This is a genomic window from Corallococcus sp. EGB (assembly GCF_019968905.1).
Taxonomy (GTDB): Bacteria; Myxococcota; Myxococcia; order Myxococcales; family Myxococcaceae; genus Corallococcus.
In genome coordinates this window covers 909,058-1,024,400 of the sequence record NZ_CP079946.1, presented here as the reverse complement: position 1 = coordinate 1,024,400, position 115,343 = coordinate 909,058, and the positions used below count along the sequence as shown (strand labels likewise).

Below are 115,343 nucleotides of genomic sequence, written 5' to 3'. Positions count from 1 at the left end.
AGGGTGACCTCCAGCCGCGACTTGAGCTCGCGGTTGAGCTGCACGACGAGGAGCGAGGTGCCTCCCAGTTCGAAGAAGTGGCTGTCCGGCGTCAGCGTGTCCACGCCGAGCAGCTCCTTCCAGAGCGCCTCCATGGAGGCCCACACCTCTTCGTGGCGGAGCGGCCGGGCCGCATGCGTGACTTCGGGCGTGGGGCGCCGTGGCGTCTTCTCCGCCAGCGTGTAGCGCTTGCGCTCGAAGGGATACGTCGGCAGCACGACCCGCCTGCGGGGACCGCTCCCGCGCACCGCGCTCCAGTCCACGGGGAGGCCCGCGGACCAGAGCTGTCCCACGGCGTGGAGCAGCGCTTGTTCATCGCTCTCCGGCGGGTGACGTCGTCCCTCGGGCACGCCGAGCGTGGGCAGCACGAGCCGCTCACGTCCCGCCCGGGGATTCAGCAGCGCCAGCGTGGAGAGCGTCCGTCCCGGCCCCACCTCCACGAAGATCCGCTCACGGTCCTCCATCTGCAGCTCCAGACCCGAGGAGAACCGGACCACGTGCCGCAGATGGCGGGCCCAATACGAGGGATCGCGCGCATCGTCCGCCGTCAGCCAGGTGCCCGTGACGTTGGAGACGAGGGGAATCGTCGGGGTCTTCGGCCGCATCGACCGGGCCAGGTCCGTGAGCGGTTGCATCACGGGCTCCACGAGCGCGGAGTGGAACCCGACCGCGTTCGGCAGCCGCTTCGCCCTGACGCCCTTTTCTTGCAGCCGCGCCGCGAAGTCCTCCAATGCCTCCAGCGTCCCGGACACCACGCACTGAACCGGCCCGTTGACCGCGGCCAGGGACAATCCAGGTGGCAGCTCCTGCGTGAGCACCCCCTCTGACAGGGGCACGGCCAGCATGCCGGACGGAGGCAGGGCATCGCAGAGACGGCCGCGCAGCGCGACCAGGGACACGGCCTGCTCCAGCGACAGGACGCCGGAGAGACAGGCCGCGGCGTACTCGCCCAGGCTGTGACCCAGGAGGCTCGTCGGGTGGATGCCCCAGGCGCCCAGGAGCCGCGCCAGCGCGTACTCCGTCGTGAAGATGGCGGCCATGCCCAGGGAGGGCATCCGCAGCGCCTCCTCTGACCGCGGCCCGCGCGCATTCGTGAGCAGCGCGGCGCGAAGCTCGAACTCCACTTCCGAGCCGAAGAGCGCGGCGCACGCATCGAAGGCTTCGCGATACGCCGGAGCGCGCCGGTACCACGTCGCGCCCATGCCCGGCTCCTGCGTGCCCGTCCCCGGGAACAGGAAGCACACTTCAGGAGGGGGCGATGCGACGACCTGCGCGGAGCTGCTCCGCCGGAGCTTCGCGATGGCCTCCGTCGATGTCTCGCAAGCCATGGCGCGCCGGTGGCCGAACGCGGTCCGTCCCTCTTGCAGTGTGTACGCGACGTCCGCCAGCGGCTGCTCGGGATGCCGCTCCAGATGATCCGCGAGCCGCCGCGACGCCGCCTCCAATGCCGCCCCGCTGCGCGCGGAGAGCACCAGCACCTCCACCGCAGGGCTCACGGCGGCGGGGGGCGTGAGATGCGCCTCTTCCAGGACGACGTGCGCGTTGGTCCCCCCAATGCCAAACGCGCTGACTCCCGCGACGCGCGAGAAGCCTTCGGGCACGGACCAGGGCCGTCCCTCCCGGCTCACGACGAACGGCGAGCGCTCCAGGCCTGCTTCCGGATGGGGCTGCTCGAAGTGGACGGTGCCCGGGAGGAAGCGGTGCTCCAGCGCCAGCGTCGTCTTGATCAACCCCGCAACCCCGGCCGCCGAGTCCAGATGCCCCACGTTGCTCTTGAGCGCGCCCAGGACAACGGCGGGCGCGGAGGCCTCACGCGCTCCGAAGGCGAGCCGCAGCGCCTGGACCTCCAGCGGATCCCCCAGCGGCGTCGCGGTGCCGTGCGCTTCGACGTAGGTGATGTCATTCGGGGCCACGCCCGCGTCGGCGTGGGCTCGCACGATGACGTCGCGCTGTCCCTCCACGCCCGGCGCGGTGAAGCCGACCTTGGCGTTTCCATCGTTGTTGATGGCCGAGCCCCGGATGACGGCATGGATGGTGTCTCCATCCCGCAGCGCGTCTTCCAGGCGCTTGAGCACCACGATGCCCACGCCGCTGGAGGGCACCGTCCCCTGCCCCTTCGCGTCGAAGGGACGGCAGTGTCCGTCCGGAGACGTGATGCCGCCGGCCTCGTGGAGATAGCCGGAGGGGCCCGACGCGAAGAGCGAGATGCCCCCCGCCAGCGCCACGTCGGACTCACCGGCCCGCAGGCTCTGGCAGGCCAGGTGCACGGCCACCAGGGACGTGGAGCAGGCCGTCTGCACCGTGAGGGCGGGACCACGCAGGCCCAGTTGATACGCCGTCGCCGTGGCGAGGAACTGCCACGGATTGCCCAGGATGGACCGGTACGCATCCGAGGCCACGGACAGCGACCGGAAGCGCGGCAGCACCTGATCCAACCAGTAGCGAGGCACTCCCGAGCCCGCGAACAGCCCCGCCTTGCCGGGCAACCGCTTCGGGTCGTAGCCCGCCGCCTCGAGCGCCTCCCAGGCACACTCCAGGAACAGGCGGAGCTGCGGATCCATCAGCCGCGCGTCCAGCGGGCTGTAGCCGAAGAAGGCGGCGTCGAAGGACTCGACGTCCTCCAGCAGTCCCGAGGCGCGGACATAGGAGGGATTCTCCAGGAGCTGGGGATCCTCGCCCGCGGCGAGCAACGCCTCGCGGCTGAAGCGGGACAGGCCCTCGCGGCCCTCCACCAGCAGCGTCCACAGCGCATCGACGCTGGGAGCCCCCGGGAACCGGCCGGCCGTGCCGATGATGGCGATGGGCTCCGAGGACCGCACGGGACGAGGAGTGGGCTCCGGCGTCTCCGGTGGCGCGCTGGCGTCCGCGTCCAGGTGCCTCGCCAGGGATTCGAGCGTCGGGAACTGGAACAGCGTGGCCATGCTCACGCGGATGCCCAGCTCCAGGGCCAGCGCGGACTGGACCCGCGCGAGCAGCAGCGAGTTCCCGCCCGCGTCGAAGAAGCCCTCCTGCCTGCCGATGCGTTCCACGCCGAGAATCCGGCACCAGATGCGCTCCAGCGCCTCCTCGCGCTCCGTGGAGACAGGAGCGGTCGCGGTCCTGACCGAAGGCATCGGCAGCGCATCGCGGTCGAGCTTCCCCGTGGGCCCCAGCGGGAACGCCTCCACCAGCACCAGTTCGCGGGGCACCATGTGCGGGGGAAGCGCCTCAGCCAGCGCGTCCTTGAACGCGGGCGTCTGGAGCCGCGCCGCCCCGGCGGCATCCCGTGGAATCACGTAGCCCACGAGGTGCCGCTCTCCCGCGAGCAGCCGGGGCTCCACCACGGCGTCCCGGACATCGGGGTGTTTGCGCAGCACGGCCTCGATTTCACCTGGCTCGATGCGGAAGCCTCGCAGCTTGAGCTGGCGATCCGACCGCCCATGGAAGTCGATGCCGCCGTCCGGGCGGTGGCTGCCGATGTCGCCGCTCTTGTAGAGGCGCGCTCCCGGCTCCGCGCTGAAGGGATGGGGGATGAACCGCTCCGCGCTGAGCTCCGGGCGGTTCAGGTAGCCGTGCGCCAGCCCCTCGCCCCCGATGTAGAGCGCGCCTCGCACGCCCACGGGGACGGGCGTCAGGGTTTCATCCAGGAGGTAGACCTCGTAACCGGGGAGGGGCGTGCCGATAGGGTATGGGCCCTCTCCAGCCACGCAGTCCCCCGCCGTCGTGAAGACCGTGGCTTCAGTGGGGCCATAGACCTGGATGAAGCGACGTCCAGGAGCCCACGTGTCCACGAGTCGCGCGGGCAGCTCCTCACCACCAATCGCGAGCGTCTTCAGGTCCGGAAGCGCCCGCCACGTCATGGAGCCCAACGCCGACGGCGTGAACATCGCGGTGTGGATGCGCTGGGTCTGCAGGAAGTCCGCCAGCTCCTCACCGGCGGCAATGTCCGACTGCCTCAGCAGGTACAGCGTGGCGCCGGAGGAGAGCGTCGGGAAGATCTCCGCGACGGAGAAGTCGAAGCCGAACCGGGCACACTGCGCCACGCGCTGGCCCGGCGCGAAGCCGAACCGCGAGACCACGGTCTGGGACAGGTGCACCGCGCTCCGGTGCCGGATGCACACGCCCTTGGGCTGTCCCGTCGAACCGGACGTGTAGATGACATACGCGAGGTCATCCCCGGTGACGTGGACTCGGGGATTGTCCTCTGAGCCGCCGCGCACCTGCTCCAGCGCGACCACCGGGACGTCCACACCGTCCACGAGCGCGAACGTCGCCGCCTGCGCGAGAATGAGCTTGAGCTTCGCATCCCGCGCCGTGAACTCCCGCCGCGCCCTGGGATACGCGGGATCCAGCGGCACGTAGGCCGCGCCCGCCTTCAGCGTCGCCAGCAGGGCGATGATCAATTCGAAGGAGCGCTCGACACACACACCCACGAAGTCACCCGGCCCGATGCCCCGGGCCACGAGGTGATGGGCCAGCCGGTTCGCCTCCACGTTCAGCGCCCGGTAGCTCAAGGCCCGCCCCTGGAAGACGAGGGCCGGCGCATCCGGGGTGCGCTTCACCTGCGCTTCGAACGGATGGTGCAGACAGTCCGCGTGCGGCACGTCTTCCATGGGTCCGTGCGCCCAGGCGAGCACCTGCGTCTGCTCCGCCTCCGAGAGGAGCGGCAGCGTCGCGACCAGCCGGTCCGGGTCGTGCGCGGCCTCGCGCAGCAGCGTCACGAAGTGCTGGCCCAGCTGGTGGATCATCCATGGCTCGAAGAGGTCGAGCGCGTACTCCCACCGCACGGACATGCCATCGGGCCGTTCATCCAGTTCGATGGAGAGGTCGAGCTTCGATGTCCCGGTGTCGACGTCATGGGGCTCCACGCGCCAATCCGACTCCGGCACCGCGATGCGCGGCTCCAACGTGCAGGACACCTGGAACAACGGGTTGGCGCCGGGGATGCGCAACGGGTTCACCGCTTCCACGATGCGCAGGAGCGGCGCTTCCTGATGTTCGAGCGCCTCCAGGCAGACCTGGCGCACTCGTGCCACGAGGCCCCACACGGTCAGCCCTTCGGTGAAGCGCAGCCGCAGCGGCAGCAGGTTCACGAAGTGCCCGGTGATGGTTCGTGATTCCTCGCGGCCGCGTCCGGAGAAGGCACCTCCGACGACGAGGTCCTCCGCTCCCGAGTAGCGGTGCAGCAGCGCGAAGAACGCCGCCAGCATCGTCATGAAGAGCGTGGCGTCCTCACCGCGCCCCAGCGCCTTCACCGCCTCCAGGAGGTCACCGGGGATCCGCACAACGTGCTTGGCCCCTCGGAAGCTCGGGACTGGAGGGCGGACATGCTGCGTGGGCAACTCCAGGTGTGGAGCCCCCGCGAGCGTCTGCTTCCACCAGTCGAGCTCCGGCGCGATGGCTTCCCGGTAGGAACGCCCCTGTTGCCAGACAGCGGCGTCGCCGTACTGGAGCGGCAGCGGTGGCAGTGAGGGTTCCTCCGCCAGATAGAACCGGTGCAGCTCCTGGAGGAACGCCTCCATCGTGAAGCCATCCACGATGAGGTGGTGCATCACCAGCGCGAGGCGGCTCTCCGTCGCGCTCAAGCGCATCCACGTCGCCCGCAGCAGAGGCCCGTGCTCCAGGTCGAAGGGCTCACGTGCCTCCTGGGTGGCCAACTGCAACGCCTTCGCGCTCCTCATGCTCCCGGAAACGGAGCGCAGGTCCACGCGCCGCAGGTGGAACGGCATGTCCGGCTGCACGCGTTGGAAGGGGCCTTCGGGCGTGGCGCCGAAGGTCGTGCGCAGCACTTCATGCCGGGCGATGAGCGAACGGAACGCTCGCTCCAGCGCGTCGGGCTGGAGGTCACCGGGCAGGTACAGCGTGAAGGGCTCATTGTAGACGGCGCGCCGGGGCGCCATCTGCTCCAGGAGCCACAACTGCCGCTGGGAATCAGACAGGGGCAGGGGCTGCGTCCGGTCCACCGGGACGATGGGGGGCAGGACGCGGCTCCGGTCCGTTCTCCGTGCCGCTTCCACCCACCGCGCCAGCTCCGCGATGCTCGGACTGTCGAAGAGCGTCCGCACGGGGAGGCGGACCGACAGCGACTGCTCCAGCCGCTCAATGAAGCGGATGGCGAGCAGTGAATCCCCACCCGACTCCATGAAGCGATCCTGGGTTCCCGCGTGCCGCGTTCCCAGGACGTCCGACCAGACGCGCGCGATCTCCTCCTCCAAGGGCGTACGCGGCACCTCACCCGCTTCCGAACCGAAGCGCGGCGCAGGGAGCCGCGAGCGGTCCACCTTGCCACTCGAGTTGAGCGGCATCCGGTCCATCACCATGACCGCATGGGGGTGCATGAAGTCCGGCAGCTTCGAGCCCAGATACGCACGCAGCTCCGCGTCCGTCAGCGCCGCCTCCCCACGCCGGGAGACATACGCGACGAGCCGCTTGTCTCCCGAAGACACCTCATGCACGCGGACCACTGCGTCAGCGACGTGCGGGTGGGCGCGCAGGACGTTTTCGATCTCCGCCAGTTCGACCCGAGCGCCCCGGATCTTCACCTGGTGGTCCGCCCGCCCCAGGAACTCCAGGTTGCCGTCCTCCCGCCACCGCACCCGGTCTCCCGTCCGGTACATCCGCGCGCCAGGGACGCCACCGAACGGATCCGGGAGGAACCGCTCGCCGGTGAGCCCCGGCCGGTTCAGGTAGCCCCGCGCGAGCCCTTCTCCGCCCAGGTACAGCTCCCCGACTTCGCCCACGGGCAACGGCGTCCCCTCGTCATCCAGGACATACAGCTGGAGCTTCGCCAGCGGTCCGCCGATGGGAATGGACGTGCCCGGAGCCGGAGGGACGTGGAGCTCATACGCCGTCGCGGAGGTGGTGCACTCGGTGGGTCCGTAGCTGTTGAGCAGCCGCTGGGGCTTCCCGTGCGCCATGACTCGCGCCACCCACTTGGGGTCCAGCACGTCACCGCCCACCATCAGGACGCGAAGCCCTCCGAACGCGTCCGGAATGGCCGAGGCGAGCTGATGGAACAACGACGTGCTCAGCACCGCGACGGAGATGGCGTCCCGCCGGAGCTTCTCCGCGAGGAGCGGAGGCGACAGCAGCGTCTCCCTTGAAACCAGGCACAGCGTCGCGCCGTTGAGGAGCGCTCCCCAGATCTCCAGCGTCGACGCGTCGAAGGCAAGGGACGCGGCCTGGAGGACGCGGTCCTGGCGCCGGAAGCCCATGAAGCCCGCGTCCAGCACCAGCCGCGCCACGCCCCGGTGCGGGATGCACACGCCCTTGGGCCTCCCCGTGGAGCCCGACGTGTAGAGCACATAGGCCAGCGAGTCCGGCCCCGCCCCGCCCTTCACGTTCACGGCATCGAGCGCTTCGGGCGGTTCCTCCCGGGCGGGAGGCTCGACGATGTGTCCCTGGAAGCGCAGCCCCTGGACCGCCTCACGCCGTCCGACGAGGACCCGCACCCCGGCGTCCTCCATCATCGCGGCGAGCCGCTCTGGAGGATGGCTTGGATCCAGCGGGAGATAGGCGCCCCCTGCCTTCAGGATGCCCAGCAACCCCACCAGCATTTCCGGTGTGCGGTCCGCGAGGATGCCCACGGGCTGGTCGAGGACGACCCCACACGCCCGGAGCCGTCGCGCCAGCCGGTTCGCGTGCCGGTTGAGCGCGTCATAGCGGAGCACGCCGCCTTCGAAATGGAGCGCCACGGCCCCGGGCGCATCGCGTGCGTGCGCTTCGAAGCGCGTGGCGATGTCCAGCGGCAGGTCGGCGGAGATGGGATTCATGAAGAGTCATTGCCTCCCACCTCCTCAACGCGCTGCCCTGGGAACCTTCGCCGATGCCCCGGGCTGCCGTACGCTAGTGCACACCCATGAACCCCATCGTCCATGCGGAACCGTCCTGGCTCCTGGCGCAGGGCCTGCGCGAACGGCGCGACCGCGTCCTGGTCACCTGCGCGGGACTCGCACCGGACCTGGATGGTTTGTCATTGATGGCGGGTGAAGAATTCTACGGGCGCTATCACCACGTGATTCTTCACGGGTACGTGGGAGCGCTCGTCACGCTGGCGGCATGTGCGGCACTGGCGAGACAGCGGGTGGCCGTGGGGCTGCTGTCGGTGGCTGCGTTCCGCGGTCATCTGCTGTGCGACCTCGCCGGCAGTGGACCGGACTGGCCCATCCACTGGAGGGACTACTGCGCGGGGGCCGGCTCCAGCGCGACCTCGAAGAGGTCGGGCCAGAGCTTGCCGGTGAGGAACAGGCGGCCGGTGCCGGGCTCCAACGCGATGCCATTGAGCACCGCCTCGTAGCTGTGCACCCGGCCGCGCACCGCCTGCGCCAGGGCCGACGCATCGATGACGGCCAGCACGCGGCCCGTGGCGTAGTCGATCTTCAAGAGGGTGTTGGTGTGCCAGACGTTGGCGTAGACGCCGTCCTCCGCGCACTCCAGCTCGTTGAGCATGTCCCGCGGCGTGCCTTGCAGCGTCACCTGCACCTGGGACTTCACGTGGAAGTCCTTCGGGTCGTGGAAGCGCAGCGTGGACGTGCCGTCGCTGCGCACCAACTGGCCGTGCCAGTAGCACAGGCCCCAGCCCTCGCCCGAGTACTCCACCTGCTTCTCCTGCGCGGGCGGCGCGCCGTTCCACACGAAGAGCGTCTCGTCCTGCCAGGTGAGCTGGTACAGCCGCTCGCCGTCGCTCGCGAGCCCTTCTGGGAACACGTCCGGCACGGACTGCTTCCACAGCGGCGACGCCTGCTCCAATGAGATGCGGCGCAGGTCGCCCTTCTCACCGGTGCTCTCGTAGAGCTGTCCCTGGTGGAACTGGAGCCCCTGCGTGAAGGCCGTGGGGTCGTGCGGATACGTGTGGACGATGCGCGCCACCAGCTTCTTGGGCGTGAGGTCCGCGACGCCCGCATCCGGCGTCTGGCGCTGCGTGGGCGCGCACCCCAGACACCACAGGGACAAGGGCAGGAACCAGGGGAGGCGGCGCATGGGCTTCCTTGAAGACAGGGCGGCTTCGCGAGCGAAAGGACCGCGCCACCTTAGCGCGCCATCACGCGGATGCGGCGTCACTCGCGCGTCGCCGCGAGCGCCACCTCCACCGCGCCTCGCAGCTCGTCCATGTCGAACGGCTTGTTGAGCACACAGGCAGCCCCCAGCCGCAGGGCCTCGCGGTGCAGCTGCACGTCGCCGAACGCGGTGATGAGGATGACCGGCGTGGTCCACTGCTCGCGCCGCAGCCGGGCGAGCACCTCCAGGCCCGTGAAGCCCGGCATGCGCACGTCGGTGATGATGAGGTCGGGCGCGCGCGACTCCTCGGCCGTCAGCCCTTCCACCAGGACGCGCACCAGGCCCGGCCCGTCCGACGCCTCCACCACCTCATAGCCCCGCCGCACCAGCATCTTGCGGATGAGCGTGCGCATCTCCGTCTGATCATCCGCGACCAGGATGCGCGGCGCCTTCGCGGGCTCCGAATGAGGGTCTTCCCAGGCCGCGACGCGCGCGACCCCTTCTGGCTGCTCGTGGACCATGGGCATGAACTCCTGGAAGGGGTGAAGGTGCCCGCGGCGGCGACACTCGCGCAGAGGACTGCTGAGTCATGAGCATCCGCCGTGCCATGAACGGAGGGAGCCGCGCCGGTGGGGCGTGGGGCAGCGTGCCCCCGGGCGAAATGCCCCGGTTGGGGCACTTTGCCCCGCATCGCGGCGCCTTCCGGGGCCGGCCTCCCCTCTGAATGCGGTCCGGAAGGGGTTGGCCCATGGACTGCAATGAGGTCAGGGCGTCGGACCGGATGCGGGGCTTCCTCCAAGAGCTCCCTTCAGGCAGCTGGGCCACCGGTGACTCCCGGTGTTGCTGGTGGAACGGGACCGCTGCCTCCTTCCCAGGGCGCCCACCGCATCCGGTTCGACTCTTTCCTTGTCCTCTTTTCCGCCCGGAAGCCCCGCTTCCGGCCGCCACCGCACACCCAAGGAGAACGCACGATGGTTCGCACACTTCCGTCTCGCCGCCACCTTGCCCGCACGCTCACGCTGATGCCCCTGGTTGCACTGGGGGCCTGCAAGCCGGCCGCGGACGTGGCTCCCCCTGCCCACCCCACGCTGTCCTTGAAGACGGCCACCACGCCCTCGGGCGCGAAGGTGGAGCCGGCGGTCTATACGCCCACACCTGGATCGCCCGGCGCGCTCATGTCGCTGGCGCCGCTCGTGGACACGGTGAAGGGCGCGGTGGTGAACGTGGAGGTGCAGGCCCGCGCCCGCCCCGCGATGGGCGGCAGGTTCCAGGGCCTGCCTCCCGGCCTCGCCGAGCGCTTCGGCATGCCGGGCGGACAGGACCCCTTCGGTGAAGGCGGCATGCCCGCGAAGCAGGGGCTCGGGTCGGGCTTCGTCATCGACCCGTCCGGACTGGTGCTCACGAACAACCACGTGGTGGAGGGCGCGGACACCGTCCGGGTGAAGCTGGAGGACGGGCGCGCCTTCGACGCGGAGGTGCTGGGCCGCGACGCGCTCACGGACGTGGCGCTCATCCAGTTGAAGGGCGTGTCCGGGAACCTGCCGTTCGTGAAGCTGGGGGACTCGGATGGCCTGCGCGTAGGCGACCCGGTGATGGCCATTGGTAATCCCTTCGGGCTCGCGTCGAGCGTGAGCGCCGGCATCCTGTCCGCCCGGGCGCGCGACATCCACGCGGGCCCGTATGACGACTTCCTGCAGACGGACGCGGCCATCAACCCGGGCAACTCCGGCGGCCCGCTCTTCAACATGAAGGGCGAGGTGGTGGGCATGAACACGGCCATCATCGGCGGCGCGACGGGCATTGGCTTCGCGGTGCCGGCGAACCTCATCCAGGCGCTCCTGCCGCAGCTCCAGGAGACGGGCGTGGTGCGCCGGGGCTGGGTGGGCCTGGCGGTGCAGGACCTCACGCCGGAGCTGGCGCGCGCGCTGCGAGTGGACGCGACGAAGGGCGCGGTGGTGGCCGGCGTCAGCGCGGGCGGGCCGGGCGCGAAGGCGGGCCTGCGCGAGGAGGACGTCATCACCTCCGTGGGCGACCGCGCGGTGGACTCCGCGGGAGCGCTGACGCGCGCGGTGGCGCTGCTCAAGCCGGGCAGCGAGGTGAAGGTGAGCCTGGTGCGTGGCGGCAAGGAGCTGGAGGTGCCGGTGAAGCTGGGCACCCGGCCGACGCAGCGAGGTGAAGAAGAGGTGACGCCCCGCGATTCGACGCCCGCGCCCCTGTCGAAGCGGCTGGGCATGCGGCTGTCGGAGGCTCGGGACGGCGAAGGCGGCGCGCAGGTGGTGGCGGTGGAGCCCGGCAGCGCCGCGGAGCGCGCGGGTCTGGCGCCCGGGATGGTGCTGACGCAGGTGGGTGATCAGAAGGTCTCTGGCGTCGCGGAAGCGGCGCAGGCCCTGACGTCCGCGGAGCCTGGGGCCGCGCTGCTCCTGCGCGCGCGGGTGCCCGGACAGGATGGGTCGCTGCTGCGCGCGCTTGAAGTGCCGCAGCGGTAGGCCGTGAGTGTGGTGGGCGCGCTCCGCCGGCCGGGGTGGAGCGCGCCGTTGTTCTTTCAGCGGGCCTTGATGAGCCCGGCCCGGGTGAGCAGCTCGCGCACGCGTCGGGCCAGCGCCATGTGCTCCGGGTTGGCCACGGTGAAGCGCTCCGGGGTCAGGACGATGAGGGTGCCCTTGTCCTCCACGGGTTCGATGCGCACGGGCGCGGGCAATGGGGGCACGGTGCCTCGCTGCTTGGAGAAGTAGGTGAGCCAGCCGACCCAGGCGTTGGTCTTGTTGTCTGGATCGTCCATCTCCTGATGGGCGTCGGACATGGCCACGGTCCAGTCCGGCTCCCAGGCGGCCACCATTCCGCGCATCACGGACTCCAGCACGGAGGGGGTCAACACCCGCTCCGCGGTGGGTCCGTCAAATGGAAGGGACAGGAAGCAGGAGTTGGGGGAGGTCCCGGCGTAGTCTCCGCAGCGAAGACGCAGGCTTGCATAATCGGAGGGAGCACCTCCGTTGTTGATCCAGAGCATGAAGCCCAGTTCCTCGAAAATGCGCCCCCCTTCTCGGTTGGTGCCCTGTCGGAACAGGTCCGTGAGCACGGACACATCGGGCGGCATCAATGACAGTTTCTTCGTACCCTTTCGGGACCTGATGGATTTGTACCAGTGGTCCAGAAGTGGATCACAATCGGCCAGGGCCTCAAGCAAGACCGCCGCACGACTGGCGCATGCCTCGGGCGATTCCTTCCGCGCCCCCCAGTAGGCACTGACAAAGAAGCTATCCGGATAGTCCCGGGGCTCGGGCTCGGTCGTCATGGGGTCTTTGGCTCAACGTGCTGGTGTGTGAACGACTTCGATCCCCTTGATACCAGCCCCCTTGAGAAGTCTCCTGATGGCATCAGCAGCCTTCTTCTCCGCGACATGCCACTCGATGCGAATTCCCATATCGCGCACTCGATCGCTTTGTCGAAACGCTTGGTCAAGGAGCCCTTGTGCACCTGTATCTTCGAACCAGGGCTTTGGCGCCAAGCCTTCTTGGAACTTGTTCGCGTAGCCGGGTCCCTTGGCTTCCAGTAGCACTCCGTCCCGGAACCCGTCGAACTTCACGTCTCCCACCCAATACGCCTCGTCCGCCGAGTGCCCGGAGATCTGCTCCTGGTAGCGCCGGGCGCGGTCGGACATCGACTCCTTCGCGGGTCCCCAATGTCCCGGCTCGTCTGGAGCCGGTGCCGCGTCGGCCTTCTGGAGGATGATGGCCGCGCCGGGTCCTCCGCTCAGCACCGCCGCCGCTCGTCCCACGGGCACCGCGACGCGCTCGATGCCCAGCACTCCCTCCGCGGACACGGCGAGCACGGGCACCGTGGCCTCCATGCCCACTGCCGCGCGGGTCAACGTGCGCGTCGTCGCCGAGGCAGTGCCCCACAGTGCGACGACGTTGGTGGTCAGCCGCGCGGCTTCACGGATCTGCTCGCCCTCCGTCATGGACTGGAAGCGCTCCCAGTACTCGGGCGATGACGTGATCAGCGCCACCACAACGCCGCGGAAGACGCCGCCCTTGCCGCTATAGAAGCGCCCCAACTCGAAGGGGCCCGCGCGGAAGATCCCCTCCCTCCACTGCACGGATGCCACCTTCTGCTGCGTGCGCCCATCGAGCGCCCAGGCCAGATACCCATCCGGCCGCAGCACCGCGACCCGCTCCCGGGCGAAGCGCTCCATCCGGCGAACCAGCTCCTCGCGAGACACCGCACCGCCCTCCAGCACCTCGCGCAGCAGGAAGCCCACCGCCATGCGGGGCGGATAGGTGCCGAGCGTCACCGGCTTCTCCATCAGCCGGTTCAGCACCTCGACCGCGTCCGCGGGCGTGAAGGGATTGCGGCGGACCGGCAGCTCCTCCAGGTCCTCCAGCCCGGCGCGCAGGAGCAGCTTCTCGAACGCGTCCACCTCCAGCAGGCCCAACTCCACGGCCTGCCGCGCCTGCTCGCGCGAGCTCCCGATGAGCACCGTCCCTGGTGGCAATCGCACGGGAGACTCCGGCGCATCCCCCACCGTGCCGCCGGCTCCCTCGGAAGCGTCGTCCCCGCGCAGCGGTGCCGGCGATGCGCTGTGGTAGCGCGCATAGCCTTGCAACCCCACCGGCAATGAAGAGGCACGCCCTCCCACGCAACCCACCAGCCCCGCGACGAGCACCAGGCACAACCCCTCGCGCCAGAGCCATTCCCCGCATCGTGACGGCGGAATCCCTCTCATGCCTGTTCCTCCTTTTGAACAGGGCTGGCAGGGAGTCCTGACATCCTTGCGCGGCGCGGTGCGAAATGACGCAGCCGGTGCGCGGGCGACCCGTTGGTCCTTCGTTCGCCCGGGATGTCATGTGTCACGCGATTGACGTGGTGTGGTGCCTGGATGCCCTCCGGGCTTGATTGGCGTTCTGACGAGTGCTTCACGCGCCCGCCATTCGAGCGACCGCGGGGGTTCGGAAATCACGACGGCAGTGGCATAGAGTGGCGACCGTGCCGCGCTGCCTCACATGCGGGCGGCGTTGGGAGGGCTCTCATACGCCGTGCCCGCCCGGCGTCCCGCCTCCCGTCGCTCCGTCCTCCGATGCCTCGCTCGTCGTGCCCGACGTCCCGGGCTACCGCTGCGAGAAGGTCGTCGCGCGCGGTGGCTTCGGCGTGCTGCTGACCGCCTTCCCTCGCGCCGCCGACGGCGCGGAGGGCGAACGCATCGCGCTGAAGCTCGCGCGCCCCGGCATCGCGCTCGCGGAGGCCCAGCTGGCCCGCGAGGCGGAGGCCCTGCGCGTCATCGGGCCGCCCACCGTGCCCGCGCTCCACGCCGTGGGCACGCTGCCCGGCGGCCAGCGCTTCCTCGCCATGGAGTTCGTGACGCTGCCCACGCTGGCGGACTGGCTGGCGCGAGTGTCCGGGCCCATGTCCCCGCAGGAGTTCGGGCCTCGCGCCAGCGCGCTCCTGGAGGCGGTGGCCGTCGTGCACGCGCACGGGCTGGTGCACTGCGACCTCAAGCCCGAGCACGTCTTCCTGGATGACGCCCACCGGCGCGCCCGCGTCTTCGACTTCGGCCTGGTGCAGCGTCCAACCCCCGACGCTCCCGCCGACGACGGCACGCCCGGCGACACGTCCTCCTTCGCCGGCACCGCCGAATACATGGCGCCCGAGCAGTGCGCCGGCCACGCCGTCCTCGACGCGCGCACGGACGTGTACGCGCTGGGCGTCATCCTCTACGAGTTCATCACCGGCCGTCCGCCCTTCTTCGGCTCGCTCACGGAGGTGCTGCAAGCGCACCTGTCGCTGCGGCCTCCGCCTCCGTCGGAGTACGCCCCGGTGGCGCCGCCCGTGGAGGAGGTCGTGCTGCGCTGCCTGGCCAAGGAGCCCGCGCGCCGTCCCCGCGACGCCGCCGCCGTGGCCCAGGCGCTGCGCGCGGCGCTGGACCACGCGGGCCAGTCCGCCGTGCAGCCCGCGCCCCGGCTCACCCTGCTGCCGGAGGTGCGCCCCGCCCAGACGCGCCGCTCCGTGGCGGTGCTGTTCACCTCCTCGCGCGCGAACCCCGTGGCGATGCAGAAGGCCCTGGCCGCCTACGGAGGCCACATGGCCTTCGCGGACGGCGAGCACTTCGCCGGTGTCTTCGACCCCGACGTGGGAGAGAACCCCGTGCGCCGCGCCCTGCGCGCCGCCGAAGGAATGGCCGAGCGGGGACTCGCCCCGGCCTCGCTCGTGGACGTGGCCTCCGTCACCGTGCAGCGCCGCCGCGACGGCGCCCCCCGCTACCTGGGCGCCATCTTCGCGCGTGAGGACCGCTACCCCCACCTGCCGGAGGTGCGCGGCCCCCTGCTCTCCGCCTCCGCCGCGGAGGCCGTGCCGGAGGTGCCGTGCCTGCCGGTGCCGGGACGCTCCGGGCTGATGCGCCCCGCGCCCTCGGGCGGCGCGCCCCGGCCGGACGTCGCCGTGCTGCAGCTGGGCAGCGCGATGCTGTTGGGCCGCGACGCGGAGCTGGAGCAGCTGTGGGAGAGCGCCCGGTCCACGGTGTCGGGTTCGGCGCCCACCATCGTCACCGTGCGCGGCGAGCGGGGCCATGGCAAGAGCCACCTGGCCTCCACGCTGGGCCTGCGCCTGCGGTCCGCGCTGCCGCACGCGCGCGTCTACACCCTGCGCTCGCGCGAGCCCGTGCAGGGCGATCCGGAAGGCACGCTGCGCACGCTGCTGCGCATGGCGCTGCACGGCTTCGACCGCGAGGACACCGACACGCAGGAGGTCGGCCGCAACGCCATCCTCGACCGGCTGGGGCCCCGGCTGGGCATGGAGCTGTGGCCGGGCGTGGCCGCGACGCTCGGGTGGTACGCGCCGGGCGGACCGGAGCTGCAGAGCTGGGCCGCGGCCCCGGGCGCGCTGCGCTCGCTGGCCATGCGCGCCACGGGTGAGCTCCTGGCCGCGAGCGCCCGCGAACGGCCCCTGTGCCTCATCCTGGACGACGCGCACTTCGCGGAGGAGCCGGCGCTGGACGCGCTGGAGTACGCCGCGCTCGCGGAGACGTGCGTGCCCCTGTGGGTCTGCGTGCTGGTGCGTCCGGGCTTCGAGCAGAGCCGCCCGGCCTGGGGCGCCCGCGCCGCCCGCCAGCTGGACCTGCACCTGTCCGGCCTGTCCCCGGGTGACGCGCACGCCCTGTGCCGCGCGCTGCTCAAGCCGGTGGAGAACGTGCCCGCGCAGGCGGTGGAGCGCATCGTCGAGCGCGCGCAGCGCGTGCCCCTGTTCCTGGTGGAGCTGGTGCGCGGCCTCAAGCGCCAGGGGCTGGTGCGCCAGCGCTCGCCGGGCGGCAACTGGTACCTCGTCACCGACGAGCTGGACCGCCTGCCGGAGCTGCGGCTGGTGGAGTGGCTGGCGGATCGCGAGCTGGGCGCGCTGCCCCCGGCGCTCGCCGCGCATGCCCGCCTGTGCGCGCTGCTGGGCGCGACCTTCACCGCCACGGCGGCGGACGGCGTGGTGCGCGAGCTGGAGCGCGACGGGGCCGCCGCCCAGTTCCCGCTGGACGTGGGGCATGCGACGCGGCGGCTCCTGGACCTGGGGCTGCTGGTGGAGCACCGGCTGGAGGGGCTGAGCTTCCGCAACGAATTGGTGCGCGAGGCCGTGGTCGCGAGCCTGCCCGCGGAGGAGAAGGCGCGCATCCACCACGCCGCGTACCGCCACTACCTGAGCCCGGCGGGCGCGCAGGAGCGCCAGCGGCTGGCCCGGCTCGCGCTGCACGCGGCGGCGGCGGGCCTGCGCGACGAGGCGGCGGCGCTGACCATCGACCTGGCGGAGTCCGCGCGCGGCCGCCACGCGTACCTGGACGCGGAGGCCATGTACACGCGCGCCCTGGAGCTCATCGAGCCCGAGGACGAGCTGCGCAGGCTCACGGCGCTGCGGGGCCGGGGCCTGATGCGCTACCGCATCGGCCGGTACGAGGACTCCCTCACGGACTTCGCCATCGCGCGCGAGCGGGCGCGGAGCCAGGGGGACTCACGCGCGGAGGTGGAGCTGCTGCTCGACGAGGCGATGGCGTTCGACTGGGTGAACGACTACGCGCGCAGCGAGGCGCGGGCCCAGGAGGCGCAGCAGCTGGCGGAGACGGTGACGTCGCCCTACGTGCAGACGCGGCTGTTGCTGGCGCTGGGCCGCGCGCAGTTCCGCAAGGGGGAGTGGCTGGACGCGCTCATGACCCTGGAGGCCGCGGCGGAGCGGGCGCGGAAGCTGGGGGACGCGGGCTACGAGTCCCTGGTGGTGGCGCTGCTCCTGATGGTGGCCATCCTGCCGAGCATGGGAAACATCGACGGCACGGAGCGCCTGCTGGATGAGCTCATCAGCATCTGCACGGAGCGCGGCGACCGCCTCCACCTGGGCGCGGCCATCAACAACCGCCGCAACCTGTGGGTGGCGCGCCGCGACCTGACGAACGCGCTGAAGGACCAGGAGCGCTTCATGCAACTGGGGCGCGAGCTGGGCGTGGTGGGCTGGGAGTACTTCGGCGAAATCAACCTGGGCGAGCTGTACTACCAGGCGGGCGACTCGGAGGCGGCGGCGCCGCACATCGCGCGGGCCGTGGCGCTGGAGCGCCGGCATCCGGAGGTGGCGCACCGTCCCTGGGCGCTGCTGCTCCAGGCGCGGGCCATGGCGTGGGCGGGCCGGTATGAAACGGCGCGAGACCTGCTGGAGCAGGTGCGGCAGGCCATCGCGACGAACCGGCACGGCGCGCACCTGAGCCCGTCGGAGGAGGTGCTCTTCTCCATGGTGGAGCTGTCCGCGAAGGACGCGACGGCGGAGGAGTGGCACGCGCTGCGCGAGCGCTCCGCCCAGGTGTCCGTGGAGCAGGAGCCGCTGGAGGTCCTGGAGATGATGGGCCTCGCGGCCGGGCGCCGGGGCGACTTCGCGGAGGCGATGCTCGCGCTCGGTGAGGCGCTGGCGCGCTCTGCGCACATGCCGAACCTGATGGAGGACCGCATCCGCCGCTCGCTGGAGCGCGTGCGGGACCTCACGCCCGCGGCGTAGCGCTGGTGCTACGCCGACCGCGAGAGCGCCGCCGTCGCCGCGATGATCAACCCCATCAGCGACTCACCCACCAGCGCGCCGGAGCCCACCGAGGACGCATGCGCCTCTGTCATCTTCGGCCACCGGCGCGCCAGCGCCACCAGCCCCGCCCCCACGCACAGCGTCACCGCGAAGTACGCGGGGGTGATGAACCCGATGCCCATCGCCACCGGTGACGGCAACCACCTCGCCGCCCGGCTCTTCGCGGCCAGCGTCGACAGCACGCCCACCGCGAAGCCCACCAGCGCGGCCCAGCCCGCGTAGGGCGGCAGGCTCGCCAGGCCTCGCACGGACACCTCCGCCACGGCCCGGAACTGCGCCGCCGAGGGTGCCGGCAACACCGCCGTCCCCACGCCATACGTGTCCACCAGCAGCAGGTAGGCGGGCACCGCCACCACCGCGCCCACCACCACGCCCACCAGCTGCGCGGCGAGCTGCCGCGACGCCGACGCGCCCAGCAGGTGCCCTGCCTTCAGCGACCACAGGCTCACGCCCGTCTGCGCCGCCGCGCCCGCCACCACCGAACCCGCCGCCACGTTGGGCGGCAGCTCGCCGGGCCGCACCCCGCCGAAGACGACCTGCGCGAGGTTTCCCATCTGGCCCACCGGGGACACGTCCGTCTGCCCCGCGCCGCGCGCGCACACCGCGCACACCGGCACCAGCAGCGCGAGCAGCAGCAGCATGGACGGCACGCCCAGCCCGAACAGCGCCCCGCCCAGCACCACCGCCAGCACGCACGCCACCGCCGCCACCCACAGGCTCCAGCGGGGCAGCCCTCCGCGGCTCATGCCCACCGAACGCAGGTCCTTCGCCGCGCTCAGGAAGTCCCGCGCCTGCGCGGCGAGCGACACCACCGCCCCGCCCACCATCAACCCCACGCCGGGCCACATCAGCCACGCGGTGAGCGTTTCGTACCCCGCGCCCGCCACCACCCCCGTGCCCAGGAGCCACGAGGGGAGCGCGCCCCAGGCCAGCGCCGCCCCCAGCAGCATGCTCAACGCCAGCTGCGGGCCCGTCATCATCCCCACCGCCAGCAGCATGGGGCTCATCCCCACGCCCCACGTCAGCGACTCCAGCGAAGCGCCGGCCACGCGGCCCGGCAGCGCCACCATCCCCGGCAGCCAGCCGCGCGAGTCACGCATCCACGTGAGCAGCATCGCCACCACGCCGGCGCCCACCAGCGTCCGGCCCCCGCCACCCCGCGCGCCTTGCGCCTCGGAAGGCGTGGCCGAGTGCATCGTGGAGATGAGCTCCGCGGTGGCGATGCCCGTGGGGAACGGCAGGGCCTCCTGCTCCAGCAGGCGCCGCCGCAGGAGCCCCGCGACCAGCACGCCCAAGACGCCCAGCACCAGGCCCCAGACCGCGATGCCCCAGCCCGGCACGCGCGTGCCCAGCATGGCCAGCGCCGGAATCGCGGCCAGGAGCCCCGCCGACGCGGGCATCGCCCCCACCGCCGCCGCGGACGTCTGCGTGAGGTTGTTCTCCAGCGGCGTGTAGGGCGCGCCCCGCTTGCGGCCATAGGGCGCCAGGAGGCTGAACCCCAGCAGCGTCGCGGTGATGGAGCCCGAGTCCCACAGGCCCGTCTTCAGCCCCATGTAGAGGTTGGTGACGGCCAGCAGCGCGCCGATGAGCAGCCCCACGCCCAGCGACCGGGCCGTCCACTCCCGGCCCTCCGGGGCCGGCGCCCCCACGGGGACGACCCCCGCCGCCACGGGAGTGGGGACCTCCGGCCCCGCGGCGACCTCGGGAGGGGCCGCGGGGTGACCGGAGGAGGCGCTCATCGAGACGCCTCCGCCGAGCGGCCCACCAGCTCGCGCAGCTGCGCCAGGTCCAGCGGCTTGCTCAGCTTGAGGTTGGGCACGTCCCGCAGGAACGACGTGGTGCGCGGGGTGAAGGCCCCGCCCGTCATGAACACCATGCGCCCGGCCTGCTCCGGCACCGAGCGCCCCAGCTCGAAGTACAGGTCCATGCCCGTCATCCCCGGCATCATCACGTCACAGAGGATGAGGTCGAAGCGGCCGCCCTCGTTCACCAGCCGCAGCGCCGCCTGCGCGCTGTTGGCCGTGGACACCTCGTGCTCCGTGGCCAGCGAGCGCTGCAGCGCCACCGTCACGTTGGGCTCGTCATCCACCACCAGGATGCGCGCCCGCGCCCCCGCCGGCGCCGTCGCCGACAGCCGGGGGTAGAGGTCCGGCTCGTGCGCCGCCGAGCGCAGCACCACGCGGAAGGTGCTGCCCTGCCCCGGCGTGCTCTCCGCGTGGATGGAGCCGCCCATGGACTCCACGATGCCGTGGCAGATGGACAGCCCCAGCCCCGTGCCCACGCCCACCGCCTTGGTGGTGAAGAACGGGTCGAAGATGCGCCCCAGCACCTCCGGCGTCATGCCCACGCCGGTGTCGCGCACCTCCACCACCACCTTGCCCGGCTCGCCCGGGCGGATGATGGCGCGAATCTCGTGCTCGGTGACGGAGGACGGGTCCTCCGGGATGGCCTGCGCCGCGTTGAGCAGCAGGTTGAGGAACACCTGGCACAGCCGCGCCTCGCTGGCCTCCACCGCGGGGACGGGTTCGAACTCCGTCACCAGCCGCGCGCGGTGGCGGATGACGTTGTCCGCCATCTTGCACGCCAGCTCCAGCGAGCGGCGCACGTCCACCGGCATGGGGCGCGACTCCTGCTCGCCGCGCGCGAACACCTTCAGGTCCCGCACGATGGTCGCGATGCGCTCCGCGCCCTCCGTCGTCTCGCGCACCAGCTGCTGGATGGAGGCCACCGGCTCCGACGGGGCCCCTTGCGCCTCCAGCTTGTCCAGCCCCTCGCGGATGAGGTGCAGGTTCACCAGCATGTACGCCAGCGGGTTGTTGATTTCGTGCGCCACGCCCGCGCCCAGCGTGCCCACGCTGGCCAGCCGGTCCGCCACCACCAGCCGCGCCTGCAGCTGCCGGCGCTCGCTCAGGTCGCGGTGCACCATGATGTTCGCGATGACGCGGCCTTCCGCGTCGCGCAGCGGCACCACCACGGACTCGCAGACGCACGCCATGCCGTCCGCGCGCTTGAACTCCAGCTCCCCGCTCCAGCGCCCGTGCACCTCCAGCGCGGTGAGGATGGCGCCCGTCAGCCGGTCCGCCTCCCCCGGGTGCAGCACGCTGAAGAGCGTCTGGCCCATGGCCTCCTTGCGGCTGCGGCCGAACATGCGCTCCGCGCTGGTGTTCCAGTCGATGATGCCGCCCGCCAGGTCCGTGATGACGACGCCGTCGGAGATGCTCTCGAAGATGAGCGCCTGGCGGTGCAGCTCCTGCTCCGCCTGCTTGCGCGCGGTGATGTCCATCACCGTGCCCGTCACCCGCGCGGGCTGCCCCGCCGCGTCCAGCAGCACGTCGCCCTTGCACGAAATCCAGCGGTAGCCGCTGCCCGCGGGCTCGATGCGGTACTCCACGTCCACCTGCGAGCGCTGCTGGAGCGCCGTGGCCAGGTTCGCGCGCAGCCGGGGCAGGTCCGCCGGGTGCACGACCTCCGCGAGGTCCATGGCGCGGCCGGACAGCTTGCCCACGGCCAGCCCCAGGAGCCGGTCCACGTGCTCGCTCCACGTCACCTGCCCCGTCTTGGCGTTCCAGTCCCAGATGCCCACGCGCGCGGCGGACAGGGCCTGCCTGAGCTGCTCCTCGCGCTGCTCCAGCACCTCGCGCCGGGAGAAGCGGAACACCGTCACCGTGCCCACCTGGAGCCGGTCGCCCTCCTGAAGCTCCGCGGTGGACACCGGCAGGCCGTTGAGGAACGTGCCGTTGGTGGACTCCAGGTCCGTCACGAGGCACGAGCCGTCCGGCTTGCGCAGGATGCGCGCGTGCTTGCGCGACACCCCGTGGTCGTCGATGCGCACCTCCGCCTCCGAGCCGCGCCCGATGACGTGCTCGCCCGGCTCCAGCCGGTACGCCTTGCCGATGGCGGCCGGCGTCGTGGTGCTGATGAGGATGAGGCACGCCCCGGTCGAGGACGGGGCCGTCACCGACTGGCCCGCGCAGGTCGTGAGCTCGTCCACCAACGTCATCATGTATGCCAGCCCCCCGGCGCTTCCCTGCGTTCGGGCCGGCCGTCTCCTCGCCGCCTGTCGTGCATGACGCCGCGCTCCGTGCGGGCCCAAAGCGTTGGCCCCGGAACGCCACCATACCCCAACGGCTTCCAATGAACGTCCCCTCCACCTTCAGGGCGGGGAGCCTGACTCCTGGTGAACGAGGAAGCAGGCAGGCAGGGCAGCCAACCAGGCACGGGTACTCGCGACCCACCCCATGGATGGTAGGGTGCGGGCATTCATGGCGGCGGACTCCGAGAGCACCTTCCGCATCCAGGCGCGCGCGGCCGCGAGCGCCACGGAGAAGGGGCACCCCACACCCACCCGTCCCGAGCGCGGGCCGGGCACCCTCGCGGGTGAGTACGTCCTCAAGTCCCTGCTGGCGGCCGGAGGCCACGGCAGCGTCTACGAGGCGGAGCACCGCATCCTGGGGCGGCTCGCCGCGGTGAAGGTGCTGCACTCGCACCTGGCGGACCAGGGGGAGATGCTCCAGCGGTTCGTGCGCGAGGCGCGCGTCGTCAATCAGATCCACCACCCGAACATCGTGGACGTCTACGACTTCGGGCTGATGCCGGACGGCAGCCCCTACTACGTGATGGAGCTGCTCTCCGGGCGCACCCTGAGCCAGGTGGTGCAGGAGCGCGGGCGTCTGTCCGCGTCGCGGGCGCTGGCGTACCTGGAGCCCGTCTGCGGCGCGCTGGAGGCGGCGCACCGCGCGGGCGTCGTGCACCGGGACCTCAAGTCCAGCAACATCCTCGTCGTGGAGGAGGGGGAGAAGCCCCGGCTGAAGCTGCTCGACTTCGGCATCGCGAAGCTCATCCAGCAGGAGCCCGGCCAGGAGGGGCTCACCACCGCCGGCCAGCGCCTGGGCACCGCGCACGCGATGGCGCCCGAGCAGTTCCGCGGCGGCAGCATCGGGCCGCCCACGGACGTGTACGCCCTGGGCGTGCTGCTCTACCAGCTGCTCACCGGCCGCTACCCGTTCCAGTCGGATGATCGACTGGAGCTGGAGCGCATGCACCTGGAGGCCCCGCCGCCGCGCCCCAGCGTGAAGGCCCCGGTGTCCCCCGCGGTGGACGCGGTGGTGCTGCGCTGCCTCAACAAGGACGCCACCCGCCGCTACCCCAGCGTGAACGCCTTCCTCACCGCCCTGCGCGAGGCCACCGAGGAGCCCAACCAGGTGGAGGGCCAGACGCGCCCCGCACTGGCCGTGAACGCGGAGGTGGTGCTCTCCGCCGCGGACCTGGACGACGACACCGCCTACGCCGCGCTCGCCACCGTCATGGACACGCTGGAGCAGGGCCTGCGCGCCCAGGGCTTCATCCTGGCGCTCCAGACGGGCACCACGCTCCTGGGCGTGCGGCCCCTGGCCCACGGCGGCGCGCCCCTCCACGCCCTGCAACCCCTGCGCGACCTGCACGCGGAGGCCCAGCGGCTGGCCGAGGCCGCCCACGCCCGCGTCCACCTCTGTCTCCACCATGGCGAGGCGGAGACCCGCGGCGACTCCAGCGAGGCCGAGGTGGTAGGCGGTCCGGTCACACATGTGGCAACCTGGAACGTAAGGGAGCCCGGTGGCTTCGCCGTCACCCGTCCCGCGTCGCAGTTCCTCGACAGTCCGCCCCTGCCTTGAGCCGTTCAGCCCCCTCCGTCCCCCTCTTCGCTCCTCTGTCATCCCCTGTCTTCCGTGGTGGTCCTACGACCTTCAGGGTCCTACTCCGGCCCCGTACGAATTGGACCCACACAGTAATTTTTTGACGGAGTCGCATTTATTTCCGATCCTGAATCCGTCACGATTCCCCTGTCTGACAGTTTCAGCACCTTTCTGGCTGAAAGCCTGGACTGCCTGACATTCTGGAAGTCGGACCTCCGACGACCCCCGAGCGGGAGCCCCCAACATGCGCCTCACCCCTGCTTTTCGGCCTGGAAGTGGATGCAGCGAGTGGTGGAACCGGACCACCTCACGCAGACCCCTGACGTCGGTCCTGCTGACGGGGGCCCTCATTGCCCTCGTGGGTTGCGGCGGCGCGATGCCAGAGGACGCCTCGAGGGCCGCTGACCCGGCGTCCGTGGAGCAGGCACTGCAGGTGGACAACGGCATGACCTTGAACGGCATGACCCTCAACGGCATGACCTTGAACGGCATGACCTTGAACGGCATGACCCTGAACGGGCTGGCCACCGCGAGCTTCAACGACTGGTTCAACCAGAACGCGGACGCGGCCATGGTGATGGCGTACGTCGTGAAGTGCGCGGTGCCCGAGGGCGAGACGCGCGCCTTCCAGTCCACGGCCACGGGCGTGAAGTACACGTGGCAGGGCGGCCTGGGGCTGGCGCCGGGCTGGTCCTCGGGGAAGCCCGCGACGGAGCTGGAGCAGCAGGTGGTGAGCGCGTGTCTGGCCGCGCACACGAACAAGTACGGCCTGCACATCGAACTGTCCGCGCTGGGCCGCACGGCCGCGGGCGGTGAGGTCCCCTACTCCGCCGAGGAGCTTTCGAAGTTCAGTGAGCGGGAGGCGTGCTTCTTCGGCAACCTCTTCGCGAGCGAGGGCCTGTTCGCGGCGCGCGACCGCGACTTCAGCGCGGCGGAGAGCTCCACGCGCGCGTGCGGCCTCACGCTGAAGGCGGACAACTGCACGCCCATCCTCAACGTGGGCAGCTGCGCGCAGTTCTGTACGAAGGGCGACCCGAGCAAGCCCTACTACACACAGTGCACGTACAACGGGAAGACGTACCCGGCCATCACCACGCGCGTGCAGCCGAAGGAGCTGTTCCGCTGCGGCGACGGCGTGTGCCAGTTCACCGAGCACGCGGGCTCCAGCAACACGGCGGACAGCTGCCGCGCGGACTGCGGCGCCTGAAGCGGATGCACCGGTTGAACCCGCGGTGAAGTGCTGGACGTGGACGGCCTCGGCCTCACCCGTGGCCGCGTGTCCAGAAGTGTCCGGGCGTGCGGTGGGGCGTTCCCGCGCGCTCGAGCCCCGAATGGAAAATCACAGCTGGGACGTGAAGCCGGGCGGTGTCGGCCCGAGTGCATCATGTACCCCCGCGCATCTTGCCGGGCACGGGGCAGCGGTGTTGGATGGCCCCTGGCGATGACGTTACGAGCGAAGGTCGGGCGGCTGGAGGCGATGGCGCGGAGGCGGGACACGCTCCGCCAGGCCTTCGAGCGCCTGGGCCCCGGCGCCAGCTCCACGGCGGCCACCTTCCGCGCGAACAGCCGCCTGCTGGAAGAGACGGTGCGCGAGCGCACCGCGGCGCTGGAGGCCGCCAACGCGAAGCTGTCCAGCAGCCTGGAGCAGCTGCACGCGACGCAGGCCCAGCTGCTCTTCGCGGACCGGCTCATCGCGCTGGGGCGCATCGCGGCGGGCGTGGGCCATGAAATCAACAACCCGCTGGCCTTCATCCTGAGCAACCTGGAGTACATCCACCAGGAGCTGCAGCAGAAGGAGCGGCTGTCGGAGCAGGACCGGCAGGAGATATTGGAGGCGCTGGCGGAGACGCGCGACGGCGCGGAGCGCATCCGGCTCATCGTGCGCGACCTGCAGACGCTGTCGCGCGCGGAGGACGTGGGCAGCGGGCCCGCGGAGCTGGCCGCGGTGGTGCGCACGGCGGCGAAGATGGCCATGCACGAGCTGCGGCACCGCGCGCGGCTGGTGGTGGAGTGCGACGGGATGCCGCCGGTGCAGGGCAACGGCTCCCGCCTGGGTCAGGTGTTCCTGAACCTGCTGCTCAACGCGGCGCAGGCCATCCCGCCGGGGAACGCGGAGGGCAACGAGGTGCGCGTGGTGGCGCGTCCCGGCGAGCCCGGCCACGTGCTGGTGGAGGTGCGCGACACCGGCTGCGGCATCGCGCCCGAGCACCGCGAGCGCATCTTCGACCCCTTCTTCACCACCAAGCCGCTGGGCGTGGGCACGGGGCTGGGGCTCGCGGTGTGCCATGGCATCGTCACCTCGCTGGGCGGCACGCTGACCATGGAGAGCGCGCCCGGCCGGGGCAGCATCTTCCGCGTGTCCCTGCCGGTGGCCGGCGCCTTCGTGCAGCCGCCGCGCTCGCAGGCGGACTGGACCTGACGGCACCTTTCAGCCTTCGCCGGGAGGCTTCATCCCGAGCGCCCGCTGGAGCATCCCGCCGAGCACCTGGCGAAACCGCGCGTCCGACGCCGGGTCCACCGGGCGGCCCATCACGGGCAGCAGCATCTCCCGCGCGAGCAGGAACCACTGCGACGCGCACAGCGCCACGAGCAGCGTCATGTCCACCGCGTCGCGCGAGGGCGGCGGCGTGTCCTGCGCCTGCGCCACGCGGCCGGCCTGGAACTCCAGCGCGTCCGCCAGCAGCCGCAGGCCCTGCGCCCGCACCAGCGGCATGTGCTCGGCGCGGCCGGTGAGCAGCGCCCACGCCATCAGCCGGCTGTGCTGGCCCTCCTGCACCACGGCGAAGAAGCGCTCGAGCAGCGCCCCCGCGTCCGGAGGCGCCTCCGCCGCGAGCAGCTGCTCCCGGAAGGACGCGGCCAACAGCTCGTTGCGGCGCAGGAGCACCTCGCGCACCAGGGACTCATAGGTGCCGAAGTAGTGGGTGACGAGCGCGTGGCTCACCCCGGCCGCCTTCGCCACCGCCTGCAGCCCCACCCGGTCCGGCCCCTGCTCCACGAGCAGCGGCTCGGCGGCCTGGAGGATGGCCTCGCGCGCCTCCTCGGGGGTGCGCCGCCTGCGGGGCGCGGCGGGCTTCGCGGGGCGACGGGGAGCGGCGGTGCGCCGGGACGGGGCCCGGACCTGGGGACGTCTGGATGCCATCGCGGCGCATCCTAGCCAGCCGGGCGTCGTCCACCGCGCCCTTCTCTATTGTCAGATTTGACAATAACACCGGATGGGCACTATCCATGGGGTGTCCGGGCGCGCGTGGCCCGGGGGTGTGCTGGCCTTCGAGGTCCGTGATGCTGATGCTGCTGCCCGACCATCCGTCCCTTCCGGTGTTGCTCCTCCTGGTCCTGCTCATCTCCGGGGCCATCAAGCTGTTGGCGGTGGCGGGCGGGTGGCTGGTGTGGCGCACGCGGCTGGCGGAGCGCTTCCGGGTGTTCCGGCGGGAGCTGTCGAAGGGGCAGTTGCGCAGCGAGGCGCTCGCGGCGGTGGGCGTGGTGGCGACGGACGCGGCGCTCATCGGAGCGTTCCGGTACTTCACCGGGCCGCTGTACGCCCCGTTCAGCCTGGCCACGGCGCTGTGGTCCTACGCGTGGATGTTCGTGGGCTTCGAGGTGTGGTTCTACGTGACGCACCGGCTGCTGCACCTGCCGCGCCTCTATCGCTTCCACGCGCAGCACCACGTGGCGCAGGTGACGGAGCCGCTCACCGCGCTGTCGTTCTCCGTGGTGGAGCGCGTGGTGCTGATGGGCGGCGGCTTGAGCCTGCACTTCGCGGCCATGCACCTGTTCCCGGGCACGCAGGTGGGCATCCTGGCCTACCTGCTGACCAACTACGTCCTCAACGCGTTCGGGCACGGCAACACGGAGTGGCTGCCCAAGCGCTTCGTGACGTCCTGGGTGGGCCGCGTCTTCTTCACCCCCACGTTCCACGCGCTGCACCACGCGCGCTACCAGGGGCACTACGGCCTTTACACCGTGGTGCTGGACCGGTGGTTCGGCACCGCCTTCGCGGACTATCCGCTCGTGCACGCCCGCGCCCGCGACGGCGAGGGGCTGACGCGCATCGGGGAGCGGCTGGCGGTGCCGTCCCCCGCCCCTTCCGTCCCCGCGGTGCCAGAGGCGCGACAGGCGCTGTGAGGTCCGCCGGGCCCCGACGTTCCACGGTGGGACCGGAGGGCCAACGGTCGTGGGGCGACGGACACTCCACGAGGGAGACGACCTCTGGAGGGATGGCATCCCGGAGGTGCGGACCTAGAATCGGGCGGTGCACTCCCGGCAGGACGTCATCATCATCGGCGCGGGCGCCAGCGGGACGCTGCTCGCGGCCTGTCTCTTGAGGGGCGCCCGCGCGCCCCTGCGCGTGGCCCTCGTGGAGCGGGGGGAGCGGCTGGGGCGGGGAGTGGCGTACTCGACCACCAGCGCGCGTCACCTGCTCAACGTCCCGGCCGGCCGCATGAGCGCCTGGGTCGACGACCCGGAGCACTTCCTGCGCTGGCTGCGCGCGGAGGCGCCGGAGACGTCACCGTCCGCGTTCGCCGAGCGCCGCCGCTATGGCCAATACCTGGAGACGGTGCTGAGGGACACCGCCGCTCGGGCCGCGCCGGGCGTCCAGTTGGAGACGCCGCGCGACGAGGTGACCTCGGTGCTGGAGACGGCGGACGGCGTGCGGGTGACGCTCGCGAGCGGCCAGGTGCTGGAGGCGCGCAGCGGGGTGCTCGCCCTGGGCAACGCGCTGCCGGCGGACCTGCGCGTGCCGGACGGCGGGCTGTACGCGAGCCCGCGCTATCACCGCTCGCCGTGGGCCCCCGGGGCGCTGGAGGGCATCGCCTCCAGCGATTCGGTGCTGCTCATCGGCACGGCGCTCACCATGGTGGACACGGTGCTGTCGCTGGGCGAGCGCGGGCACCAGGGAAGGGTGCATGCGCTGTCGCGGCACGGCATGCTGCCGCACCCGCACCGCGCGCATGGAGCCAGGACGCCCGCGGCGGCGGAGCCCCTGCGCATCCGCGAGCTCTTGCGCTCGGTGCGCCGGGAGATGGACCGCTGCCGCGACGCGGAGGTGGCGTCCCCTGCCGCGCAGGACGTGGTGCCGTTCAGCACGCTGCGCATCCGCGACGTGCTGCGTACGATGCGCCAGGAGGTGGACGCGCAGGCGGCGGCGGGCGCGGACTGGCGCGCGGCGGTGGATTCGCTGCGGCCGGTGACGACGCCCCTGTGGCAGCGGCTGTCGGAGCCGGAGCGGCGGCGGTTCCTGCGCCACCTGCGGGCGTACTGGGAGGTGCACCGCCACCGCATGGCGCCGGAAATCCACGACGTGATGGCCGCGTGGCGGAGCGACGGACGCCTGGTGCTCCACGCGGGCCACGTGCTGCGCTTCGAGTTGGAGCCGGACGCGGTGGCGGTCCACCTGCGGCCCCGGGGCCAGCGCGAGCCCCAGGTGCTGCGCGTGCAGCACGTCATCAACTGCACCGGCCCCGAGTCGAACCCGGCCTCGCGCAGCCAGCCCGTCCTGCGCGGCCTGCTGGAGGCGGGACAGGCCCGCGCGGACGTGCTGGGCATGGGGCTGGCGACCGCGTCCGACGGCGCGGTGCTGGACGCGCGCGGCCGGCCGTCCCCCCACCTCTTCACGCTGGGCCCCACGCGACGGGGCGACCTGTGGGAGACCACCGCCGTGCCGGAGATCCGCTCCCAGGCCCGCGACCTGGCGGACCTCCTGCTGCGCCGGCTGGGTGGGTCCCGGACCGCCCCCTCCGAGGCGGCGTCCCCGGCGTCCCCCTGAGGCTCGCGGCTCCCCCCGGGTGGCGCCCGCGCCTGCCTGCCCGGTAGCCGGCCTGACAGGCGCCATGACCTGGAGGCGAGGCCTCCTGCCCGCCGGACGACGGGGCCCTGAGGGGAGGCTGTGGGGCTCCGGCGTTTCATGCGAGATTCCAGGCCCCCCTCCTGGAGTCCCCTACCGATGGCCTTGAAGCGCCCCCTCCCCGCCCTCATGGGAGGCGTGTCCCTGTCCGTCCTCGTGAGCCTCGGGGCGCTGGCGTACCAGCACCTGCGGACCGACGCGCTGGAGGAACGCCTCCTGCGCGAGGTGAGCATGCTGACGCAGGCGGCACATCCGCGCCCGGCGCACGTCGCCCCCGCGCGGCCGGGCACCTTCGGTGAAGCGGTGACTCCGCTCCTGCCCGCGCTGCTCAAGCGGATGCGCGAGCTCCCCGCGCCCACCGCCGCGGAGACCGCCACCCTGGAGGCGGTGACGGACGGTCGCGCGCCGGTGACGGACCTCCCCGCCGCCCGCCTGGAGGCCCTGGAGCAGGACCGCCCGCTGACGCGGCAGGTGCTCGACGCCACCCACGCGGAGTCCGGCGGCCTTCCGGAGGACCTGCACCCGCTGGCCGGTCCCTCGGTGCCGGGACGGGACGTGCTGCTCCAGGCGCTCCTCCACGTGGTGGAGGACGCGGCGCTGGAGACGCGGCTGCTCATGGCGCGGGGCATGGCGGACCAGGCCGTGGACACGTGCGTGGACACGCTCGCGCTCAGCCGGGAGCTGGCCCTGGGTGGCGGGCTCGCGGGACAGCGGATGTCCGCGACCAGCCAGGGGCGCGCGTGGCGGGTCTGCGCGGACGCGCTCGACGCGGCCTCCCTGCCCCGCAAGCGCCAGGCCATCTCGCAGCTCACCCGGCTGCACGAAGGCATCCCGCCGGTGTCCCTGGCGCTGCACGAGGAGTCCGTCACCGCGCAGCTCCACGCCTTCCGCGACCTGCTGTCCGACGACGGCCGCGCCGCGCTGCCGCCCACCTGGTTCGACGCCCCCGCGCTGCCGGACGCCCTGTCGCGCAGGCGCCAGTGGCGGCAGTGGGTGGACGACGCGGACCGCCTCCTCGCCGTGGTGGATCAACCGGCCGAGGAGCGCCGCCGCTCGCTGGCGGCCCTGGAGATCTGGAAGGCCGGGGAGCACTTCCGTCAGGAGGAGGCCCCCTCGGTGCGGCTGTCACCCGAGGACATGGAGGCGCTGGAGCTGCGCACGCTGCGCTCCGAGGCCCTCATCGCGCTGGCGGAGGTCGACGCGGCCCGCGCGGAGACGGGCCAGTGGCCGCACGCGCTCCCCACCCGGACGACGACGCTGGTGCTGAAGCCGGTGGATGAAACCCAGGCCCAGATCCACTCGTGCGTGCAGGGGCTGATGCCCGACGCGCTGGTCGTGAAGGCGGACGGAGCGCCCTCGCGCCAGCAGGCGCACGACGTGCCCTGAGTCCGTCGCGCCCTCCTCCCATCCGGCCTCCCGCGACGGGGCGGCGATGTACGATGCGGCCTTTCCGAGGACGTCGTGGGAGGGAGCCGTCATGTCGTGGAAGCTGGTGCAACTGGATGAAGTGTCGAAGGTGCTGCCGGATGCGCCGCTCAGGGGCACGGACATCCGCGTGGAATTGCCGACCGCCAGCTACGCGCTGCCCGCGGGACAGACGCTGGGCCCCCTGACGTTCGCGTTCGACGTGTCCGCGCGCGGCTTCGTGGAGGGCTATGACGCCCCGGCGGACGTGGACGCGGCGGGCGTGGTGGGCGAGGCCCCGGGCGACGCGACGACCCAGCTGGCGCCGGCGCTCGTCTACGGCGGCGACGCCGCGTGGCTGAAGTACGGCGTGGAGGCGCGCGTGAAGGCGGAGGCCGGCTTCCCGCTGCCCTACGTGGCGCTCGCGGCCAACGGCGACGTGCGCGTGCTCCTGGCGGACTACCACCGGCACACGCAGGACACGAACGCGCGCACCGCGCTGAACGAGGACGCGCCCGAGCTGCGGCTGCCCCTGCTCACGGCGTCGCTGGACACGCTGGGCGTGGGCGACGCCATGGCCTTCCAGGCGCGCGGCGAGCTGTCCGTCACGGCGACGCTGGAGTGGACGGACGTCTACACGTCCAACCTCCAGACGCTGACGAAGCTCTTGTCCGCCAGCACGATGCTCGCCTTCGAGGCCAAGGCGGGCGCCACCGTGTCCGCCAGGGTGAAGGCGGTGGACGACTACGCCGTCATCTTCTCCCGCCCCGCCGCGGGCCAGGTGCGCGTGCAGGTGAAGAAGGCCGTGGCCCGCGAGGCGGGCGTGACAGCCAGCCTCCACGTGGAGGCGAGCCTCACCGACCCGTCCGCCGTCGTCGCCCAGGTGGAGCACGTCCTCGAAGGGCTCCTGTCGGTGCCGCTGTCCCGGTTCGAATCGCTGATGACGCAGCTGGAAGCGCACACCCTGTCGGAGGACGAGGCGAAGGCGCTGCGCCTCATCCTGGACCGGCTGGGCCTCCAGGAGCTGGAGGCCAACATCACGGCGCTGCGCGCGCGGTGGAACCAGCTCCGCGCGGACGTGAGCACCCGCATCCAGGCGCTGGCGGAGTCCAAGTTCGAGGCGGGCTTCCGCTACGAATACGTGCGCCTGCGCGAGCAGACCACGCTCCTGTCCACCGTGTGCACGGACGCCCAGGCCCGCACGCTGCACCCGCTGCTGGTGACCGGGCGGCTGGACGGCGCGATGCAGAAGATGCGGGATGAGGGCATGGCGCTGGAGCAGTGCCTGCTCAAGGAGGTCAACAAGGAGTCCAAGGCCTGGGGCTTCTCGCTGAAGCTGGGCAGGTGGGCGCTGGGCGGCAACGACACGCGCGAGCTCACCCAGGTGGTGCAGCGCAACAGCCTGGAGAAGGAGGCGCCCCAGCGCATCGCGTTCCTGGGCGTGCGCGGCTACAGCGGCGCGCTGCTCACGCCGTACATGCGCTGGACCGCGGACTTCAAGGCGGACATGGCGGAGTTCCGCAAGTCGCCCACCGTGGCGGACTTCGACCTGGGCCTGTACCTGCTGCTGGCCCACGACGCGCGAAAGCTGTCGGACGACGACCTGCGCCAGGCCGTGGACGAGGCCATCATCTGGGGCGCGCTGGATGACGCCGAGGAGGAAGAGGTCCTCCAGCGCATCCGCGACGCGTCCGGCGGCAAGGAGCTTGAGACGCGGGTGGAGCTGAAGCTGGACAACCGGACGATGCGCGACGTCATCACCCACGCGGCCGACCCGGACGCCCCTTCCGCCTTCGCCCGCGCGCTGGGCCGGGCCCTGCCCTGGTACGGCGTGCCGTGCCGCGACCGGCCCGCCGTGCGCGAGTCCGTCTACGCGCCCCTGTGGAAGGGGTACCTGGAGCATGACTGGCCCGCCGCCCTGGCCGCGAACACGGCCGCCGCGACCCTGAAGAAGAACCCGCTCGTCGGGCACTTCGCGTACGTCGAAGGGCAGCCGGGCAACGGCATGCTGACGTTCGCGGAGGTCATCCAGAAGAACCCCGGCACCGTGTCCAAGTGGCGCGACCTGCGCTCGGGCCTGCTGGACCTGCGCAACGGCGAGCAGCGCTCGCCCTCCGTCTTCAATGGCGCGTTCAAGGCGCTGTCCCAGTCGTGGGCCCAGTCCTTCCACCTGAAGGCCACGGGCGCGTTCTTCCTGGAGCTGGCGTCGCGCGGCGGCAACGGCCTGGCCACGGTGGAGCGCACCTTCACCGTGACGGTGCCGGGGACGGGGACGAACCTCGTCTTCACCAAGTCGCGGGCCTGACGGGCGCCCGGCCGTCGCTTCGTCCGCTTCCGCACGTCCCCGGGCGTGCGGAGGCGACTTCAGGCCGCATGGTGACGCGCCGCATTGCCCCCTCGCGGGGGCATCACTACATCCCACTCCTCACGCAGCGCGGCCCATGCAGAGGAGCCCCGGGAGATGATCGTCGGTCGGATGCTGTCCTGGCGGATCATCCTCCGCTACGCGGGGCGCCCCGTCGCCGTCCACATCGCCATCGCGCTGGCCATCTCCCTGGGCTACGAGGTCCTGGGCGCCCGGTGGCTGTCGGTGCCGGCGCTGCCGGTGTCGCTGCTGGCCGCGGCGCTGGGCGTGCTGCTCGCCTTCCGCAACAACTCCGCCTACGAGCGCTGGTGGGAGGCGCGCACCATCTGGGGCGGCCTGGTGAATGCGTCGCGGACGCTCGCCCGGCAGGTCCTCACGTTCCTCCCCGCGCCCCGCGCGCAGCGCAGTGACGGCACCCCGGAGATGCCCTCCACCCCATCCCGCCTGGTGCAGATGGCCGTGCAGCCGGAGGGGCCCGCGCTGGCACCCGCCTGGTCCCAGGTGGGGGACGGCGCGGTACGGGACCCCCTTGGCCACGCGCGCGACCTGCGCGGACCGGGCGAGCCTCGCGGAAGCCTGGCCACGTTCATCCACCCGGGCAGGGAGACGCCCCGGGGCGTCATCACCGGCATGCACGAGGGCATCGCCGAGGATGCGCGCGAGCTCGTGTATGCGCAGATGGGCTTCGTGAACGCGCTGCGGTGCCACCTGCGGCGGCAGGACCCCTTCCCGGACATCAGCCCGTTCTTCCGGCCGTCCGTGCTGGAGGCGCTGCGCGTCGAACAGAACGTGCCCTCGGCCATCCTCCTGTGGATGGGCACGCGCATGCGCCGCATCTACAGCGACGTCGACCACCCGGAGAAGGTCTACCTGCGCGTGGCGATGGACCAGACGCTCACGGAGCTCACCAACTACCTGGGCGCGTGCGAGCGCATCAAGAACACCCCCCTGCCCCGGCAGTACGACATCCTTCCGCACGCCATGGTGCGCGTGTACCTCACGCTGCTGCCCCTGGGCATCGTCACCGACCTGGGCGTGCTCACGCCGCTGGTCACCGCCCTCATCGCGTTCCTCTTCATCGCCATGGACGCGGTGGGCCGCGACGTGGAGAACCCCTTCGAGAACGGCGTCAGCGACACGCCCATGACGGCGCTGTGCCGCACCATCGAGATCAACCTGCGGCAGATGCTGGGCGAGTCCGCGCTGCCCCCTCCCCTCCAGCCCAAGGACGGCCTGCTGCACTGAGCGCGGGCAGGGGATGAATACAGACCTTGTTTAGTATCCGCACAAAACGTGACATCCATGGCTACAAAGGCAAGCGTCTTTGTGACTGGGATGGCCACACGCTGGGCGGGCGGTGACAGGGATTGGCTCGCGGGCGGGCGCTGGCATGCACCGTGCTCAAGGGGCCAGGAGCGACCTGGAGCGTCCTTCCCTCTCGGAAGGCACGCCGGGTCGTCCGCAAGGAGTCACACCCCATGAACCCCCGTGACGTGTCCCCTGTTTCGCGCCCTGTGTTCCAGTCCGCGGTGGCGCTGCTGCTGCTGAGCGTCTTCACCCTCCAGGTGGGATGCAGCCGCACCCCGGAAGCCAGCCCGTGGACGCTGGAGAAGACCCAGATGCTGCAGAGCCGCGTCCTCCACCGCGAGGTGCAGCCGGCGCAGGTGGTGGACAACCACCTGGAGCGCTACGGCCGCGTCCAGGTGCTGGGCGAAGACGGACAGGCGCCCCACACGCTCGCGTTCGTGCTGCGCCAGGAGCTCACGCGCGGCGACGGCACGACGGTCATCGACATCTTCGACGAGGAGACGGGGAGCAAGAGCCACTACGAGATGCGGGACGAGACGGGCGAGGCCCTCATCGTCACGGAGGCCGGCGAGCAGAAGATGACGTTCAACGCCGACGGCACCATCCGGGTGGGTGACGCGATGGCGAAGAGCGAGCGGGAGGCCGCGGAGCTGCTGCACAAGACGGGCGTGATGGACCCGGTGTCTGACTACTCGCTCGTCGTGCTGCTCGACACCGTCCACAAGTACATTCCGGAGAGCGACACCAGCAAGGGCCACGCGGTCGTGGCCGTCGTCGTGGTCGTGTGGCTGACGGGCTCCTTCCTGCTGTGCAGCCGCGAGTACAGCCGGAAGGGCTGCAACGTGAACAACGGCATGACCCAGTACTGCCGCGACTACTGCAAGCAGGTCGGCTGCGCCTGCTGGTAGGCGTCTCCCCGCTGTCCTGGAGCCAGCGCCCCATGTCCGCCCTGAATCCCAAGGCAGTCCTCGGGGCGCTGGTGCTCCTGTCGGGGGCGTGCTCGCGTGAGCCGCCCCCCCGGCGCGCGGCGACGGAAGCGCCGCGCGTCGTCTCCGTCTTCTCTCGCGCGGACGCGCTGCCGCTCCAGCAGGCGGCCTGCGGCGTCGGCGACGACGCGTGTCCCAACCTCGCGCTGGAGGACTTCGACTGTCCCCCGGACGCGGCGGCGGAGGTGCTCATCTTCAGCGGCCACAGCCTGCCGCCCCTGTACCTGCACACCGGCCCGGACAGGCTGGCGCGCGTCGCGGCCTGCTACCGTCCGGAGCTCATCGTGCTGGACACCTGCTACGGCTTCTCGCTGCCGCTGCTGGATGCGCTCGCGGACGCGGCCCCTAGCGCGCTGGTGGTGGGCGCCACCTACAAGCTGCCACCGCGGGGGCTGCTCTATGACGCGGACTTCTTCCAGCCCGGCACCGCCGACGCGCGCGCGGAGCGTCTCCACACCCGCTCCGGCAAGCCGCTGACGCGCTGGAGGCTGGACGTGGACACCCTGCGCCAGGCGCATGACACGCTGGCGAGCTGGGACGTGGACGCGCTGGAGGCGCGCCTCGTGCGCAAGCTGCCGAACCTCGTGGGCGTGGAGCTCTCCGGCCCGGGCGTCACGGCCCTGGCGCCGGTGGGGCCGGAGCGCTTCCGCCGGTGATGACCTGGGGCCTCGCGCTGCTCGCGGGACTGTTGCAGGGCGCGGCCTTCCTCGGCCCCGCCGCGCAGCCCCTGGCGTGGGTGGGCGTCGCGTGCGTGGCGGCGGCCGTGCACCGCGCGCCGGGCGGCCTTCGCGCCGCGGGCATGCTCGCGCTGGCGGCGCTGGCGCGGCAGGTGGTGGCGCTGCACTGGTGGGTGGGGACCGCGCGCCACTTCGCGCCGGGCGTCGCCGGGGCCGCGCTCACGCTGGCGGCGCTGGGGTGGGCCATGACAGCGGCGGCCTCGCAGGTGCCGGCGATGGCGTGGGTCCTGACGCCCGCGCGCCGGGTGCCGCCGCGCTTCTGGCTGCCCTTCGCCTGGGCGGCGGGCGAGGCCGTGGCGGAGCTCACCTGCGGCTTCTCCATGACGCAGCTGCTGCACTCGCAGTGGGCACAGCCCGCGGTGCTGAATGCCCTCGCGTTCGTGGGCTGGGGGCCCCTGCTCCTCTTGTGTCTCTATGCTTCCGCCAGCGTGGGCGAGGCGGCGTCGCGGCGCGACCTCCGGTTGCTGACGCCAGCGGGGCTCGTCCTGGGCGCGCTCGCGTGTGCGCCCGCGACCGCCCCCCTGGACGACGCGCTCTCGGGCGTGGGCGTGGTGCATCTGGCCTCGTCGGCGCACCTGCCGCGCCAGGTGCCCGAGGGCACGTCGCTGCTCGTGTGGCCGGAGAGCACGGTGCGTGGCAACCAACGGCTGCCCGAGGGCGCCCTGCCCCACCCGGTGCCCCTGGCCGCCTTCGCGGACACGCAGCTGCCCGTGGCGGGCATCGCGGGCCTCACGCTGCGCACGGAAGGGCACTACCTCAACGCCGCGGGCGCCTTCGACGCGGAGGGGCGCCTCACGCAGAGCCGGGGCAAGGCCGTGCTCGTCCCGGTGGGCGAGCGCGCCTTCCTGGGCCTGCGCGGAAGCGGTGAGCCCCTGACACCGGGCACCGCCGTTCCCCGGCTGTCCGTCGCGGGACGGAGCGTCGTGCCCCTCATCTGCTACGAGGCCTTCAGCCGCCCCACCGCGCTCCAGGGACAGGCCGCGGGAGGCACCCTGCTGGCCGTGCTCGCCAGCGACCTGCCGCTGGTGGGCAGCCACTTCGCGCAGGAGCAGGCCGTGGGGGCGGTCATCCTGCGCGCCGTGGAGCAGCACCTGCCCGCGGTGCGCGCGTCGCTCGCGGGCCCGGCCGTCATCGTCTCCTCCGACGGGCGGGTGCTGGCCCGGAGCGAGCCGGGCACCAGCGGCGTCCTCACGCTGGAGAAGCGCGCGCCGACCTACTCCCCCGCCGTCACCTCCACCGTGCCCAACCCGTCCACGGTGAGCCGCACGTGGTCGCCGGGCTTCATCAGGTAGGCGGCGGTGGCCGCGCCGGACAACACCAGGCTCCCGGCGGGCAGCACCTGACCGCGCTCCGCGAGCAGCGCGCACAACTGGATGAGGGACACCACGGGGTCACCGGAGATGGCGTCCGAGCGCGCCTCGCCCTCCACCTTGCCGTTCACCTCCATGCGCATCTGGAGCTTCGTCAGGTCCAGGTCGCGGGGCCCCCGCTCCAGGGTGCCCGGCACGAACAGCGAGGACGACGCGTTGTCCGCCACCACGTCCGGCAGGCTGAAGTACTTGAAGCCCACGAAGCGCGAGTCGAGCACCTCCATCGCCGCGAAGACGGCCTCGCACGCGTCCAGCACCTCGTCGCGCGTGACGGTGCCCTTGAGCTCCTTCGACGTGCGGAAGGCGATCTCCGGCTCGATGCGCGGGTGGATGCCCGCGCCCACGCGCACCACGCCGCCGGGCTGCACGCGCATCCGGTCCGTGAGCACGCCGAAGATGGGCGAGCCCAGGTTCATCTGCTTGCGCTTCGCCTCCGACGTAAAGCCCATCTTCAGGCCCACCACCCGCTCCCCCTGGGCCTCGCGCAGCCGGATGCCCTCCGCCTGCACCGCGTAGCCGTCCGGCACCGTCAGGTCCGGGTGCGCGTGAGTCAGGGGCGGCACCTCACGGCGCTCGCGCCGCGCCGCGTCCAGGATTCCTGCCAGGGCCGCCACGTCCACAGTCGAGGTCATGCGCGAATCTTTTCCATGCCCGGCCCGCAATTCCACCAAGGATTCACCTCTGGAGCGGGTCCTGTGACACCGGGCGCCGGTCAGCCGCGCAAGCGAGCGCCACCCGACGTCCTCCGTTCGGAATCCTGGAGACGGTGGACAGCCGCGACGTACATTGCCGCGTCTGCCTGGGAGGGCGCTGCCTTGGAAAAGGTCCTCAACTATATCGGTGGAGAATTGGTGCCCGCGGCGGGGGGGCAGTGGCTGGACAAGCCGGAGCCCGCGACGGGTCAGCGCTACGCGCACGTGCCGGACTCGCGCGAGGCGGACGTGCAGTCCGCCGTGGAGGCCGCGGGCCGGGCCTTCCCCGCGTGGGCCGCCCTGCCGGCCATCGAGCGCTCGCGCTACCTGCGCCGCATCGCGGGGCTCATCCAGGAGCGCCTGGACGCCTTCGCGCGGGCGGAGTCCATCGACACGGGCAAGCCGCTGTCGGTGGCTCGCACGGTGGACATCCCGCGCAGCGTGCTCAACTTCGAGTTCTTCGCGGACGCGGCGACGCAGTTCTCCAGCGAAGCGCACCCCATGGACGGCGTGGCGCTCAACTACACGCTGCGCTCGCCGCTGGGCGTGGTGGGCTGCATCTCACCGTGGAACCTGCCGCTGTACCTGCTCACGTGGAAGATCGCCCCCGCGCTGGCGGCCGGTAACTGCGTGGTGGCCAAGCCGTCGGAGGTGACGCCGATGACGGCCTTCCTCCTGTCGCAGGTGTGCCGCGACGCGGGGCTGCCGCCGGGCGTCCTCAACCTGGTGCACGGCCTGGGGCCCCACGTCGGCGGGCCGCTCACGCGCCACCCGGACATCAGCGCCATCTCCTTCACCGGCAGCACGCGCACGGGCGCGGAGATCGCCCGCGTGGCCGCGCCGTCGTTCAAGAAGCTGTCGCTGGAGATGGGCGGGAAGAACCCCAACGTCATCTTCGCGGACTGCGACTTCGACGAGGCGCTGGCCACCACGCTGCGCTCGTCGTTCGCGAACCAGGGGCAGATCTGCCTGTGCGGCCCGCGCATCTTCGTGCAGCGCCCGCTGTATCCGCGCTTCAAGGAGGCGCTGGTCGCGCGCACGAAGGCCCTGAAGGTGGGCGACCCGCTGGTGGAGGGCACGGACCAGGGCGCGCTGGTGTCGCGCGAGCACTTCGAGAAGGTGATGGGCTACATCGCGCTCGCGAAGCAGGAGGGCGGCAACATCCTCACCGGCGGCCAGCGCGCGAGCGTGCCCGGCCGCTGCGCGAACGGCTGGTTCGTGGAGCCCACGCTGGTGGAGGGCCTGGCGCCCACGTGCCGCACGAACCAGGAGGAGATCTTCGGTCCGGTCGCGACCCTCATGCCCTTCGACGACGAGGAGGAGGTGCTGTCGTGGGCCAACTCCACGCGCTACGGCCTGGCGGGCAGCGTGTGGACGAAGGACCTGACGCGCGCGCACCGGTTCGCGTCGCGGCTGCACAGCGGCATCGTCTGGGTGAACACCTGGATGCTGCGCGACCTGCGCACGCCGTTCGGTGGCGTGAAGGAGTCCGGCGTGGGCCGCGAGGGCGGCTGGGACGCGCTGCGCTTCTTCACCGAGCCCAAGAACGTCTGCATCAAGCTTTGAGCCCTGGAGAGCCACACGTGAGCGCTGGCGAGCGGATCGATTCGAAGAAGGCCCCGGAGCCGGTGGGGCTCTATCCCCATGCGCGCCGCGTGGGGAACCTGCTGTTCCTCTCCGGCGTGGGCCCGCGCGAGCGCGGCAGCAAGGCCATCCCGGGCGTGGAGCTGGACGCGGCGGGCAACATCGTCTCCTACGACATCGAGACGCAGTGCCACTCCGTGTTCCGCAACGTGCGCTACATCCTGGAGGACGCGGGCTCGTCGTGGGAGCGGCTGGTGGACGTGACGGTGTACCTCACGGACATGAAGCGGGACTTCCCCACGTACAACCGGCTGTGGGCGGAGTACTTCAAGGACAACCCGCCGTGCCGCACCACGCTGGAGATCAACGCGCTGCCCACGCCCATCGCGATTGAACTCAAGTGCATCGCCACCATTGGAGACGAGTGACATGGGCCGACTGACCCCCATCAACTTCAAGAAGTGGATCGACGAGCACCGCCCCCTGCTCAAGCCCCCCGTGGGCAACCAGCAGGTGTGGGCGGACCGGGACTTCATGGTCACGGTGGTGGGCGGGCCCAACTCGCGCACGGACTTCCACGTCAACGAGGGCGAGGAGTTCTTCTACCAGCTGGAGGGCGACATCACCCTGCGCGTCATCGACGAGGGGCAGGTGCAGGACGTCCCCATCCGCGAGGGGGAGATCTTCCTGTTGCCGCCCAAGGTGCCGCACTCGCCGCAGCGGCCCCCGGGCACCATTGGCCTGGTGCTGGAGCGCCGCCGCCAGCCGGACGAGTTGGATTCCTTCCTGTGGCTGTGCCCGAAGTGCGGAGACAAGCTCTATGAGGAGTCGCTGCACGTCACCAACCTGGTGACGCAGCTGCCGCCGGTGTTCGAGCACTTCTACGGCAACCCGGAGAACTGCACCTGCAAGCGGTGCGGCACGAAGGTGACGCGGGGTGGTGCGCCCCAGTGAAGGTCGACATCCACACGCACCTCTTGCCCCCGGAGCTGCCCCGCTTCGCCGAGCGCTTCGGCTACGGCGGCTTCATCACGCTGGACCACCACGCGCCCTGCCGCGCGCGGATGATGCGGGACGACGGCAAGTTCTTCCGCGAGATCGAGAGCAACTGCTGGGACCCGCACCAGCGCGTCACGGAGTGCGACGCGCACGGAGTCCAGGTGCAGGTGCTGTCCACGGTGCCGGTGCTGTTCAGCTACTGGGCGAAGCCGAAGGACGGCCTGGAGGTGGCGCGCTTCCTCAATGACCACCTCGCGGGCGCGGTGGCGTCCGCGCCCAGGCGCTTCGTGGGGCTGGGCACGGTGCCGCTCCAGTCCACCGACCTGGCGATCCAGGAGCTGGAGCGCTGCGTGCGCACGCTGGGTTTCGCGGGCGTGCAGATTGGCAGCCACGTCAACGACCTGAACCTGTCCGACCCCGCCCTCTTCCCCTTCTTCCAGGCGGCGAGCGACCTGGGCGCGGCCCTCTTCGTGCACCCGTGGGACATGATGGGTGAGGCGAAGATGGCGAAGTACTGGCTGCCGTGGCTGGTGGGGATGCCCGCGGAGGTGTCGCTGGCCATCTGCTCGCTCATCTTCGGCGGGGTGATGGAGCGGCTGCCGAAGCTGCGGTTCGCCTTCGCGCACGGCGGCGGCGCATTCCCCGGCACGCTGGGCCGCATCCAGCACGGCTTTGAAGTGCGCCCGGACCTGGTGGCCGTGGACAACCCCGTCGCGCCGCGCGACTACCTGGGCCGCTTCTGGGTGGACTCGCTGGTGCATGACGCGGACACCCTGCGCGCCATCGTGAAGCTGTTTGGCGCGGACAAGGTGGCGCTGGGCAGTGACTACCCCTTCCCGCTGGGCGAGGAGCGGCCCGGCACGCTCATCGAATCGCTGACGGACCTGGCGCCCGCGGTGCGCGAGCGGCTGCTGTCTCGAAATGCCCTGGAGTGGCTGGGGCGCTCGCACGAGGACTTCGCACGATGACGGCCCCTGTCTACGAGAACAGCGACGTATTCGCCTACGGCCTGGACGCGGCGGATCCGCTGAGGTCCCTGCGCGACGAGTTCCTCTTCCCGCCCTCCCCTTCCGGCGCGCCGACCATCTACCTGGCGGGCAATTCGCTGGGGCTCCAGCCGCGCAAGGCGCGCAAGTACGTGCAGATGGAGATGGAGGACTGGGAGCGGCTGGGCGTGGAGGGCCACGTGCACGGCCGGCACCCGTGGCTGCCCTACCACGAGCTGCTCACGGAGCAGGTGGCGCGGGTGGTGGGCGCGCAGCCCGTGGAGGTCGTGGTGATGAACACCCTGTCGGTGAACCTGCACCTGATGATGGTGTCGTTCTACCGGCCCACGCGCGAGCGCTTCAAGATCCTGATTGAAGGCGGCGCCTTTCCGTCGGACCAGTACGCGGTGGCGTCGCAGGCGCGCTTCCACGGCTACGACCCGCAGGAGGCCATCCTCCGGCTGACGCCTCGCGAGGGCGAGGACACGCTGCGGCCCGAGGACATCCTGGAGGCCATCGAGCGGCACGGGAAGGAGATCGCGCTGGTGATGCTGGGCAGCGTGAACTACCTCACCGGGCAGGCGTTCGACCTGAAAGAGATTACGCGCGTGGCGCACGCGCAGGGCTGCAAGGTGGGCTTCGACCTGGCGCACGGGGCGGGCAACCTGAAGCTGTCCCTGCACGACGACGGCCCGGACTTCGCGGTGTGGTGTTCGTACAAGTACCTCAACGGCGGACCGGGCAGCCTGGGCGGCGTGTTCGTGCACGAGCGGCACGCGCACTCGCCGGAGCTGCCGCGCTTCGAGGGCTGGTGGGGGCACAACAAGGCCACGCGCTTCGAGATGGGCCCCACGTTCGACCCGCTGCCGGGCGCGGAGGGGTGGCAGCTGTCCAACCCGCCCATCTTCCAGCTTGCGGCGCTGCGCTCGTCGCTGGAGCTGTTCGACAAGGCGACGATGGCGGCCCTGCGCGCCAAGAGCGACCGGCTGACGGGCTACCTGGAGTTCCTGTTGGACCGGCTGCCCGCGGGGTTCGTCACCATCACCACGCCGCGCGATTTGAAGCAGCGCGGGGCGCAGCTGTCGCTGCGCTTCAAGGGCGAGCCGAAGCGGCTGCTCCAGCGCCTGTCCGCGGCCGGCATCATCTGCGACTTCCGCGAGCCGGACATCATCCGCGCCGCGCCCGCGCCCCTCTACACCACGTACCTGGACGTCTTCCGCTTCGTGAAGGCGCTGGAGGCCCATGCCCTCGAATGAACCGAAGCTGACGGTGGTGGGAGCGGGCCTGGTGGGGTCGCTGCTCTCGCTGTACCTGGCCCGCCGGGGCCACACGGTGGAGGTGCTGGAGCGCCGCCCGGACATGCGCCGCGAGACGCTGGACGCGGGCCGCTCCATCAACCTGGCCATCTCCACGCGCGGCCTGCATGCGCTGCGACAGGTGGGCCTGGAGGAGGAGGCGCTCAAGCACGCCATCCCCATGCGCGGGCGGGTCATCCACCCGGTGAAGGGTGAGCTGGCCTTCCAGCCGTATGGGAAGGACGACTCGCAGCACATCAATTCGTTGTCACGCGGCTGGTTGAACACGTTCCTGATGACGCAGGCGGAGGCGACGGGCCGGGTGGCCATCCGCTTCCGTCAGCGGGTGACGCAGGCGGATCCGGCGACGGGGGCGCTCACGGTGCTGGACGAGGCCACGGGCGCGACGCGCGAGGTGCGTGACGCGGTGGTGTTCGGCACGGACGGCTCCGGTTCGGCGGTGCGGCAGGCGATGCAGTCGCAGCCGGGGTTCCACGCGGACTCGGAGACGCTGGGGCATGGCTACAAGGAGCTGACGATTCCGCCGGGCGAGGGCGGGCGTTTCCAGATGGAGAAGCACGCGCTGCACATCTGGCCGCGCGGCACGTACATGCTCATCGCGCTGCCGAATGAAGACGGCAGCTTCACCTGCACGCTGTTCCTGCCGTGGGAGGGGCCGGTGAGCTTCGCGTCGCTGCGGACGCCCTCGGCGCTGGAGGCGTTCTTCCAGGAGCAGTTCCCGGACGCGAAGGCGATGATCCCGGGACTGGTGGAGGAGTTCTTCTCCCGGCCCACCGGACACATGGTGACGGTGAAGTGCGCGCCGTGGCACTCGGGCGGACGCACGCTGCTGCTGGGCGACGCGGCGCACGCCATCGTGCCGTTCTACGGCCAGGGGATGAACTGCGGCTTCGAGGACTGCGTGGTGCTGGACGCGCTGTTGTCGAAGCAGACGGACTGGGCGGCGGCGTTCGGTGAGTTCGAGCGGCTGCGCAAGACGAACGCGGACGCCATCGCGGACATGGCGGTGGAGAACTTCATCGAGATGCGCGACAGCACGGCGGATCCGCGCTTCCTGTTGGAGAAGGGCGTGGAGAAGGTGCTGCTCAACGCGTTCCCGGGCGAGTTCGTCAGCCGCTACACGCTGGTGAGCTTCAGCCGGGTGCCCTACCGGTTGGCGTACGGCGTGGGCAGCATCGCGGGCGGCATCGTGTCGGAGCTGGCGCGGGAGCTGAAGCGGCCGGACGACGTGGACCTGGACCGTGCGGCGAAGCTGATTCGCGGCCGGCTGACCCCTTTCATGGAGGAGCACGCGGATGGATTTCGGCTTGAAGGGTAGGCGCGCGCTGGTGACGGGCGCGTCGTCGGGGCTGGGGCGCGCCATCGCGGACACGCTGGTGAAGGAGCGCGCGACGGTGGCGGTGTCCTCTCGCGGAGGGGAGAAGCTCCAGAAGGCGGCGAAGGAGCTGGGCGCGGCGCTGGCGGTGCCGTGCGACTTGACGCAGCCGGGGGCCGCGCGCGGCCTGGTGCGCGAGGTGACGCAGAAGCTGGGCGGCCTGGACGTGCTGGTGGTGAACGCGGGAGGCCCGCCGTCGGGAGGCTTCGAGGCCATCACGGTGGAGCAATGGCAGACAGGGTTCCAGAGCCTGTGGCTGGCCACGGTGGATGCGATCCAGGAAGCGCTGCCGGGCATGAAGGCGCAGGGCTGGGGCCGCATCGTGCTGGTGACGTCCACGGCGGCGCGCGAGGCGATGAACAACCTCACGGTGTCCAACGGCCTGCGCGCGGGGTTGCTGGGGCTGGTGAAGAGCCTGAGCAATGAAGTGGCGCCGTACGGCATCACGGTGAACGCGGCGCTGCCGGGCTACCACGCGACGGACCGGATGAAGGACCTGGGCCTGTCCGACGAGAAGGTGGCGCCGAACATCCCGGCACGGAGGCTGGGGAGGCCGGAGGAGTTCGCGGCGCTGGTGACGTTCCTGGCGTCGGAGCCCGCCGCGTATATCAGCGGCCAGTCCATCGCCTGCGACGGTGGAGCGCTGCGGGGCTTCTGATGCGTCAGGGTATGTCAGCGGACACTCCACCCTCTTCGACGATGGTGCGTTGAAGAGAGCCCGAAGTGGCGTCGGTGGCCTTCCGGGGGGAAGGCCATGGACGCGACGAAGCGGGCGGTATGCCTGGGGCTGGGATGTCTGCTCACGGGCTGCGCGACGGGTACGGGCACGGTGGTGGAGGGGAGCCTCCAGCCCCGGCATTTCCGGTTCGTCACCATCGTGGAACACTCAAGCCCGGGGCCAGGAGGGTGGCGGGCCGCCTGCGTCCGCGTGCCCCTCCGGCGCGACTCGGGTGAGGTCCTCATCTGTCAGCTGGGCGTCGAAGTCCCCATGCAGACCGCGAGGGATGGCCCCATCCCACTCGAACTGGCTCAGCGCATCTCGTCAGACTGCGCGAATCTGGCAGCCCAGACTGTCTTCAGCGCGGCCACACCCGTCACGGCACTGGGCCTGGCCTGTGAGGACTTCAGGAACACGTTCACACTCGCACTCAAAGGGGCCATCGGAGGTTCGAAGGTGTCGAAGGACTGTCGTCAGGAAACAACACCCGTCGTCCCCAGCCGCAAGACGCGATGAGCCCTTCCACTGAAGAGTTGCTTGTAATCGCACGTCGCTATTGGCGAGCAGATCAGGCCTACGACTTCCGGCTCGACCCCAGTCCCGAGTACCTCAGGTACGAAGCGCTCTGGAACGAGAAGCGCAAGGAGTTCGGCCGCTGGGTGGCCCTGCTCGAGGAGATTCAGGAAGCACTCCCGGATGGCAAGGTCTGGGATTACACGCCCCCCACGGCGAATCCCAGCTTCGGCGCGCTCGTCTATCCCCGCCACGAGAAGATCATGCACCGTCCCCAGAAGGTGTGGGTGGTCGCCGGGTATCTCAGCATTCTGGCTCCGGTCTATACGGTGCACTGCATCCGCAAGGAGTACCTGGGGACTCAACTCCGAAGCACGAAGGTCTTCCTGGGCCCCATCCCGCTGGAGCTGCAAGGCATCGCGGACACGGTCGCCCGACACATCGAGACCGAATACGGCGCGACGGCGCTCCCGCTCGAAGTCGCCCAGACGCCCGTGCCCCTCTACGTCAACTTGATGAAGCCGCCGCAGACCACGCTCCTCCACGCGCTCTTCACCTCCGAGCCCGAGAACATCCTCTGAGCCCCTCCCCCCGGACCTGACGCAACGGGCCAGCCATTTTCCATTCTGGCGGCAAAGTCTTTTTGATTTGGGCTGGTAGGTTTATCACGTTTTGCGACAAAGTTCGCCGCCTTCGCCGGGAGGGGCGCAGACGTGCTCAGACGAATCTTTTTCATCCGTGGGCTGTGGCTCATGGTCGTGTTGTGGGGCGCCGGGGCCTGGGCCCAGGGCAACTCGGTCATCACCGGGACGGTGGTCGACGCGGAGGATCACCAGCCGCTGGAGAACGTGGTCGTCACCGCCACCTCTCCTCAACTTCAGGGCGAGCGCACCGTCCTCACCGACAAGAGCGGCCTGTACCGCATCCCCCAGCTGCCGCCCGGGACGTACACGCTGCACTTCGAGGGCCAGCGCTTCCAGCCCTATGCCCGCGACGGCATCCTGCTGAGAATCGACCGCACCATTCGCTTCAACGTGGAGATGATTCCGTACACGATGACCGTCGACTTCGAGGTCGTCGGCTCGCCGCCCACCCTGGACGTGGGCTCCAGCGCCGCCGGCGTCACCGTGGACCAGGAGTTCATCCGCAACATCGCCGTCATCCGCCCCGGCACCAAGGGCTCCGCGTCCCGCTCCTTCGAGGGACTGGCCGAGCTGGCCCCTGGTGCCACCGAGGACCGCTATGGCGTGAGCATCAGCGGCAGCTCGTCCCCTGAAAGCCAGTTCGTCGTGGACGGCCTGTCCGTGAACGACCCCGGCGTGGGCACCCTGGGCACGCCCCTGTCCGTGGAGTTCGTGAAGGAGGTCAACGTCATCACCGGCGGCTACATGCCGGAGTACGGCCGCTCCACCGGCGGCGTGCTCAACGTCGTCACCAAGTCCGGCTCCAACGAGTTCCACGGCTCCGTGTTCGCCAACTACGCGCCCGGCGCGTTCCAGACGTCCGGCAAGGAGATCCTCCGCGAGGGCAGCGTCATCTCCGCGCAGGGCAGCGCCCACAACCTGGGCGACTTCGGCTTCGACCTGGGCGGCCCCATCCTCAAGGACAAGCTCTGGTTCTACGTGGGCTTCGCGCCGTCCTTCAATCGCATCCAGGTGGACCGCCAGTTGAGCAGCTACGAGCTGTGCACCGCGGAGGACATCGGCAGCTATAAGTGCGAGAAGGTGAACGACCGCCGCAAGGACCCCACCACCGGCTTCTCCCTGGCGACCCCCATCGAGGGCACCCGCACCCGCCGCTTCGCGGATGAGCGCAGCGTGCAGTACCTGGGCAAGCTCACCTACAACTTCAACCCGGACCACAGCCTGTCCGTGTCCGTCTTCGGCACGCCGCGCTCCTCCGGCGGCAGCGGCAAGTACTCCTTCAGCGACGACGGCGAGCCGGAGGTGTGCTCCAGCCTGTCGTGCACCAGCTACGTGCAGGGCGCGTATGAAGCCATCGCCACCCGGCGCAGCAACAGCGCGCTGGACATCGTGGCGAAGCAGGCGTCGTCCTTCTTCGACAAGAAGCTGCTCGTGGACGCGACGCTCGGCTGGCACCACCAGGCGGACTCCGTCCTCCCGTCGGACGGCTCCGGCCTGGGCTCCGGCGAGGGCCTGTCCGCGAAGTCCAACATCGCCTGGCGCCGCAGCACGAATCGGAACTACCACACCATCAACGAGTTCGAGACGCTCCCGGACGCGGACGCCTGCGGCACCACGCCCGAACAGAAGAAGCTGCGCTGTCCCGTGACGGCCTACTCCACGGGCGGCCCCGGCACCATCAGCATCCAGCGGCTGGACCGCGTGCAGGGCAAGGTGATGGGCACCTACCTCGTGGAGGCCCTGGGCCACCACATCCTCAAGGCCGGCGCGGACATCGAGCGGATGAGCTTCTACAACAACCGCGCGCGCACCGGCCTCGCGCCCTGGCAGGAGTGCACCGACGGCACCTGCTTCTTCACCCAGAACCAGTACGGCTACATGGTGGGCCCGGACCAGCCGGTGTTCCTGCCCAATAAAGAAGGCACCTCCACGTCCACCACCGTGGGCGGCTTCCTCCAGGACAGCTGGTCCATCCTGGACAAGGTCACCGTCAACGTGGGCCTGCGCTACGACGTGCAGACCATCTACGGCCTGGACGGCGAGGTGGGCCTGCACCTGCCCAATCAGTGGTCCCCGCGCCTGGGCATCATCTACGACCCGACGCAGAGTGGCCGCGCCAAGCTGTTCGCCAACTTCGCGCGCTTCTTCGAGAACGTCCCGCTGGACATGGCGGACCTGTCCTTCCCCCAGCAGCAGCTGCTGTCCGCCACCTACTTCAAGCCCCCGTGCGACCCGTCGAACGAGGGGTCGCTGCGGGTGGACTGCGTGGACGCCAACCGCAAGCCCATTGGCAGCCGCGAGAACCCCAACCAGTTCTGGGACGCACAGGGCGGCGACCGCGTGCCGGTGGACCCCCAGATTCGCGCCCAGTCCGCGGACGAGTACGTCGTGGGCGGTGAGTACGAGCTGTTCACCGCGAGCCGCGTGGGCGCGACCTACACCCGGCGCGCCCTCAACGACGTCATCGAGGACATGAGCCGCGATGACGGCAGCACCTTCTTCCTGGGCAACCCGGGCAAGGGCTACTCCACGGACTTCCCCCTGGCGAAGCGCAAGTACGACGCGGTGAACGTCTACTTCCAGCGCGCGTTCACCAACGGGTGGCTGGCGCAGGCCAGCTACACCTGGTCCCACCTGCGCGGGAACTACTCCGGCCTGTTCCGCGCGGACACCGGCCAGCTGTCCCCCAACCTCACGCGCGACTTCGACCTGGTGTCGCTCACCGTCAACCGCGACGGCCCGCTGCCCGGGGACCGCACGCATGCATTCAAGGTGTTCGCCGCGAAGGAGCTGGTGCTGGGGCCGCGCACCAGCATCAACGTGGGCGGCAACTACCGGGCGCGCTCCGGCACGCCGCTCAACTACCTGGGCGCGCACCCGCGCCGCAGCGGCTCGGAGACGTTCATCCTGCCGCGCGGCAGCGCGGGCCGGCTGCCCTGGGTGCACGGCGTGGACGGGCACGTGGGCCTCAACCAGCGGCTGGTGAAGGACTCCGTCCTCACGGTGTCCCTGGATGTGTTCAACCTCTTCAACTTCCAGCAGTACACGGACGTGGACCAGACCTTCACCACCACGCGCGTCTTCGCCATCGAACAGGGCGGCAAGCCGGAGGACCTCACCGCCTGCCTCACCGACAACAACCCCAAGTGCAAGGTCATCTCCACCGGCACGGGGAACCCCCGCATTGGCGAGGCGGACATCAACCCCAACTTCAAGCGGCCCACCGCCTACCAGGCACCGCGCTCCATCCGCCTGGGCGCGAAGATCAGCTTCTGAGGCCTGACATCCATGAGGACCTACGCGATGAAGCTTCGTTGGATGGCAGTGAGTGCAGGGGTGGCGTCCGCGGTCGTCGCCGTGAACGCGTGCGGCCGCGCGCCGGAGGCCGAGTGCGTCGTGGCGCGCTCCGTGTCGAACAACTCCACCGGCTCGTTCGCCGCGACGTACCAGCTCAAGCCCGGACAGAACCCGGACCGGGTCTGCGCGCAGCTCAAGCCGGAGTCGCTGGGCCTGCAGAAGTTCTTCAGCCCCGACCCGGCCGCGCCCGACACCGTGGGCGTGCGCAGCGCGCGGCTGGGCCAGTTGCTGGCGAGCTTCGCGTCCCGGGTGACGGAGGAATCCAAGGCGTCCGCCACGGCGGTGGGCCCCTTCGCCTCCCCGACGCCGGGGGCGGATCACTTCTGCTCGGTGCCGGAGTTGACGCCCACGCGGCTGGAGGTGGCCGCGTCCACGGCGGACGGCGGCGGCACGCTGCCCGCGCAGGACTATGGCTACACGTGGAGCAACCTGCGCATCTACAACACGCCGGAGATTCCGGGCACGCAGTTCACCGCGGACCTCGTCTACTCGGAGAACGGCTGCACCGCCGAGTACTCCGTGAAGGGCATCTGGCCGGTGGTGAAGTGCCAGAACAGCACGACGAAGCTGCCGGACGACGCGCTGTGCGACCCGTACCCGGACTACGACGCGGGACGGCTGCGCGGCTCCGGCATCAACCCGCTGTTCCCCGTGAAGTGCGACCCGGACGCGCTCATCTGCGTGCTCACGGGTGAGGTGCCGTCGGCGCCGTGAGGCCCTGACTTCCGGGGCGCAGCGCCTGGGGCAGGTCCCGGAAGTCCTTCACCAGCCAGTCCGGCCGCTCGCGCAGCAGCACGTCGCGCGGGAAAGACGTGGCGACGGCGACACACGCCGCGCCCGCCGCCCGCGCGGCCCTCAGGCCCGCCACCGCGTCCTCGAACACCACGCACGCGTGCGGCGACACGCCCAGCGCGGCCGAGGCCTTGAGGTACACCTCCGGATCCGGCTTGCCCCGCACCACGTCCGTGGACGTCACCCGCACGGGGAACAGGTGCTCCAGCCCCACGCGCTCCAGGGCCCGCTCCGCGTTCTGCGCCAGGGCGCTCGTGCCCAGCGCATAGGGCACGCCCGCCTGCTTCAGGGACATCAGGTAGCCGCCCACGCCGGGGACGGGGGCCACCGGCTCGTGGTCGAGCAGCCGGTGGAAGGCCCGCTCGCGGTCGTCCGTGAGCGCGGCCACCTGCTCATCGTCCAGCTCCTCGCCGAACCACGCGCGCAACGTCTCTCCCGCCCGCCGGCCGTTGGTGGCGAGCAGCTGCTCCCGCGTGGGGATGTAGCCCCGCTCGCGGGCGAACTCCTCCCAGACGCGGTAGTGCAGCTCGGTCGTGTCGATGACGACGCCATCCAGGTCGAAGAGGACGGCGTCGAAAGCGGTGATGTTCGAGGTCGATGAAGAAGACATGGAGGTCCCGCGCTTTCTCGTTCTCTCGAAGATCCACACGGCGCGCCTCTCAACACTATTCACGGAGCAGGACCGCGAACGCGGCCGCGGGTCCTACGGCCCATGTCCCCCGTGCGAGCAGCCGTGGGGTCGGCCTTCCGTGAGGGCTCCAAGGAATGAGGAGGAGCGACGCCTGCACGGTCCAGGGGCAGCCAGCCCGTTGTAGGCTTCCCAGAAGCACCATGCCGCTCAAGAACCCCACGGATTTCTCCACGACCGCCGTCCGCACCCAGGGCACGTCCTCGCAGGGCGCCCAGGTGATGCCGGCGTTGACGCTCATTGGCCATGCCCAGCCCCAGCGCATCGGGGAGCGGCTGCTGCTGGAGGGGCTGCTCACCGGGGAGCGCGCGGTGGCGCTGTCCCGCAACGCGCCGGACTTCAGGCGCCCGGGCTCGGTGCTGGCGCTGCCTCTGGGGGACCCGTTCCTCAGCCGCACGCCGGTGCGCTTCGAGGCGGGGACGGGCGGGGGCGTGCGGCTCCTGGTGCCGGAGGGCGGGACGCCGGTGTGGGTGGGCAGCGAGCCGGTGCGGGGCGGGCGCGAGTTCCCAAGGGAGGCGCTGGTGGCGGGCGTGCCGCTGGTGCTCGCCGGGCGCGTGGCGCTGCTGCTGCACCAGGTCACCGTGCGCGGCGCCAGCGTCCAGGCGGACCTGGCGGCGCTGGGCATGGTGGGCGACAGCGAGGGCATCGTCCGCGTGCGCGAGGACGTGCTGCGCGTGGCCGACCTCCAGGTGCCCGTGCTGGTGCGGGGCGAGACCGGCACCGGCAAGGAGCTGGTGGCGCGCGCGCTCCATGCGCGGAGCCCACGCCGCGAGGGCCCCTTCGTCAGCGTCAACCTGGGCGCCCTGTCGAAGGACCTCATCGCCTCGGAGCTGTTCGGCGCGCTGCGGGGCGCGTTCACCGGCGCCGCGCGCGACCGGGAGGGCTTCTTCCGCGCGGCCCACGGCGGCACGCTCTTCCTGGACGAGGTGGCGGAGGCGCCTCCGGAGGTCCAGGCCGCGCTCCTGCGCGTGCTGGAGACGCACGAGGTCTACCCCGTGGGTGGGCAGACGCCGGTCCGGGTGGACGTGCGGCTCGTCACCGCCACGGACGCGGACCTGGAGGCGCGCATCCACGACGGCCGCTTCAAGGCCCCGCTGTTGCACCGGCTGGCGGGCTTTGAAATCACCGTGCCGCCGCTGCGCGAGCGCCGCGAGGACATCGCGCCGCTGTTCCTCCACTTCGCGCGCCACGAGCTGGAGTCCACGGGCGAGGCCGGGCGGCTGAGCTCCTCGGACGCGCGCGCCGAGCCGTGGCTGCCCGCGTCGCTCGCCGCGCGCCTGGTGCGCTCCGCGTGGCCCGGCAACGTGCGCCAGCTGCGCAACGTCGCGAGGCAGCTGGTCATCGGCAGCCGGGGGCTGCCCGGGCTGCGCGTGGATGCCCGGCTGGAGCAGTCGCTGGACGCCGACGCGCTCCCCATCCCCGGCCACCCGCTGAGCGCGCAGGCCCCCTCCCCTGCTTCGGAGGACACGCCTCCGCCGTCGGAGGTCCGCGCCCCCTCGCGGCGCAAGCCTTCCGAGGTGAGCGAGCAGGAGGTGCTGGAGGCCCTGCGCGCCTGCGCGTGGGACCTGAAGGCCACGGCGGACTGGCTGGGCATCCCACGCTCGTCCGTGTACGTGCTCATCGACAAGAGTTCACTCCTGCGCACCGCGCGCGACCTGAGCCCGGAGGAGATCACCCGCTGCTACCATGAGTGCGGGGGCGACCTGGACCGCATGGTGCAGAAGCTGGAGGTCTCCCGCCGCGCGCTCCAGCGCCGCGTGCGTGAGCTGGGGTTGGAAGGCAGCTGAGGCTGGTACAGCGTCTGCAAAGACCACGGGCACCATGGCCAACATCACCATTGACGTCTCGACGACCCCCGTCAGCTACTACCCCAGCCCCGATGTGAAGCACGGCGACACCGTGGTCTTCACGTTGGGCAGCGCGTTCAACGCCACCGCCACCGTGTCGTTCCCGCACGGCACCTGCCTCACCACGTCCGGTCCATACACGCTGGGAGGCGCCACGATGGCGACCTCGCCCCTGACCGTCGCGATGACGGCGGAGCGGCGCGTCTATGACTTCGACGTGGACTTCAACAACGGGCAGGAGTCCCAGGCTCGCAAGGGCCATGAGTGGGACCGGAAGAACGGCGGCATCGACGTGACCAGCGATCCGCCGGAGGAGCTCCGCCGGTAGTCGCCGGACACGTCAGCTCCCGGGCCATGACGTGCCATTGACGCGTCCGGGAGCACACGCCCGTGAAACATCCGGGCCGGTGTTCAAGACATGCGTGTTGGTACGGGTGCTGCAATGCTACGTGGCCCCATGTCCAACACCATCACCATCGACCTCTCCACGGTTCCCATCACCTACAGCCCCGGTCCGGAAGTGAAGCATGGCGACAAGGTCATCTTCTCGATGGGCAGCTACCCTCCCGCCTACACCGCCACCATCAAGTTCCCCGACGGGAACTGCCTCACCGTTTCCGCCACGAACCCGTACCCCTACCAGCTTGGAGGGACCCACGCGCTGGCGACCTCCCCGCTGACCGTGTCGATGACGGCGCTGAAGGGGGTCTACGCGTTCGACGCGACCATCGACGACGGGTCGGGCAACCGGAGCGAGGACAAGGTTGATCCGCTCAAGCTGGACCGGAAGAACGGCGGCATCGACGTGACCAGCGACCCGCCGGAGGAGCTCCGCCGGTAGTCACCGGACACGTCGGCCCCGGACCGTGACGTGCCATTGACGCGTCCGGGGACCGCAGCCCTGTTTCGCGGCCGTGAAACATCCGGCGGTGCTCACGGTCCGCGCGTTGGTCCAGGGACTGCAATGCGGTGCGGGACCATGGCCATCATCACCGTGACGATCTGGAAGGAACACTGCCCGGACGCTCCCTCCCCGCAAGCGCCCATCACCTACCACCCCAGCCCGGATGTGAAACACGGCGACAAGGTCGTCTTCCTGCTGAGGGGCTACAAGGCCGACACCGTCGCCACCGTCACCTTCCCCGACGCCGCGACCTCCCGCGCCTGCTTCACCGACCCTGGCCCGTTCGAGCTGAAGCCCTTCAGCCTGGTGCCCCCCCACCGGACGGTCTCCCCCCATGCGAGCAAGGGGCTCCACACCTTCGAGGTGAGCATCGAGACCCGCCCGCCCCAGGATGCCCATTCCCCGCCGGCGGACCGCAAGAACGGCGGCATCGATGTGAGCAGCGACCCACGGGGCGAGGTCCGCCCGTAGCTCAGGGCGTGGGTGCGCCGGCCACGGGTGCCTCTGACGGAGGACGCGGCCCGCCGCGAAGCGCGACCAGTCCGTCCCGCACCGCGCGCGCTTCGAGCCACCGGGGACGGGCCGCCACCACCGTGTCGGCCAGCTCCAGCCCACGCTTCAGCCCCTCCGTCGCGTCCTGCCCTTCGTGGATGCGCCACCGCGCCCACGCACCGTGGAGCTCCGCCGCCGCGAGCCGGTACTCCAGCCGCGGGTCGAGCTTCATCGCTTCATCGAATGACCGGGCCGCGAGCGTGAACGCGTCCTCCGCCACGCCGTGGCCCTGCGCCATCCAGCGCGCACGCACGCCAGAAGCCTCCGCCAGGTAACGCCAGACATTGCCCAGGCGCGGATTGAGCTCGCGGGCCCGGTTCAGCGCGGTCTCCGCCTTCGCCAGGTCCGCCGCCGGCTCTCCCGCTCGAGTCAGCGTCCATGCGGCGTGGCGCACCCAGGCCTTGCCCAGGTTCGCGAGCAGGTCCGCGTCGTCCGGCAGCCGCTTCAGCGCCTCCGTGTAGTCATCCACCGCGGCGCGCAGCGCGGCGCTGGGGTCCTCGCCCTTCGCGAGCTGGAGCTCCGCGCGGAAGACCTCCCACTCGCCCAGGTTGTTGAAGGCGAAGCCCTGCGTGGGCGCCAGGGCCCGGGCCTTCTCGAAGGACGCCTTCGCCTCGTCGAGCAGCGCCTTCGTGTCGCCGCCCTCCTCCGCGCGCAGCTCCGCCTGCCAGAACACCGCGGAGCCCAGCGCGTTGTGGAGCGCGGGCTGCTTCGCGTTGAGCGCCAGCCCCTGCCGGTACAGCGTCAAGGCGCGCTCCAGGTCCACGCTCACGTCCTCGCCCTTGAGATACCGCGCGCGGGCCAGCTGCTCCGCCACCTCCGCGCCGTTGAAGCACGCGCCGAAGTTGTCCGGGTTGAGGGACAGGGCCCGCGTCAGCGCGCTGTTCGCGCGGCGCAGGTCGCCGGTCGCGTCGGGTGCATTCGAGAGGTCCGCCCGCTTGCGGTAGGCGACGCCCAGGTTGATCCATGAGAACGGCTGCTGCTCGCTCAGCTGGAGCGCCGCCTGATACTCGGAGATGGCCTTGTCCAGGAGCGGCAGCGGGTCTCCGCCGCGCGCGGCCTCCGCGTCCGCCTGCCCCTGCCACGCGAGGCCCAGGTTGGCGTGGAACGCGTAGTCGCGGTCCTCGGGGCGCAGCTGTTCGAACGACGCAATCGCCAGCCGCAGCTGTTCGCGAGGGTCCGCCCCGTGCAACTGCTGATAGCGCGCCCACTGGCGATGCGTGAGGGCCCGCTCCAGCGGGATGCGCTCACTGGGCATGGCCACGGCCTCCGCGGTGCGCAGCGCGGCCAGGGACTTCTCCAGCAGCGCCTCCACGCCCTCTCCGCCCTGGTTCGTGCGCTGCTCCGCGAGCCGGCGGTGGAAGCGCGACACCAGCACCAGCGAGCGGGCGTGGTCCGGAGCGACAGCGAGCGCGTGCGACAGCGCCTCCAGGCCGCGCTCGTAATGCGGCAGCACGTTGCCCTCGCCGTACAGCTCCATCACCAGCGCGGCCAGCTCCAGCCGCCCCAGCACCGAGTGCACGACGGGCTGGCTCTCCGCCGTGGCGACGGCGGCGGCGTACGCCTCGCGGCTCAGCGCCAGGTCCGCCTGCGAGCCCGCCCGGTCCCCGCCGTTCCAGCGCCGCATGGAGCGCGCGAGCAGGATGTCGCCGCGCAGCAGCGGCGCCTCGTAGAACCACGGCGCCTGCGCGCCCGGCGCGTCCAGCAGCGCCAGCGCGTCCTCCGAGCGGTCCTCGTAGAAGGCGAACAGCGCCTTCACGAACGACGGCGGCGCGGGCACGTCCGGCCCCTCCGCCTGGCGCAGGTACGCGAGCGCCGGGTCGCGATAGCGCTCGTTCAGCTCCTTGAGCCGGGCCTCGCGCTGCGCGGGGGCTCGGCGCTCCACGTCCAGGAGCAGCTGCTCGCGGTAGAGGTGGCCCAGCACCTGCGCCAACGCCCACGCCACGCGGGGCTCGCGGTAGCCGTGCGCCCACGCGGCCTCCAGCTTCCCTCGCGCGCCGTCCAGGTCATCCAGCGCGAAGAGGGCCCGGCCCAGCGCGTACTCACCGGGGCCCACCGCCTGCGCGCCCCCGCGAGCAATCTCCGCCTCCAGCGCGGCCATGCTCGCGCGCAGCGCCTCGCGGTCCTTGCGCGTGTCGTGCAGGCGCGACAGGGCCGAGTAGCGCGCCGCGGACTCGATGCGCTCCACGCGCTCGGTGAAGGCGCGGGCCAGCCGCTCGCGCTCCTCCACCTCGCCGCGCGCGAGCTTCGCCTGGGTGAGCGCGCCGGCCACCACCGTCACCACCACGCCGCCCAGCGCCAGCGCCGCGCGGTGCTTGCGGACCTTCTTGCCCAGCCAGTAGCGCGCGCCATGGCGGGCCCGCACCGGCTCGCCGGAGAGGAAGCGCTCCAGGTCGTCGGTGAAGGAGCGCACGGAGTCGTAGCGGAGCGGCCGCTCCTTCTCCAGGCACTTGAGGACGACCGCCTCCAGGTCCTCCGGGATGTCCGGCTCCAGCGCGCGCGGACGCGGCGGCGGCTCCGCCTGGAGCTTCGCGAGCACCTCCTTCTCCGTGCCGCCGGTGAAGGGAGGCTGCCCGGTGAGCAGCGCATACAACGTCGCGCCCAGCGCGTAGACGTCCGCGCGGCGGTCCAGGCGGTGGCCCTCGCCCCGGGCCTGCTCGGGCGCCATGTAGTGCGGCGTACCCAGCACCGCGTTCGGGGTGGTGCTGTCCTCGCGCCAGTCCCGCGCGAGCCCGAAGTCCATCACGAACGGGAGGAAGCCTCCGTCCTCCGTGCGCTCCACCAGGATGTTGCCGGGCTTCAGGTCGCGGTGGACCAGCCCCACGCGGTGCGCGGCGTGCACGCCCTCCGCGGCCTGGCACAGCACCCAGACGCGCTGCTCCAGCGTGAGCGAGTTGGAGAGCAGCCCCAGCGACGGGCCCTCCACGTAGCGCATGGCGATGAAGGCGTGGCCGCGCACCTCGCCCACCTCGTAGACCTCGCACACGCGCTCGTGGCGCACGCGGGCCTGGGCGCGGGCCTCGGCCAGGAAGCGGCGGGCCAGCTCCGGGTCCCCGTCGCGCACGAACTTGAGGGCCACGTTGCGGCGCAGGAGCGGGTCATAGGCCAGGAACACCTGCCCCATGCCGCCCTGCCCCAGGAAGCGCACGGGCTCGTAGCGGTCCCAGCCGGGCACCGGGAAGGAGGGCACGCCCCCCACGGCCAGCGAGGACGGCACCGCCGTCGACAGCGTGGCGGCCTCCTGGATGGGGGCGTCGCCCCGGTCCGTGTAGCCGCGCGCCAGGTCCTGCCGCAAGAGGTCCAGGGTGTCCTCCGTCAGCCGGCCCCGTTCCTTCAGCAGCTCCAGGGGCCCGCGGTGCAGGCGGAGGGCCTCCTCGCGCAGGGCCGCCGCCTCCTCGGAGGACAGCAGCCCCTCGTCCAGCGCGAGCAGGACCTCCTCCTCGTACGACGTCTGATGACCAGCCCCGGGCACGGACGAAGCATACGGGGAAGGCCGTGAAACACGGGAGCGCCGCCGGAAGGGCGCCATGGGAGGGAGCGTGGGGGCGCTCCCGGGAGGGGAAAGGCCCACCCCTCCGGCGGGCTCCGCGAGACGACGCTATGCGGCCCGGCGCTGACGGCGGCGCAGCCCCGGCCCCCCCATCAGGCCCAGGAGGGCCAGCCAGGAGGCATCCGGCGCGGTGCTGCACCCGCCGCCCGCGAAGGCGCGCGTGGTCACCACCGTCCAGGTGTACTCGGCGGGGGTCTCATCCACGTTGCCGCTGCCATCCACCGCGCGGACGCGCAGGACATGGTCCCCGTTGCCGACGGTGTAGCTGTCCCGGCAGGGCCCCCAGGCGCCGCCGTCGAGGCTGCACTCGAACGTGGAGCCCTCCTCCGTGGAGGCGTACTCGAAGTCCGCCGTGCGGTTGGAGGTGGTGGGCTGCGGGCCCTTCACGATGGAGGTGTCCGGGGCCTGGTGGTCCGGCACCACGGTGTGCACCACGAAGGGGACCGCGGTGGACGGCGGGCTGGTGACGCCCGCGGGCGTCCGGGCCGTGGCCGTCACGGTGTGCGGGCCGTCCGTCAGCGGCGTCGTGGGGACGCAGCTCCAGTGGCCGGCCGCGTCCACGGCGGCGGTGCAGAGGACGGTGCTGCCCTCGCGCACCGTCACCGTCGCGCCGGGCTCGCCGGTGCCGGAGATGGCGGGCGTGGCGGTGGTCACCGTGGCGTTCGCCTCGGGGCCGGAGATGACCGGGGCCGGGATCTCCGTGTCCACGACGAAGGGGACGGCGGGGGACGGGAAGCTGGGGCTGCTCGTGGGCGTCTCGGCCGTGGCCGTCACGGAGTGGGGCCCATCCACCAGCGGCGTCGTGGGCGTGCAGGTCCAGTGGCCGCTCGCGTCGGTGGTGGCGGTGCAGACCACCTTGGTGCCCTCGCGCACCGTCACCGTCGAACCGGGCTCACCCGTGCCGGTGATGGGCGGCGTGCCCGTGGTCACCGTGGCGTTCGCCGTGGGGCCGGTGATGACCGGGGTCGGCGTCACGGGCGGGGGCTCCTCCGCCACGCACTTCTGGGAGACCGGGTCGCAGAACGCCTCGCAGACGTTGGGCGCGGTGCACGTCTGGCCCACCTCCAGCAGGCAGCGCGGCGAGCAGGTGTCGCCGCCCACCAGGTTGCCGTCGTCGCACACCTCGGCGCCCGCGCGGATGCCGTCGCCGCAGAGGGTGGCGCAGGTGCTGGGAGAACCGTTGCAGTGCCAGCCAGGCTCCTCGGCGCAGGTGGCGCTGCAGCCGTCGCCCGCCACCGTATTGCCGTCATCGCACTGCTCACCGGCCTCCCGCGTGCCGTTGCCGCAGGTGCTGAGGCACGCGGCGCCAGGGGCGGGGCAGCTGTAGCCCGGCTCCACGGCGCAGGTGGCGTCGCAGCCGTCGCCCGGCGTCGTATTGCCGTCGTCGCACGCCTCGGCGCCCGCGCGTTTGCCGTCGCCGCAGAGGGTGGCGCAGGCGCTGGGCTGACCCGAACAGCTGTAGCCGTCCTCCACGAGGCAGCTGGCGTTACAGCCGTCGCCGGACGCGTGGTTGCCGTCATCGCACGTCTCGTTCGGATCCACGGTGCCGTTGCCGCACGACTGGGCGCACACGGACGGCCCCGAGGACGGCGTGGAGCAGGCATAGCCGTCCTCCACGCGGCACTCGGTGGTGCAGCCGTCGCCGGACGTGAGGTTGCCGTCGTCGCACAGCTCGCCCGGGTCCACGGTGCCGTTGCCGCACGTCTTCGCGCAGGGCTGGCCCGGCGTGGCGCACGCATAGCCCAGCTCCAGGGTGCAGGCGTTGGAGCAGCCGTCGTTCATGTTCGTGTTGCCGTCGTCGCACAGCTCGCCGGGGTCGAGCACGCCGTTGCCGCACAGCGGGGCGCACGTGGACGGGGCGCCGGTGCAGGCGTAGCCCGTCTCGATGCGGCACGACGCGGAGCAGCCGTCGGAGCTGAAGACGTTGCCGTCATCGCACTGCTCGCCCGGGTTGAGGACGCCGTTGCCGCAGGTGGCCACGCAGGCCTGGCCCGGCGTGGGGCAGGCGTAGCCGCTCTCCACGCGGCAGCTGGCGTTGCAGCCGTCACCGTTGGTGGTGTTGCCGTCGTCGCACTGCTCGCCGGGGTTCAGGTTGCCGTTGCCGCAGGTCCTGGCGCAGGTGCTGGGCGCGCCGGCGCACCCGTAGCCGGCCTCGATGCCGCAGGTGGCGCTGCAGCCGTCGCCGTTGGCGGTGTTGCCGTCGTCGCACTCCTCGCGCGGGGAGATGGCGCCGTCACCGCAGCGGTCGTCGTAGGCGTCCACGAAGAGGTAGCGGAAGGCGTTCGGCGGGCTGGCCTCGTTCTCGTTGCACAGCTCGATGCGGTTGAGGCCCGGGTGCCAGGCCGCGGTGGTGCCGAACTCGCGGAAGATGTTCTTCTGCCAGGGCTGGCCCGGGGGCTCGCTCACGGTGACAGGCGTGATGGCCACGCCGTTCACCTTCGCGCCGTCGAAGTCGTTATCGTTGAAGGTCGCCAGGCGCAGGCGGAACTGGGCGATGTTGGTGGTCGAGGGGATGAGGAAGTCCTGGTACACGCACGTCTGCGCGCTCTTGGGCGACATGAAGCGCGCGGTCTGCATCTCCAGCGGCCAGTCGTTCGCGTTGCGCACGCCGGTGTCCGCGCCGGTGGTGGTGCCGGCGTAGAACCAGTGCGGATCCACTCCGCCCAGGGGCAGACGCCGGTTCTGCGCGTCCACGCCGGTGTTGAACACCGCCACACCCGCCCGCACGCAGCGGCTGGGGCTGCCCGTGCAGGCGAAGCCGGGCTCCACCTCGCACTGACGGCTGCAGCCGTCGCCCTCGAAGCGGTTGCCGTCGTCACAGATCTCCTGCGCGAAGGACGGGTACTGGCGGTTGTCGAACACGCCGTTGCCACACAGCGCCAGGTCACACGTGGCCGTACAGCCGTTGCCGGGCGTGGCGCCGTTGTCACACAGCTCGCCGGATTCGGCGGTGCCGTTTCCGCACAGGCTCGCCAGCGAGCACGCGTTGCCGGGAACATTGCACAGGTAGCCCGCCTCCACCTTCCCGGTGGACGAGCAGCCGTCGCCGCTCACGGTGTTGCCGTCGTCGCACTCCTCGCCGGGCTGGAGCCGCCCGTCGCCCATCAGGGTGGAAGCCTGGCTCGTGAGCACGGGTTCTTCGGAAGCCGCGGGCCGCGAGCCGCCCGACTCGCAACCGGCGAGGAGGAACAGCGAACACAGGGCCAGGGCGTGGATGCCCGCGCGCAGGGCCATGCGGGGTGAATCTCCCCGGAGGGAATTCATCAGGGTCGTGAACATGAACGGTCTGCCTTACTTCGAAGGAGTGCCAGGGGAAGTGGAGGAGGCCGGCGTGACCTGCACGCCCTCGGCCTCTCCGACGATCTTGAACTCGACGCGGCGGTTCTTCGCGCGTCCGTCCGCCTTCGCGTTGTCCGCGATGGGCTGCGTGGGCCCGAAGCCCTTCGCCTCCAACCGCTCGCGCTGCACGGCCTTGCCCACCAGGTAGTCCACCACCGCCTCGGCGCGCCGCTGGGACAGGTCCAGGTTGTACGCGGCCTTGCCGGTGTTGTCGGTGTGGCCCTCCACGCGGACCTTCTCGATGTCCGGATGGGACACGAGGATGGACGCGACCTTGTCGAGCACCGCGTGGCTGCGCTTCTGGATGACGGCCTTGTTGTTCTCGAAGAACACGGCCTCCAGGATGCGGATGCTGCCGGAGTCGATGCGCGCGATTGGCGCCTCCTTGCAGCCGCCGTTGGCCTCGGTGCCCGGCTCGTCCGGGCAGTTGTCCAGGCGGTCCACGATGCCGTCGCCGTCACGGTCCGGCTCCACGTCCGGGCAGCCGTCCTTGTCCTTGTAGCCGTTGAACGTCTCCGGCTCGTGGGGGCACTGGTCCTTGGAGTCCACGATGCCGTCCCCGTCGGAGTCGGGGTCGTCCGGGCAGCCGTCCTCGTCCTCGAAGCCGTTCTTGTTCTCCGGCTGCGTGGGGCACTTGTCCGCCAGGTTGGGGATGCCGTCCTGGTCGTCGTCCTTGTCCGGGCAGCCCTGCAGCTGCGCCAGGCCGGGCGTCGTCGGGCACTGGTCGTCGCGGTTCTTCACGCCGTCGCCGTCGGCATCCAGGTCGGGGCACTCGGCGGCCACGTGGGGCTGGCCCGCGACACAGATGGGGCCCTTGGGCGCGGGGGGCGTGCCGAAGGACACACCCGCGAGCACGCGGAAGCGCGGCGTGCCCGGCGTCCGTCCAAAGCCCGGGCCACCCATGACGTACAGCTCGGTGCCGTCCGCGCTGGGGACGCGCAGGCCCAGCAGCGCCTCCAGCGAGCTGGGCGAGCTCTGCGTGGGAATGGTGCCGCGCACGAGCACCTCCTCCTTCAGGCCCCAGAGGCCGGCGGAGAGGTTGACGCCGCCGTTGAGCTCCACGCCCATCTCATCCAGGTAGGGCTGCGTCTGCGGCGTCAGCGCGTACGTCTTCGTGCGCACGAGCGCCCCGACGTCCGCGCCCACGCGGAAGGTGCCGCCCAGCTGCTTGCCGGCGCCCAGGCGCGGGGAGAAGGTGAAGCCCTCGTCGCGGGTGAGGGCGTCCTTGCTGCCCAGGGGCAGGGCCGCGCCCAGGTGCAGGCCCAGGTCCAACGGACCGCCCCGGTTCTCGGAGAGGAAGCCCACGCGGGCCTGGACCCACGGGGTGCCGAGCGCGCTGGTGGTGGGGCGGGTCACACCGACGCCCGTGGTCTCCGGGCCCCACTGGGCGACGATGGGCACCTGCGCGCCGAGCTCCAACCAGTTCGTGAGGGAGTACGCGCCGCTCACGATCGCCGTCACGCGGTTCGAGATGATGTCGGCCTGCCGCTCGCCGTTCTCCACGAAGACGAGGGGGCGGTTCTCGTATTCCGCGGTCAACCCGATGCGGAACTGGCCTGCGGGGAGCAGGTCTCCGGTGGACAGCACGAGGCTGTCACGCATGGCGGGGTTGAGCTGCAGGCGCTCCAGTTCGATGCCCGGGATGCTGCTCTGGGCCTGGGCGCTGAAGGCGCAGAGGACGGTCAGCCCTCCGAGCGCCAGGTGATGCCTTCGTGCGAACAAGCGTTCCTCCACATGCACTGGCCCCTCGTGAAGCGAAGGGCGCGCAGTGGATTGCACGTGGAAGGCCAGGGACTGTCCGCATCCCAACGGTAGGAAATGACTCGGGAATCCGGCGGGGCGTGCCGGGAGCCCCAGGGCCTGACGCGTCAGCGGGGAACGCGGACACGGCGCTGACGCGTCATGGGAGGACGCGGGCCTACAGGTGGAAGTGGCCGGCGGCCTCCGGCTGGTAGGGCACGGCGATGATGCGCAGGCGGCGGGTGCGGCCATTGGGGAGCGGCCACTCCACGGTCTGGCCCACGGTCAGGCCGATGAGGGCGCTGCCCACGGGGGCGAGGATGGAGATGCGGCCGGCCTCGCTGTTGGCGTCCTTGGGATAGACGAGGGTGATTTCGCGCGTCTCCCCGGCCTCTTCGTCTTCAAAGACGACGGTGCTGTTCATGGTGACGACGTCGCGGGGGATGGCGGACGAGGAGGTGACGACGGCGCGGGCGAGCTCGGACTCCAGCTGCTCCACGAGCTCCGCGTTGCGCGCGTTGCCGTACTGCTCGACGACGCGCTCCAGACGCTGGAGGTCGGTGTCGGTGATGATGAGGGGGTGGTCGTGGGTCATCAGGGTCATGGCAATGCCTCCAGCGTGGAAGGGGGGAATGGGGCGGCACGGGCTCCTGGGGGGAAACGCGCGGCGCGGGAATTCAGCGGGGTGGAGCGGACGCCGTCCGTCGTGAACTACGCGAGACGGGCGGCGTGGGTGACAAGCCAGGCGGTAGCTCGGCCGTGCGCGGGCAGCGTCCGGCGCACGGGAATCCGGCGCGGCGCGGGCTGCATGCAGGCTGTGAGCGAAACCGTCATCTGACGAGGGACCCGGGGGATTGCGAATGCGCTGAAGTGCTGAATGTAGCCGTGTGCCCCGTGATTGCAACCGGCCCCAGGTAAAGAGCAGTCTGGCGGACAGCCGCCGTGACGCACGGAGGCGTGGAATTGCTCAGCGCGGTGCTCCCCAGCGCCGCCGTGGCCAGCACGACGAAGGCCCGCGCGGCGTTCCCTCCCATCACCTCGGCGTACTGCTCGCCCACGATGCGCACCGCCGTCAGGGTCGCCGCGTTGCCCTTGGACACGGGCTCCGGCGACAACCACAAGCTCAGGGACAGGGCGCGCGTCCTGCGTCTCGTCCCCCACCGAGTCCAGCGCGATGGAGAAGGCCAGCGCGTGGGTCCGTGCTCCAGCAGGCGGAGACAGTCTGCGCAGAGCGACTTGCGCTTGCACCACCGGCCATAGGCCGCCGCCAGCAGACGCTGGGCCGCCTCCACCAGGTGCGTGGAGACAGGCGCGGCGCGAGCAAGCCGGGCGACCGAGTCCACGAAGACATCTGCATCCAGCGCCACCGGCCGGACGTCCCGTTGCGGTGTGTGAACGTGGACGGGGCCTCGGCCCGTGGTCAGTCACACGCTCCGGGACGATGCACAGCCGGCCCCGATGAGCAGCCTCCACGCGATGACGGCCGCGTGTGTCAGCCGGACAGTGACAGCGGAACAGCGCACGCGGTGAGGTTTACCCGGGACGCGGGGCTGTGGCATGGGTGAAGGGAGTCTACCGTCATGAAACGCCGCCCCGAGTTCGACAGCCTGCGCGGAGTGCTGCTCGTCTTGATGACGCTGACGCACCTGCCCACCCGGCTGAGCGTCATTGGCAATCAGCCGTTCGGCTTCGTGTCCGCCGCCGAGGGCTTCGTGTTCCTCTCCGCGTTCCTCGTGGGCGTGGTGCACGCGAAGAAGCCGGACACGGCCGCGGTGTTCAAGAGCCTCTGGAGCCGCGCCCTCAAGGTGTACGGCTACCACGTGGCCCTGCTCGGCTTCGCGTTCACCATCATCGCCGCGCTGGGCGTCGCCGCGCGCAGGCCCGCGATCCACAACCTGCTCGGCTTCTTCCACCAGGACCCGTTCACCGCGCTGTGGAGCAGCCTGTTCCTCCTCTACTGTCCCCCGCTGCTCGACATCCTTCCGCTGTACGTCGTGCTCCTGTTGCTCACCCCCGCCGTGCTGGTCGGGGCGCGCAAGGAGGGCTGGTCCCGGGTGCTGGGGCTCAGCGCCCTCATCTGGGTCTGGGCGCAGGTGGGGCTCAAGCGCGCGCTGTATGATCTGCTCGCCGCCATCCCCGTGCTGCCGTGGCCGCCGTTGAGCATCGACCTTTCGGGCGCGTTCGACCTGTTCGCGTGGCAGTTCCTCTGGGTCCTTGGCGTGTGGCTGGGCGTCGCGCGCGCCACCGCGCCGGAGCAGCGCGAGCCCGTGTCCCGCCGGCTCCTCACGGGCGCCATCGTCGTCAGCCTGGGGTTCTTCGTCATGCGGCACCTCGACGTGGACCTGGGCGCCGCCGCCGTGCTGTTCGACAAGTGGTCGCTCGCGCCGCTGCGGCTCTTGAACTTCCTGGCCGTGGCGCTGCTCGCCAGCTGGCTCGCGCCCAAGCTGTACCAGTGGCTGCGGCCCAAGGTGCTGGAGGCGCTGGGGCAGGCGTCGCTGCCCGTGTTCGCCGTGCACGTGGTGCTGTGCCTGCTCAGCCTGTCGCTGCTGGACGAGAACGAAGACCCGCTGGACTACTGGGATGAGGCCGCGGTCCTCGTGGCCACGTTCTGCAGCATGTACTTCGTGGCGCTGCGCCAGCGAATCGCGGGCCGGAGCATGGGCCCGCCCTCGCCATCCTGAGTCAGCCGCGCACGGCGGACAGCGCGGCGTCGGTCTCCGCCACCAGCGCCCGCACCAGGTCCGCCGCCGGGACCTCTCGCGACAGCCCGATGCCCTGCCCTGCCCACAGGGCCATGAAGCGGGTGTCGTTCTGCTTCGACGACGCGGCCCTCAGCGTGCGAGTGGCCCCGTGTTGCTGCGGGAACGGCAGGATGGCGCCGGACGCATCCAGCGTGGTCGTGAGCTCGTTGGGAATGGCCCGGGCCGGGCGCCCGGAGAAGGCGCGGGTGATGCGGGACGACTCATCCCGGGCCTCGCGCAGCAATGCCTTGTGGGCCGCCGCCGCGCTCGACTCCTGGCACCGCAGGAACGCCGTCCCCAGCTGCACGGCCGCCGCGCCGAGCATCCGGGCCGCCGCGATGCCGCGTCCATCCATGATGCCGCCGCTGGCGATGACCGCCACCCGCACGGCGTCCACCATCTGCGGCACGAGCGCCATCGTCCCCACCATGCCCGCATCGAATGATCCGCCGAAGGAACCCCGGTGGCCACCCGCCTCGGAGCCCTGCGCGACAATCGCATCCACGCCCGCAGCCTCCAGCGCCTGGGCCTCGCGCACATTCGTCGCCGTGCCCACGATGAGGATTCCGCGCGACCGGAACGCGTCCAGCACCGGCGCGGGTGGAATGCCGAAGGTGAAGCTGAACACGGTGGGCGCCGCATCGAGCACCGCCTCCACCTGCTTCGCGAAGTCCGGCATCGCGGCCGCCGGAATCACGGGAGGAGGCAGCCCCAGCGCCGCATGGAAGCGCTCGAGGATGGCGAGCGTGGCCTTGGGGTCCGCCGGAGGCACGGCGGGCTGTGGCGCGAAGAGGTTGATGGCATAGGGCCGCGAGGTGAGGGAGCGGACCGCGCGGGCCTGCTGGACAATGTCCTCCGGCTGCACGTAGGCGGCGCCCAGTGAACCCAGGCCTCCTGCTTCGGACACCGCCGCGACCAGCTCCGGCGGCGTCAGGCCTCCTGCCATCGGCGCCTGGATGATCGAGTGCTCGACCCCGAGCCGCTCCGCGAACCTGCGCCACGCCTGCGAATCCATCATGGCCAAGCCTCCCGTGATTCACCTCGGATAGCCCTAACAGCCCAGACTCCCCCTGGCGCCCCGCGCGGGACGGAACCATCAGTCCTGCTTTCACGCTCCATGCCAGGACACGGGGCGCATCGGCCGCCCCCTCCCGCCCGGCCTTGCAAAACCTGTCCGACAGTCGGACAGGTTTCCCCAGGGCCCAACCGGTCCGACTGTCCGACAGGTTCCCGTGCCGCCCCAACCGGTCCGACTGTCCGACAGGTTCCCGTGGCCCGGACTTGTCCGACTGTCGGACAGGTTTTCGCGGTGCGCCGCCGACGGGGAGCCTCTACGCGGTTCTCAGCCTCTCAATCCCTGCGGCCGGGCTGCATGTCCGGCGGCGTCTTTCCATCCCTCATTCGCAGTCGTAGTCCGGCGCGGGCGCACCGGGCTCCAGCACCACGGGCGCCGGGCCACCAGCCCGGGCCAGCGCATCACCGCAATCCAGCGCCGCGTCCTTCGCCAGGTGCCGGTAGAGGACACAGGACGCGCGCTCCACGAAGAACGCCTGCTTCGGCCAGTCCGGTCCTCGCGAGGCCAGGATGGCCACCGCGTACCGTCCACCATCCGGCAGCGTCACCAGCCCCACTTCGTTGAGCACGTTGTAGCGCGCGTCATCACCACAGCAGCCCGGCGGCAGCCACCCGCCCTTGTGCTGGAGCGACGCACGGGTGCTCGCGGGCAGGCGCGTCCCCAGCCAACCGCCACAACCTTCGCGCGGCGTCAGCTCCATCCACCTCAGCAGCCGCGCCGTGGGCCCTGGCGCCAACACCTCCCGCCGGTCCAACCGCCCCAGGAACGACACCATGTCATCCGCGCAGAAGTAGTTGTCCCGCCCCATCACGCGCGGCGAGTTCGTCGCCCAGCGCTCCCGGCCGTAATTCCACTTCGTCAGCGCCGTGTGCCCCAGGCCCAGGCCGCGAAGATAGACGTTGATGGCATCCGGCCCGCCCACCAGGTCAATCACCTCGCCCGAGGCCTCGTTGTCCGACGTGCGGAACACCTTCTCCGCGAGCGGCTCCACCGTCGCCATCTCCCGCTGGCTCAACGCCGCCGCCACCCAGAGCACCTTCGCGGAGCTGGCGGAGATGTGCGGCTCCAGGCCGGAGACACTCGCCCTCTCCCCCGTGCGCAGGTCCATCACCGCGAGCGACAGGTCCGTCCCGGGAGACAATCGAGGGGCCTCGCTCGCCAGCGACTCCACCACCGTCTTCAGGGACTCACGCGGCGCGCTCGGCTCCGGTGCCGTCGCGCAGCCGCCCATCACCAGCAGGCCCGTCCAGAGCAGCACCGTCCGCATCCGCGACTCCCTTCAATGAATCAGCCGGTGCACCTGCTCCAGCATCAGCGCCGTCACCAGGCCACAGTAGGTGCCCAACACGTATCCCAGCACCGCCAGCAGCACGCCCACCGGCGCGAGCGCGGGATGGAAGGCCGCCGCCATCACGGACGCGGACGCCGTCCCGCCCACGTTCGCCTGCGAGCCCACCGCCGCGAAGAACACCGGCGCCTTCAGCCACCGCCGCACGCCCATCGTCACCGCCGCGTGGATGCACATCCACACCGCCCCCACCGCCACCAGCGCGGGCGCGTCCCACAGCCGCCGGAACTCCGCCTGCGCGCCAATCGTCGCCACCAGCAGGTAGAGGAACAGCGAGCCCACGCGGCTCGCTCCCGCGCCCTCCAGCCTGCGCACCGGCGTGAACGACAGCACCACGCCCACCGTCGTCACCAGCAGCACCACCCACGTGAAGCCCGTCACCACGTTGCCCAGGTCCGGCAGCCGCTTCGCCAGCGCTGTGCACACCACGGTCACGCCGAAGGCCACCGCCAACATCGACAGCAGGTCGGACAGGCTCGCGGGCCGGGCGGACGCCGCTTGAATGCGCGCGGACTCCTCGCGCACGTGGTCCAGCGCCGTCCGGTCCGCGCCGATGCTCGCGTCCATCGCCTTCTCCCGCCCGGCGAAGGACAACAGCACCGCCGTCCACACGTTGGACACGCCCACGTCCACCACCACCAGCATGCTCAACGTGCTGTCCAGCGCCCCCACGCTCTGGCCAATGGCCACGAAGTTCGCGCTACCGCCAATCCACGACCCGCTGAGCGCCGCCAATCCCTTCCACGCCTGGTCTCCCAGCTCCGCCGGCACCAGCCACCCCAGCGCCAGATACGCGAGCGGCCCGCCCACCATGATGCCCACCGAGCCCGCCAGGAACACGCCCACCGCGTTGCGCCCCAGCCGCGCGATGGCGGGCAGGTCCACCGACAGCACCAGCAACACCAGGCTCGCGGGCAGCAGGTACACGCGCGTGAAGCGGTACAGCTCCGACTGCGTGGGGATGACGCCCGTGTTCGACAGCAGCGTCGGCACGAAGTACGCGAACACCAGCAGCGGCACGACGTTGAAGAACCGCTCCACCGCCGCGAAGCGCTGCGACGCATACAGCCCCGCCAGCACCGCGAGCAGCACGGCGAGCACCGCCATGGGGTCCTGGATGAGCGGCGGCGTCACCGGGGCTCCACGCCCAGGCCCGCGCCCGCTCCCAGCTGGATGCGCCCCTTCACCACCGGATGCGCCCGGTACGGGTCCTCCGCGAGCAGCAGGTTGCCGTCCAGGTCCACCCAATCCACCAGCGGCGCCAGGTGCGCGCCCGCCGCGATGCCCAGCCCCGTCTCCACCATGCAGCCCAGCATCACCTTCAGGCCACACGCGCGCGCCGTCTCGATGATGCGCAGCGCCTCGCGGATGCCGCCGCTCTTCTGGAGCTTCACGTTGATGCCGTGAAAGCCCTCCGCCAGCTTCGGCACGTCCGCTGCCTTCGTCAGCGACTCGTCCGCCACCAGCGGCAGCGGCGAGCGCGCGCGCAGCCACTTCGCGCCCTCCACGTCCGCCGCGGGCAGCGGCTGCTCCACCAACTCCACGCCCTGCGAGGACAACCACTGGATGTGCGCCAGCGCCTCGTCCGGCTTCCAGGCTTCGTTCGCGTCCACGCGGAGGGTCTGCTTCGTGAGCGAACGCACCGCGCCGAACACCTCCTGCACGCGGTCCACGCCCAGCTTCACCTTCAGCACCGGGAAGTCCGCCGCCTCGCGGACCTTCACCGCGAGCGTCTCCGGCACGTCGATGCCAATGGACATGGACGTCACCGGCTGCCGCGTGGGGTCCACCCCCAGCATCCGGTACAGCGGCACGCCCATCACCTTGCCCGCCCAGTCATGCAGCGCCAGGTCCACCGCCGCCTTCGCCGCGGGGTTGTCCGGCAGCGCCGCGTCCACGGCCTCGGACACGTCGCGGAAGTAGCGCAGGTCGCGGCCCTCCAGCACGGGGGCCAACTTGTGGAGCGCGGCCTCCACCGACTCCCAGGACTCGCCGTAGCGCACGTTGGGCGCGGCCTCGCCGTAGCCCACGTGTCCCTCCGCGCGCACCTCCACGAACACGTTGCGCTTCACCGTGCTCGTGCCCCGGGCAATGGTCCAGGCGTGACGCAGCGGCAGCTCCACGGTGCGAAAGCTCAACGGCGAGGCCATGGCGGAATCCCTCCAGGGCTCCACCCTTAACACGGCACTCCCTGCAAACACCGCTTCCGTTGCCTTCCAGGGCCCGAAGGCGCGAGCCTCCCGTGCATGCGTCTCCTGCTCTTCGTCATCGCATTGTTCGCGCTGGGTCCAAGCCACGCCGCGTCATCACGTCCCGCGCCGAAGGATGAGCTGCGGACGCTGCTCGCGGAGCTCGTCGCCGCGGACACCTCCAACCCGCCCGGCAACGAAACGGCGGCGGCCCGGGTGGCGGAGAAGTGGCTGCGCGAGGCGGGCCTCGAACCGGAGCTCATCGAACCGTCGCCCGGTCGCGGCAACCTGCTGGTGCGCCTGAAGGGCAGCGGCAAGGGGCGGCCGGTGCTCGTGCTCGCGCACCTGGACACGGTGCCCGCCACAAAGGCCGAGTGGGCCACCGACCCGTGGACGCTCACGGAGAAGGACGGACTGCTCTACGGCCGCGGCGTGCAGGACAACAAGGGCATGGCGGCGGCGAGCATCCTCGCGCTGCGCCGGCTGAAGCAGGAGGGCGGCACGCGCTCGCGCGACATCCTCCTGTACCTGGGCGCGGACGAGGAGGTGGGCTCCGGACAGGGACTGGACTGGATGCTGGAGCACCGTCCGGAGCTGAAGGAGGCGGAGCTCGCGCTCAACGAGGGCGGCCTCACGGAGCTGTCGCCGGACCGCAAGGAGGTGCGCTTCGTGGCGCTCCAGGCCGCGGAGCGCGTGTCCCGCAACGTGACGCTCAAGGCCTCGGGCCCCGGAGGCCACTCCTCCGCGCCGCCCGTGGACGCGGGCCCCCTGGTGCGGGTGGCCGCGGCGGTGGCGCGCGTGGGCGCCCTCACCTTCCCCGCGCACCTGACACCCGCCGCCCGGCTCCACGTGCAGGGCCGCGCCCAGGCGACCCCTGGAGAACTGGGTGAAGCGCTGCGCCGCATCGCCGCCGCGCCGGACGCGCCGCCCGAGGACGCGGTGGCCGCCGTGGCCCGGCTTGAGCCCGCGCTGGGCGCCGTGCTGCGCACCACCTGCGTGCCCACGGTGTTCAACGCGGGCACGAAGTCCAACGTCATCCCCGCCACCGCCGAGGCCACCGTGAACTGCCGCCTGCTGCCGGACGCGGACCCGGTGGCCGTGCGCGAGCGCATCATCGCGGCCGTGAACGACCCGGGCGTCCAGGTGGAGATGGACGTGTCGCCGCCGGACTCGCCCATGTCGCCCGTGGGGGACAACGCCATGTTCCGCGCGGTGAAGGCCGCCGCCGCGAAGGTGTGGCCGAAGGCGCCGGTGATTCCTCGCATGTCCACCGGCACCACGGAGTCCGCCACGCTGCGCCGCGCGGGCATCCACGCGTATGGCATCGACCTCTTCGCGCTCACTCCGGATGACGCGCGCACCGCGCACGCGCCCAACGAGCGCGTCCCGGCGGCGTCCCTCCAGCCCGGCGCGGAGTTCGTCTACCTCACCCTGAAGCACCTGACGCGCTGACGCACCGGCCCCCGGAGGAAGCGGACGCGACGCCGCTCCCTCCAGGGCACACGCGCTACATGTCCTTCACGAGGTCGTACAGGCTGCCCGCCGTGTCGTAGCTGAAGTACGGGCCCTGCCATTTGTAGACGTGGGTCGGATCCGGGTTCCAGAACTGCCAGCTGTTGACCGAGTACAGGTACGCCCAGAACGTCTGCCCATAGCTCTCCAGCCACGGGCCGCCGCTGGCGCCGCCCGTCATGGAGCAGCTGATGGTGGGGAAGCCGCTCTCGTTCCAGGTGGTGCCCGCGCAGTAGAGCAGCTGCGAGCCGTTGTAGGGCGGATCCGCCGGGTAGCCGAACTGGTAGATGTACTGCCCGTACCCGATGCCCCACTTGATGCCCTGGCCGCCCACCGCGTCCACGATGCGCACGCCGTTGAGCGGGTTCATCACCGCCGCCGCCACGTCATAGGCGCGGTCCCCGTTGTTGATCCACCCGTTCTTCGACCACAGCTGATACGCGCTCCACACGCCGTAGGGCGAGCCCGCGTGGTACGCCGGCACGAAGACCCAGTTGGAATGCCAGCCGCGCCCCGCGCCACCGCCGTGCACGCAGTGGCCCGCGGTGAAGACCACCCGCTTGCCGTTGCTGTTCACCGTGCTGCCGGAACAGGAGAAGTTCCCACCCTGGTCGCCCGTGAAGAAGACCCGGCCGCTCATGGAGTGGATGTCCGCCGCCCCCATGGGCACGCCGCCCCGGGGCTCCGCGCCGTCCACCTGGCCCCACGCCTTGTCCTCCGGCGTGCGCCGCAGGCTGATGGGCGCCGTCCCCGACGTCGTCGGCACGTCCACGGGGACCGCCGCCGCCATGCGCTCCGGCGTCCAGTACGCGAGCACCGCGGCGATGTCCGACTGCGCCGCGAACGTCCGCGAGCCCGCGTTGTCCGTAGGGTCCGCCGACACGTCCGGCGCGGCCTGCGCCGCGCCCCCACCCACGATGAAGGCGACCATCGCCGCGGTGAAGGCGCCGCGGCATTTCAACCCGAAGTGCATGACTGCCTGCCTTTCCCATCCAACTGCGAGTGAAGGCAGGCAGACTAAAACCAACTTCTGACATCAACGCGTCAGGAGTTTGTGATTGCGTCCGGGCGGTATTCTTGAACCCAGACTTTCTCGAACCCCCAGGTGAAGAGCATCCACTGGTGAACATGGCCGCGGAAGCCTTCCGCCTGGATGGGACGGGTGACGGTGATGATGCGCGTGCCGGGGGCGCAGGTGCGCAGGTGGGCGACGAGCCGGGCCTTCGTCTCCGGGCTGAACGCCACCCAGTTGCAGAAGATGTGGGTCGCGTCCATCAGTGGCGCGCGGGTCATGTCGCCCACGGTGAGCGTGATGCCCGCGGGCTGGAGCCACGGCGCCACGCGCGCCACGTGGTCCGCGAGCAGCTCCACGCCATGCGCCCCGGCGCCCCACCAGCGCGCGGCGAGCAGCACGCGCCCGCGCCCCGCGCCCAGGTCCACCACCCGGCTGCCGCGCCCCACTCCCGCCTTCCTCAGGAACCACAGCGCTGTCACCAGCGGCGTCTCGCCATACATCAGCTCGCGGAAGGACTGGCCCGTGGTCTGGAGGACCCGCGCCATCTCGAAGGTGCGGCGCGCGCTGTAGGGCGTCCGCACGAGGCGCTGCCACCACAACCCCAGATAGGGCTTCATGAGCCCGGGACGCGGCAGGAGCAGCAGCAGGTCGGTGACGCGCAGCACGACCGCGATGACGATGCCCAGCAGTTGCAGCGACAGCCGCTCCAGGAACGGCAGCTCGTACGCGTCGAGCGCGTCGTCGTGGCGCGGCGGAGGCTCGGGAGGCGGCGCGGAGGCTGTCATGCGGCGCGGAGGCTGTCCGGATTCTGGACGCCACGCAATGCCCCGCGTCGGGCCAGGACGCCCCTGCCTCCCGTCCGGACGCGCGTGGAGACCCGCCGCGCCGGGCCTCCACGCAAATCTCCTGGAAACTGGCGGGTTGTCGGTTTGACGAGCTGCTGGTGCGCGCCGTGCAATGGCATCCCGGCACCGTGGAACGCTCCCACCGTCGTGGGAGGAATTGGCCGCCACGCAGTGAGGAACGCCCATGTGCACCGACTTCCTGATCACCGGCAATGACACCCGCGTCGACTCCGGGCCCATCGCCGTCAACGGCCGCAGCATGGAGTTCGGGCTGGACCTGAACTCGCAGTTGCTGGTCCACGCGGCGGGCGAGTCCTTCCAGTCCATGGCCCCCAACGGCAAACCCGGCCTGAGGTGGAAGTCCACGTATGGCTTCGTGGGCATCACCGCGCTCACGGACACGGTCATCGCGGACGGCCTCAACGCGCAGGGCCTGTCCGTGGGTGCGCTGTGGCTGCCGGGCTCCGCCTATCCCAAGGTGAGCCAGCCGGCGCAGGCGCTGGCGCTGGTGGACTTCGTGAGCTGGGCGCTGGGCACGTGCGGCTCCGTGGCGGACGTGCGGAACGCGCTGTCGAGCGGCAGCGTGCAGGTCTGGGAGGGCGACCTGCTGGCGAAGCTGCTCCCGCTGCACTTCCCCATCCACGACGCCAAGGGCAACAGCATCGTGGTGGAGTTCACCCACGGGCAGCTCCACGTCTACGAGAACCCCGTGGGCGTCTGCACCAACGACCCGCCCTTCCCGCTGCAGCTGGAGAACCTGGGCGGCTACGCCAACCTGACGCCCTGGGACGCGAAGCCCACGGAGCTGGGCTCCGGGTCGTTCGCGCCGGCCGGCCACGGCAGCGGCATGCGCGGCCTGCCGGGGGACTCGACGCCGCCCGCGCGCTTCGTGCGCGCCGCGTACCTCAAGCAGTACTCGCAGCCCCTCATCACGGCGGAGGACGCGACCACGCTCGCCTTCCACCTGCTCAACACCGTGGACATCCCGGCCGGGACCAGCCGCTCCACGAACAAGCTGGGCGAGGACGCGCTGGACTACACGCAGTGGGTCGTCGTGAAGGACCTGGTCGCGCTCACCCTGTCCGTGCGCTTCTACGGCAACCCTTTGGTGTACTCGGTGAACCTGAACACGCTCGACTTCGGCGGCGCCGCCGGGAAGCCCTTCTCCGTGCCGGCCTCGCCCACCAGCATCGACGTCACCTCGAAGCTGGCGAGCTGAGCGTCACAGGAGCTTCTTCGCCGCCTTGGCCAGGGCCCTGTCATCCGCCACGGCGGGTAGCGCCATGAGCCGCGCGGCCACGACCTTGCCCACCGCCGGGTTCACCGCGGCAACCTTGAGGTACGCCTCCGCGCGCGTGAGCAGGTCCACGTGCGTGCTGGCCCTGAGCACGCGGGCGAGCAGCTCCTTCGCCAGGATGGACGGGTCGAAGGCCTCGAAGAGGCCGCGCAGCGCCTGCCGCTCCAGCACCTCCGGGCGCACTTCCGCCAGGTTCAGCGCGGGCCGCAGCAGGGCCAGCCCCAGCGTGCGCATGGACTCCGCGACGACGCCGGGCTTCCACCCGTCCGCGAACGCCAGCAGCAGGGCCTCCGCGCCGCGCACGTCGCCCAGCATGCCCAGCGCGTACACGGCGTGCTTCGCCTCCACGTCGTCGTGGCCGCGGCCCTGCACCATGTCGACGAACCGGTCCAGCACGTCCGCGTCCCCCATCCGGGCCAGCGCCTCCGCCGCCTCGCGCCGCACCTCGCGCGCCGGGTCCGAGTGCAGCACCTGGCGCAGCACGGGCATCGCCACGGTGCCCAGGTCCGCCAGCAGCGCCACCGCCGCGGCACGCGCGTCCTTCGTCGTCTCCGACAGCGCCGCCTGCATCAGCGGCACCGCCTTGTCCTTGCGGCGCCGCGCCAGCTCCGCCACGGCCTTCTCGCCCGTCTCCCGGGCCTGCACGTCCTCCAGCGTCTCCCGCGCGAACAGGCGCAGGCCCACGTCGTGCCCGGCGCGCGTCAACGCGTCCAGGTCGCGCCGCGCCTGAACCCCGCCCATCGCGCCCAGCACTCGGATGGCGGTGCGGCGCACCATGCGGCTGTGGCGCTCGTTCAGCGCGCCCCGCACGACCTCCAGCGCCTCCTCTCCGCGCGCCGCCACCGTGCGCGCCACGAAGGCGCTCGCCGAGCCGTCGCTCCACGCGGGATAGAGGTCCCGCAGCAGCGCGTCCGGCCCCAGGTCCGCGTAGTAGCGCGCCGCGTGCGCCGCCGCCTCGTAGCGCGTCAGCTCCCCGCGCGCCCGGCGCACCATCGCCTCGCCCGGACTCAGCACCTCCGCCGGCCGGACCACGTGGATGCTCGGGTGCGTGGGCACGGACTCCAGCCCGGCCACGTCCACCTGCAACGCGCCCGCCAGCCTCACCAGCGCGATGCCCAGCACCTGGTACACCTTGATGAAGTCATCCAGCCGCTCCGCCGGATCCAAGCGCTGCGCCAGCGCCTCCAGCAGCGCGCCCGGCTTCTCCAGACCCAGCTCCTTCAGCCGGGACACCAGCGGCTCCACCGTCCGAGGCCCCAGCGCCGCCAGGCCGCTGGCGAACGCGTCCGCCAGCTCGTCGCGCACCTCCGCGAGCGCGATGGCCGCCCGCGACGCACCCGCCGCCCGAGCCGCGTCCGCCCACCCGCTGCGGGGCAGCGCGCTCGGCGTCGCGGGGGCCCGGACCCGGCTTCGCCGCCGGGGCGACGCGGGCACGTCCGAGGCGCGAGTCAGCGGGCGCAGGTCCAACCCTTCCGGCGTCCGCACCACGATGGCCGAGGGGAACAGCGTCGGCAGCGCCGCCTCCAGGCCCACGTCGCCGAGCACCACCAGGAGCTTCGCGTCCTCCAGCGCGCTCGCCAGCGGCTCCTCCAGCGATGCATCCGCGGGCAGGAAGAGGCCCCGCCCCGCGCCATCCACGAGCTGCGAGCGGGCCCCGCTGGCGAGCAGCGTCTCCACCCGCACGGCCACCGGCAGCAGGTCCGGCGCGAACACGTCCTTGCGGTGCTCCTGGAAGGCCGCCATCACCGCGGCCACGTCCGGCAGCGCCACCTCCACCAGCCGCTCCAGCGCCGCCCGGTCCACGGTCGCCCCGTCCTTCCACGACTCGAGGTCCAGGCGGTGCGGCGCGAAGCCCGGGTACTGCCCGCCATGCGCGTCCTGGAGCACCGAGCCCGCGTGGCTCATCTTCGGCGCCACCGTCTTCAGGTTCGCGGGGAGGATCTGCTTCTCGCTGTAGTGGCCGCCGGACGCCAGGTCCACGAAGCGGCTCTCGCGGATGAGGAACCTGTCTGGCGTCACCTTGGAGGAGAACGCGTACTCCACCAGCTCGAGCCCCGTGACGGGCGTGCGGTCCTTCTTCGTCCACGTCTTGCCAATGAGCTCCTCGACGTGGCGGGACTCCAGCGCCTCGCCGCCCAGGTGCTTCTCCACCTTGCGCGCGGTGAGCAGCATGTCCGCCACCAGGTCCGTGTACGCCGGCGCCTCGAAGGTGCCCGTGCGCGCGGCCGCCGCGTCCAACAGACCCGCCAGCTCCACCGCCCGCGCGGACAGCCGCCGCAGGCCGTTGGCCCGGAGCGCCTCGCCCAGCGCGCGCACCTGCTCCGGCCGCTCCGCGCCCAGCGACGCCACGCCGGACAGGCCCAGTTCGCGCACCAGCGTGGACACCTGCGTGACGCCCGCCTTCATCAGGTCGCCGGCTTCCGCCTTGCCCTTCTTCACGCTCTTCCTCGCGCCGCCCGTACCCGGGGGCGCGGCCGGGGCCGCCTCCGCCGTCACGAAGGCCTGCGGGGCCCGGGCCCACGCCACCAGCAGCGCCGCCGCGTGCTTGCAGAAGGGGCGCGAGCGCGCCGCCATGCACGAGCACCGCCCCTTCACGTCCGAGCGCGCCTCGCCGAACACCAGCGACACCTTGTACGGCGTCGCCCCCGAGCCCGCCGCGTCCGCGAAGAGCCGGTTCTCGAAGCGCGACAGGTTGGTGAGCTGCTTGCCGTCGAACAGGGCCGCGCCCTTGGCCAGCTCCGCCTTGTCGCTGATGATCTCCGTCATTCCGCCCATCCCGATGACGGGCCGTACCTCAGCCATGACGCTCCCCCTTCGTGTCACTCGACGCGAGCAGCGGCGCCAGGTCCTGGTTGCGCATCACCCGCTCCACCACGTCCACCAGCTTGCGGGGCGTGCACCCGAAGCAGGGAATCCCCAGCGCGGTGAGCTGCTCGGCCATCGCGTGGTCGTAGGACGGCCGCCCGCTGTCCGACAGCGCCAGCAGGCACAGCACCTTGGAGCGTGAGTCCACCAACTGCCTCAAGCGGGCCACCAGCTCCTCGGCGTTGCCGCCCTCGTACAGGTCGGTGATGAGGATGAAGAGCGTCTTCTCAGGCCGGCGCACGTAGTGCTCCTGCGCGTAGGCCACCGCCCGGTTGATGTCCGTGCCGCCCCCCAACTGCGCGGAGAAGAGCACCTCCACCGGGTCCGACAGCACGGGCGTCATGTCGACGATCTCCGTGTCGAACAGCACCAGGCTGGTGCGCAGCACGTCCAGCGACGCGAAGATGGCCGCCATCACGGAGCTGTACACCACGCTCTCCGCCATGGAGCCGGACTGGTCCACCACCAGCGTCACGTCCCACTCGTGGTGACGGCGCTGGTTGGGCCAGAAGTAGAAGCGCTCCGGGATGAGCCGCTGCCGCTCCGCGTCCCAGCCCTTGAGATTGGAGCGGATGGTGCGGCGCCAGTCGATGTTCCGCGCGATGGGGATGGGGCTCGTCCGGTCGCGCCGGAGCGCCCCCAGCACCGCCGTGCGCAGCGGGGACTCCAGCTTCTTGCGCAGGTCCTCCACCACCTCGCGGATGATGGCGCGGGCGGTGTCCTTGGCCTGCTCCGGGATGAGCCCCCGGGCGCTCACCAGCGTCGTCACCAGCTCCAGGTTCTTGTCCAGGAAGGGCAGCGTCTCCGGCTCGAAGAGCAGCTGGGTGAGCCCCTTCTTCTCGATGGCGTCCTTCTGCACCAGCGCGATGACGTCGTCCTGGAAGAAGTCGCGCAGCGCGCCCAGCCACCTGGGCAGATACGGCTTCGAGCCGCCCCTTCCCGCGGAGCGCTCGCCGTAGACGAAGGAGAGCGCGTCATCCAGCCCCTCCAGGTCGTCGCCCTTCAGGTCCACTGTGTCCGCGCTGGCCCCCAGCGCGCTCAACGAGGGGCAGGCCCCCGTCTTCTCCGCCTCCGGGCCCAGCGCCAGCCGCCAGCGCAAGAGCGCGTCGCGGTCCTTCGGGTCCAGGTCCTTGGGGTCCACGCTCATAGCAGGTCATCCAGGTCGTCGAGCGCCTTGCCCAGGTCCGCGCTCAGGTCCTTCAGCGTCGCCTTGTCCTTCTCCTCCAGCACCGCCTTCACCGCGCGGCCCTTGTCCTTCAACTGGCGCACGCCCATCACGTTCTCCATCAGGTAGCGGCGCTCCGTGGCCCCCAGCGCGCCCAGCGCCCGGCGCAGGATGGGCAGCGTCTGCCGGAAGCGCTCCGGCTCCACGCGGGTGAGGAAGTCATCCAGCGCCTTCACCACGTCGCGGCTCTTCACCAGCACCAGCGCGTTCACCTGGAGGAAGCCCTCCAGGTACGCCGCCGCGTCCGAGGGCTCCACCGCCGCGGACAGCCGCCGCCCCACCTCCAGGGCCACGTCCGCCTCCGGCAGCTCGCGCGCCAGGTACAAGAGGCCCGTGGCCAGCCCCGATGTCGCGGGGTGCACCGCGTGGCTCTCCATCAACCCGCGCGCCTCCGCGAACCAGGCCGCCTTGTCCGCGCGCGGCTGGGACAGCGCCACCTCCTGCAGCGTGCGCAGCGCGTCCAGCACCGGGGGCACCGCCTCCGGAGCGCAGGCGCTGGCCTCGCGCACGCGCAGGAGCGCCCGGTTGAAGGTCTTCTCCCCCAGGGCCGCCACCGCCTCGTCGCCCACGTCCGAGTGCGCGCGTGAAGTGCCGTAAGCCATCAACCCCGACAGCGCCCGCGCCGCGGACGCCAGCGACGGCAGGTCCGCGTCCGTGGCCGCGTGCGCGTCACAGGCCGTGAGCGCCTGGGCCACCGTCTGGGAGCAGCCGGTGATGACGGACTCCAGCAGCACGTCCGCCGCCTCGGCCGTCGTCTTCGCCTGCGTCAGCCGCTCCTGGAGCACGCGCGTCGTCACGCCCTCCAGCGAGTCGCCCAACACAATCTTCTCCACCAGCGCCACGTCGGTGGACGGCGTCCACTGCGCCTGCCACGCCTCGCGCACCCGGGTGAGCGCCGCATAGCCGCCGGCCTCGCCCTCCGCGCCCTGCTTGCGCGACGAGCCCGTCCCGGACAGCGACGCGTACGGGATGCCCGCCACGCGCAGCCGGTGGAGGAACACGGAGGAGCCCACCTCCACCGGGTTGTTGAGCCGCAGGGTGAACGTCTCCGGGCTGTCCGTGCGCGGCAGCCGGCGCTCGCCCACCTCGCGCCAGAACTCCGCCTGGAGCGAGTTCTGCCCGATGCGGCTCGCCACCTGCCCCACTTCATGGCCGATGACGCTCTTCCACAGGAAGCCGTCCACGTGCGTCGCGTCGCCGCGGCACAGCGTGGCCACGGTGGCCTCGCGCAGCTCATCCAGCCCCGGGGCGCTCTTCTCGCGCAGGTCCGACAGCGTCACCGCCAGCCGGTACGCCTCCAGCACGTCCGACAGCGACGCGGAGAAGCCGCGCATCCGCAGGTGCGCCGCGAAGTCCAGGAGCACCTCCAGCGTGGCCCGCCGGAAGTCGCAGTTCGCCTCGTGGGCCTTCTGGTAGAAGTGCGGCGCGCGGTTGCCCGCGCCGTACCCCAGCTGCTCCGCCAGGCGCGGGAAGCTGTACGGAATCACCGTCACCGCGCACGGCCCGGCTTCAGGCAGCTTCGCCTCCTCCTCCGGGTCCACGTCGCCCGCCAGGAACGCGGCGGTGTGCGCGGCGCCCGCCACCACCGCCACCTTCTCCGGCGCCACGCCGCTTCCCACCACCTCCAGCACCTTGCGAGCCATGAAGGCATCGCGCTGGCGGTGATAGGCCTGCCGGGGGCCGGCGTTGACCACCTCCGCCCAGGCGGTGAGCACCGGCCGGAACTGCTCCGGGCTCCAGTCCGGCGCCTCGAAGGATGCCTCCCAGAACTCCTCGAAGGAGCGGTGGCCCTGCGAGCGCGCGAACGCCTCCGTGAGAGGCATGGCCTCATCGGGCACGGGGGCTTGCGCTTCCGTCTCCACTCCCAGCCCGGGCGCCTGGCGGTCCACCGCGAGCGCGACGCCCACCGGGATGTCGATGAACTCCACGCGCGCGCCGTTCGCCCGGGCCCACTTCAGCGCCTGGTACTCCGGCGAGTACGCCGCGAAGGGCCACAGCGACGAGGACGGGGTGCCATCCGTGCGGTAGCCCAGGATGGCCACCGGCGGCCGCGTCTGCGCGTCGCACAGCACGTCCACCAGCGCCGTCGCGTCGCAGGGGCCCTCCACCAGGACGACGGCGGGCTTCACGCGCTCCAGCCACTTCAGGAGCACCGCGGTGGTGCGCGGCGAGTGGTGACGGACCGGGAAGTGCTGCACCCGGGCGAGCAGTGCCAGGTCCATCAGCCCCTCAAGAGCTTCTTGCTGGCGGTGTACAGCTCCTTCCACGGGCCCGTGCGGCCCTTGGCCACCGTCTCCATGTACTCGCGCAGCGCCTTCACGTCGTCCTCCTGCTCCTTCACCACCGCGCCCACCAGCGACGCCGCCAGCTCCTGCGACGTCAACGTCCCGGAGCCGAACTGCTGCGCGAGGATGGAGCTGTTGAAGAGCACGCTGATGGCCTCCGCCGTGGACAGCACCGCGCCCGGCGTGCGCACCTTCGTCTTGCCATCCTTCGTCACGCCCTTGCGCAGCTCGTGGAAGAGCGTCAGCAGCACGCGCGACAGCTCCTCCGGCGGCGGCACGCCCACCTGGTAGTCCGTGCGCAGCTCCGCCTCGCGCTTCGTCACGATTTGAATCTCCTGCTCCAGGTCCTCCACCACCGGCACGGTGACGAAGTTGAAGCGGCGCTTGAGCGCGGCGCTCATCTCGTTGACGCCGCGGTCGCGCGTGTTCGCGGTGGCGATGAGATTGAAGCCGCGCTGGGCGCTCGTCACCTCCCCCAGCTCCGGCACCGACACCTGCTTCTCCGACAGGATGGAGATGAGCGAGTCCTGGATCTCCGGCGACGTGCGCGTCACTTCCTCAAAGCGGGCGAACTTGCCCGTGCGCATGGCGCGCAGGATGGGCGACGGCACCAGCGCCGCGGGCGTGGGCCCCTGCGCGAGCAGCAGCGCGTAGTTCCACGAGTACTTGATGTGGTCCTCGCTGGTCCCCGCCGTGCCCTGGACGACGAGCGCGGACGTGCCGCTGATGGCCGCGGACAGGTGCTCGGACAGCCAGCTCTTCGCGGTGCCCGGCTCGCCCACGAGCATCAGCGCGCGGTCGGACGCGAGCGTGGCGATGCACACCTGGATGAGCCCCTTGTCGCCCACGTACTTGGGCGTGATGGCGACGCCGCCCACGGGCTTGGGGCTGCCCAGGATGTACGTCTCCACGGCGCGAGGCGACAGCGCCCAACCTGGTGGGCGGGGCTTGTCGTCATGCGCGGCGAGTGCGTCCAGCTCGTTCTTGTACTTCGCTTCGGCAGGCAGGCGGATGTCCGGCATGCGCTGCACGCTATCCACCCGGTCTGACATCCGGCAAACGTCCTGGTGACCTCCCCCGTCGCGTCCGGGCGCTCGGACACATGCGTCAGGAGCTGAGGCATCCCGCCTCAGGATTCTGATCATTCCCAGGCTTCCCGAGCACCGCGACCGCGCGTCTTCCCTCTGGACGAGGCCCTGGCATCCGCATTGCTCTGGCGCACGGGCACACCTTCTCGGGGGAGCTGCCTTCCGTGAACATCCATCGACTGCGTCGTCTCTTCTCGCGGGCCCTGCATGCCTCACTCGCCACGCCGCTGGTGCTCGTGGGCTGTGGCGGCGATGAGGGCAGCGTGGACCTGAAGGGCTACTCGGAGATCACCTGCGCGGACGGCGGCCCTGCCGTCAGCGACCTCATGCTGACTCCGGCGCCGGACTTCGTGCAGCTCCGCTACATCAGCACGAACGGACCCGGCCAGGTCTCGGTGCCCTTCGCGGCGGCGTCCTCCGGCCAGGCCTGTGCGACGGCCAGCGACGTCCCCGCGTGCGAGACCGCGCTGGAGCACGCGACGGTGAACGCCGGCTTCCACCACGTCTGCCTGGACTTCTGCAGCGACGCCTTCCTGGTGACGACGCGGGGTGACGAGGTGAAGACCTACGCAACGCTGGCGGAGCTCCAGCAGGTGCTGGGCACCATCGACACCGGACAGGAGGCGGTGCTCAAGACCTTCGCCTCGGGCTACACCCTGCTCTGCTCCAACAAGGAGCAGGGCGCGGTGAAGAAGAACGCGGACGGCAGCTTCAACGTCATCGGGACGAAGGGCTACGCCTGCGGGCCGGGCACGGAGCTGACGCAGCATGTGCTGAAGGTGTCCGCGTCAGGTGAGGTGACGGAGCAGGAGAAGCGCGTCCTGGAGAAGGGGGACCCGAACTGCAACATCGGCCGGCGGCCCGTGGGGCTCCAGGCCGCGGAGGCATGCGAGAGCGACGAGGCACTGGGCCGCTACTTCGCGAACGCGGCGCACCTGGAGGCAGCTTCCGTGCACGCCTTCCTGCGGCTGCGCGATGAGCTGGCGTTGCACGGCGCGGACCTGGGGCTCCAGGACGCGGCACGCCGCAGCGCCATGGAGGAGGTCATGCACGCGCAGGTGACGGAGCGGATCGCGCGGCGCTTCGGTGGCACGCCCCAGCGCCCGGTGGTGGAGGAGCTGCCCCTGCGCTCGCTGGTGGACGTGGCGCTGGAGAACGCCGTGGAGGGCTGCGTGCGTGAGACGTACGGCGCGCTGCTCGCGCACCACCAGGCGATGCACGCGCGCGACCTGGAGGTGCGGCAGGCCATGGTCCACATCGCCGAGGACGAGACGCGGCACGCGGCCCTGTCCTGGGACATCGACCAGTGGGCCCGGCCGCGCCTCTCCGAGCAGGAGCGGGCCTCGTTGAAGGAGGCCCAGCGGCGCGCGGTGGCGCTGCTGCGGCAGGAGGTCGCGGTGCCGTTCGACGCGAGCATCGTCACGGAGGCGGGCATGCCCACGCCGGAGGCGGCGCTGGCGCTGCTGGACACGCTGGAGCAGGACCTCTGGGCGTAGCCGCCTGTTCCCCGGACGAAGGCCGCTGTGTCTTCCGCGCCATGGCCAACTCCCTGGCGGTGCGGAAGCGGTCAGGGCCACGAGGGTGCGCAGGGCCTTCTACCTATCACGTCCGACATTCCAGCCTCTGGACCGGCATCTGTCCGCCCGGCCGGACTTTCCAGGAATCCGACTTGAGCCCCCGCGCGAGCGTTTGCGAAGCTTCACCCCGTGAACGCCCGCGCCCGCGTCCTCTCCGCCGTCCTGCTGGCCACCTGCCTCTGGGCCTGCGCCTCCTCGCCGCCGTCCCCGCCTCCGGACACGCAGACTCCAGAGGCCGGCTCGCCCGCGCGCCTGTGGCAGAAGACCTCCGTGTCAGGCGACCTCGCGCGCTTCTCCCGCGACGGCACGCGCGTCACCGCGGAAGGCGCGCTGGAGCTGGACCCCGCCACCGCGAAGGAGGGCACCGACCCGTTCCCTGCGGGCACCTGGTTCGACGGCGGCAGCTTCTACAATGGCGGCACCTTCCGCGCCGGCACCGCGACCTCTGAAGTCCAGCCCGTCCCCGGCGGCTTCGACAGCGTGGTGCCATCCTTCGACGCCCAGACGCCTCCTGGCACCTGGGTGAAGCTCACCGTCTCCGCCCGCATCGAAGGCACCTGGACGAAGGACTACGAGCTGGGCATCTGGGCCTTCGACACCACCACCGTCGCGCGCCACAGCGTGGACAACCAAGGGGACGCCGACGGCAACGTCCTCACCGACACGCTCAACCTCAAGCGCCGAGCGGACGCCCTGCGCGTCACCGTCCACCTCTTCTCCGAACGCGCGGACGCAAGCCCCCGCGTCCGGGCGCTCGCCGCCGCCGTCACCGACACGCGCCGGACACCCCAGGACGCAACGTCGGACCACACCGCGTGGGGCGTCGTGCTCGACGTGCCGGGCTACTCGCAGATGATCTACCCCGACGGCGGCGAGGTCTGGTGCTCCCCCACGTCCACCACCATGCTGCTCGGCTACTGGAGCCGGAGGCTGGGCCGCGCGGACCTGGAGCACCCCGTGCCCACCGCCGCCGCCCACACCTATGACTGGGTCTACAAGGGCACCGGCAACTGGGCCTTCAACACCGCCTACGCGGCCAGCATGGCGGACGGCGCACTGCATGGGCTCGTCGCCCGCTTCGACTCCTTCGCTCCCGTGGAGCGCCTCATCGCCGCCGGCATCCCCGTCAGCATCAGCATCGCCTACGAACCCGGCGAGCTCCCCGGCGGCGCCGCCCGCCGCACCGACGGCCACCTCATCGTCGTGAAGGGCTTCACCGACAAGGGGGACGTCGTGGTCAATGACCCTGCTTTCGCCTCCAACGAAACCACCCACGCCACCTACCCCCGCGCCGAGCTGTGGCGTGCCTGGCAGCACTCCCGGGGGGCCGCGTACGTGCTCTGGCCCGCCGGCACCCCGCTGCCCGAACCCGGGCTCGTCCCCCTCCCGTAGGCCCGCCCGTCCAGAGTCGGACACCCGGCCAACGCGGTGCGGCGCGCAGTGTCCACTGGCCAGGGCATCAGGCACTCCGTCCCTTGACGTTCAGGCATGCGTGAGCGACCCGGCACGACCTTTAGGCTTCAGTTCGCAGAAATTAGGCTTGATTTCGCGACGTGGAATATAAATATCTGCGCCCGTGATTTTGATGTTCCCGCCGGTATTCCGGAACCGGGGACACGCGTGGAGGCAGGACCATGGAGCAGAAGCCGCTGCGGGACTTCCTGGAGATTCCCTACGACGAACTGGAGGAGCTCAACCTCCGGGTGAAGGAACAGCGCCTCCGCCGTGAGTCGCCGGACAAGATCCGCGAGGAGCGCATCAAGTACCTGGCCGACGAGAAGCGCATCAAGGCCGTCACCGTGTGCTTCACCGACCTGGAAGGTCGGCTGCACATGCTGGACTACGACAAGAAGTTCCTCCTCAAGAGCGCGGACAACCTCACCTTCGACGGCTCCTCCATCCGCGGCTTCTCCGCGCAGGCGGAGAGCGACCTGCGCCTGAACGTGGACTGGAGCGCGTTCTACTGGCTGCCGTCCGACATCTTCGGCCCCGGCAAGGTGCTGGCGTTCTGCGAGGTGCTGGAGCGCGACGGCACGCCGTACCACTCGGACATGCGCGGCCAGCTCAAGCGCGCCACGGAGGCGCTGTTCCAGAAGGACGGCACCGTGTTCCATGCGGCGCCGGAGATCGAGGGCTTCCTCTTCAAGGGCCGTGACGCCGAGCGCCACTACCACGAAGAGGGCAAGTTCGAGTTCATCTCCATCGGCGGCTACTACCACGCGCTGCCGGGCGACGGGCTGCGCACCTTCATCGACAAGGCCGCGGAAGCGCAGCGCGCCATGGGCTTCCAGAACGAGAAGGACCACCCGGAGGTGGCGCCCTCCCAGTTCGAGATGAACTTCTCGTACAGCGAGGCGCTGGTCGCCGCCGACCAGATCCAGCTCTACAAGCTGCTCTGCCGCCAGGTCGCCGCGCAGCAGGGGCTGACGGCCAGCTTCCTGCCCAAGCCCGTCACCGGTGTGAACGGCAATGGCATGCACATCAACATGTCGCTGTCGAAGAACAACAAGAACCTGTTCTACGACAAGGGCGGCCAGGACGGCCTGTCGGCGATGGGCTGGGACTTCATCGACCGCATCCTGACCAACGCGAACGACATCTGCCTGGTGCTCAACTCCAGCGTGAACGCGTACCGCCGGTTGGATCCGCACTACGAGGCGCCCAACCAGATCAAGGCCTCCGCGAACAACCGCGGCGCCATGGTGCGCATCCCGTTCGGCAACGAGCGCAGCGCGCGCGTCGAGTGCCGCTCGGTGGCGCCGGACGCGAACCCGTACATGGTCCTCTACACGCTCTTGAAGACGGGCCTGGAGGGGCCGCAGCCGCAGGAGGACGCGGAGACCAAGCGCAGCCGCACGCGCTTCCTGCCGGACAACATCTACGACGCGGTGCGCTTCTTCAAGGGCAGCCAGTTCATCGCGCAGGCGCTGGGTGAGCAGGTGCAGGGCAAGTACGCGGAGCTGAAGGTGGCCTCCGCGGACCGCTGCCCCAAGCAGCTGGGCACGCGCGTGAAGGACGCGGAGATCCAGTTCCACCACGAGGTGACCAACCAGTACCTCTGGAACCTCTTCTAGAGCTGGCGGTAGCGCGCCTGGAGGAACAGGTAGGCGGCGTAGGCCACCAGGCCCGCCGCTACCACTCCCAGGAGCACGTCGCCCGCGGGTTGGCGGGCGACGACGGCCAGGGCCTCTCCCAGGCCCTTGGCCTCCCCGGGGTTCGCGTCCACGCCCGCAAGCACCAGGAAGCCGCCGATGACGGCGAACACGACGCCCCGCGCGGCGATGCCGAACTGGCACATCCGCTCGACGCGGTGTTGATGGGACGCCGCCAGGCCGGTGAGCGTGAGCTTCTCCCGGAACTTCGCCTTCCACGCCGTGTGGAACTGCTTCAGCGCGAAGCCGATGATGCCCAGCCCCACCAGCACCACCAGGACGCGGCCGAAGGGCTGCTCCATCAGCGTCGCCGTCCAGCCGCGCGTGCCCTTGCCCCTCCCTTGTGACGCCCCCACCGCGGTCTTCACGGCGAACAGCGCCAGCGAGCCGTAGATGACGCCGCTCACGAAGTACATGGCGCGCGTGGCCAGTCCCTTCGCGTCCGAGCCCTTCCCTTCCGTGTCCGCGAACGCCTGCGCGAAGCGCCACACGACGTAGCCGATGAGGCCCACCGACAAGAGCGACAGGAGCACGATGCCGAAGGGCCCGTGCGCCACGGTGGCCACGGCGCCGTGGCTGTCGGTGGCACGGCCGCCCTCGCCCGCGGCGAGCTTCAGCGCGAGCACGCCGATGATGGCGTAGACGCAGCCCTTGGCCGCGTAGCCCATGCGGCCCAGCTTCTTCGCCCACGGGTGGTTCGCGGCCTCCTTCGCGCCGCGTGAGAGCCGTTGCATGCCCGGCCCGCGCATCACGTCCATCATCGCCATGCGGTCTGCTCCTCCCGGCCTCCCGGACCGAAGGACAGGGTGCGCATCCCTCGACGAGGACGGGCGCAAGGTGTCTCCCCGGTTCCCCATCCGGGCGTGAGGCCGGGGGCCCGGCTGCCTGGATGCTCAGCGCAGGTGCTTCACGGCCTGCACCACGCGCGGCCACTCCATGGAGCGCGGGTCGATGAGCTCGTAGTGGCCCGCGCCCTTCAGGGGGACCAGGTGCACCGGGTCCTTCCGCTGGACGCCCCGGGCGTGGAAGCCCTCGCTGACCTTGAAGGGGACGGTGTCGTCCTCGGTGCCGTGGAGGAGGACCTGCGGCAGCTTCAGCGGCTGGAGCGCGGCGGGCGAGGCCACGGCGTAGCGCTCGGGCACTTCTTCCGGGGTGCCGCCCATGAAGGTCTTCACGATGCCGCGCCCCAGGTCCAGCGCCGCGCCCTGCGCGAGGTCCAGCACGCCGGCCAGGGACACCACGCCCCTCAGCTTTAGGGGCGCGTCGCGGTACAGCGGCTGCTTCGGCGTGAGGTGGCGCCGCGCGGCGAGCCACATGGCCAGGTGGCCGCCCGCGGAGTGGCCCATGGCCACCACGTTGGACAGGTCCAATCCCAGCGACGGGGCCGCGCTGATCAGGTGGTCCGCCGCGGAGGCCACGTCCTCCAGGGTGCCGGGGAAGCCGCCTCCGTCCTGGCCTACGCGCCGGTACTCCACGCTCCACGTGGCGAAGCCGCGCCGGGTCAGGTCCGCGCACAGGTGGCCCGCGTGCTCCAGGCCGTACTCGGCGCGCCAGAAGCCGCCGTGGATGAAGAGGACCACGGGGTGCGGGCCCTTGCCCCTGGGTTTGCGCAGCTCGGTGAACTGCTGGGCGGCTTCGCCATAGGCGATGCGCGCGTCCGGCGGCGGCTGCGGCGTTTCCAGGACCCACTCGGAGCTCATGCGCGCATCTTGGGAAGGGGCGGCCGGGCACTTCAAGTCGCGCCGCGCCGCCGTGCGTGGGGACTGGGGGCTCCGGTACGCTCCCGGGCGTGCTTGAGGCGAACGAAGCGGAGCTGCGCATGGCCCTGGCCGAGGGCCTGCTCTCTCGCGAGGACCTGGAGGCCGTGCGCGAAGAGGCGGCCCGGCGCGGCGTGTCCCCGTTGCAATGGCTCATGGAGCAGGGACGGCTCAGCGCGGACTCGCTCGTGTCGTTGCGACGGAACATGGAGGTGGAGCGCAATCCCGCGCCGGGCACGGCCGACGACACGCTGCCTCCGGGGGCCATGCGGGCAGCCGGGGGGGAAGGCCCCGCGTTCCCGGTTCCGCACTGGACGCTCTACCGGCCCCTCCGCTTCCTGGGTCAGGGCGGCATGGGGCGCGTCTTCCTGGCGCGGGACCTGCGGCTGCACCGCGACGTGGCGCTGAAGTTCGTGCGCGACGAGGACCCGGAGCTGTCCCGCCGCTTCATCTCCGAGGCCCGCGCCCAGGCCCGCGTGGACCACGAGCGCGTCTGCCGCGTGTACGAGGTGGGCGAGGTCCAGGGCCGCGCGTACATCGCCATGCAGTACATCGCGGGGGCGCCGCTGCACGCGCTCGCCGGCGCGCTGTCCGTGGAGCAGAAGGCGCTCGTGCTCCGCGACGCCACGTTGGGGGTACACGCGGCCCATCTGGCCGGGCTCGTGCACCGCGACCTCAAGCCCTCCAACATCCTCGTGGAGCGCGGCGGGGACGGCGCCCTGCGCCCCTACGTGATGGACTTCGGCCTGGCGCGCGACTGGAGCAGCGACGACGCCGCCACCGCCACGGGCACCGTGCTGGGCACGCCCCAGTACATGGCCCCTGAACAGGCCCGGGGTGAGGTCACCCGGCTGGACCGGCGCGCGGACGTCTACAGCCTGGGCGCCACCCTGTATCACCTGCTCACCGGCCAACCGCCTGTCACGGGTGCCAATGGATTGGAGGTGCTCGGGCGCATCGCCACACAGGAGCCGCGGCCTCCCCGCGAGCTGGACGCGGCGATTCCGGCGGACCTGGAGGCCATCGTCCTCAAGTGCCTGGAGAAGGACCGCTCGCGGCGCTATGGCTCGGCGAGGGCGCTGGCGGAGGACCTCACGCGGTTCCTCGAAGGGGACCGGGTGCTCGCGCGCACGGGCCCTGCGTACCGCGTGCGCAAGTGGGTGGCCCTTCACCGGGCCGCCGTCGTCGTCGCGAGCATCACCGCGCTCGCCATGACGGGCGCCGTGGGCCAGGGTGTGATGGCGCGGCGGGAGGTGTCTCGCCGGGAAGCCCTGACCCGGCGCTTCACCGAAGGCGTCGAACGCATCGAGGCCCAGGCCCGCTACTCCGGCCAGGCGCCCCTGCACGACACACGGCCGGACCGTGAAGCGTTGCGCACCCACATGCGCGACATCGAGTCCTCCATGCGGGACGCCGGCCCTGTCGCGGAAGGTCCGGGTCACTATGCGCTGGGGCGCGGGTTCGTCGCGCTGGGGGACGAGGAGGCCGCCCTCACGCACCTGGAGGCCGCCTGGGCGAAGGGCTTCCGCGAGCCGCGCGTGGCGTATGCGCTCGCGCTGGTACTGGGCCACCGCTACCAGCGCGAGCGGCTGGAGGCGGACCGCATCCCGGACGAGGCCCGCCGCGAGGCGAAGCGGCGCGAAGCCCAGACGCACTCCCGAGCCCCGGCGCTGGCCTACCTGGAGCAGGGCCGGGGTGCGGAGGTGCCCGCGCCCGAATACGCGGAGGCCCTCCGCGCCTTCCACGAGGAGCGCTTCGAGGACGCGCTGAAGTCACTGGACGCGCTGGGCACGCGGCTGCCGTGGTTCCACGAAGCGCCGCTGCTGCGTGGGGACGTCCTGCTCGCGCGCGCCGTGCGCCACTCTCTGGCGAGTGAGCGCAACGCGGCGCGGGACGACCTGGAGGCCGGACGCCGGGCCTATGAAGCCGCGGCGGACATCGGCCGCAGCGTGGCCGCCGTGCACCGTGCCCGGGCGGAGCTGGAGCAGGAGTCCGTGCTGATGGAGCTGTCCGGCAACGGGGACGTGCTGCCCGCGTACACGCGAGGCATGGAGGCCGTGTCACGCGCGCGCACGGCGGCCCCCGATGAAGCGGACACCTGGGTGCTGGAGGCACGGCTGCACCGGCGCTACGCCCAGGCGAGCCTCAGCAGCGGAGGCGACCTGGAGCCGCTGCTCGCGCGCACGCTCGACGCGGCGAAGGAGGCGCTGAGGCTGGCTCCCGGGAAGGTGGAGGCACGCCACGCGCTGGCCATGGGCTGGTGGCAGTGGGCGCGCTACCGGCAGGAGCGGAACGAGGATCCGCGCGAACAATTGCGCGCCGCCGTCGCCGCGTTCGAATCCATCCCCGAGTCCGCGCGTGACTACGACTTCCACCTGGACCTGGGGCTGGTCTTCAAGGTGTGGGCGGATTCGGAGGACGGGCGCGGAGGAGATTCCCTGCCCTTCCGGCAGCAGGCCATCGACGCCTACCGGCGGGCATTGGCGCTGGACGCGAAGCGGCCGGATGCGTGGATCAACCTGGGCACGGCGTACGTGAACCGCGCCAACCACCCGCGCGCGCCATCAAGGGACGCGGACCTGGAGGAGGCCCAGGCCGCGCTGGAGCGCGCGAGCACGCTCGACCCCGGACACGTCGTCGCGTGGTTCTACCTGGCGGAGGTGCACCGGGCGCTCGCGCTGCGCCTGAGAGACCACGGCGGCGACGCGGGGCCGGGGCTTGCCCGAGCACTGGAGTCCTACCGCCGCGGCATCGCCATCAATCCGAAGTTGCCTCCGCTCCAGAACGGCGTGGGAACCATCCTGCTCGACCAGGCCCGCGAGGAATGGAACCGGGGGGATTCACCGGAGCCGCTGCTGGACCAGGCGGAGCAGGCCTTCCAGCAGGCCATCGCCATCGCGCCCAAGGTGGGCTTCGCCTACAACAACCTGGGCGAGGTGCGCATGTGGCGCGCGACCTGGCGCCTGACGCGAGGCCAGGCTCCCACCGCGAGCGCGAAGGAGGCGCAGACCGCACTCCAACAAGCCACCGCGTTGCTGCCGGGACTCGCCGAACCGTGGGCCAACCTGGGCCAGGTGCACCACACCGTGGCGGCGTATGCCCTGAGACAGGGAAGGGATCCACGTCCGGCGCTCGCGCAGGCCACGGAGGCGATGGAGCGAGCGATGAAGCTCAACCCCTCCCTCGCGCAGGCGTGGCGCTGGCGCGGCGAGGTGAGGGCGCTTCAGGCACGCGATGGTGTCCGGCGGGGACAGAAGAAGGACGCGTCCTTTGAGGTCGCGGCGAACGACTTCCAGAAGGCACTGGAGCTGGAGCCGGAGAACCTGGATGCGCGCCTGGCCTACGGCGCGTTCCTTCGTGACTGGGGCGAGGCTGCTTCCGGTCCGGACGCACGTGCTCATCTTCAGCAGGGGCTCGCCCTCATCGAAGGCGTGCTCACCGCGCGCCCGCGTTGGAAGGACGCGAGTGGCCTACGCGATGACCTGCGCCAAGCGCTCGCGGAGCTGCCGCCAGACTGACGGCGCCTCCACGCCGTGGTCACGCACCGCGTTCCTCAACAAGGCCACCGGTGGCTTGTGCGGTGGACGGCGTGGCGCACCCGCGCCGGAGTGACGGCGTCGGAGGCCAGCGCCTTCGTTCCTCGGGGGTCGTCGTTTCCGTTGCGGCTCCGACGCCACTCCCTGCGACGGGGTGCGTCGCCTTCATTCAACGAGCGCCGAGGGCTGCCAGTGCTTCGGCCTCGACGCGCTTGATCCAGGATGCCTTGCAGTCGCTGTACGCGTGGGAATCGTCGGAGTAGAGGCGCTGGCACCGCGACTTCTCATCGTCGTATGCGCGCGCGACGACCGGATGCGTTCGCAGGTAGTCGCGAAATACGAGGTGCCGCGTGATCTCGGGCGCCCCCTCGACGAAGCAGTGGAGCTGCACCACACGCGCTCCGGTCGCTGGATCATGTCGGGTGCAGTAGCGCCGTCCGGGGAGGCCGAGCTCGCCCCACCATTCATAGCCAATCGCCTCGAGCTCGCCCCGCCGTTCGTCGAGCGCATCCAGCGAGACGACGACGGGGATGAGGTCGAGAATCGGCTTGGCGGTGATGCCCGGAATGGCTGTTGAGCCGATGTGGTGCACCTCGCGCACGATGGCGCCCAGCACACCTTTGAGCTCCTGACCGTGCGCGACGGCGGCCTCGGCCCAGCGCGGATCGTGTGGGACAAGGCGGACCTTGATCGGTGGAGGCATGGCTCCGGGCATCGTACGGGGGGAGGGTTTTCACGACAAACACCTGTGGGCGCGCGCCCTCCCCTCGCCGATTGGATGATCAGTGCTGGCGCGCGGAGCGACGCGCCAGCGTCCCGCCATCGCCCTCACAGGACCGTGCCTGCGTCCGCCGTGAAGTAGTGCTCGTCGTCCAGGTCGGCCAGGAGCCCGGGCCCTTCGGGCCGCCAGCCGAGCAGCTCGCGGGTGCGGGCGCTCGACGCTGGAGCATCGAGCGCGAAGAGCGTCCCCAGGAAGCCGAGGAACTCGCCCGCCTCTGCCGGCGTCTTCGATGCGACCGGCACTCCCAATCTGCGGCCGATGGCGCTCGCGATGTCCCGGGTGGGCACGCCCTCGTCGTCCACCGCGTGGAGCGCCGAACCCGCGGGGGCCCGCTCCAGCGCGAGCCGGAAGAGCCGGGCCGCGTCGTGCCGGTGCACCGCGGGCCACCGATTCGCCCCCTCCCCTACGTAGGCCGCCACGCCCTTCCGCCGCGCGGACGCGATGAGGTGCGGCACGAAGCCATGGTCGCCCCTTCCATGGACCGACGGCGGAAGCCGCACGATGGACGTGCGTACCCCCCGAGAGGCCAGCGCGATCATCGTCGCCTCCGCCCCTCCACGTCCCGTCGGGGCCGCCGCGTCCGTCTCCACGGCCGTGCGACCCGGCCTGAGCCCCAGCAGCCCCGAGGCATTGACGAAGGGCCGGTGGGAGCCCTCGAGCACCGCGCCCATGGCCTCAATCGCGCGCGCGTCCGCACGCACCGAGTCCTCGAAGCGGGAGAAGTCGTGGATGAACGCCAGGTGGATGACCCCGTCCGCCTTCGCCGCCCCAGCGCGCAGGCTCTCCAGGTCATCCAGCGAGCCGCGATGCACCTGCGCCCCCGCCGCCTCCAGCGCCCGGGCCGAAGCCTCCGAGCGGGCAAGCCCCACCACCTGATGCCCCGCCCCCAACAGCTCCGGAACCACCGCCGAACCAATGAAACCCGACGCACCCGTGACGAATACGCGCATGGAAAGCTCCTTGATGTCAGCTACTGACATCACTACTAACAAGTGATGTCAGTGACTGCAATCAGGTTATGCTTGGGGCCATGGGCCGCTGGGAACCCAACGCACGAGACCGGCTCGCACAGGCCGCGATGACGCTGTTCCAGGAGCATGGGTACGACCGGACGACGGTGGAGGAGATCGCCGCGCGCGCGGGGCTCACCGAGCGGACGTTCTTCCGCTACTTCACCGACAAGAAGGAGGTCCTGTTCGGGGGCTCGGACCTGCTCCACGAGCGCATCGTCGCCACCATCGCGGACGCGCCCCAGGGGGCAGCGCCGCTCGACACGGTCGCGGCGGCCCTCGAGTCGCTGACCCCCTTCTTCAAGGACCGCCGCGACTACGCCCGGGCCCGCCAGGCGCTCCTCGTCGCGAACGCGGAGCTTCGGGAGCGGGAGCTGATCAAGCTGGCCTCCCTCGCCTCGGCCGCTGCGGGCGCCCTGCGCAAGCGCGGCGTCCCCGAGCCCACCGCGAGCCTGAGCGCCGAGGCAGGCATCGCGGTCTTCAAGGTCGCGTTCGAGCGCTGGCTCGAGGACCCGAGGGCGCAGGACCTCTCACGGCACATCCAGCTCGGACTCGACGAGCTCCGGGCCGTCACCGCGGGCACCGGCCCCGTGGCCCCGGCCGAGCCGCCCAAGAAGGCCCCCCGGCCGACCAGGGCCCGCGGGGCCTGACCGGCCCCGCGTTCAAGCGAGGCGGGGGGAACCGTCCGCTCAGTCCTCGCCGCGCCCGGAGACCTCCAGCGTGCCGTTGATGGTGTCCTTGATGCTGCCCTTCGGCTGCGCGCACTTGGAGCAGTCGCTCGTCGGGCAGGACCAGAAGGCCGTTGTTTCATCCAGATGGTCGGCGGTGTTCATCGTCCACGAGGCGACCTGGCAGCCCGGCACCGACAGCGGGTTTGGACTCCCATCCGCCAGGAACCCGCTCTTGGACACGCCGATGCACCGGTCCTGCTGCACCTGGGACACGAAGCTCACCGTCTGCCCGGGCTGCACCCGCACTGTCTTGGTGCTGAAGTGCACCTTGCCCTCCGTGCTGGCCGTGATGTTCACCACCACGCCTCCAGCGGGCGGCGGCGGATTCGTGGTGCAGGGCTGCACCGGCCCGGCGTCGGACGATGCCGCTTCAGGCGTGGTGGACCGGGAGCCGCTGGCACAGGCCAGCAGCAGTCCGGCGAGGCACAGCGGGAAGAGGACACGGCTTCGCATGGGGAACCCTCCAGGAGGTTGAAGACCGACGACGCGGCGGCTCAGCAGCAAGCGTGCCACGCGACGCCCGACGCCGTTCACGCCCCCTTCGCCGTAAACCCCAGCTCCTTCAGCCGCCGCCCCAGCGCGCGCCTCGACACCTCCAGCGTGCGCGCCATCGCACCCAGGTCGCCGCCGCACGCCTCGAAGCAGCGGGTGATTTCATCCGCGCCCAGGTCCCCCGCGGTGCGCAGGTTCGGGCTGCGCTCGATGAGGTCGTAGACAGAGGGACGGGGAATCCCCAGGGCGTCCGCCGTGGCCTTCAGGTCCCACGCGCTGGCGCGCAGCGCGGCCAGCAGCTCCGCCTCCGTCACCTGCGAGGGCTTGCGCCGGGGCACCGCCGCTTCGCGCGCCTGCGCCGTGTCCACGCCACGCGACGAAGCCGAGGGGGACGCCACTCCTCCCGCAGGCCCGGTCGCCTCGCGCACCTCGGGAGCGCCCGCTCCCCGTGCCGGAGCCACGGGAGCGCCGGCCCTCGCCGCGGCCCCCGATGCCGCAGCCGCCGTGCCGGACGTCTCCGCCCCCAGCGCCTCGTCGAGCTGGGGGTCCAGTTGCAGCTGCGCCTGCCCCCGGCTTCCAATGACCAGCTGCCGCGTGAGGTTGCGCAGCTGCCGGATGTTTCCCGGCCACGCCGCCCGGACGAGCCTCGACGCCAGCGGCGCAGGCAGCCACGGCTCCGCGTGCGGATCCTCCGTGTCCAGCCGCGCCGCCTCCCCCAGGGCCGCCAGCTCCTCGCGCGCGAAGTGGAAGAACAACCGGCCCACGTCCTCACGCCGCTCGCGCAGCGCGGGCACGCGCAGGTCATAGCCCGCGAGCCGGTGCAGCAGCGGCGCCTTGAAGCGCCCGTCGCGGATCTGCTCCTCCAGGTGCGCGTCCGTCGCGGCGATGAGCCGCACGTCCACCGTCACCGGCTGGCTGGCGCCCACGGGGTACAGCTCCCCCGTCTCGAGCACGCGCAGGAGCATCACCTGCACCTCCGGCGGCGCCTCGCCCACTTCATCCAGGAACAGCGTGCCCCCGTGCGCGGCGCCGAAGAAGCCCTCGCGGTCCCGCGTCGCCCCCGAGTACGCCCCCTTGCGCGCCCCGAACAGCTCCGCCGCCGCCAGCTCCTTGGGAATGGCGCCCAGGTTCACGCTGATGAAGCGCCCGGCCCGGCGCGGCCCCAGCCGGTGGATGGCCTGCGCCACCAGCTCCTTGCCCGTGCCCGTCTCGCCCCGGATGAGCACCGGCACGGGCAGGTCCGCCACCCGCTCGATGTGCTTGCGCAGCCGCCGCAGGCCCGCGCTCTCGCCCACCATGCCCAACGCGTCCGCCGCGCCCTCGCCGTCCAGCTCCACCAAGTGGAGCAGCAGCACCACGCGGCCCGACAGCTCCAGCGCCACGCCCTCCTTCAACTCCGCTGGCGCGAAGTCCCTCGCGCCCTGGAGCAGCGCGCCCGCGGCGACCACGTGCGTGCCGTCCTCCGGCACCGCCAGCCGCACGCCTCCGTCCGGCAGGGCGGAGAGCTCCAGCGGCTTGCGGCTCACGAACGGATCCGCCAGCGGCAGCCCCAACGCGCTGCCCGGCTTCGCGAAGTCCGGGGCGTTGCGCGACAGGGCCACCGCGCGCCCCACCCCCAGCGCGTCCAGCAGCCGCCGGTCCCCGACACGCCGGGGCACCGGGTGGGACACCACCGTCAGCGCGGGGACCTCGCGGGGAGCTCCTCGCGAGCCCCCGCGCTCCTGCATCGCGGCCGTGGAGATGTCGGCCAGAGGGTCATGCGACATGGCCCACGACCCTACCGCACCCACCCCAGCCCTCTCGTCCGACGCGTCGAACCGCGTCGGCCGACCCGTCGAGACTCTGCCGCACCGCGTTTTCCAACAATCCACGAAAAGTTCTTGAATCCTGGGAACAGCCCGGGTTGAGACAGCCCCGCTCACACGGGTAGCGTGGGCGGTCATGCCGACGAGTCCCGAACGCCTTGTGTTCCAGCAGAGCTTCGAAGGGCTGATTCGCGCCCTGGGTGACCACCTGGACGAACCGTGCGCGCGGCAGCTGCGCGAGGTCGGCATCGATCCGCGTGGGAAACTGGCGGTGGCCTATCCGCTGGACGTGTGGGTGGGGTCGCTGAAGCTGGCGGCGTCCGTGCTCGCGCCCATGGCCACGCTGGACGACGGCGCGGAGGTGGTGGGCCGGCGCTTCCTGGAGGGCTATGGGTCCACGCTCATCGGCAGCGCGCTGCTGGCGGGCGTGCGGCTGCTGGGGCCGCACCGGATGCTGGAGCGGATGACGCGCAACCTGCGCACGGGCACCAACTACCTGGAGGCGCGGCTGGAGCAGACGGGGCCCACGCGCTACGTGCTCACCTGCCGCCCGGTGGTCATCGCCGGCTTCTACCGGGGCCTCTTCTCAGCCGGCCTGGAGATGAGCGGCGCGCACGGCGCCTCCGTGGTGCTGATGCGCAGCGCGGGCGACGCGGCCGTGTACGACCTGTCCTGGCTGCCGGAGAAGGGCGCCAGCAAGCCCCCCGAAGCGAAGGCACCGCCGCCGTCCCGGGGCCCCCAGCCGAGGAGCTGAGCGGGCCCTATATTCGGCCCATGCTCCGCATCCCGAAAACCGCCGTGGTGGTGCTCGCGCTGGCCCTCGCTTCCGGGGCCCTGGCCGCGAGCGGCAGTCCGCAGCTGCAGACCTACTTCCAGGGCTCGGTGGACAGCCCCGCCTACCAGCAGCAGGCCTTCCAGCGCGTGGCGAAGGCCTGGAAGCAGCCGGGCCCCAAGGGCACGCCGGCCCCGGGCAAGAAGACCATCGTCCAGGCCGTGCTCGACAAGGACGGCAAGCTGGTCTCCACCGCCATCCTCACCGAGTCCGGCTCCAAGGCCTGGGACGCCGCCGCGCTCGCCGCGGTGAAGAAGGCGGCGCCCTTCCCGCCCCTGCCCAAGAGCACCTCCACCGCCACGGTGGAGGCCCACTTCCACTTCGCGTGGGTCAGCTCACCCGGATGACAATCTTTCCGAAGTGCGCGCCCTGCTTCATGTGCTCGAAGGCGGCGCGCGCCTCCGCGAAGGGGAACACGCGGTCCACCACCGGGTGGATGTCATTGAGCGCGAACGCGCGCGTCATCGCCTCGAAGGACTGACGGTGCCCCACGAACACGCCCTGCACGCGCAGGTTCTGCATCAGGATGGGGATGAGCGACACGGGGCCCGCCCCGCCGGACAGCACGCCGATGACGGACACGGTGCCGCCCACGCGCAGCGCCTTGAGTGACTTCTCGAAGGTGCCCGCGCCGCCCACCTCCACCACGTGGTCCACGCCCACGCCGCCGGTGAGCGTGCGCGCCGCCTTCTCCCAGTCCGGCGTGGTGACGTAGTTGATGCCCTCCTGCGCACCCAGCTTCAGGGCCCGCTCCAGCTTGTCGTCGCGGCTGGAGGTGACGATGACGTGCGCGCCGAACAGCCGGGCAATCTGCAGCGCGAAGATGGACACGCCGCCCGTGCCCTGGACCAGCACCGTGTCCCCGGCCTTGAGCGCCCCCTGCGTGACGAGCGCGCTCCACGCCGTCACCGCCGCGCACGGCAGCGTGGCGGCCTCCTCGTCGGAGAGGTACGCGGGCGTGGGCACCACGCCGTCCTCATGCAGGACCATCGTGTCCGCGAGCGCGCCGTCCAGCGGTCCGCCCAGCGTCGTGCCGGTGATGGCCTTCGTCGGCTCACCGGCCTGCCAGCCCTGCGCGAACAGGGTCATCACCCGGTCCCCCGGCTTCACGCGCGTGACGCCCGGCCCCACCGCGTCCACCACGCCCGCGCCGTCCGAGTTGGGCACCAGCGGCAGCTTCTGGCGCGGGTTGTAGCGGCCCTCCACCATCATCAGGTCGCGCGAGTTGAGACTCGTGGCCTTCACCCGCACGCGCACCTGGAAGGGTCCGGGGACGGGGTCCGGCCGCTCCGCGCGCACCAGGTGGTCCAGGCCAAAGGCTCCGCGAATCTCATAGACGTTCATGACGCGTGACCTTACGTCCAAGGCACCTGGGAAGTCCTTCTTCCGGAAATACAGGACCGGCATGTTAGTTCTGTCTTTCCCACAAGGAGGGCTTAACCCATGTCACGTTTCTTCGGTCATCCCGCGGTGCTGGCGTGTGTGCTGGCGCTGGGGCTCCAGGCCTGCGGCGGCAGCGAGCTTCCCCCGGAGTCCACTTCCCCGAGCGCGCCGGAGGTCCAGGCGCAATCCCAGACACAGGACGCGGCGCCGGACATCCTGGCGCAATTGCAGGCGGTCCCCGGCCTCACGGTGGTGCAGGAGCGGCCGGCGCCCGCACCGGGCGTGCGCTTCTTCGTGCTGCGCTATGACCAGCCGGCGGACCACCTGCATCCCCAGGGCGCGCGCTTCCAGCAGCGGATGACGCTGCTCTTCCGGAGCGCGGAGGCGCCCATGGTGCTGGCCAGCACGGGGTACGGCATCTTCACGTCCCCGGCCCAGTTCGAGCCCACCTACCTGCTGCAGGGCAACCAGCTGCTGGTGGAGCACCGCTTCTTCACGCCCTCCATCCCGCAGCCCGCGGACTGGAAGCTGCTCAACATCGAGCAGGCGGCGGCGGACCACCACCGCATCGTCCAGGCGTTCAAGCCGCTCTTCCCCGGCAAGTGGATCAGCACCGGCGGCAGCAAGGGCGGCATGACGTCGCTCTACCACCGGGCGTTCTTCCCGCGCGACGTGGACGCGACGGTGGCCTACGTGGCGCCCAACAGCTACGGCACGCAGGATCCTCGCTACGTGAAGTTCCTGAGCAAGCTGGGCACGCCCGAGTGCCGTGAGAACATCCGCGCCTTCCAGCGCGAGGTGCTGGAGCGACGCGCGGAGACGGAGCCGCTCTTCCAGGCGACGGGCGCGGCGCACTACGGCAGCACCTACGGCTTCCTGGGCGTGGACAAGGCGCTGGAGTTCACCACGCTCGAGTTCGCCTTCGCCTTCTGGCAGTACGGCGACGCGTCGCTGTGTGACGTGATTCCCGCGCCGGGCGGCCCCGCGCAGGCCCTGGTGGACCTCCTGGATGCCGTGGTGGGCCTGTCGTACACGAGCGACGGCGACCTGGAATACTACGCGCCCTACGACTTCCAGGCCGGCACGCAGCTGGGCAGCTACGCGTCCGACGAGTCCCACCTGCGCGGCGTCCAGCGCTATCCCCGGCAGTACGACCCTCGGGCGCTCGTGCCCTTCGACATGAAGCCGTACCCCTTCAACCCGTTCACCATGCCGCTCGTGGAGGGCTGGGTGAAGGCGTTCGGCGAGCGCATCCTGCTCGTCTACGGAGAGAACGACCCATGGTCCACGGGCGCGTTCAGCGTGAGCGCGCGCAATGACTCGTACCGGTTCTTCGAGCCGGGCGGCAATCACGGCGCCAGCATCCAGGGCCTTCCGGAGGCGGACCAGGCCGCGGCGCTGGAGCGGCTGCGCACCTGGGCGGGCCTGCCCTCGGAGAGCACCGTCGCCATGGGCCTGAGGGCCCGGAGCGTGAAGGCCCCCGAGCTGCCCGTCACCACGGGCGCGCTGGAGCGCCGCAGCGGCCCGCCGCGCGACTGAGCCTCACGCCCTTCCGGCCACGCTCCGCCCTCGCCACCCGCACGGCTTCGTTGGTGGCGAGCACGGGGCCGCGCACGCTTCTTCCAGGCCCGGAACTAGGAAGGCCTGGCGCGCATGGCGAGCATCGGGCGGTACACCGCCCGGTACGACCAGGCCAGGAAGAGCTCCGACCCGAGGAGCATCACCGCCAGCCCCAGCCCTGACGGCGCGAGCAGGGCGTGCGTCAGGAAGATGTTCACGATGACCGGCGCGATGAGCGCCAGCGCCAGCGGGACGAAGCGGTTGGCCAGCAGCAGCAGCCCCGCCACCAGCTCCGTGCCCTTCTCCAGCCAGAACAGGTAGCCCGTCGCCTTCATCGCGATGCCGAAGGCCACCGCCGGATCCGCCGGGTTCAGGTCCTTGGGCGTGGGAATGAACTCCAGGAACCCGTTCAGGCCGAAGACGAAGAACACCAGCCCCATGAACACTTGGGCCGCCGTCGGCATGAAGCGGGCGAACGACTTGTTCTTCGGGGTGGCCTCCACGACGACGGCGGAGGGAGAGGAGAGGGTGGCGTCCATGGCGTGCTCCGTTTGGATGGAAATTCGTGGGCCTTCACCCTCACGTCGAACCAGCTCCCCGCGAATCGACACGCCCCGCGCTTTTCAGCGGTGAGGCAGCCCGCCCCCATGGTCGTACCCACGCCCGCGCAACCGGAGCACCTGGTACGCGGCGCCGCAGAGGAACAGCCCCAGCAGCACCGCCAGGGCCGCCTGCACCACCGGGGACCGCGGGCTGTCAGCCAGGGGCTTGCCCGCGGGCAGCCGGGTCAGCGTCTCGTTGATGCCCGGCACCAGCAACAGCATGAAGCTGGCGGAGTACGTGAGGGTCCGCGCGTATTCCGTGGCGCGGCCGAGCAGTCCCACGCTGGGGGCCGCCGCGCCCACCGCCATGAGCAGCAGCGTCAGCAGTCCCAGCGCATGGCCCGGGTTGAAGCCGCCGGTGCTCGACAGGCCGAACGACGTCACCACGGACGCCACCACGCTGACGACGTACGCCTTGCCAAGGCGTGTCCCCGGGTCGACGCGCCCATCGCGCACGAAGGCCCAGACGCCGAAGACAATGGGAGGCACGCTCACGAGCGTGTGGATGATGCCCAGGGTGGACAGGGGGTTCGCCATGACAGGACTCCAGATGAGGGGGATGGGGCTTCAGGCCAGCAGGTATTCGCGGATCATCACGCGGGCGCGGTGCAGACGGCTCTTCACCGCCGCCGGGTCCAGCGCCAGGCGCTCGGCCATCTCACGGATGGTCAGCGCTTCGAAGTCACGCAGCACGATGACCTCCAGGTAATGCGGCGGCAGCGACTCCAGCGCGGACGCCAGGTCCAGCCGCAGCGAGTCCGGCGTGTGCGCGGACATCCACTGGTCCGCGAGCGCTTCCTCGTAGGGGTCCTGCGTCCTCACCGTGCGGGCCAGGCGGCGGCACTCGCGCTGGACGATCTTGAACATCCACCCGGAGAACGACGCCAGCTTGCGCACGGCGCCCAGGTGGCGGGACATCACCAGCAGGGCCTCCTGGACCGCGTCGTCCACGTCGCTGATGAGGCAGCGCTTCTGCGCGTAGCGCCGGAGGTTCGGCTTCTGGAGCTGGAGCAGGTGCACCATCGCGTCACGGTCGCCCGCGTGCGCGGCGAGCAGCAACGCGTCAGGTATCGGAGTCGAACCCAAGGAACCGGCCTCATGCGGCGGGGAAAATCCCCGTTCGCGGGATAAGAGGCCGCTGCGGGCCGGATGGATTCGCGGCCCTGCTGATTTTTCTCCGGCCCCGCCCAACCCTCGGGAATGGCAGGGGTTTCAGCGCCAGAGGTTGGTGCGCGCCAGCTCCAGCACCTCGTTGGTGCGGCCGTTGAGCAGGGCCTTGACGCCGAACAGGGTGAAGCCCGCGGCCATGGACGCGGTGATGCGCGGGGGCATCACCAGCTCCGCCTTGCTGACCACGGCGTCCACCAGCACGGGGCCAGGGGTCGCGAGCGCCAGCTGGACGGCTTCGTCCACCTGCCCTGGGTCCTCCACGCGCAGGCCCTTGACGCCCACGGCCTCCGCCAGCGCGGCGAAGTTGGGGTTCTGGAGCGCCGTGCCCACGTCGAGCATGCCGCCCACCTGCTGCTCCATGGCCACGAAGCCCAGGGAGCTGTTGTTGAACACCACGACCTTGATGGGCAGCCCCAACTGCACCAGGCCGATGAAGTCCCCCATCAACATCGTGAAGCCGCCGTCACCGGAGAAGGAGATGACCTGCCGGTCCGGGAAGGCCTTCTGCGCGCCAATGGCTTGCGCCAGCGCGCTGGCCATGGACCCATGGTTGAAGGAGCCCACCAGCCGCCGGCCGCCCTTCATGGTCGCGTAGCGCGCGGCCCACACCGTGGGCAGGCCCACGTCGCAGGTGAAGATGGCGTCGTCCGTCGCCTGGAGGTCGAACGCGCGGGCCACCTGGGTCGGGCGGATGGGCTTCTTGCCCACGGTGCCCTGCCCCAGCGCGTCCAGTTCCTCGCGCGTCTTGCGGTAGTGCGCGAGCGCTCGCTCCAGGTGCTTCGTGTCACGCTTCATTCCGATACGGGGCAGGAGCGCCTGGACGGTGGCGGACACGCTGCCCACCACGCCCAGGTCCACCCGCGTGCGCTTGCCGATGTTCTCCGCGCGCACGTCCACCTGGATGATTCGGGTGTCCGCGCTGTCCGGGTAGAACTGCCGGTAGGGGAAGTCCGTGCCCAGCATCAGGAGCACGTCGCAGTCGATCATCGCCCAGTATCCGGACGCGTAGCCGATGAGCCCCGTGAGCCCCACGAAGTGGGGGTTGTCCTTCTCCAGGAACTCCTTGCCCCGGAGCGCGGAGACGACGGGCGCCTGGAGCCGCTTCGCCAGCTCCACCACCTGCGCGGCCGCGCCCTCGCAGCCCGCGCCGCACAGCAGCGTCACGCGCCCTCCGCGGTTGAGCAGCGCGGCCATCTGCTCCACCTGCTCGGCGGCGGGCATCAGCTGGGAGGGCGACACGCGCAGCGACTCCGGCGTGGGGGGCCGCACGTCCTCGGCCTTCTGCATGGCGATGTCGCCGGGGAGCACCACCACGGCCACGCCGCCCTTGCCCACGGCGCTGCGGACGGCGATCTCCGCGGTGCGCTGCATCTGGTTGGGCCCGGAGACCAGCTCGCAGTAGTGGCTGCACTCCTTGAAGAGCATCTCCGGATGCGTCTCCTGGAAGTAGCCGGTGCCCAGCTCCACGGAGGGAATCTGCGCGGCGATGGCCAGCACCGGCACCCGGCTGCGGTGGCAGTCATACAGGCCGTTGATGAGGTGCAGGTTGCCGGGGCCACAGCTGCCCGCGCACACGGCAAGCTGCCCGGTGAGGTGCGCCTCCGCGCCCGCCGCGAAGGCAGCGGCCTCCTCGTTGCGCATGGGCACCCATTCGATGTCGCCGCGCCGGCGCAGCGCCTCCGTGAGGGCGTTGAGGCTGTCACCCACCACGCCATAGATGCGCTTCACACCCGCGAGCGCGAGGACCTCCGCGAACTGCTCCGCCACCGTCTTCTTCATGGTCCACCCCTCGCCTGGGCCGGTTCACCTCCGGCGAAGATGTGCACCCTCCCGCCGCGCTGAGGCCGACCGTGCGGGCGGGCCCCAGGCAAGGCTGGCTGCCCGAAGTGGAAGGGGCGGCCGGGTCTCCGCCATTCGCCGCCGCCTGCGTACCGTTCGCCGCGCCGTTCGCGTCATTGGCGGCATGGCCCCGGGAGGCACGTTCCTGCCGCGACATCCTCGGGGCCATGAGAAGACGCCTGCTGTCGTCCGCGGTCTCCGTGCTGTTGCTCACCCTGTCCGCCTCCGCCGCCGAGGACCCCGCCCGAGCCCACGTCCGCGCCTCCGCCGAGGCCATGGGCGGTGAAGCCCGCCTCCGCGCGCTCACGGCCCTGCGCGTGCGGGGCGTGGGCCATTGGAACCTGCTGGAGCAATCCGAGCGCCCCACGCCGCCCTTCCTCGTCATGTACGAACAGTTCGACGAGCTGCGCGACCTGCGCCGGGGCCGCCTGCGCCAGAAGTCCGAGAGCCGAGGGGTGGTGATGGACGAGTGGAAGGGCGTGACGATGCTGCTCACGGACGGCGTGGCGGCGGCGGACTTCCAGGGGAAGTGGAGGCCACTGGGAGCCGCGCAGCTCCAGGACATGCAGGAGCGGCTGGCCTTCGCGCCCGAGCACGTGTTGCTTGCCGCCCTGGACGCGAAGGACCTGCGAGCCCAGGCGGACACGGTGTTGCAGGAGGTGCCCCACCACGTCGTGACCTTCCACCAGGACCGCACGAGCGTGCGCCTGTTCCTCAACGCCCGCACGAACCTGCCCACCGCCGTGGAGACGCTGGACGCGCACCCGGAGGATCCCTTCTGGAGCATCTGGGGCGACGTGCGCACCGTGCTGTCCTTCCAGGCGTGGACGCTGGAACAGGGAGGCCTGCGCTACCCGCGCCACTGGGAGTGGGCGCGCAATGGTCAGCCCCACCACTCCATCACGGTGACGTCGGTGACGGTGGATCCGCCGCTCGTGGACGCGGACTTCGCCGTGCCGGACGACGTGAAGCAGGGCTTCGAGTCACGCCGCACGAGGAAGCTGGACGACACGCCCGTGCTCCGTCCGGACGCGCCACCGGCGGAACCGGTGCCCGGCGTGGTGCAACTGCCGGGAGCATGGAACGTGGCCCTGGTGGCGCAGGACGACGGCGTGGTGGTGGTCGAGGGCCCGCTCGCGTCCGGCTATTCCGCGCGCGTGTTGGACGAAGCCGCGAAGCGCTTCCCGGGCCTGAAGGTGAAGGCCGTGGTGTCCACCAGTGACGCCTGGCCGCACATCGGCGGGCTGCGCGAGTACGTGGCGCGAGGCATCCCGGTGCACGTGCTGGACCTCAACCGCGCGCTGGTGGAGCGGCTGGTGGCGGCACCGCGCACGCTCGTGCTGGACGCGCTCGCGAGGAAGCCGCGCGCCGCGAAGCTCCAGGTCGTGGACGGGCGGCGGATGTTGGGCACGGGGAAGAACCGGCTGGAGCTCATCCCCGCGCGCACGGAGACGGGGGAGCGGATGCTGTTCGCGTGGCTGCCGGAGCACGGGCTGCTCTACACATCCGACCTGGTGCAGCCCCAGCCCGACGGCACGTTCTTCAACGTGCAGCAGGTGGACGAAACGGTGGAGGTGGCCACGCGGGAGAAGCTCCCGGTGAGCCAGGTGTTTGGCATGCACCTGAAGCCCACGGACTGGAGCGCGCTCACCACCGCCGTGAACAAGGTCCGAGCCCCCTGATGCCCGCGGGCCCATGGGTCTGAATCGTATCCCCTGGGATGAGAAGCTGAGAACGAGGCCAGGGCCGCCTGCCGGCGGCGCAATCCGAAAACCTGTCCGACAGCAGGACCGGCTCCGAAGACCCGCGGCCCCTGTCGGACAGTCGGACAGGTTTGGAGCACCGTGGAACCTGTCCGACTGTCGGACAGGTTTTGGATGACCGGGCCCGGCGGGCGGTGGGGGCCGGGCTGACGGGCTGCGTCAGCGGGCTCGGCCCAGACGCCGCTCCAGGTGCTCGCGGCGGCTGCGGCTCACTCGCAGGCGCTGGCCGCTTCGCAGCACCACCACCTGCTCCGTGGGCGAGGGCCGGTGCACTTCTTGAATGCACGCCACGTTGACGATGGCGGAGCGGTGGATGCGCACGAAGCGCTCCGGGTCCAGCCGCGCCTCCAGCGCTGCCAGGCTCTCTCGCAACACGTGGGCCTTGCCGTCCGCGTGCAACGTGACGCAGTAGTCGTCCGCCTCAACCCATTCAATGTCGGCGACAGGGACGAGCACGGAGCGCAGGCCCACGCGCACCAGCAGCCGGTCCGCCGGCGGCTCGACGGGACGGGGCGTGGGGCCCGCGTCCGCCAGCAGGTCCGCGAGCCGCCGCCCCAGTTCCGCGGCCTCTCCAGCGCGCAGCCGCTGCCGCGCCCGGGCCAGCGCCTCGTCGAAGCGCGCGTCATCGAAGGGCTTCACCAGATAGTCCACCGCGTGCACGTCGAAGGCCTTCACGGCGAAGGTGTCGAACGCGGTGACGAAGATGACCGCGGGCATGTGCTCCACGCCCAGCTCACGCAGCACTCCGAAGCCGTCCAGCTCCGGCATCTGCACGTCGAGCAGCACCAGGTGGGGACGCTGGGCGCGGATGGCCTCCACCGCCTCGCGGCCGTCGCGGCACTCGCCGCACACCCCTGCGTCCGGATGGCGCGCCAGGGCCTGCCGCAATCCCTTGCGAGCCAGCGGCTCGTCATCCACCAGCAGCACCCGCAGCTCAGCCATGCGCCACTCCGGCGGTATCGGGCGTCGAGCGCCACGGCAGCAGGACCGTGGCCACGGTGCCCTGCCCCTCCGCGTTGGCGATCCCCAGCCTCCCTGCTTCGCCGTAGAGCTGTGAGAGGCGCGCCCGCGTGTTCGACAGGCCGATGCCCTTCGCTGCTTCGAGCTCGAAGTCCCGGGGCAGCCCCGGACCGTCGTCTTGCACGGTCAGCTCCAGCGCGTCGCCGCGCCGCCTCGCGCCGATGCGCAACACCCCGGACGCGGTGCGCATGCCGATGCCGTGCCGGAGCGCGTTCTCCGCGAGCGGCTGGAGCACCAGGTGCGGCACCCGTGCGTCCAGTGCGTCCGGCTCCATGTTCCACTCCACTCGCAACCGGTCCGCGAAGCGCAGCTGCTGGAGCTCCAGGTAGCGCGACAGCACGGCCACCTCGTCGCGCAGGGACACCTCCTGGGTGGCTCCCTTCTGGAGCAACTGCCGGAGCAGGTCGCTCAGCAACACGAGCATGCGCGCGGCCTCGTCCGTCTCCCGCTCGCGCACCAGCACCACGATGGCGTTGAGCGTGTTGAAGAGGAAGTGCGGCTGCAATTGCGTCTGGAGCGCGAGCAGCCGGGACTCGGCCAACTGCACCGCGAGCACCGCGGCCTGGCGCTCGCTGTCCCTCGCCCGCTGTGACGCCCGGGTGGCGGAGGCCACCGCCAACACCGTCGCGTAGGCCATGCCCATCATCGGCAACCAACCCCACCAGGCTCTCAGCCACCTCGCGGCCCAGGGAGCATCCCTCCCGGGCATGAAGTGCCCCGTCGCCATCGCGTACACCGCGGCGAACAGCGCGCCCATGCCCAGACATGCCGTCAGGTGGATGAGGACCGGGCGCGGCCTTGGAGGACTCAGGGGTTCGCGCGCCGCGAGCCGGGTGAGCCACGGCGTGAGGGGCAGCCACACGTACCAGGCGGGCATCTGCGCGGCGAGCACCCGCCACAGCACGGGCGCCCCGGGCATGTCCCGGCTGAACGTGTAGGTCTCCAGCGCGGAGAAGAGCGCGGGCGCGGACCACGCGGCGGCACGCTTCGCCCAGGCTCGCCACGCGTGTCCGGTTGTGTCTTCCATGAAGCCCACGAGGACCGGGAGTCTACTGGCGCGCTCGGCGGACTTCACGGCCTCCGGGGAGGCTCAGGCAAAGCCGCTCAGGACGATCTTGCCCAGCGTGCGGCCCGTCTCCACCGCCGCGTGCGCGCGCCGGAGGTTCGCGGCGGTGAGCGGCCCGAAGTCCTGCGTCATCGTGGTCCGCAGCGTGCCGCCCTCCACCAGGTCCGCCACCGCGTCGAGCAGCCGCTGCTGGGAGAGCGGATCCGCGTCGTAGAGCGCCCGGGTGAACATCAGCTCCCAGTGCAGCGCCAGGCTCTTGCGCTTCATCGCGGTCACGTCGAGCGGCGTCTGTGGGTCGTCGATGATGCCCATGTGCCCGAAGGGCTCCATCAGCTCCACCAGCTGCGGGAAGTGCTGCTCCGTCGCGGTGAGCGCCATCACGTAGCGCACGCCGCCCGGCACCAGCGCCTTCACCTGCCCGGCCAGGGGCTGGCGGTGGTCCACCACGTGGTGCGCGCCCAATGACCTGCACCACTCCACCGTCTCCGGCCGCGACGCCGTGGCGATGACCGTGAGGTCCGTCAGCTTGCTCGCAAGCTGGATGGCCATGGAGCCCACGCCACCCGCGCCGCCCACCACGAGCAGCGCGTCCTTCCGGGTGCCCGTCTTGTGCTGGGGCACGCCCAGGCGCTCGAACAGCAGCTCCCACGCGGTGATGGAGGTGAGCGGCATCGCGGCCGCCTGGGCGAAGGTCAGCCCCCTCGGCTTGCGGCCGACGATGCGCGCGTCCACGACGTGCAGCTCGGAGTTCGTCCCGGGCTTCGCGATGGACCCCGCGTAGAACACTTCATCCCCGGGACGGAAGCGCTTCACGTCCTTCCCCACCGCCTCCACCACGCCGGCCGCGTCCCAGCCGAGCACCCGGGGAGAGGACTCCACCGTGTCCTTGGGCGCTCGCACCTTCACGTCCACGGGGTTCACGGACACGGCGTGCACGCGCACCAGGAGGTCACCAGGGCCGGGCGTGGGGTCCGGCAGCCGCACGTCCGCGAAGGCTTCGGGATGATCACTGGGCAGATACTTCGTGAGGGCGACAGCTCGCATGGGGGCTCCTTTGCGTGCAACATCGTCCCGAAGGTTGAATCGGACAAGTACGCAGGATTTCCGCCCATACGTACGAAAAGGGAACCATGGCCCGGCACAAGACGTATGACTGCTCCGCTGGCTGTCCGGTGTCCGCGACGCTGGATGTGATTGGCGGCAAGTGGAAGGGGCTCATCCTCTACCACCTGCTCGAGGGCACGCTGCGCTTCGGGGAGCTGCGCAAGCACATCCCGGACGTCACGCAGCGGATGCTGACGCAGCACCTGCGCGAGCTGGAGCAGAGCGGGCTCGTGCACCGGCAGGTGTACGCGGAGGTGCCCCCGCGCGTCGAATACAGCCTCACGCCGCGAGGACAGACGCTGCGCGGCGTGATTGCCGCGCTCAAGTCCTGGGGAGAGACCTACCTGGGCCGGCAGGCCCCGGAGCCCGCCTCGCCCCCGAAGCGCCGGATCGCCGTCGCGGGACGCTGAGAGAGCAGCGTCCTACCCCGCCGCGCGCACCATGCGCAGCACCAGCGCGAAGTGCAGCCCCGCGCCCACCAGCGTCATCGCGTGGAACACCTCGTGATAGCCGAAGACGCCGGGCCGGGGGTTGGGGCGCTTGAAGGCATACGCGAGCGCCCCCAGCGTGTACGCCAGCCCGCCAGCGATGATGAGCAGGCTCGCGCCCGGCCCCACCGCGCGGAAGACTTCGCCGAAGTACGGCATCATCGTCCACCCCACCGCGATGGCCAGCGCCGCCGTCACCCACTTGGGCGCATCCACCCAGAACAGCGACTGCAGGATGCCCAGCAGCGCCCCCGCGTAGAGCCACGCCATCAACGGGTTGCCCACGGCGGGCGGCAGCCCCAGCAGGATGACCGGCGTGTACGTGCCCGCGATGAGCAGGAAGATGGCCGCGTGGTCCGCCCGGCGCATCCACGCGCGGGCCCTCGGCGACCAGTTCACCCGGTGGTACGTCGCGCTGATGGTGAACAGCCCCACCAGGCTCAACGCGTACAGCGCGGACGCCAGCGCCGCGCGAGGCGTGGGCGCCATCGCCACCAGCACCACGCCCGCCCCCACCGCGAACGCCGCCGCCCACTGGTGCAGCACGCCCCGCAGCTTCGGCTTCACCGTGCCCGGCACCACCGCGCTCATCCGTGCCCCACGGTGGACTCGACACCTCTTGAAACGAAGCATTTCATGACGGCGTCGGCTCCAGATTCCACCTACGGGACAGTAGGTTTCGTTCAGGTAAGTTACTGTTGGGTAGGTTCGAGGTCAACTTGAGGAAGAAACAGCGGCTCACGGGCGCGGAGCGCCGGGTCCAGTTGATGGAGATTGGCCGGGCGGTCTTCGCCTCGAAGGGCTACGAGGCGACGTCCATCGAGGAGGTGGCCCAGCGGGCGGGCGTGTCCAAGCCCATCGTCTACGAGCACTTCGGCGCGAAGGAGGGGCTGTACGCGGCCATCGTGGAGCGGGAGATGGACGACCTGGTGGCGCGCGTGACCGCGAGCATCTCGCAGGGCACGCCCCGTCAGCGCTTCGAGGACGCGGTGCTGGCCTTCATGGCCTACGTGAAGGACGAGCCTGCGGGCTTCGCGGTGCTGACGCGGGACTCCCCCACGGCGGCGACGCGGCGCGGGCTGACGCGCGTCATCGACGATCTGGCCCAGCGCGTGGGCGACGTCTTCCGCAGCGAGTTCGAGCGCGCCGGCTACCCGTCCAAGGTGGCGCCCATCTACGCCAACGCGCTCCTGGGCATGGTGACGCAGGTGGGCCACTGGTGGGCCGCGGAGGGCAAGTCCTTCTCCACGGAGAACGTGGCCCGTCACGTCGCGGCGCTCGGGTGGATGGGGCTGAGGCACCTGCCCAAGGACCCGTCCCCTGCCGGCGCGAAGCGCGAAACGAAGCGCAAGGGCTGAGGGGCTACCCCATCGGAGGCCGCGCCTTCGCTGATCCGTCTCGGTGGACTCGAAGACGAGCGCCGGCGGGTCCGCGCGGGGATCCACCGCGTTGTGGCACAGGTGGGTGCGCCCTCCGACGAACCCGCGCGCGAAGGGCGGACGCGAGGCGTCCAGCACCGCGTCGGAGGGCCGCTCCCAGGCGATGAGCCGGCCCTGCTCCGCCCAGAACGCCGCTGGCGCTTCGATGGAGCGGCGGTAGAAGTCCAGAGAGCTGCCCATGGAGCGGCGCCAGTCGCTGGCCATCACCCGCAGGCAACTCCGGCCGGTGCTCGGCGACGAGCGCCAGCGCGCGAAGCAACGCGCGTGCGTTCGTACAGCACGCAGCGCCAGGCGTGTACATGGGGCATGGATGTGATCACGCGAGGTTGCGACTGGTCCCGGCCTTGCACCTGGAGGGGAGGTGCCCGTGAAACAGGTTGTGTTTCACGGCGCATGCCCCTCACGCGCCAGGTCCTGTCATGACGCTCTCCACGACCCTCACCCTCCAGAACAACTCCGGCTGCCCCATCGATAACCGAGGAGGGCCTGACTACAAGGATGGCTCGCTCAGTGGCAGCGCGCCCGCCAGCAGCATCGCCGCGGGCTCCAGCACGACCTTCAAGGTCCAGCAGAACAACTCCCTCTCCCCGGGTCCTGAGGGCACGGTGACGTACAAGCTGGAGACGGGCAACGAGCAGGTGCCCCTCTCGTTCTACTGGAACTACTCCAGCGGTCCGTCCCACCCGGAGTCCTATACCGCGACCACGGACAGCAGCCTCGCGCCGGTGGTCATCACCCAGACGGACAAGAGCGGCGACAACCACGCGACCACCTACCGGGTGGACTTCAAGCCTCGCGCGCCCCATGAGTGGGACCTGGTGTGGGCGCTGTCGGTGGGGCTCATCAACAAGCAACTGCACGCCCTGCGCTACTACCAGCTCATCCCAGCCTCCTTCACGCAGGCCGCCAGCGGGGGCGCGCAGCTCACCGTGACGGCCATGGGCGACCCGACCGTGTCGGTCCCCGACGACCAGACGACCCACCTGGACGTGCACCTGCCCTTCACCACCGCGACCCTCCAGTACGTGGAGTCCGGCGCGACGAAGACGCAGGACCTGTCGGGCACGACGGTCATCGTGTCCCTGGACCTGTCACAGGCGCAGGTCACGGACCCGAACGCGCTGGCGGCCACGTCGGAGGCAAAGCAGCACATCCAGGGCCTCCAGTCGCTCAACTACTCCGTCTACCGCCTCTTCCTGGACCTGGCCCAGCCGTCGCTGTTCCGAGCGCTCCAGGTGGTGAACGCGAGCAACCAGCCCGTGACGCTCAGCCAGGCCGCACAGAGCGCGCTCCAGGCCACGCTGGCCGGCGTGGGCCACATGGACGTGGCGTACACGACGCAGGCTCCGGGCAGCCCCGCGAGCATCGTCCCCACGTTCGCGAAGGAGCGCACGACCCGCTACAGCACCAACGGGAACTTCAGCACGCTCAACGTGTGCATGATGAGCCGGGGCCGGAAGGAGCCCGCGTGGGCGGCGCGCTTCGGCTTCACCGCGCCGCTGGCCGCCACCACCAACCCGGACGGCACCCCGGCGGAGGCCCGCGCGCGGCTGTTCCTCAGCCAGGACACATTGGGCGAGGGCTACCTGAAGCCGACGGTGCTGCCGGCCATCCTCGCGGCCTCCGGCATCCCGGGCACCATCTCGCGGCTGGCGCCGTTGACGTACCAGTGCGTCGGCACGCGGGACAACGCCAGCAAGAACGAGGGACGCGGCGAGTTCGTCCAGGTGAACAACGGCTTCGACCAGTACGTGGCCGGCACCGAGGGCATCTTCTTCACCGTCCAGCCCAACCTCACCCAGACCGACCGCTGCACGCTGTCGCTGACGGGCCAGTTCCAGGTGGACATCGAGGTCAGCCAGTATCCGCTCGACTTCATCGGCCTGGGCATGAAGGACGTCCTGGGCCGGGCCACCTACGTGCAGCCCTGGACAGGCACCCTCACCCTCGCGGCCGGTGACGGCGGCAAGCTGGTGACGTCCGTGAGCATCGTGCTGGGCAAGGCGCCCGCTCCGGACGTGGACAAGACCCTGGATGGCTGGGTCTTCAACGCATTGGACAAGCTGCTCAACTGGTCCTCCACGTCGCCACAGGACGAAATCACGCAGCAGGCGCAGACCTTCGCCAACGACCTGGCCTCCACCTTCCGCGACAACGCCTCCATGTCGCTGGATGTCGAGGACTGCGTCGTGCTGCCCACGGGCGCCGCGCGCTCCTACAGCCAGTTCGTCTTCAACACGGAAGGCGCCGTCCAGGTGGACGTGTCCTTCCCTGGCTGAAGAAGCGGCAATCCCTCTCATCCCATCGACATCTCGAGGAACCTCCATGTCTGAGACTCCCCAGACGGGCTCGGCGTCCGTCTCCTCCAGCCTGATGTACAACTACCTGGCCGCGACCTCCGTGGACGCGGCGTACCCGCTCGCCTCCGCGGAGGACACCGGCGGCTCCCCGCTGCTGTTCAGTGTGGGCGCGTCCGCCGCGAACACCGCGCGCAAGACGCTGTGGGTGATGTTGCGCGACACCACCGTGACGACCGGCTGGCGCCAGGTCGAGCTCAGCCCGGACGCGAACCACGACGTGCAGGGCTACGCGGTGGTCCAGGCGCCCTCGGGCCAGGTCGTCGTGGCGGTGGCCGTGGATGACGGCGCGGGCGGCAGCCGCGTGTTCGTCTCTCCCGCCCTCACGCCCACGCCGGACGGCGCGCCGTGGAACACGCTCGACGCCGCGTGGGTCCAGCGCAACGGCGCCCCCGCGGGCATGCCCGTGCAGCGGCTCCTGCTGGGTGACTTCGTCAGCGCCAGCGAGGCGCCGCTGCTGGTGGCGGAGGTGAAGAACACGAACGGCACCACCGGCCGCTACTTCGTGGACGCGTCCACGAGCAATACGGCCAGCGCGTGGGTGAACTGGGCGCCGCCCAAGGACATGCGGACGCTGCACGACGTGGTGGTGGCCCGGGCCTCCATCACCGGCATCTCCTACCGGGGCACCTGGTCGCTGTTCGACGACAACACCGGCAAGCGCTGCCTCACCTTCACCAGCCTCCTGGACCCGTCCACCAACACCACGCACACGCTGTCGGTGACGGCGCCGTCGGGCGCGCGCCGCCTGTGGGCGCTGGAGGACCGCCAGAACCAGGGGCTGAGCGCGCTGTACGTGGGCGGTGACGGGCTGTCGTGGTTCCCCTCCACGGGGTTGAAGAACGCCAAGAGCACCGCGCTGACCCTCGCGTCACCGGACGTGTTGTCCGGCGTGACGTCCGTGCTGGCGCAGCAGGACTCGAAGCGCGTCAGCGTCTGGGCGGTGGATGGCAGCCAGCGGCTGTTCTCCCTGAACAACGCGGTGGGTGCCACCGACGGCTGGTCGGCGCCGCTC

Annotated in this window: 83 protein-coding genes and 2 pseudogenes (2 of these 85 only partly in view); 44 read left to right on the top strand and 41 right to left on the bottom strand. The window is 71.2% G+C overall.

Annotated elements, in window-relative coordinates; all coding sequences use genetic code 11:
• Nucleotides 1–7,790, bottom strand: the 5' portion of a protein-coding gene (locus KYK13_RS04265) for a non-ribosomal peptide synthetase/type I polyketide synthase (protein WP_223642178.1). 859 nt of this gene lie to the left of the window's left edge; the window shows 7,790 of its 8,649 coding nt (coding positions 1–7,790); it begins with the start codon at nucleotides 7,788–7,790; its stop codon lies beyond the left edge, outside the window.
• Between the two features lie 86 nt (nucleotides 7,791–7,876).
• Here KYK13_RS04265 and KYK13_RS39190 point away from each other — a divergent pair.
• Nucleotides 7,877–8,191 (top strand): annotated as a pseudogene (locus KYK13_RS39190) (hypothetical protein); the annotation flags it as partial.
• A gap of 5 nt (nucleotides 8,192–8,196) precedes the next feature.
• Here the strand turns inward: KYK13_RS39190 and KYK13_RS04260 are convergent.
• Both KYK13_RS04260 and KYK13_RS04255 read right to left on the bottom strand, forming a co-directional pair.
• Entirely contained in the window at nucleotides 8,197–8,997 is an 801-nt protein-coding gene (locus tag KYK13_RS04260; protein ID WP_223642176.1) for a glutaminyl-peptide cyclotransferase, read from the bottom strand.
• 77 nt (nucleotides 8,998–9,074) lie between these two features.
• On the bottom strand, nucleotides 9,075–9,542 hold the full coding sequence (locus tag KYK13_RS04255) for a response regulator (RefSeq protein WP_223642174.1): 468 nt from the start codon (nucleotides 9,540–9,542) through the stop codon (nucleotides 9,075–9,077).
• Nucleotides 9,543–9,986: 444 nt separating this feature from the next.
• Here KYK13_RS04255 and KYK13_RS04250 point away from each other — a divergent pair, with 444 nt between their 5' ends.
• A complete protein-coding gene (locus KYK13_RS04250; RefSeq protein WP_223642172.1) occupies nucleotides 9,987–11,501 on the top strand; it encodes a trypsin-like peptidase domain-containing protein in 1,515 nt (504 codons plus the stop codon).
• A gap of 56 nt (nucleotides 11,502–11,557) precedes the next feature.
• Here KYK13_RS04250 and KYK13_RS39185 read toward each other — a convergent pair whose 3' ends face one another.
• Both KYK13_RS39185 and KYK13_RS39030 read right to left on the bottom strand, forming a co-directional pair.
• Entirely contained in the window at nucleotides 11,558–12,307 is a 750-nt protein-coding gene (locus tag KYK13_RS39185) for an immunity 52 family protein (RefSeq protein ID WP_370645285.1), read from the bottom strand.
• A 12-nt stretch (nucleotides 12,308–12,319) separates the two neighbouring features.
• A complete protein-coding gene (locus KYK13_RS39030; protein ID WP_223642168.1) occupies nucleotides 12,320–13,738 on the bottom strand; it encodes a Tox-REase-5 domain-containing protein in 1,419 nt (472 codons plus the stop codon).
• 365 nt (nucleotides 13,739–14,103) lie between these two features.
• Between KYK13_RS39030 and KYK13_RS04235 the strand changes: the two genes are divergently transcribed.
• Nucleotides 14,104–18,021 (top strand): serine/threonine-protein kinase PknK, encoded by a 3,918-nt coding sequence (locus KYK13_RS04235; RefSeq protein WP_223642166.1) that lies wholly within the window; start codon nucleotides 14,104–14,106, stop codon nucleotides 18,019–18,021.
• An 8-nt stretch (nucleotides 18,022–18,029) separates the two neighbouring features.
• On the opposite strand, the gene KYK13_RS04230 is transcribed toward KYK13_RS04235, so the two are convergent.
• Nucleotides 18,030–19,841, bottom strand: coding sequence for an OPT family oligopeptide transporter (locus KYK13_RS04230; RefSeq protein ID WP_223642163.1), 1,812 nt, complete (start codon nucleotides 19,839–19,841; stop codon nucleotides 18,030–18,032).
• The gene (locus KYK13_RS04225; protein ID WP_223646519.1) at nucleotides 19,838–22,102 is read right to left on the bottom strand and encodes a PAS domain S-box protein; all 2,265 of its coding nucleotides are present in this window, start codon (nucleotides 22,100–22,102) and stop codon (nucleotides 19,838–19,840) included. Before KYK13_RS04225 ends, KYK13_RS04230 begins: the two co-directional genes overlap by 4 nt.
• Before the next feature lie 262 nt (nucleotides 22,103–22,364).
• Here KYK13_RS04225 and KYK13_RS04220 point away from each other — a divergent pair, with 262 nt between their 5' ends.
• The 3 genes from KYK13_RS04220 (at nucleotide 22,365) to KYK13_RS04210 (ending at nucleotide 26,193) form a co-directional block, all read left to right on the top strand.
• Nucleotides 22,365–23,753, top strand: coding sequence for a serine/threonine-protein kinase (locus KYK13_RS04220; RefSeq protein WP_223642161.1), 1,389 nt, complete (start codon nucleotides 22,365–22,367; stop codon nucleotides 23,751–23,753).
• Nucleotides 23,754–24,219: 466 nt separating this feature from the next.
• Nucleotides 24,220–24,981 (top strand): hypothetical protein, encoded by a 762-nt coding sequence (locus KYK13_RS04215; protein WP_223642159.1) that lies wholly within the window; start codon nucleotides 24,220–24,222, stop codon nucleotides 24,979–24,981.
• Nucleotides 24,982–25,215: 234 nt separating this feature from the next.
• Entirely contained in the window at nucleotides 25,216–26,193 is a 978-nt protein-coding gene (locus KYK13_RS04210) for a sensor histidine kinase (protein ID WP_223642157.1), read from the top strand.
• Between the two features lie 9 nt (nucleotides 26,194–26,202).
• On the opposite strand, the gene KYK13_RS04205 is transcribed toward KYK13_RS04210, so the two are convergent.
• On the bottom strand, nucleotides 26,203–26,913 hold the full coding sequence (locus KYK13_RS04205) for a TetR/AcrR family transcriptional regulator (RefSeq protein WP_223642154.1): 711 nt from the start codon (nucleotides 26,911–26,913) through the stop codon (nucleotides 26,203–26,205).
• A gap of 140 nt (nucleotides 26,914–27,053) precedes the next feature.
• Here KYK13_RS04205 and KYK13_RS39025 point away from each other — a divergent pair, with 140 nt between their 5' ends.
• The 8 genes from KYK13_RS39025 to KYK13_RS04165 all read left to right on the top strand — a co-directional run bounded on the left by KYK13_RS39025 (nucleotide 27,054) and on the right by KYK13_RS04165 (nucleotide 37,708).
• A complete protein-coding gene (locus KYK13_RS39025; protein ID WP_304504093.1) occupies nucleotides 27,054–27,896 on the top strand; it encodes a sterol desaturase family protein in 843 nt (280 codons plus the stop codon).
• Nucleotides 27,897–28,023: 127 nt separating this feature from the next.
• On the top strand, nucleotides 28,024–29,538 hold the full coding sequence (locus KYK13_RS04195; RefSeq protein WP_223642152.1) for an FAD/NAD(P)-binding protein: 1,515 nt from the start codon (nucleotides 28,024–28,026) through the stop codon (nucleotides 29,536–29,538).
• Nucleotides 29,539–29,715: 177 nt separating this feature from the next.
• Nucleotides 29,716–31,002 (top strand): hypothetical protein, encoded by a 1,287-nt coding sequence (locus KYK13_RS04190; RefSeq protein WP_223642150.1) that lies wholly within the window; start codon nucleotides 29,716–29,718, stop codon nucleotides 31,000–31,002.
• A gap of 91 nt (nucleotides 31,003–31,093) precedes the next feature.
• On the top strand, nucleotides 31,094–33,325 hold the full coding sequence (locus KYK13_RS04185) for a hypothetical protein (protein WP_223642148.1): 2,232 nt from the start codon (nucleotides 31,094–31,096) through the stop codon (nucleotides 33,323–33,325).
• 156 nt (nucleotides 33,326–33,481) lie between these two features.
• A complete protein-coding gene (locus KYK13_RS04180) occupies nucleotides 33,482–34,630 on the top strand; it encodes a bestrophin family protein (protein WP_223642146.1) in 1,149 nt (382 codons plus the stop codon).
• A gap of 233 nt (nucleotides 34,631–34,863) precedes the next feature.
• Nucleotides 34,864–35,601, top strand: a complete 738-nt coding sequence (locus KYK13_RS04175; protein WP_223642144.1) for a hypothetical protein — start codon at nucleotides 34,864–34,866, stop codon at nucleotides 35,599–35,601.
• Between the two features lie 32 nt (nucleotides 35,602–35,633).
• The gene (locus KYK13_RS04170) at nucleotides 35,634–36,335 is read left to right on the top strand and encodes a hypothetical protein (protein ID WP_223642142.1); all 702 of its coding nucleotides are present in this window, start codon (nucleotides 35,634–35,636) and stop codon (nucleotides 36,333–36,335) included.
• The gene (locus tag KYK13_RS04165; protein WP_223646516.1) at nucleotides 36,335–37,708 is read left to right on the top strand and encodes a nitrilase-related carbon-nitrogen hydrolase; all 1,374 of its coding nucleotides are present in this window, start codon (nucleotides 36,335–36,337) and stop codon (nucleotides 37,706–37,708) included. Before KYK13_RS04170 ends, KYK13_RS04165 begins: the two co-directional genes overlap by 1 nt.
• Here the strand turns inward: KYK13_RS04165 and KYK13_RS04160 are convergent.
• A complete protein-coding gene (locus KYK13_RS04160) occupies nucleotides 37,630–38,418 on the bottom strand; it encodes a 2-keto-4-pentenoate hydratase (protein WP_223642140.1) in 789 nt (262 codons plus the stop codon). The genes KYK13_RS04165 and KYK13_RS04160 overlap by 79 nt on opposite strands.
• Nucleotides 38,419–38,601: 183 nt before the next feature.
• Here KYK13_RS04160 and KYK13_RS04155 point away from each other — a divergent pair, with 183 nt between their 5' ends.
• The 10 genes from KYK13_RS04155 to KYK13_RS04110 all read left to right on the top strand — a co-directional run bounded on the left by KYK13_RS04155 (nucleotide 38,602) and on the right by KYK13_RS04110 (nucleotide 50,684).
• Nucleotides 38,602–40,044, top strand: a complete 1,443-nt coding sequence (locus KYK13_RS04155; protein WP_223642137.1) for an aldehyde dehydrogenase — start codon at nucleotides 38,602–38,604, stop codon at nucleotides 40,042–40,044.
• A 17-nt stretch (nucleotides 40,045–40,061) separates the two neighbouring features.
• Nucleotides 40,062–40,490, top strand: a complete 429-nt coding sequence (locus KYK13_RS04150; RefSeq protein ID WP_014393721.1) for a RidA family protein — start codon at nucleotides 40,062–40,064, stop codon at nucleotides 40,488–40,490.
• A 1-nt stretch (nucleotide 40,491) separates the two neighbouring features.
• Nucleotides 40,492–41,016 carry a 3-hydroxyanthranilate 3,4-dioxygenase gene (gene nbaC / locus KYK13_RS04145; RefSeq protein WP_223642135.1) on the top strand — a complete coding sequence of 175 codons (525 nt, stop codon included), beginning with the start codon at nucleotides 40,492–40,494 and terminating at the stop codon, nucleotides 41,014–41,016.
• Entirely contained in the window at nucleotides 41,013–42,029 is a 1,017-nt protein-coding gene (locus KYK13_RS04140; RefSeq protein WP_223642133.1) for an amidohydrolase family protein, read from the top strand. Before nbaC ends, KYK13_RS04140 begins: the two co-directional genes overlap by 4 nt.
• The gene (gene kynU / locus KYK13_RS04135) at nucleotides 42,026–43,303 is read left to right on the top strand and encodes a kynureninase (protein ID WP_223642131.1); all 1,278 of its coding nucleotides are present in this window, start codon (nucleotides 42,026–42,028) and stop codon (nucleotides 43,301–43,303) included. Before KYK13_RS04140 ends, kynU begins: the two co-directional genes overlap by 4 nt.
• Complete coding sequence (locus KYK13_RS04130; RefSeq protein ID WP_223642129.1) at nucleotides 43,290–44,681, top strand: NAD(P)/FAD-dependent oxidoreductase; 1,392 nt, start codon at nucleotides 43,290–43,292, stop codon at nucleotides 44,679–44,681. Before kynU ends, KYK13_RS04130 begins: the two co-directional genes overlap by 14 nt.
• Nucleotides 44,671–45,396 carry an SDR family oxidoreductase gene (locus KYK13_RS04125; protein ID WP_223642128.1) on the top strand — a complete coding sequence of 242 codons (726 nt, stop codon included), beginning with the start codon at nucleotides 44,671–44,673 and terminating at the stop codon, nucleotides 45,394–45,396. Before KYK13_RS04130 ends, KYK13_RS04125 begins: the two co-directional genes overlap by 11 nt.
• Nucleotides 45,397–45,968: 572 nt before the next feature.
• Entirely contained in the window at nucleotides 45,969–46,550 is a 582-nt protein-coding gene (locus KYK13_RS04120; RefSeq protein WP_223642127.1) for a hypothetical protein, read from the top strand.
• A 171-nt stretch (nucleotides 46,551–46,721) separates the two neighbouring features.
• Nucleotides 46,722–49,889 (top strand): TonB-dependent receptor, encoded by a 3,168-nt coding sequence (locus KYK13_RS04115; protein ID WP_223646515.1) that lies wholly within the window; start codon nucleotides 46,722–46,724, stop codon nucleotides 49,887–49,889.
• Between the two features lie 42 nt (nucleotides 49,890–49,931).
• Nucleotides 49,932–50,684 (top strand): hypothetical protein, encoded by a 753-nt coding sequence (locus KYK13_RS04110; RefSeq protein WP_223642126.1) that lies wholly within the window; start codon nucleotides 49,932–49,934, stop codon nucleotides 50,682–50,684.
• On the opposite strand, the gene KYK13_RS04105 is transcribed toward KYK13_RS04110, so the two are convergent.
• Nucleotides 50,656–51,372: an HAD family phosphatase gene (locus KYK13_RS04105; protein ID WP_223642125.1), complete on the bottom strand. Its 717-nt coding sequence runs from the start codon at nucleotides 51,370–51,372 to the stop codon at nucleotides 50,656–50,658. The two genes, KYK13_RS04110 and KYK13_RS04105, sit on opposite strands and share 29 nt — an antisense overlap.
• A 221-nt stretch (nucleotides 51,373–51,593) precedes the next feature.
• Between KYK13_RS04105 and KYK13_RS04100 the strand changes: the two genes are divergently transcribed.
• The 4 genes from KYK13_RS04100 to KYK13_RS04085 all read left to right on the top strand — a co-directional run bounded on the left by KYK13_RS04100 (nucleotide 51,594) and on the right by KYK13_RS04085 (nucleotide 54,672).
• Nucleotides 51,594–53,237, top strand: coding sequence for a sigma 54-interacting transcriptional regulator (locus tag KYK13_RS04100; protein ID WP_223642124.1), 1,644 nt, complete (start codon nucleotides 51,594–51,596; stop codon nucleotides 53,235–53,237).
• A gap of 34 nt (nucleotides 53,238–53,271) precedes the next feature.
• Entirely contained in the window at nucleotides 53,272–53,625 is a 354-nt protein-coding gene (locus KYK13_RS04095; protein ID WP_223642123.1) for a hypothetical protein, read from the top strand.
• 129 nt (nucleotides 53,626–53,754) lie between these two features.
• A complete protein-coding gene (locus tag KYK13_RS04090; RefSeq protein WP_223642122.1) occupies nucleotides 53,755–54,138 on the top strand; it encodes a hypothetical protein in 384 nt (127 codons plus the stop codon).
• A gap of 138 nt (nucleotides 54,139–54,276) precedes the next feature.
• Complete coding sequence (locus KYK13_RS04085) at nucleotides 54,277–54,672, top strand: hypothetical protein (protein WP_223642120.1); 396 nt, start codon at nucleotides 54,277–54,279, stop codon at nucleotides 54,670–54,672.
• 1 nt (nucleotide 54,673) lies between these two features.
• Here the strand turns inward: KYK13_RS04085 and KYK13_RS04080 are convergent, their stop codons facing one another.
• The 5 genes from KYK13_RS04080 to KYK13_RS04060 all read right to left on the bottom strand — a co-directional run bounded on the left by KYK13_RS04080 (nucleotide 54,674) and on the right by KYK13_RS04060 (nucleotide 64,746).
• Nucleotides 54,674–58,222 carry a serine/threonine-protein kinase gene (locus tag KYK13_RS04080; protein WP_223642118.1) on the bottom strand — a complete coding sequence of 1,183 codons (3,549 nt, stop codon included), beginning with the start codon at nucleotides 58,220–58,222 and terminating at the stop codon, nucleotides 54,674–54,676.
• A gap of 126 nt (nucleotides 58,223–58,348) precedes the next feature.
• A complete protein-coding gene (locus KYK13_RS04075) occupies nucleotides 58,349–61,534 on the bottom strand; it encodes a DUF4215 domain-containing protein (protein ID WP_223642115.1) in 3,186 nt (1,061 codons plus the stop codon).
• Between the two features lie 57 nt (nucleotides 61,535–61,591).
• On the bottom strand, nucleotides 61,592–63,361 hold the full coding sequence (locus KYK13_RS04070; protein WP_223642114.1) for an OmpA family protein: 1,770 nt from the start codon (nucleotides 63,359–63,361) through the stop codon (nucleotides 61,592–61,594).
• A 196-nt stretch (nucleotides 63,362–63,557) separates the two neighbouring features.
• On the bottom strand, nucleotides 63,558–63,974 hold the full coding sequence (gene rnk / locus KYK13_RS04065; protein WP_223646514.1) for a nucleoside diphosphate kinase regulator: 417 nt from the start codon (nucleotides 63,972–63,974) through the stop codon (nucleotides 63,558–63,560).
• A 235-nt stretch (nucleotides 63,975–64,209) separates the two neighbouring features.
• On the bottom strand, nucleotides 64,210–64,746 hold the full coding sequence (locus KYK13_RS04060) for a hypothetical protein (RefSeq protein WP_223642112.1): 537 nt from the start codon (nucleotides 64,744–64,746) through the stop codon (nucleotides 64,210–64,212).
• A gap of 213 nt (nucleotides 64,747–64,959) precedes the next feature.
• Here KYK13_RS04060 and opgC point away from each other — a divergent pair, with 213 nt between their 5' ends.
• Nucleotides 64,960–66,060, top strand: coding sequence for an OpgC domain-containing protein (gene opgC / locus KYK13_RS04055; protein WP_223642110.1), 1,101 nt, complete (start codon nucleotides 64,960–64,962; stop codon nucleotides 66,058–66,060).
• A gap of 1 nt (nucleotide 66,061) precedes the next feature.
• Here opgC and KYK13_RS04050 read toward each other — a convergent pair whose 3' ends face one another.
• The 4 genes from KYK13_RS04050 to KYK13_RS04035 all read right to left on the bottom strand — a co-directional run bounded on the left by KYK13_RS04050 (nucleotide 66,062) and on the right by KYK13_RS04035 (nucleotide 70,693).
• A complete protein-coding gene (locus KYK13_RS04050) occupies nucleotides 66,062–67,138 on the bottom strand; it encodes a nitronate monooxygenase family protein (RefSeq protein ID WP_223642108.1) in 1,077 nt (358 codons plus the stop codon).
• A 379-nt stretch (nucleotides 67,139–67,517) separates the two neighbouring features.
• Nucleotides 67,518–68,462 carry a serine hydrolase gene (locus KYK13_RS04045; RefSeq protein WP_223642107.1) on the bottom strand — a complete coding sequence of 315 codons (945 nt, stop codon included), beginning with the start codon at nucleotides 68,460–68,462 and terminating at the stop codon, nucleotides 67,518–67,520.
• A gap of 12 nt (nucleotides 68,463–68,474) precedes the next feature.
• The gene (locus KYK13_RS04040; protein ID WP_223642105.1) at nucleotides 68,475–69,677 is read right to left on the bottom strand and encodes a DUF819 domain-containing protein; all 1,203 of its coding nucleotides are present in this window, start codon (nucleotides 69,675–69,677) and stop codon (nucleotides 68,475–68,477) included.
• Nucleotides 69,674–70,693, bottom strand: coding sequence for a dipeptide epimerase (locus tag KYK13_RS04035; RefSeq protein WP_223642103.1), 1,020 nt, complete (start codon nucleotides 70,691–70,693; stop codon nucleotides 69,674–69,676). Before KYK13_RS04035 ends, KYK13_RS04040 begins: the two co-directional genes overlap by 4 nt.
• A 96-nt stretch (nucleotides 70,694–70,789) precedes the next feature.
• On the opposite strand from KYK13_RS04035, the gene KYK13_RS04030 reads away from it, so the two are divergent.
• The gene (locus tag KYK13_RS04030; RefSeq protein ID WP_223642101.1) at nucleotides 70,790–72,184 is read left to right on the top strand and encodes a M20/M25/M40 family metallo-hydrolase; all 1,395 of its coding nucleotides are present in this window, start codon (nucleotides 70,790–70,792) and stop codon (nucleotides 72,182–72,184) included.
• A 55-nt stretch (nucleotides 72,185–72,239) separates the two neighbouring features.
• Here the strand turns inward: KYK13_RS04030 and KYK13_RS04025 are convergent, their stop codons facing one another.
• Nucleotides 72,240–73,217: a serine protease gene (locus KYK13_RS04025; RefSeq protein WP_223642099.1), complete on the bottom strand. Its 978-nt coding sequence runs from the start codon at nucleotides 73,215–73,217 to the stop codon at nucleotides 72,240–72,242.
• Between the two features lie 71 nt (nucleotides 73,218–73,288).
• Nucleotides 73,289–74,044, bottom strand: coding sequence for a class I SAM-dependent methyltransferase (locus KYK13_RS04020; RefSeq protein ID WP_223642097.1), 756 nt, complete (start codon nucleotides 74,042–74,044; stop codon nucleotides 73,289–73,291).
• 244 nt (nucleotides 74,045–74,288) lie between these two features.
• On the opposite strand from KYK13_RS04020, the gene KYK13_RS04015 reads away from it, so the two are divergent.
• On the top strand, nucleotides 74,289–75,323 hold the full coding sequence (locus KYK13_RS04015) for a linear amide C-N hydrolase (RefSeq protein ID WP_223642095.1): 1,035 nt from the start codon (nucleotides 74,289–74,291) through the stop codon (nucleotides 75,321–75,323).
• A 3-nt stretch (nucleotides 75,324–75,326) separates the two neighbouring features.
• Here the strand turns inward: KYK13_RS04015 and KYK13_RS39020 are convergent, their stop codons facing one another.
• Genes KYK13_RS39020 through KYK13_RS03990 form a run of 4 tightly spaced genes read right to left on the bottom strand, consistent with a single transcriptional unit; the run spans nucleotide 75,327 to nucleotide 82,798 of the window.
• Nucleotides 75,327–78,203 carry a HEAT repeat domain-containing protein gene (locus KYK13_RS39020; protein WP_304504092.1) on the bottom strand — a complete coding sequence of 959 codons (2,877 nt, stop codon included), beginning with the start codon at nucleotides 78,201–78,203 and terminating at the stop codon, nucleotides 75,327–75,329.
• Complete coding sequence (locus KYK13_RS04000) at nucleotides 78,196–79,413, bottom strand: VWA domain-containing protein (RefSeq protein WP_223642094.1); 1,218 nt, start codon at nucleotides 79,411–79,413, stop codon at nucleotides 78,196–78,198. The genes KYK13_RS39020 and KYK13_RS04000 overlap by 8 nt, the downstream gene beginning before the upstream one ends.
• Nucleotides 79,410–81,713: a DUF5682 family protein gene (locus tag KYK13_RS03995; RefSeq protein ID WP_223642093.1), complete on the bottom strand. Its 2,304-nt coding sequence runs from the start codon at nucleotides 81,711–81,713 to the stop codon at nucleotides 79,410–79,412. The genes KYK13_RS04000 and KYK13_RS03995 overlap by 4 nt, the downstream gene beginning before the upstream one ends.
• Nucleotides 81,713–82,798 (bottom strand): AAA family ATPase, encoded by a 1,086-nt coding sequence (locus KYK13_RS03990; RefSeq protein ID WP_223642092.1) that lies wholly within the window; start codon nucleotides 82,796–82,798, stop codon nucleotides 81,713–81,715. The genes KYK13_RS03995 and KYK13_RS03990 overlap by 1 nt, the downstream gene beginning before the upstream one ends.
• Nucleotides 82,799–83,028: 230 nt before the next feature.
• Here KYK13_RS03990 and KYK13_RS03985 point away from each other — a divergent pair, with 230 nt between their 5' ends.
• The 3 genes from KYK13_RS03985 to KYK13_RS03975 all read left to right on the top strand — a co-directional run bounded on the left by KYK13_RS03985 (nucleotide 83,029) and on the right by KYK13_RS03975 (nucleotide 87,515).
• The gene (locus tag KYK13_RS03985; RefSeq protein WP_223642091.1) at nucleotides 83,029–84,360 is read left to right on the top strand and encodes a ferritin-like domain-containing protein; all 1,332 of its coding nucleotides are present in this window, start codon (nucleotides 83,029–83,031) and stop codon (nucleotides 84,358–84,360) included.
• Between the two features lie 210 nt (nucleotides 84,361–84,570).
• Nucleotides 84,571–85,833: a C39 family peptidase gene (locus KYK13_RS03980; protein ID WP_223642090.1), complete on the top strand. Its 1,263-nt coding sequence runs from the start codon at nucleotides 84,571–84,573 to the stop codon at nucleotides 85,831–85,833.
• 242 nt (nucleotides 85,834–86,075) lie between these two features.
• Nucleotides 86,076–87,515, top strand: coding sequence for a glutamine synthetase family protein (locus KYK13_RS03975; RefSeq protein WP_223642089.1), 1,440 nt, complete (start codon nucleotides 86,076–86,078; stop codon nucleotides 87,513–87,515).
• On the opposite strand, the gene KYK13_RS03970 is transcribed toward KYK13_RS03975, so the two are convergent.
• Both KYK13_RS03970 and KYK13_RS03965 read right to left on the bottom strand, forming a co-directional pair.
• On the bottom strand, nucleotides 87,512–88,360 hold the full coding sequence (locus KYK13_RS03970; protein ID WP_223642088.1) for a DUF1206 domain-containing protein: 849 nt from the start codon (nucleotides 88,358–88,360) through the stop codon (nucleotides 87,512–87,514). The two genes, KYK13_RS03975 and KYK13_RS03970, sit on opposite strands and share 4 nt — an antisense overlap.
• Before the next feature lie 126 nt (nucleotides 88,361–88,486).
• Nucleotides 88,487–89,293, bottom strand: a complete 807-nt coding sequence (locus KYK13_RS03965) for a S9 family peptidase (RefSeq protein ID WP_223642086.1) — start codon at nucleotides 89,291–89,293, stop codon at nucleotides 88,487–88,489.
• 89 nt (nucleotides 89,294–89,382) lie between these two features.
• On the opposite strand from KYK13_RS03965, the gene KYK13_RS03960 reads away from it, so the two are divergent.
• On the top strand, nucleotides 89,383–92,868 hold the full coding sequence (locus KYK13_RS03960; RefSeq protein WP_223642083.1) for a protein kinase: 3,486 nt from the start codon (nucleotides 89,383–89,385) through the stop codon (nucleotides 92,866–92,868).
• Nucleotides 92,869–93,055: 187 nt separating this feature from the next.
• On the opposite strand, the gene KYK13_RS03955 is transcribed toward KYK13_RS03960, so the two are convergent.
• Together KYK13_RS03955 and KYK13_RS03950 are read right to left on the bottom strand one after the other, a co-directional pair.
• On the bottom strand, nucleotides 93,056–93,589 hold the full coding sequence (locus tag KYK13_RS03955) for a GrpB family protein (RefSeq protein WP_223642081.1): 534 nt from the start codon (nucleotides 93,587–93,589) through the stop codon (nucleotides 93,056–93,058).
• A 125-nt stretch (nucleotides 93,590–93,714) separates the two neighbouring features.
• Nucleotides 93,715–94,617, bottom strand: coding sequence for an SDR family oxidoreductase (locus KYK13_RS03950; protein WP_223642079.1), 903 nt, complete (start codon nucleotides 94,615–94,617; stop codon nucleotides 93,715–93,717).
• 80 nt (nucleotides 94,618–94,697) lie between these two features.
• On the opposite strand from KYK13_RS03950, the gene KYK13_RS03945 reads away from it, so the two are divergent.
• Nucleotides 94,698–95,327 carry a TetR/AcrR family transcriptional regulator gene (locus KYK13_RS03945; protein WP_223642077.1) on the top strand — a complete coding sequence of 210 codons (630 nt, stop codon included), beginning with the start codon at nucleotides 94,698–94,700 and terminating at the stop codon, nucleotides 95,325–95,327.
• 39 nt (nucleotides 95,328–95,366) lie between these two features.
• Here the strand turns inward: KYK13_RS03945 and KYK13_RS03940 are convergent, their stop codons facing one another.
• Nucleotides 95,367–95,861: a hypothetical protein gene (locus KYK13_RS03940; protein WP_223642075.1), complete on the bottom strand. Its 495-nt coding sequence runs from the start codon at nucleotides 95,859–95,861 to the stop codon at nucleotides 95,367–95,369.
• 77 nt (nucleotides 95,862–95,938) lie between these two features.
• On the bottom strand, nucleotides 95,939–97,666 hold the full coding sequence (locus KYK13_RS03935; protein ID WP_223642073.1) for a sigma 54-interacting transcriptional regulator: 1,728 nt from the start codon (nucleotides 97,664–97,666) through the stop codon (nucleotides 95,939–95,941).
• 175 nt (nucleotides 97,667–97,841) lie between these two features.
• On the opposite strand from KYK13_RS03935, the gene KYK13_RS03930 reads away from it, so the two are divergent.
• Both KYK13_RS03930 and KYK13_RS03925 read left to right on the top strand, forming a co-directional pair.
• Nucleotides 97,842–98,459 (top strand): DUF2378 family protein, encoded by a 618-nt coding sequence (locus KYK13_RS03930; RefSeq protein ID WP_223642071.1) that lies wholly within the window; start codon nucleotides 97,842–97,844, stop codon nucleotides 98,457–98,459.
• A gap of 20 nt (nucleotides 98,460–98,479) precedes the next feature.
• Nucleotides 98,480–98,884 (top strand): TonB family protein, encoded by a 405-nt coding sequence (locus tag KYK13_RS03925; protein WP_223642070.1) that lies wholly within the window; start codon nucleotides 98,480–98,482, stop codon nucleotides 98,882–98,884.
• Here the strand turns inward: KYK13_RS03925 and KYK13_RS03920 are convergent.
• Nucleotides 98,868–99,881 carry an NAD(P)-dependent alcohol dehydrogenase gene (locus tag KYK13_RS03920; RefSeq protein WP_223642069.1) on the bottom strand — a complete coding sequence of 338 codons (1,014 nt, stop codon included), beginning with the start codon at nucleotides 99,879–99,881 and terminating at the stop codon, nucleotides 98,868–98,870. The genes KYK13_RS03925 and KYK13_RS03920 overlap by 17 nt on opposite strands.
• A 99-nt stretch (nucleotides 99,882–99,980) precedes the next feature.
• On the opposite strand from KYK13_RS03920, the gene KYK13_RS03915 reads away from it, so the two are divergent.
• Nucleotides 99,981–101,459 carry a S28 family serine protease gene (locus tag KYK13_RS03915; RefSeq protein WP_223642068.1) on the top strand — a complete coding sequence of 493 codons (1,479 nt, stop codon included), beginning with the start codon at nucleotides 99,981–99,983 and terminating at the stop codon, nucleotides 101,457–101,459.
• Nucleotides 101,460–101,554: 95 nt separating this feature from the next.
• Here the strand turns inward: KYK13_RS03915 and KYK13_RS03910 are convergent, their stop codons facing one another.
• From KYK13_RS03910 to poxB, 4 genes are all read right to left on the bottom strand, one after another.
• Nucleotides 101,555–102,019: a DoxX family protein gene (locus tag KYK13_RS03910; RefSeq protein ID WP_223642067.1), complete on the bottom strand. Its 465-nt coding sequence runs from the start codon at nucleotides 102,017–102,019 to the stop codon at nucleotides 101,555–101,557.
• An 84-nt stretch (nucleotides 102,020–102,103) separates the two neighbouring features.
• The gene (locus KYK13_RS03905) at nucleotides 102,104–102,619 is read right to left on the bottom strand and encodes a hypothetical protein (RefSeq protein WP_223642066.1); all 516 of its coding nucleotides are present in this window, start codon (nucleotides 102,617–102,619) and stop codon (nucleotides 102,104–102,106) included.
• 30 nt (nucleotides 102,620–102,649) lie between these two features.
• Nucleotides 102,650–103,168 carry an RNA polymerase sigma factor gene (locus KYK13_RS03900; RefSeq protein WP_223642065.1) on the bottom strand — a complete coding sequence of 173 codons (519 nt, stop codon included), beginning with the start codon at nucleotides 103,166–103,168 and terminating at the stop codon, nucleotides 102,650–102,652.
• A gap of 126 nt (nucleotides 103,169–103,294) precedes the next feature.
• Nucleotides 103,295–105,031: a ubiquinone-dependent pyruvate dehydrogenase gene (gene poxB, locus KYK13_RS03895; RefSeq protein WP_223642064.1), complete on the bottom strand. Its 1,737-nt coding sequence runs from the start codon at nucleotides 105,029–105,031 to the stop codon at nucleotides 103,295–103,297.
• 227 nt (nucleotides 105,032–105,258) lie between these two features.
• Here poxB and KYK13_RS03890 point away from each other — a divergent pair, with 227 nt between their 5' ends.
• Nucleotides 105,259–106,773, top strand: a complete 1,515-nt coding sequence (locus tag KYK13_RS03890; RefSeq protein ID WP_223642062.1) for a hypothetical protein — start codon at nucleotides 105,259–105,261, stop codon at nucleotides 106,771–106,773.
• Nucleotides 106,774–107,013: 240 nt separating this feature from the next.
• On the opposite strand, the gene KYK13_RS03885 is transcribed toward KYK13_RS03890, so the two are convergent.
• From KYK13_RS03885 to KYK13_RS03875, 3 genes are all read right to left on the bottom strand, one after another.
• Nucleotides 107,014–107,796, bottom strand: coding sequence for a LytTR family DNA-binding domain-containing protein (locus tag KYK13_RS03885; RefSeq protein ID WP_223642060.1), 783 nt, complete (start codon nucleotides 107,794–107,796; stop codon nucleotides 107,014–107,016).
• Complete coding sequence (locus tag KYK13_RS03880) at nucleotides 107,789–108,901, bottom strand: sensor histidine kinase (RefSeq protein ID WP_223642058.1); 1,113 nt, start codon at nucleotides 108,899–108,901, stop codon at nucleotides 107,789–107,791. Before KYK13_RS03880 ends, KYK13_RS03885 begins: the two co-directional genes overlap by 8 nt.
• Nucleotides 108,902–108,964: 63 nt before the next feature.
• A complete protein-coding gene (locus KYK13_RS03875) occupies nucleotides 108,965–109,984 on the bottom strand; it encodes a zinc-binding alcohol dehydrogenase family protein (protein WP_223642057.1) in 1,020 nt (339 codons plus the stop codon).
• Nucleotides 109,985–110,070: 86 nt separating this feature from the next.
• On the opposite strand from KYK13_RS03875, the gene KYK13_RS03870 reads away from it, so the two are divergent.
• A complete protein-coding gene (locus tag KYK13_RS03870; RefSeq protein ID WP_223642056.1) occupies nucleotides 110,071–110,454 on the top strand; it encodes a helix-turn-helix domain-containing protein in 384 nt (127 codons plus the stop codon).
• Between the two features lie 12 nt (nucleotides 110,455–110,466).
• On the opposite strand, the gene KYK13_RS03865 is transcribed toward KYK13_RS03870, so the two are convergent.
• Nucleotides 110,467–111,123, bottom strand: a complete 657-nt coding sequence (locus tag KYK13_RS03865; protein WP_223642055.1) for a hemolysin III family protein — start codon at nucleotides 111,121–111,123, stop codon at nucleotides 110,467–110,469.
• A 128-nt stretch (nucleotides 111,124–111,251) separates the two neighbouring features.
• Here KYK13_RS03865 and KYK13_RS03860 point away from each other — a divergent pair, with 128 nt between their 5' ends.
• Nucleotides 111,252–111,890, top strand: a complete 639-nt coding sequence (locus tag KYK13_RS03860; RefSeq protein WP_223642054.1) for a TetR/AcrR family transcriptional regulator — start codon at nucleotides 111,252–111,254, stop codon at nucleotides 111,888–111,890.
• 99 nt (nucleotides 111,891–111,989) lie between these two features.
• On the opposite strand, the pseudogene KYK13_RS03855 reads toward KYK13_RS03860, so the two are convergent.
• Nucleotides 111,990–112,151: pseudogene (locus KYK13_RS03855) on the bottom strand (acetyl-coenzyme A synthetase N-terminal domain-containing protein); the annotation flags it as partial.
• Nucleotides 112,152–112,390: 239 nt separating this feature from the next.
• Here KYK13_RS03855 and KYK13_RS03850 point away from each other — a divergent pair.
• A complete protein-coding gene (locus KYK13_RS03850; protein WP_223642053.1) occupies nucleotides 112,391–114,250 on the top strand; it encodes a hypothetical protein in 1,860 nt (619 codons plus the stop codon).
• A 46-nt stretch (nucleotides 114,251–114,296) separates the two neighbouring features.
• On the top strand, nucleotides 114,297–115,343 hold the start of the coding sequence (locus KYK13_RS03845; protein WP_223642052.1) for a hypothetical protein. 2,475 nt of this gene lie beyond the right edge of the window; only the first 1,047 of its 3,522 coding nucleotides appear in the window; the start codon lies at nucleotides 114,297–114,299; its stop codon lies off the right edge, out of view.

Excerpts from the sequence above, each read along its gene's own strand:
- KYK13_RS03955 (WP_223642081.1), bottom strand. The coding sequence starts at position 93,589 with ATGCCTCCACCGATCAAGGTCCGCCTTGTCCCACACGATCCGCGCTGG.
- KYK13_RS04100 (WP_223642124.1), top strand. The coding sequence starts at position 51,594 with ATGCCGCTCAAGAACCCCACGGATTTCTCCACGACCGCCGTCCGCACC.
- KYK13_RS03865 (WP_223642055.1), bottom strand. The coding sequence starts at position 111,123 with ATGAGCGCGGTGGTGCCGGGCACGGTGAAGCCGAAGCTGCGGGGCGTG.
- KYK13_RS03890 (WP_223642062.1), top strand. The coding sequence starts at position 105,259 with ATGAGAAGACGCCTGCTGTCGTCCGCGGTCTCCGTGCTGTTGCTCACC.
- KYK13_RS03990 (WP_223642092.1), bottom strand. The coding sequence starts at position 82,798 with ATGCCGGACATCCGCCTGCCTGCCGAAGCGAAGTACAAGAACGAGCTG.
- KYK13_RS03940 (WP_223642075.1), bottom strand. The coding sequence starts at position 95,861 with ATGCGAAGCCGTGTCCTCTTCCCGCTGTGCCTCGCCGGACTGCTGCTG.
- KYK13_RS03875 (WP_223642057.1), bottom strand. The coding sequence starts at position 109,984 with ATGCGAGCTGTCGCCCTCACGAAGTATCTGCCCAGTGATCATCCCGAA.
- KYK13_RS04025 (WP_223642099.1), bottom strand. The coding sequence starts at position 73,217 with ATGCACTTCGGGTTGAAATGCCGCGGCGCCTTCACCGCGGCGATGGTC.
- KYK13_RS04165 (WP_223646516.1), top strand. The coding sequence starts at position 36,335 with ATGACCTGGGGCCTCGCGCTGCTCGCGGGACTGTTGCAGGGCGCGGCC.
- KYK13_RS03930 (WP_223642071.1), top strand. The coding sequence starts at position 97,842 with ATGCCGACGAGTCCCGAACGCCTTGTGTTCCAGCAGAGCTTCGAAGGG.
- KYK13_RS04220 (WP_223642161.1), top strand. The coding sequence starts at position 22,365 with ATGGCGGCGGACTCCGAGAGCACCTTCCGCATCCAGGCGCGCGCGGCC.
- rnk (WP_223646514.1), bottom strand. The coding sequence starts at position 63,974 with ATGACCCACGACCACCCCCTCATCATCACCGACACCGACCTCCAGCGT.
- KYK13_RS03970 (WP_223642088.1), bottom strand. The coding sequence starts at position 88,360 with ATGGCGATGATGGACGTGATGCGCGGGCCGGGCATGCAACGGCTCTCA.
- KYK13_RS03870 (WP_223642056.1), top strand. The coding sequence starts at position 110,071 with ATGGCCCGGCACAAGACGTATGACTGCTCCGCTGGCTGTCCGGTGTCC.
- KYK13_RS04095 (WP_223642123.1), top strand. The coding sequence starts at position 53,272 with ATGGCCAACATCACCATTGACGTCTCGACGACCCCCGTCAGCTACTAC.
- poxB (WP_223642064.1), bottom strand. The coding sequence starts at position 105,031 with ATGAAGAAGACGGTGGCGGAGCAGTTCGCGGAGGTCCTCGCGCTCGCG.
- KYK13_RS39185 (WP_370645285.1), bottom strand. The coding sequence starts at position 12,307 with ATGACGACCGAGCCCGAGCCCCGGGACTATCCGGATAGCTTCTTTGTC.
- KYK13_RS03935 (WP_223642073.1), bottom strand. The coding sequence starts at position 97,666 with ATGTCGCATGACCCTCTGGCCGACATCTCCACGGCCGCGATGCAGGAG.
- KYK13_RS04030 (WP_223642101.1), top strand. The coding sequence starts at position 70,790 with ATGCGTCTCCTGCTCTTCGTCATCGCATTGTTCGCGCTGGGTCCAAGC.
- KYK13_RS39025 (WP_304504093.1), top strand. The coding sequence starts at position 27,054 with ATGCTGATGCTGCTGCCCGACCATCCGTCCCTTCCGGTGTTGCTCCTC.
- KYK13_RS04250 (WP_223642172.1), top strand. The coding sequence starts at position 9,987 with ATGGTTCGCACACTTCCGTCTCGCCGCCACCTTGCCCGCACGCTCACG.
- KYK13_RS03905 (WP_223642066.1), bottom strand. The coding sequence starts at position 102,619 with ATGGCGAACCCCCTGTCCACCCTGGGCATCATCCACACGCTCGTGAGC.
- KYK13_RS04180 (WP_223642146.1), top strand. The coding sequence starts at position 33,482 with ATGATCGTCGGTCGGATGCTGTCCTGGCGGATCATCCTCCGCTACGCG.
- KYK13_RS04170 (WP_223642142.1), top strand. The coding sequence starts at position 35,634 with ATGTCCGCCCTGAATCCCAAGGCAGTCCTCGGGGCGCTGGTGCTCCTG.
- KYK13_RS39020 (WP_304504092.1), bottom strand. The coding sequence starts at position 78,203 with ATGGCTGAGGTACGGCCCGTCATCGGGATGGGCGGAATGACGGAGATC.
- KYK13_RS03915 (WP_223642068.1), top strand. The coding sequence starts at position 99,981 with ATGTCACGTTTCTTCGGTCATCCCGCGGTGCTGGCGTGTGTGCTGGCG.
- KYK13_RS03925 (WP_223642070.1), top strand. The coding sequence starts at position 98,480 with ATGCTCCGCATCCCGAAAACCGCCGTGGTGGTGCTCGCGCTGGCCCTC.
- KYK13_RS03950 (WP_223642079.1), bottom strand. The coding sequence starts at position 94,617 with ATGCGCGTATTCGTCACGGGTGCGTCGGGTTTCATTGGTTCGGCGGTG.
- KYK13_RS04115 (WP_223646515.1), top strand. The coding sequence starts at position 46,722 with ATGGTCGTGTTGTGGGGCGCCGGGGCCTGGGCCCAGGGCAACTCGGTC.
- nbaC (WP_223642135.1), top strand. The coding sequence starts at position 40,492 with ATGGGCCGACTGACCCCCATCAACTTCAAGAAGTGGATCGACGAGCAC.
- KYK13_RS03975 (WP_223642089.1), top strand. The coding sequence starts at position 86,076 with ATGGAGCAGAAGCCGCTGCGGGACTTCCTGGAGATTCCCTACGACGAA.
- KYK13_RS04260 (WP_223642176.1), bottom strand. The coding sequence starts at position 8,997 with ATGCGCCGCCTCCCCTGGTTCCTGCCCTTGTCCCTGTGGTGTCTGGGG.
- KYK13_RS04205 (WP_223642154.1), bottom strand. The coding sequence starts at position 26,913 with ATGGCATCCAGACGTCCCCAGGTCCGGGCCCCGTCCCGGCGCACCGCC.
- KYK13_RS04255 (WP_223642174.1), bottom strand. The coding sequence starts at position 9,542 with ATGCCCATGGTCCACGAGCAGCCAGAAGGGGTCGCGCGCGTCGCGGCC.
- KYK13_RS03920 (WP_223642069.1), bottom strand. The coding sequence starts at position 99,881 with ATGAACGTCTATGAGATTCGCGGAGCCTTTGGCCTGGACCACCTGGTG.
- KYK13_RS03850 (WP_223642053.1), top strand. The coding sequence starts at position 112,391 with ATGACGCTCTCCACGACCCTCACCCTCCAGAACAACTCCGGCTGCCCC.
- KYK13_RS04035 (WP_223642103.1), bottom strand. The coding sequence starts at position 70,693 with ATGGCCTCGCCGTTGAGCTTTCGCACCGTGGAGCTGCCGCTGCGTCAC.
- KYK13_RS04050 (WP_223642108.1), bottom strand. The coding sequence starts at position 67,138 with ATGATGGATTCGCAGGCGTGGCGCAGGTTCGCGGAGCGGCTCGGGGTC.
- KYK13_RS04045 (WP_223642107.1), bottom strand. The coding sequence starts at position 68,462 with ATGCGGACGGTGCTGCTCTGGACGGGCCTGCTGGTGATGGGCGGCTGC.
- KYK13_RS04120 (WP_223642127.1), top strand. The coding sequence starts at position 45,969 with ATGAGCCCTTCCACTGAAGAGTTGCTTGTAATCGCACGTCGCTATTGG.
- opgC (WP_223642110.1), top strand. The coding sequence starts at position 64,960 with ATGAAACGCCGCCCCGAGTTCGACAGCCTGCGCGGAGTGCTGCTCGTC.
- KYK13_RS04085 (WP_223642120.1), top strand. The coding sequence starts at position 54,277 with ATGGCCATCATCACCGTGACGATCTGGAAGGAACACTGCCCGGACGCT.
- KYK13_RS04090 (WP_223642122.1), top strand. The coding sequence starts at position 53,755 with ATGTCCAACACCATCACCATCGACCTCTCCACGGTTCCCATCACCTAC.
- KYK13_RS04110 (WP_223642126.1), top strand. The coding sequence starts at position 49,932 with ATGGCAGTGAGTGCAGGGGTGGCGTCCGCGGTCGTCGCCGTGAACGCG.
- KYK13_RS04190 (WP_223642150.1), top strand. The coding sequence starts at position 29,716 with ATGGCCTTGAAGCGCCCCCTCCCCGCCCTCATGGGAGGCGTGTCCCTG.
- KYK13_RS04225 (WP_223646519.1), bottom strand. The coding sequence starts at position 22,102 with ATGACGTTGGTGGACGAGCTCACGACCTGCGCGGGCCAGTCGGTGACG.
- KYK13_RS03880 (WP_223642058.1), bottom strand. The coding sequence starts at position 108,901 with ATGGAAGACACAACCGGACACGCGTGGCGAGCCTGGGCGAAGCGTGCC.
- KYK13_RS04230 (WP_223642163.1), bottom strand. The coding sequence starts at position 19,841 with ATGAGCGCCTCCTCCGGTCACCCCGCGGCCCCTCCCGAGGTCGCCGCG.
- KYK13_RS39030 (WP_223642168.1), bottom strand. The coding sequence starts at position 13,738 with ATGAGAGGGATTCCGCCGTCACGATGCGGGGAATGGCTCTGGCGCGAG.
- KYK13_RS03965 (WP_223642086.1), bottom strand. The coding sequence starts at position 89,293 with ATGAGCTCCGAGTGGGTCCTGGAAACGCCGCAGCCGCCGCCGGACGCG.
- KYK13_RS04210 (WP_223642157.1), top strand. The coding sequence starts at position 25,216 with ATGACGTTACGAGCGAAGGTCGGGCGGCTGGAGGCGATGGCGCGGAGG.
- KYK13_RS04000 (WP_223642094.1), bottom strand. The coding sequence starts at position 79,413 with ATGAGCGTGGACCCCAAGGACCTGGACCCGAAGGACCGCGACGCGCTC.
- KYK13_RS03945 (WP_223642077.1), top strand. The coding sequence starts at position 94,698 with ATGGGCCGCTGGGAACCCAACGCACGAGACCGGCTCGCACAGGCCGCG.
- KYK13_RS04020 (WP_223642097.1), bottom strand. The coding sequence starts at position 74,044 with ATGACAGCCTCCGCGCCGCCTCCCGAGCCTCCGCCGCGCCACGACGAC.
- KYK13_RS04105 (WP_223642125.1), bottom strand. The coding sequence starts at position 51,372 with ATGTCTTCTTCATCGACCTCGAACATCACCGCTTTCGACGCCGTCCTC.
- KYK13_RS03995 (WP_223642093.1), bottom strand. The coding sequence starts at position 81,713 with ATGGACCTGGCACTGCTCGCCCGGGTGCAGCACTTCCCGGTCCGTCAC.
- KYK13_RS04015 (WP_223642095.1), top strand. The coding sequence starts at position 74,289 with ATGTGCACCGACTTCCTGATCACCGGCAATGACACCCGCGTCGACTCC.
- KYK13_RS04130 (WP_223642129.1), top strand. The coding sequence starts at position 43,290 with ATGCCCTCGAATGAACCGAAGCTGACGGTGGTGGGAGCGGGCCTGGTG.
- KYK13_RS04215 (WP_223642159.1), top strand. The coding sequence starts at position 24,220 with ATGACCTTGAACGGCATGACCCTCAACGGCATGACCTTGAACGGCATG.
- KYK13_RS03885 (WP_223642060.1), bottom strand. The coding sequence starts at position 107,796 with ATGGCTGAGCTGCGGGTGCTGCTGGTGGATGACGAGCCGCTGGCTCGC.
- KYK13_RS04175 (WP_223642144.1), top strand. The coding sequence starts at position 34,864 with ATGAACCCCCGTGACGTGTCCCCTGTTTCGCGCCCTGTGTTCCAGTCC.
- KYK13_RS03910 (WP_223642067.1), bottom strand. The coding sequence starts at position 102,019 with ATGGACGCCACCCTCTCCTCTCCCTCCGCCGTCGTCGTGGAGGCCACC.
- kynU (WP_223642131.1), top strand. The coding sequence starts at position 42,026 with ATGACGGCCCCTGTCTACGAGAACAGCGACGTATTCGCCTACGGCCTG.
- KYK13_RS04075 (WP_223642115.1), bottom strand. The coding sequence starts at position 61,534 with ATGGCCCTGCGCGCGGGCATCCACGCCCTGGCCCTGTGTTCGCTGTTC.
- KYK13_RS04185 (WP_223642148.1), top strand. The coding sequence starts at position 31,094 with ATGTCGTGGAAGCTGGTGCAACTGGATGAAGTGTCGAAGGTGCTGCCG.
- KYK13_RS04160 (WP_223642140.1), bottom strand. The coding sequence starts at position 38,418 with ATGACCTCGACTGTGGACGTGGCGGCCCTGGCAGGAATCCTGGACGCG.